104 protein-coding genes and 1 riboswitch (2 of these 105 running past the window's edge) are annotated in these 113,267 nt (G+C 54.9%); of the genes, 69 read left to right on the top strand and 35 right to left on the bottom strand.

What is annotated here, in order from left to right:
- The 8 genes from YERSI8AC_RS17230 to YERSI8AC_RS17195 all read left to right on the top strand — a co-directional run.
- Positions 1-2,060, top strand: the 3' portion of a protein-coding gene (locus YERSI8AC_RS17230) for a TonB-dependent receptor (protein WP_159177198.1). Its footprint begins 79 nt before the window's first position; the window shows 2,060 of its 2,139 coding nt (coding positions 80-2,139); its start codon lies beyond the left edge, outside the window; its stop codon occupies positions 2,058-2,060.
- A 911-nt stretch (positions 2,061-2,971) separates the two neighbouring features.
- On the top strand, positions 2,972-3,736 hold the full coding sequence (locus tag YERSI8AC_RS17225; protein WP_201304238.1) for a cupin domain-containing protein: 765 nt from the start codon (positions 2,972-2,974) through the stop codon (positions 3,734-3,736).
- Positions 3,733-4,890 (top strand): FAD-dependent monooxygenase, encoded by a 1,158-nt coding sequence (locus tag YERSI8AC_RS17220; protein WP_159177196.1) that lies wholly within the window; start codon positions 3,733-3,735, stop codon positions 4,888-4,890. The genes YERSI8AC_RS17225 and YERSI8AC_RS17220 overlap by 4 nt, the downstream gene beginning before the upstream one ends.
- Positions 4,891-4,894: 4 nt before the next feature.
- The gene (locus tag YERSI8AC_RS17215; protein WP_159177194.1) at positions 4,895-6,634 is read left to right on the top strand and encodes an FAD-dependent oxidoreductase; all 1,740 of its coding nucleotides are present in this window, start codon (positions 4,895-4,897) and stop codon (positions 6,632-6,634) included.
- A gap of 66 nt (positions 6,635-6,700) precedes the next feature.
- Positions 6,701-7,324, top strand: a complete 624-nt coding sequence (locus YERSI8AC_RS17210) for a TetR/AcrR family transcriptional regulator (protein ID WP_159177192.1) — start codon at positions 6,701-6,703, stop codon at positions 7,322-7,324.
- 81 nt (positions 7,325-7,405) lie between these two features.
- The gene (locus tag YERSI8AC_RS17205; protein ID WP_159177190.1) at positions 7,406-8,617 is read left to right on the top strand and encodes an MFS transporter; all 1,212 of its coding nucleotides are present in this window, start codon (positions 7,406-7,408) and stop codon (positions 8,615-8,617) included.
- A gap of 16 nt (positions 8,618-8,633) precedes the next feature.
- Complete coding sequence (locus tag YERSI8AC_RS17200) at positions 8,634-9,512, top strand: DMT family transporter (protein ID WP_159177188.1); 879 nt, start codon at positions 8,634-8,636, stop codon at positions 9,510-9,512.
- Between the two features lie 25 nt (positions 9,513-9,537).
- Positions 9,538-10,458, top strand: coding sequence for a 2OG-Fe dioxygenase family protein (locus YERSI8AC_RS17195; RefSeq protein ID WP_201304237.1), 921 nt, complete (start codon positions 9,538-9,540; stop codon positions 10,456-10,458).
- A 507-nt stretch (positions 10,459-10,965) separates the two neighbouring features.
- Here the strand turns inward: YERSI8AC_RS17195 and YERSI8AC_RS17190 are convergent.
- The 7 genes from YERSI8AC_RS17190 to sstT all read right to left on the bottom strand — a co-directional run bounded on the left by YERSI8AC_RS17190 (position 10,966) and on the right by sstT (position 17,027).
- A complete protein-coding gene (locus tag YERSI8AC_RS17190; RefSeq protein WP_159177186.1) occupies positions 10,966-12,003 on the bottom strand; it encodes a FecCD family ABC transporter permease in 1,038 nt (345 codons plus the stop codon).
- On the bottom strand, positions 12,000-13,004 hold the full coding sequence (locus YERSI8AC_RS17185; protein WP_159177185.1) for a FecCD family ABC transporter permease: 1,005 nt from the start codon (positions 13,002-13,004) through the stop codon (positions 12,000-12,002). The genes YERSI8AC_RS17190 and YERSI8AC_RS17185 overlap by 4 nt, the downstream gene beginning before the upstream one ends.
- Positions 12,998-13,942 (bottom strand): ABC transporter substrate-binding protein, encoded by a 945-nt coding sequence (locus YERSI8AC_RS17180; protein ID WP_414727631.1) that lies wholly within the window; start codon positions 13,940-13,942, stop codon positions 12,998-13,000. Before YERSI8AC_RS17180 ends, YERSI8AC_RS17185 begins: the two co-directional genes overlap by 7 nt.
- A 108-nt stretch (positions 13,943-14,050) precedes the next feature.
- The gene (locus YERSI8AC_RS17175; protein ID WP_027958561.1) at positions 14,051-14,386 is read right to left on the bottom strand and encodes an AzlD domain-containing protein; all 336 of its coding nucleotides are present in this window, start codon (positions 14,384-14,386) and stop codon (positions 14,051-14,053) included.
- On the bottom strand, positions 14,383-15,123 hold the full coding sequence (locus tag YERSI8AC_RS17170) for an AzlC family ABC transporter permease (RefSeq protein WP_138801462.1): 741 nt from the start codon (positions 15,121-15,123) through the stop codon (positions 14,383-14,385). Before YERSI8AC_RS17170 ends, YERSI8AC_RS17175 begins: the two co-directional genes overlap by 4 nt.
- Positions 15,120-15,650, bottom strand: coding sequence for a helix-turn-helix domain-containing protein (locus YERSI8AC_RS17165; RefSeq protein ID WP_022522427.1), 531 nt, complete (start codon positions 15,648-15,650; stop codon positions 15,120-15,122). The genes YERSI8AC_RS17170 and YERSI8AC_RS17165 overlap by 4 nt, the downstream gene beginning before the upstream one ends.
- Positions 15,651-15,806: 156 nt before the next feature.
- Positions 15,807-17,027: a serine/threonine transporter SstT gene (gene sstT / locus YERSI8AC_RS17160; protein ID WP_159177183.1), complete on the bottom strand. Its 1,221-nt coding sequence runs from the start codon at positions 17,025-17,027 to the stop codon at positions 15,807-15,809.
- A 594-nt stretch (positions 17,028-17,621) separates the two neighbouring features.
- Here sstT and YERSI8AC_RS17155 point away from each other — a divergent pair.
- From YERSI8AC_RS17155 to YERSI8AC_RS17135, 5 genes are all read left to right on the top strand, one after another.
- The gene (locus tag YERSI8AC_RS17155) at positions 17,622-19,271 is read left to right on the top strand and encodes an SLC13 family permease (protein ID WP_022522429.1); all 1,650 of its coding nucleotides are present in this window, start codon (positions 17,622-17,624) and stop codon (positions 19,269-19,271) included.
- A 151-nt stretch (positions 19,272-19,422) separates the two neighbouring features.
- The gene (locus YERSI8AC_RS17150; RefSeq protein WP_159177182.1) at positions 19,423-20,571 is read left to right on the top strand and encodes an exonuclease SbcCD subunit D; all 1,149 of its coding nucleotides are present in this window, start codon (positions 19,423-19,425) and stop codon (positions 20,569-20,571) included.
- Complete coding sequence (locus YERSI8AC_RS17145; RefSeq protein ID WP_159177180.1) at positions 20,568-23,633, top strand: AAA family ATPase; 3,066 nt, start codon at positions 20,568-20,570, stop codon at positions 23,631-23,633. Before YERSI8AC_RS17150 ends, YERSI8AC_RS17145 begins: the two co-directional genes overlap by 4 nt.
- Before the next feature lie 136 nt (positions 23,634-23,769).
- Positions 23,770-24,516: a tellurite resistance TerB family protein gene (locus YERSI8AC_RS17140; RefSeq protein WP_159177179.1), complete on the top strand. Its 747-nt coding sequence runs from the start codon at positions 23,770-23,772 to the stop codon at positions 24,514-24,516.
- Complete coding sequence (locus tag YERSI8AC_RS17135; RefSeq protein WP_009288337.1) at positions 24,516-25,004, top strand: phosphatidylglycerophosphatase A family protein; 489 nt, start codon at positions 24,516-24,518, stop codon at positions 25,002-25,004. The genes YERSI8AC_RS17140 and YERSI8AC_RS17135 overlap by 1 nt, the downstream gene beginning before the upstream one ends.
- Before the next feature lie 89 nt (positions 25,005-25,093).
- On the opposite strand, the gene YERSI8AC_RS17130 is transcribed toward YERSI8AC_RS17135, so the two are convergent.
- The 6 genes from YERSI8AC_RS17130 to YERSI8AC_RS17105 all read right to left on the bottom strand — a co-directional run bounded on the left by YERSI8AC_RS17130 (position 25,094) and on the right by YERSI8AC_RS17105 (position 31,217).
- Positions 25,094-26,476 carry an NAD-dependent succinate-semialdehyde dehydrogenase gene (locus YERSI8AC_RS17130; RefSeq protein WP_159177177.1) on the bottom strand — a complete coding sequence of 461 codons (1,383 nt, stop codon included), beginning with the start codon at positions 26,474-26,476 and terminating at the stop codon, positions 25,094-25,096.
- Positions 26,477-26,724: 248 nt separating this feature from the next.
- Positions 26,725-27,519 carry an IclR family transcriptional regulator gene (locus YERSI8AC_RS17125; RefSeq protein WP_159177176.1) on the bottom strand — a complete coding sequence of 265 codons (795 nt, stop codon included), beginning with the start codon at positions 27,517-27,519 and terminating at the stop codon, positions 26,725-26,727.
- A 96-nt stretch (positions 27,520-27,615) separates the two neighbouring features.
- The gene (locus YERSI8AC_RS17120; RefSeq protein WP_159177175.1) at positions 27,616-28,908 is read right to left on the bottom strand and encodes an NAD(P)/FAD-dependent oxidoreductase; all 1,293 of its coding nucleotides are present in this window, start codon (positions 28,906-28,908) and stop codon (positions 27,616-27,618) included.
- 12 nt (positions 28,909-28,920) lie between these two features.
- Entirely contained in the window at positions 28,921-29,649 is a 729-nt protein-coding gene (locus YERSI8AC_RS17115) for an amino acid ABC transporter ATP-binding protein (protein WP_159177173.1), read from the bottom strand.
- Complete coding sequence (locus YERSI8AC_RS17110; RefSeq protein ID WP_022522437.1) at positions 29,646-30,311, bottom strand: amino acid ABC transporter permease; 666 nt, start codon at positions 30,309-30,311, stop codon at positions 29,646-29,648. Before YERSI8AC_RS17110 ends, YERSI8AC_RS17115 begins: the two co-directional genes overlap by 4 nt.
- 120 nt (positions 30,312-30,431) lie before the next feature.
- Positions 30,432-31,217: an ABC transporter substrate-binding protein gene (locus YERSI8AC_RS17105; protein WP_201304236.1), complete on the bottom strand. Its 786-nt coding sequence runs from the start codon at positions 31,215-31,217 to the stop codon at positions 30,432-30,434.
- A 422-nt stretch (positions 31,218-31,639) separates the two neighbouring features.
- On the opposite strand from YERSI8AC_RS17105, the gene YERSI8AC_RS17100 reads away from it, so the two are divergent.
- The 3 genes from YERSI8AC_RS17100 to YERSI8AC_RS17090 all read left to right on the top strand — a co-directional run bounded on the left by YERSI8AC_RS17100 (position 31,640) and on the right by YERSI8AC_RS17090 (position 35,977).
- On the top strand, positions 31,640-32,812 hold the full coding sequence (locus YERSI8AC_RS17100) for an iron-containing alcohol dehydrogenase (RefSeq protein WP_022522440.1): 1,173 nt from the start codon (positions 31,640-31,642) through the stop codon (positions 32,810-32,812).
- A gap of 63 nt (positions 32,813-32,875) precedes the next feature.
- Positions 32,876-34,297: a hypothetical protein gene (locus YERSI8AC_RS17095; protein ID WP_022522441.1), complete on the top strand. Its 1,422-nt coding sequence runs from the start codon at positions 32,876-32,878 to the stop codon at positions 34,295-34,297.
- A gap of 93 nt (positions 34,298-34,390) precedes the next feature.
- On the top strand, positions 34,391-35,977 hold the full coding sequence (locus YERSI8AC_RS17090; RefSeq protein ID WP_159177171.1) for a sigma 54-interacting transcriptional regulator: 1,587 nt from the start codon (positions 34,391-34,393) through the stop codon (positions 35,975-35,977).
- A 17-nt stretch (positions 35,978-35,994) separates the two neighbouring features.
- On the opposite strand, the gene msrA is transcribed toward YERSI8AC_RS17090, so the two are convergent.
- Positions 35,995-36,618, bottom strand: a complete 624-nt coding sequence (gene msrA, locus YERSI8AC_RS17085) for a peptide-methionine (S)-S-oxide reductase MsrA (protein WP_022522444.1) — start codon at positions 36,616-36,618, stop codon at positions 35,995-35,997.
- A 95-nt stretch (positions 36,619-36,713) separates the two neighbouring features.
- Positions 36,714-37,622, bottom strand: coding sequence for a LysR family transcriptional regulator (locus YERSI8AC_RS17080; protein WP_159177170.1), 909 nt, complete (start codon positions 37,620-37,622; stop codon positions 36,714-36,716).
- A 150-nt stretch (positions 37,623-37,772) separates the two neighbouring features.
- On the opposite strand from YERSI8AC_RS17080, the gene YERSI8AC_RS17075 reads away from it, so the two are divergent.
- From YERSI8AC_RS17075 to YERSI8AC_RS17030, 10 genes are all read left to right on the top strand, one after another.
- Complete coding sequence (locus YERSI8AC_RS17075; RefSeq protein WP_159177168.1) at positions 37,773-39,284, top strand: CoA-acylating methylmalonate-semialdehyde dehydrogenase; 1,512 nt, start codon at positions 37,773-37,775, stop codon at positions 39,282-39,284.
- Between the two features lie 26 nt (positions 39,285-39,310).
- Positions 39,311-40,996, top strand: coding sequence for a GMC family oxidoreductase (locus tag YERSI8AC_RS17070; protein WP_022522447.1), 1,686 nt, complete (start codon positions 39,311-39,313; stop codon positions 40,994-40,996).
- Positions 40,997-41,200: 204 nt separating this feature from the next.
- Positions 41,201-41,407 (top strand): cold-shock protein, encoded by a 207-nt coding sequence (locus YERSI8AC_RS17065; RefSeq protein ID WP_022522448.1) that lies wholly within the window; start codon positions 41,201-41,203, stop codon positions 41,405-41,407.
- Between the two features lie 220 nt (positions 41,408-41,627).
- The gene (locus YERSI8AC_RS17060; protein ID WP_022522450.1) at positions 41,628-43,397 is read left to right on the top strand and encodes an SLC13 family permease; all 1,770 of its coding nucleotides are present in this window, start codon (positions 41,628-41,630) and stop codon (positions 43,395-43,397) included.
- A 90-nt stretch (positions 43,398-43,487) separates the two neighbouring features.
- On the top strand, positions 43,488-44,153 hold the full coding sequence (locus YERSI8AC_RS17055) for an alpha/beta hydrolase (RefSeq protein ID WP_159177167.1): 666 nt from the start codon (positions 43,488-43,490) through the stop codon (positions 44,151-44,153).
- Positions 44,154-44,193: 40 nt separating this feature from the next.
- A complete protein-coding gene (locus YERSI8AC_RS17050; RefSeq protein ID WP_022522452.1) occupies positions 44,194-44,892 on the top strand; it encodes a hypothetical protein in 699 nt (232 codons plus the stop codon).
- Complete coding sequence (locus YERSI8AC_RS17045; RefSeq protein ID WP_159177165.1) at positions 44,889-46,379, top strand: complex I subunit 5 family protein; 1,491 nt, start codon at positions 44,889-44,891, stop codon at positions 46,377-46,379. Before YERSI8AC_RS17050 ends, YERSI8AC_RS17045 begins: the two co-directional genes overlap by 4 nt.
- Positions 46,376-47,881 (top strand): complex I subunit 5 family protein, encoded by a 1,506-nt coding sequence (locus tag YERSI8AC_RS17040; protein WP_159177164.1) that lies wholly within the window; start codon positions 46,376-46,378, stop codon positions 47,879-47,881. The genes YERSI8AC_RS17045 and YERSI8AC_RS17040 overlap by 4 nt, the downstream gene beginning before the upstream one ends.
- Entirely contained in the window at positions 47,878-49,647 is a 1,770-nt protein-coding gene (locus YERSI8AC_RS17035; RefSeq protein WP_159177162.1) for a complex I subunit 5 family protein, read from the top strand. Before YERSI8AC_RS17040 ends, YERSI8AC_RS17035 begins: the two co-directional genes overlap by 4 nt.
- Positions 49,648-49,686: 39 nt before the next feature.
- Positions 49,687-50,670 carry a YihY/virulence factor BrkB family protein gene (locus tag YERSI8AC_RS17030; RefSeq protein WP_159177161.1) on the top strand — a complete coding sequence of 328 codons (984 nt, stop codon included), beginning with the start codon at positions 49,687-49,689 and terminating at the stop codon, positions 50,668-50,670.
- A gap of 74 nt (positions 50,671-50,744) precedes the next feature.
- Here the strand turns inward: YERSI8AC_RS17030 and YERSI8AC_RS17025 are convergent, their stop codons facing one another.
- A complete protein-coding gene (locus tag YERSI8AC_RS17025) occupies positions 50,745-52,154 on the bottom strand; it encodes a PhoH family protein (RefSeq protein ID WP_022522457.1) in 1,410 nt (469 codons plus the stop codon).
- A gap of 215 nt (positions 52,155-52,369) precedes the next feature.
- Positions 52,370-53,239 carry a LysR family transcriptional regulator gene (locus YERSI8AC_RS17020; protein ID WP_159177159.1) on the bottom strand — a complete coding sequence of 290 codons (870 nt, stop codon included), beginning with the start codon at positions 53,237-53,239 and terminating at the stop codon, positions 52,370-52,372.
- A gap of 115 nt (positions 53,240-53,354) precedes the next feature.
- Between YERSI8AC_RS17020 and YERSI8AC_RS17015 the strand changes: the two genes are divergently transcribed.
- Together YERSI8AC_RS17015 and YERSI8AC_RS17010 are read left to right on the top strand one after the other, a co-directional pair.
- Positions 53,355-54,221, top strand: a complete 867-nt coding sequence (locus YERSI8AC_RS17015) for a cation diffusion facilitator family transporter (protein ID WP_159177157.1) — start codon at positions 53,355-53,357, stop codon at positions 54,219-54,221.
- A 101-nt stretch (positions 54,222-54,322) separates the two neighbouring features.
- Positions 54,323-54,595 carry a hypothetical protein gene (locus YERSI8AC_RS17010; RefSeq protein WP_022522459.1) on the top strand — a complete coding sequence of 91 codons (273 nt, stop codon included), beginning with the start codon at positions 54,323-54,325 and terminating at the stop codon, positions 54,593-54,595.
- A 62-nt stretch (positions 54,596-54,657) separates the two neighbouring features.
- On the opposite strand, the gene YERSI8AC_RS17005 is transcribed toward YERSI8AC_RS17010, so the two are convergent.
- A complete protein-coding gene (locus YERSI8AC_RS17005; protein WP_022522460.1) occupies positions 54,658-54,843 on the bottom strand; it encodes a DUF3008 family protein in 186 nt (61 codons plus the stop codon).
- 219 nt (positions 54,844-55,062) lie between these two features.
- Here YERSI8AC_RS17005 and ybaK point away from each other — a divergent pair, with 219 nt between their 5' ends.
- From ybaK to YERSI8AC_RS16990, 3 genes are all read left to right on the top strand, one after another.
- Positions 55,063-55,530: a Cys-tRNA(Pro) deacylase gene (gene ybaK / locus YERSI8AC_RS17000; RefSeq protein WP_022522462.1), complete on the top strand. Its 468-nt coding sequence runs from the start codon at positions 55,063-55,065 to the stop codon at positions 55,528-55,530.
- 99 nt (positions 55,531-55,629) lie between these two features.
- Positions 55,630-57,063 (top strand): ATP-dependent RNA helicase DbpA, encoded by a 1,434-nt coding sequence (gene dbpA / locus YERSI8AC_RS16995; RefSeq protein ID WP_022522463.1) that lies wholly within the window; start codon positions 55,630-55,632, stop codon positions 57,061-57,063.
- A 33-nt stretch (positions 57,064-57,096) separates the two neighbouring features.
- The gene (locus tag YERSI8AC_RS16990) at positions 57,097-57,972 is read left to right on the top strand and encodes a PA4780 family RIO1-like protein kinase (protein WP_159177155.1); all 876 of its coding nucleotides are present in this window, start codon (positions 57,097-57,099) and stop codon (positions 57,970-57,972) included.
- Positions 57,973-58,051: 79 nt separating this feature from the next.
- Here YERSI8AC_RS16990 and tkt read toward each other — a convergent pair whose 3' ends face one another.
- Both tkt and tal read right to left on the bottom strand, forming a co-directional pair.
- Complete coding sequence (gene tkt / locus YERSI8AC_RS16985) at positions 58,052-60,067, bottom strand: transketolase (RefSeq protein ID WP_159177153.1); 2,016 nt, start codon at positions 60,065-60,067, stop codon at positions 58,052-58,054.
- 39 nt (positions 60,068-60,106) lie between these two features.
- Entirely contained in the window at positions 60,107-61,054 is a 948-nt protein-coding gene (tal, locus tag YERSI8AC_RS16980) for a transaldolase (RefSeq protein WP_009288670.1), read from the bottom strand.
- Between the two features lie 356 nt (positions 61,055-61,410).
- Here tal and YERSI8AC_RS16975 point away from each other — a divergent pair, with 356 nt between their 5' ends.
- The 9 genes from YERSI8AC_RS16975 (at position 61,411) to YERSI8AC_RS16935 (ending at position 71,676) form a co-directional block, all read left to right on the top strand.
- Entirely contained in the window at positions 61,411-61,884 is a 474-nt protein-coding gene (locus tag YERSI8AC_RS16975) for an RpiB/LacA/LacB family sugar-phosphate isomerase (protein ID WP_022522467.1), read from the top strand.
- A gap of 93 nt (positions 61,885-61,977) precedes the next feature.
- Positions 61,978-63,708, top strand: coding sequence for a dihydroxyacetone kinase family protein (locus YERSI8AC_RS16970; RefSeq protein ID WP_159177151.1), 1,731 nt, complete (start codon positions 61,978-61,980; stop codon positions 63,706-63,708).
- 38 nt (positions 63,709-63,746) lie between these two features.
- Complete coding sequence (locus YERSI8AC_RS16965; RefSeq protein WP_022522469.1) at positions 63,747-64,715, top strand: sugar-binding transcriptional regulator; 969 nt, start codon at positions 63,747-63,749, stop codon at positions 64,713-64,715.
- A gap of 434 nt (positions 64,716-65,149) precedes the next feature.
- A complete protein-coding gene (locus tag YERSI8AC_RS16960) occupies positions 65,150-66,256 on the top strand; it encodes an MDR/zinc-dependent alcohol dehydrogenase-like family protein (RefSeq protein ID WP_159177150.1) in 1,107 nt (368 codons plus the stop codon).
- 58 nt (positions 66,257-66,314) lie between these two features.
- The gene (locus YERSI8AC_RS16955; protein ID WP_223828119.1) at positions 66,315-66,959 is read left to right on the top strand and encodes a DUF2291 family protein; all 645 of its coding nucleotides are present in this window, start codon (positions 66,315-66,317) and stop codon (positions 66,957-66,959) included.
- 9 nt (positions 66,960-66,968) lie between these two features.
- Positions 66,969-68,510, top strand: a complete 1,542-nt coding sequence (locus tag YERSI8AC_RS16950) for a sugar ABC transporter ATP-binding protein (protein ID WP_052475594.1) — start codon at positions 66,969-66,971, stop codon at positions 68,508-68,510.
- Between the two features lie 25 nt (positions 68,511-68,535).
- On the top strand, positions 68,536-69,633 hold the full coding sequence (locus YERSI8AC_RS16945) for an ABC transporter permease (protein ID WP_223828120.1): 1,098 nt from the start codon (positions 68,536-68,538) through the stop codon (positions 69,631-69,633).
- A gap of 78 nt (positions 69,634-69,711) precedes the next feature.
- Complete coding sequence (locus tag YERSI8AC_RS16940) at positions 69,712-70,665, top strand: D-ribose ABC transporter substrate-binding protein (RefSeq protein ID WP_009288677.1); 954 nt, start codon at positions 69,712-69,714, stop codon at positions 70,663-70,665.
- A 105-nt stretch (positions 70,666-70,770) separates the two neighbouring features.
- Complete coding sequence (locus YERSI8AC_RS16935) at positions 70,771-71,676, top strand: ribokinase (protein ID WP_035538220.1); 906 nt, start codon at positions 70,771-70,773, stop codon at positions 71,674-71,676.
- A 104-nt stretch (positions 71,677-71,780) separates the two neighbouring features.
- Here the strand turns inward: YERSI8AC_RS16935 and YERSI8AC_RS16930 are convergent, their stop codons facing one another.
- From YERSI8AC_RS16930 to YERSI8AC_RS16915, 4 genes are read right to left on the bottom strand one after another with little or no spacing between them, the layout of a single operon-like run.
- Positions 71,781-72,569 carry an HpcH/HpaI aldolase family protein gene (locus tag YERSI8AC_RS16930; RefSeq protein ID WP_027959990.1) on the bottom strand — a complete coding sequence of 263 codons (789 nt, stop codon included), beginning with the start codon at positions 72,567-72,569 and terminating at the stop codon, positions 71,781-71,783.
- A complete protein-coding gene (locus YERSI8AC_RS16925) occupies positions 72,566-74,092 on the bottom strand; it encodes a tripartite tricarboxylate transporter permease (protein WP_159177146.1) in 1,527 nt (508 codons plus the stop codon). The genes YERSI8AC_RS16930 and YERSI8AC_RS16925 overlap by 4 nt, the downstream gene beginning before the upstream one ends.
- A 4-nt stretch (positions 74,093-74,096) precedes the next feature.
- Positions 74,097-74,567 carry a tripartite tricarboxylate transporter TctB family protein gene (locus tag YERSI8AC_RS16920; RefSeq protein ID WP_236557330.1) on the bottom strand — a complete coding sequence of 157 codons (471 nt, stop codon included), beginning with the start codon at positions 74,565-74,567 and terminating at the stop codon, positions 74,097-74,099.
- 30 nt (positions 74,568-74,597) lie between these two features.
- The gene (locus YERSI8AC_RS16915; protein WP_236557329.1) at positions 74,598-75,596 is read right to left on the bottom strand and encodes a tripartite tricarboxylate transporter substrate binding protein; all 999 of its coding nucleotides are present in this window, start codon (positions 75,594-75,596) and stop codon (positions 74,598-74,600) included.
- A gap of 263 nt (positions 75,597-75,859) precedes the next feature.
- Between YERSI8AC_RS16915 and YERSI8AC_RS16910 the strand changes: the two genes are divergently transcribed.
- Positions 75,860-76,882, top strand: a complete 1,023-nt coding sequence (locus YERSI8AC_RS16910; RefSeq protein WP_027959994.1) for a LacI family DNA-binding transcriptional regulator — start codon at positions 75,860-75,862, stop codon at positions 76,880-76,882.
- A gap of 326 nt (positions 76,883-77,208) precedes the next feature.
- On the opposite strand, the gene YERSI8AC_RS16905 is transcribed toward YERSI8AC_RS16910, so the two are convergent.
- A complete protein-coding gene (locus tag YERSI8AC_RS16905; protein WP_201304235.1) occupies positions 77,209-77,685 on the bottom strand; it encodes a 6,7-dimethyl-8-ribityllumazine synthase in 477 nt (158 codons plus the stop codon).
- Between the two features lie 97 nt (positions 77,686-77,782).
- A riboswitch (FMN riboswitch) is annotated at positions 77,783-77,951 on the bottom strand.
- 229 nt (positions 77,952-78,180) lie between these two features.
- On the opposite strand from YERSI8AC_RS16905, the gene YERSI8AC_RS16900 reads away from it, so the two are divergent.
- The 3 genes from YERSI8AC_RS16900 to YERSI8AC_RS16890 all read left to right on the top strand — a co-directional run bounded on the left by YERSI8AC_RS16900 (position 78,181) and on the right by YERSI8AC_RS16890 (position 82,273).
- The gene (locus YERSI8AC_RS16900) at positions 78,181-79,221 is read left to right on the top strand and encodes an AbrB family transcriptional regulator (protein ID WP_159177141.1); all 1,041 of its coding nucleotides are present in this window, start codon (positions 78,181-78,183) and stop codon (positions 79,219-79,221) included.
- 104 nt (positions 79,222-79,325) lie between these two features.
- A complete protein-coding gene (locus tag YERSI8AC_RS16895) occupies positions 79,326-81,218 on the top strand; it encodes an ABC transporter ATP-binding protein (protein ID WP_009288174.1) in 1,893 nt (630 codons plus the stop codon).
- A 47-nt stretch (positions 81,219-81,265) separates the two neighbouring features.
- A complete protein-coding gene (locus tag YERSI8AC_RS16890) occupies positions 81,266-82,273 on the top strand; it encodes a zinc-dependent alcohol dehydrogenase family protein (protein ID WP_159177140.1) in 1,008 nt (335 codons plus the stop codon).
- Between the two features lie 83 nt (positions 82,274-82,356).
- On the opposite strand, the gene YERSI8AC_RS16885 is transcribed toward YERSI8AC_RS16890, so the two are convergent.
- Positions 82,357-82,623 carry a hypothetical protein gene (locus YERSI8AC_RS16885; protein ID WP_027959997.1) on the bottom strand — a complete coding sequence of 89 codons (267 nt, stop codon included), beginning with the start codon at positions 82,621-82,623 and terminating at the stop codon, positions 82,357-82,359.
- A gap of 172 nt (positions 82,624-82,795) precedes the next feature.
- On the opposite strand from YERSI8AC_RS16885, the gene YERSI8AC_RS16880 reads away from it, so the two are divergent.
- Both YERSI8AC_RS16880 and YERSI8AC_RS16875 read left to right on the top strand, forming a co-directional pair.
- Positions 82,796-83,944, top strand: a complete 1,149-nt coding sequence (locus YERSI8AC_RS16880) for a hypothetical protein (protein ID WP_009288176.1) — start codon at positions 82,796-82,798, stop codon at positions 83,942-83,944.
- Positions 83,945-83,983: 39 nt separating this feature from the next.
- A complete protein-coding gene (locus tag YERSI8AC_RS16875) occupies positions 83,984-84,820 on the top strand; it encodes a mechanosensitive ion channel family protein (protein ID WP_009288177.1) in 837 nt (278 codons plus the stop codon).
- A gap of 6 nt (positions 84,821-84,826) precedes the next feature.
- Here YERSI8AC_RS16875 and YERSI8AC_RS16870 read toward each other — a convergent pair whose 3' ends face one another.
- A complete protein-coding gene (locus tag YERSI8AC_RS16870) occupies positions 84,827-85,561 on the bottom strand; it encodes a YebC/PmpR family DNA-binding transcriptional regulator (protein ID WP_022522486.1) in 735 nt (244 codons plus the stop codon).
- Between the two features lie 235 nt (positions 85,562-85,796).
- Between YERSI8AC_RS16870 and YERSI8AC_RS16865 the strand changes: the two genes are divergently transcribed.
- On the top strand, positions 85,797-86,414 hold the full coding sequence (locus YERSI8AC_RS16865) for a LysE family translocator (protein ID WP_022522487.1): 618 nt from the start codon (positions 85,797-85,799) through the stop codon (positions 86,412-86,414).
- A 58-nt stretch (positions 86,415-86,472) separates the two neighbouring features.
- Positions 86,473-86,964, top strand: coding sequence for a glutathione peroxidase (locus YERSI8AC_RS16860; RefSeq protein ID WP_022522488.1), 492 nt, complete (start codon positions 86,473-86,475; stop codon positions 86,962-86,964).
- A 20-nt stretch (positions 86,965-86,984) separates the two neighbouring features.
- On the opposite strand, the gene YERSI8AC_RS16855 is transcribed toward YERSI8AC_RS16860, so the two are convergent.
- Positions 86,985-87,371 carry a DUF7079 family protein gene (locus YERSI8AC_RS16855; RefSeq protein ID WP_022522489.1) on the bottom strand — a complete coding sequence of 129 codons (387 nt, stop codon included), beginning with the start codon at positions 87,369-87,371 and terminating at the stop codon, positions 86,985-86,987.
- A gap of 301 nt (positions 87,372-87,672) precedes the next feature.
- Between YERSI8AC_RS16855 and fabV the strand changes: the two genes are divergently transcribed.
- The 3 genes from fabV (at position 87,673) to YERSI8AC_RS16840 (ending at position 90,311) form a co-directional block, all read left to right on the top strand.
- Positions 87,673-88,884, top strand: a complete 1,212-nt coding sequence (gene fabV / locus YERSI8AC_RS16850) for an enoyl-ACP reductase FabV (RefSeq protein WP_009288181.1) — start codon at positions 87,673-87,675, stop codon at positions 88,882-88,884.
- 55 nt (positions 88,885-88,939) lie between these two features.
- On the top strand, positions 88,940-89,155 hold the full coding sequence (locus YERSI8AC_RS16845) for a hypothetical protein (RefSeq protein ID WP_022522490.1): 216 nt from the start codon (positions 88,940-88,942) through the stop codon (positions 89,153-89,155).
- A gap of 178 nt (positions 89,156-89,333) precedes the next feature.
- The gene (locus tag YERSI8AC_RS16840) at positions 89,334-90,311 is read left to right on the top strand and encodes a GlxA family transcriptional regulator (protein WP_180091052.1); all 978 of its coding nucleotides are present in this window, start codon (positions 89,334-89,336) and stop codon (positions 90,309-90,311) included.
- Between the two features lie 6 nt (positions 90,312-90,317).
- On the opposite strand, the gene YERSI8AC_RS16835 is transcribed toward YERSI8AC_RS16840, so the two are convergent.
- Positions 90,318-91,112 carry an SDR family NAD(P)-dependent oxidoreductase gene (locus tag YERSI8AC_RS16835; protein WP_027960006.1) on the bottom strand — a complete coding sequence of 265 codons (795 nt, stop codon included), beginning with the start codon at positions 91,110-91,112 and terminating at the stop codon, positions 90,318-90,320.
- 233 nt (positions 91,113-91,345) lie between these two features.
- Here YERSI8AC_RS16835 and YERSI8AC_RS16830 point away from each other — a divergent pair, with 233 nt between their 5' ends.
- From YERSI8AC_RS16830 to YERSI8AC_RS16790, 9 genes are all read left to right on the top strand, one after another.
- Positions 91,346-92,560: an aspartate aminotransferase family protein gene (locus YERSI8AC_RS16830; protein ID WP_159177137.1), complete on the top strand. Its 1,215-nt coding sequence runs from the start codon at positions 91,346-91,348 to the stop codon at positions 92,558-92,560.
- A 50-nt stretch (positions 92,561-92,610) separates the two neighbouring features.
- On the top strand, positions 92,611-93,675 hold the full coding sequence (locus tag YERSI8AC_RS16825) for an arginine N-succinyltransferase (RefSeq protein WP_159177136.1): 1,065 nt from the start codon (positions 92,611-92,613) through the stop codon (positions 93,673-93,675).
- A complete protein-coding gene (gene astA, locus YERSI8AC_RS16820) occupies positions 93,675-94,706 on the top strand; it encodes an arginine N-succinyltransferase (protein WP_159177134.1) in 1,032 nt (343 codons plus the stop codon). Before YERSI8AC_RS16825 ends, astA begins: the two co-directional genes overlap by 1 nt.
- A 22-nt stretch (positions 94,707-94,728) precedes the next feature.
- Complete coding sequence (gene astD, locus YERSI8AC_RS16815; RefSeq protein ID WP_159177132.1) at positions 94,729-96,201, top strand: succinylglutamate-semialdehyde dehydrogenase; 1,473 nt, start codon at positions 94,729-94,731, stop codon at positions 96,199-96,201.
- Positions 96,198-97,565, top strand: a complete 1,368-nt coding sequence (gene astB / locus YERSI8AC_RS16810) for an N-succinylarginine dihydrolase (RefSeq protein WP_159177131.1) — start codon at positions 96,198-96,200, stop codon at positions 97,563-97,565. The genes astD and astB overlap by 4 nt, the downstream gene beginning before the upstream one ends.
- Before the next feature lie 164 nt (positions 97,566-97,729).
- Positions 97,730-98,629: an alpha/beta hydrolase gene (locus YERSI8AC_RS16805; RefSeq protein ID WP_159177130.1), complete on the top strand. Its 900-nt coding sequence runs from the start codon at positions 97,730-97,732 to the stop codon at positions 98,627-98,629.
- Between the two features lie 74 nt (positions 98,630-98,703).
- Positions 98,704-99,168, top strand: a complete 465-nt coding sequence (locus YERSI8AC_RS16800; protein ID WP_159177128.1) for a GNAT family N-acetyltransferase — start codon at positions 98,704-98,706, stop codon at positions 99,166-99,168.
- Positions 99,169-99,231: 63 nt separating this feature from the next.
- Positions 99,232-99,738 carry a DUF523 domain-containing protein gene (locus tag YERSI8AC_RS16795; protein ID WP_159177949.1) on the top strand — a complete coding sequence of 169 codons (507 nt, stop codon included), beginning with the start codon at positions 99,232-99,234 and terminating at the stop codon, positions 99,736-99,738.
- A 23-nt stretch (positions 99,739-99,761) separates the two neighbouring features.
- Positions 99,762-100,187 carry a GNAT family N-acetyltransferase gene (locus YERSI8AC_RS16790; RefSeq protein ID WP_138801080.1) on the top strand — a complete coding sequence of 142 codons (426 nt, stop codon included), beginning with the start codon at positions 99,762-99,764 and terminating at the stop codon, positions 100,185-100,187.
- Positions 100,188-100,223: 36 nt separating this feature from the next.
- Here the strand turns inward: YERSI8AC_RS16790 and YERSI8AC_RS16785 are convergent, their stop codons facing one another.
- Entirely contained in the window at positions 100,224-100,607 is a 384-nt protein-coding gene (locus tag YERSI8AC_RS16785; protein ID WP_233974290.1) for a winged helix-turn-helix transcriptional regulator, read from the bottom strand.
- A 168-nt stretch (positions 100,608-100,775) separates the two neighbouring features.
- Between YERSI8AC_RS16785 and YERSI8AC_RS16780 the strand changes: the two genes are divergently transcribed.
- Complete coding sequence (locus YERSI8AC_RS16780) at positions 100,776-102,002, top strand: YbfB/YjiJ family MFS transporter (protein ID WP_159177125.1); 1,227 nt, start codon at positions 100,776-100,778, stop codon at positions 102,000-102,002.
- A gap of 183 nt (positions 102,003-102,185) precedes the next feature.
- Here the strand turns inward: YERSI8AC_RS16780 and YERSI8AC_RS16775 are convergent, their stop codons facing one another.
- Positions 102,186-102,824 (bottom strand): NAD(P)-dependent oxidoreductase, encoded by a 639-nt coding sequence (locus tag YERSI8AC_RS16775; RefSeq protein ID WP_159177123.1) that lies wholly within the window; start codon positions 102,822-102,824, stop codon positions 102,186-102,188.
- A gap of 21 nt (positions 102,825-102,845) precedes the next feature.
- Positions 102,846-103,772, bottom strand: coding sequence for a DMT family transporter (locus YERSI8AC_RS16770; RefSeq protein WP_159177122.1), 927 nt, complete (start codon positions 103,770-103,772; stop codon positions 102,846-102,848).
- A 97-nt stretch (positions 103,773-103,869) separates the two neighbouring features.
- Between YERSI8AC_RS16770 and YERSI8AC_RS16765 the strand changes: the two genes are divergently transcribed.
- Positions 103,870-104,358, top strand: a complete 489-nt coding sequence (locus YERSI8AC_RS16765) for a MarR family winged helix-turn-helix transcriptional regulator (RefSeq protein WP_022522510.1) — start codon at positions 103,870-103,872, stop codon at positions 104,356-104,358.
- A gap of 19 nt (positions 104,359-104,377) precedes the next feature.
- Here YERSI8AC_RS16765 and YERSI8AC_RS16760 read toward each other — a convergent pair whose 3' ends face one another.
- Positions 104,378-104,536: a helix-turn-helix domain-containing protein gene (locus YERSI8AC_RS16760; RefSeq protein ID WP_159177121.1), complete on the bottom strand. Its 159-nt coding sequence runs from the start codon at positions 104,534-104,536 to the stop codon at positions 104,378-104,380.
- 88 nt (positions 104,537-104,624) lie between these two features.
- Here YERSI8AC_RS16760 and YERSI8AC_RS16755 point away from each other — a divergent pair, with 88 nt between their 5' ends.
- Entirely contained in the window at positions 104,625-105,380 is a 756-nt protein-coding gene (locus YERSI8AC_RS16755) for an NAD(P)H-dependent oxidoreductase (RefSeq protein WP_159177120.1), read from the top strand.
- A 57-nt stretch (positions 105,381-105,437) separates the two neighbouring features.
- On the top strand, positions 105,438-106,115 hold the full coding sequence (gene bluB, locus YERSI8AC_RS16750) for a 5,6-dimethylbenzimidazole synthase (RefSeq protein WP_159177119.1): 678 nt from the start codon (positions 105,438-105,440) through the stop codon (positions 106,113-106,115).
- A gap of 8 nt (positions 106,116-106,123) precedes the next feature.
- Here the strand turns inward: bluB and YERSI8AC_RS16745 are convergent, their stop codons facing one another.
- Both YERSI8AC_RS16745 and YERSI8AC_RS16740 read right to left on the bottom strand, forming a co-directional pair.
- Complete coding sequence (locus YERSI8AC_RS16745; RefSeq protein ID WP_022522512.1) at positions 106,124-107,644, bottom strand: sensor domain-containing diguanylate cyclase; 1,521 nt, start codon at positions 107,642-107,644, stop codon at positions 106,124-106,126.
- 117 nt (positions 107,645-107,761) lie between these two features.
- On the bottom strand, positions 107,762-108,745 hold the full coding sequence (locus tag YERSI8AC_RS16740; protein ID WP_022522513.1) for a helix-turn-helix transcriptional regulator: 984 nt from the start codon (positions 108,743-108,745) through the stop codon (positions 107,762-107,764).
- Between the two features lie 148 nt (positions 108,746-108,893).
- On the opposite strand from YERSI8AC_RS16740, the gene YERSI8AC_RS16735 reads away from it, so the two are divergent.
- The 5 genes from YERSI8AC_RS16735 to YERSI8AC_RS16715 form a co-directional block, all read left to right on the top strand.
- The gene (locus tag YERSI8AC_RS16735) at positions 108,894-109,529 is read left to right on the top strand and encodes a glutathione S-transferase family protein (protein ID WP_159177118.1); all 636 of its coding nucleotides are present in this window, start codon (positions 108,894-108,896) and stop codon (positions 109,527-109,529) included.
- Positions 109,530-109,810: 281 nt separating this feature from the next.
- Positions 109,811-110,713 carry a LysR family transcriptional regulator gene (locus YERSI8AC_RS16730; RefSeq protein ID WP_159177117.1) on the top strand — a complete coding sequence of 301 codons (903 nt, stop codon included), beginning with the start codon at positions 109,811-109,813 and terminating at the stop codon, positions 110,711-110,713.
- Positions 110,714-110,858: 145 nt separating this feature from the next.
- Positions 110,859-112,280 (top strand): amidase, encoded by a 1,422-nt coding sequence (locus YERSI8AC_RS16725; protein ID WP_159177116.1) that lies wholly within the window; start codon positions 110,859-110,861, stop codon positions 112,278-112,280.
- Positions 112,281-112,291: 11 nt separating this feature from the next.
- Positions 112,292-112,519 carry a hypothetical protein gene (locus YERSI8AC_RS16720; RefSeq protein WP_022522518.1) on the top strand — a complete coding sequence of 76 codons (228 nt, stop codon included), beginning with the start codon at positions 112,292-112,294 and terminating at the stop codon, positions 112,517-112,519.
- Positions 112,512-113,267, top strand: partial view of a sodium:solute symporter family protein gene (locus tag YERSI8AC_RS16715; RefSeq protein ID WP_159177115.1) — the 5' portion only. Its footprint extends 738 nt past the window's final position; only the first 756 of its 1,494 coding nucleotides appear in the window; its start codon is at positions 112,512-112,514; the stop codon falls past the right edge of the window. The genes YERSI8AC_RS16720 and YERSI8AC_RS16715 overlap by 8 nt, the downstream gene beginning before the upstream one ends.

The raw sequence follows: 113,267 nt of genomic DNA, 5'->3' as shown, positions 1-113,267 counted from the left end.
AGGTGTCTGAATCTGTAGAGGCTCAAAGCGACGCCGATGACGCCGACTCTACTATGGTGGTAACCGCCACCCGCAGCCACAGCGAAGCAGGTCAAACGCCACAGCGGGTAACGATCATCAGCCGCGAACAGATCGAGCAGCAGCTAGCGATTACCGATGACCCGGGCCAGGTGCTCAGCAATCTGATTCCCTCTTACTCACCCAGTCGCCAAAAGCTCTCCAATGCGGGCGAAACATTCCGCGGCCGCGACGCGCTTTTTCTGATTGATGGTGTGCCGCAGTCCAACCCGTTGCGGGACAGCTCCCGGGATAGCTATACCATTGACCTTTCCATGGTGGAGCGTATTGAAGTCATACACGGGGCCAGCGCCGAGCATGGTTTAGGCGCTACGGGGGGCTTGATCAACCTGGTGACCCGGCGTGCCGAAGGCGGGGGCATTAGCCAACACGCGGGCATTAGCCTGACCATGGATGATGATCTCCAGTCGGATGGGCTAGGCAACAAGCTGGACTACCGCATTAGCGGCCAGCAAGGCGACTGGGATTTCGTTGCCGCAGCGACGCGTCAGGAGCGCGGGGTTTTTTACGATGGCAACGATGAGGTGGTCGGTATTGCCTACCCAGGCGAGCTGCAAAACTCGGAAAGCTACGATCTTTTCGGCAAGCTCGGCTACTGGATCGACGACAACCAGAATGTTGAGTTCTCGCTGAATCACTTCGATTTGGAAGAGGGCAACGACTACGTACCGGTAACAGGAGACCGCTCTGCAGGTGTTCCCACCACGGCACGCAAAGGCCGTCGTGACGGCGAGCCTGGATTTAATGAAGTGACCTCCGCTCGGCTTTCCTACTCCCACGCTGATTGGTTTGGCAACGAGCTGGACGCCCAAGTATATCGTCAGCGCTTCCGTGCACGCTTTGCCACTACGCCATTTTTCCCTTATCTGGATAGTGCAGGGGATACCCAGTATGACCAAACGCGGAATGAATCTGACAAAATGGGCGCCAAATTCACCTTGAACCGTGATGGTATGCTGGATGACCGTTTGGGTGTGACGGTTGGTTTGGACGTATTGAAAGACGAAACAAGCCAGATGCTGGTGCATACCGGGCGCACCTACGTGCCGGAAAGCCGCTATCGTAATTTGGCGCCTTTCCTGCAGGGCCAGTTTAAGCTCGCGGATCCTCTCACGCTGCATGCCGGGGTGCGTCACGAGCATGCCGAGCTTGAGGTGGATACCTTCCAAACGATTGATCGCAGCAATGTCACCCAAGACAACGTCACCGTGGACGGTGGCAAGCCCAGTTTCGATGAAACGCTGTATAACGTCGGCTTAACCTATCAAGCCACCGACTGGGCCCAGCTGTACGCCAACTATTCGGAAGGCTTTGGCATGCCCGATGTGGGCCGGGTGCTACGCGGCATTGGCACGGCGGGCCAGGATGTGGACACCTTGCTGCAGCTTCAGCCGATTGTTACCGATAACCGGGAAATCGGCGCGCGTTTTGACTGGGATGGCTACGGGCTAGAGATTAGCTACTATGAGTCCAATTCGGATTACGGCCAGCGGCTTACCGAGCAGAATGGCACCTGGGTAGGCAGCCGTGAGAAGACCGAAATCCAGGGCGTTGAGATTACCGGCGACATGCAGGTGGCGGACAAGCACGATCTATCGCTCTCCTATGCCCACACCGAAGGTAAGTCGGATCAGGATGGCGACGGTAGCGTAGATACCAAACTCACCGGTATCAATATCGCCCCGGATACGCTCAAGCTGGGCTGGAGCGCTACCTGGAACGAGCGTGTCTCCACGCGTCTACAGGGTAGCTACTACTTCGATCGCAGCGTCGATAACCCTGAGCTGGATTTTGACGGGTACGGCCTAGTGGATGCTTCATTAGCCTATCGCCTGCCCACCGGCAGGGTGTCAGTGGGTATCGAAAACCTCACCGATGAGGATTACCTCACTTACTACTCTCAAGCCGCACGCATCAGCGACGAGTACTACTTCACTGGGCGTGGCCGCACCTTCACGCTGGGGTACCAGCTGGATTTCTAATCAGCCGTTTTCTATGCTCGTTACTGTTTGGCGGCACCCGAGGTGCCGCTTTTTTTCGTGTGCGTCAGGCATGGCGCGCAGCGCCTTGACTGGCGCTGTTCCTGAGAGGTGCCTCAGGATGACTCGGGGGTGAAAGCCTCCCCCGACACGCCCGGCAAGGGGAAGTGCTAGCCGACGACAAGGGTGTCCTAGAGGGGAAGTCCGAAGGCAGCTCGAGATTCAATGCTGGCTCAGGGGGGGCACCTAGTCGAACAGGAAGTGTATGGCGGGGTGAGGTGGCACGAACCACCAAAGCCCAATACTTGCACGTAACGTCATGACGTGAATCCGACAGGCATAAGCGGACAAATTCGTCGGGAGCGAATTTGAGCGTCAGCCCCCGCTCATGGTGGGGCGGTGACCCAGATAGCGTGGAGTGAGCTTACCGTCAGGTTGATGGCCAGCAAAGATACGTCAGGTGCCGATGGCATGACGGTGCACCAGTTGGCCGACCACCTGAAATAGTACTGGTCAACGCTGCGCCAGCGGATACGGGCCGGTGAGTATCAACTCAGCCCGATCCTGATCGTTGAGATCCCCAATCCCAAAGGTGGGGCTGATGGGGCGGACATCCGCAGCTCGACATCTACGGTCACTGATCGGCTGATTCTGCAGGCGCTGTCACAAGTGCTTATGCAACTCTTCGCCCCGGCCTTCTCCGAGTTGAGTTACGGCTATTGCCCTAAGCGTAGCGTTAAGCAAAGCAGGGCGTATCGGTCATGAAGACCCATGTCACCATAGGAGGGCGGCTGTCCGAAGTTGAGACACCAGGTGTAAATTCTTTCTTGAATTTGGAAATGATTTAATCCAAAATAAGGTTCCTGCATACAGATTGGACAGGTGCTTGGCTCAACCTATAAAGAGGTCTATTCATGCAAGACAAGAAGAAAAGCCGCGTGCTTGCCTTGCTTTTCAAGGCGATACTGATGTTCTCCGTCAGTTCCGCACAGGGTGGGGAAGACTACGAGCCCTTCAATTTTCCGGAACTTTCAAAGGATGCGAATGAACCAGAGGTGCTTGGACCTGCCGGTGAAACCTTCGACTTTATTCAGACTGGAAAAACAACGTGTGGCAGTTATCTGTTTGCCAAGCTGATTGTGCCTGCCCACGTCGGGCCACCACCTCATGTTCATCACTGGACGGACGAATGGTTCTATGCGCCCAACGGTGGTTTCGTAATTTACATGGGGCAGAACCGCTACCCTGACCTGCAACGTGCACCTGGAGCAGGCGCACCGAAAGACACGCTGCATATCGTGGAGATGCGATCCAAGGAACTCTTTTATGGCGAGCGCTACATCGTGCATGGTTTCAGCAACATAACCGATGAGCCGCAGGAACTATACTTGGTGTGGACGCCCGATACCCCGGATGTATCCATCCTTCCCTATTTTCTGAACGCTGGCACCATCCGCGATCCGAACAAGCCTGATCAGAAGCCGGACTTCATGTCCAGTATCCGGCTTGTCTCAATGGCCCCGAATTACGGTATCAACCAGAGTGCTAGCTTCTGGCAGTACGTCGAGAAAGTTATCGAGATTGACCAAAATCACGACATGCCGGATAACCGGGAGAAATTACTCGAACTGCTCGCCAGCAATAATGATTGCCGGGCTGATGACGGGACAGAAAAATGAAGCGGATTGCTGTCATCGGTTGTGGCCTAGGAGGGGCAGCTACGACTTTGATGTTACAAAAGACGGGGTTCCAAGTAACCGCCTATGAGCAGGCGTCGACCTTCACGAGGCTGGGAGCTGGCATCCATCTTACCCCCAATGTCATAAAGGCGTTAGCCTGGCCAGATATCGTTTCGCGCCTCGTAGCGATAGCCTGTAAACCGTCAGCTTTCCTCAGCCGAGACGCTTTTACTGGAGAGGTAATTGCTGAGCTCCCCCTTGGGCAGATGGTCGCTGAGCAATTCGGTGCCCCGTACCTGACCGTTCACCGAGGGGACTTCCATGCCCTGATGGTTGATGCCCTGCAACCAGGAACCTTGCAGTTCAACAAATGCCTCCGATCAGTCTCCGAGGACTGTCACGGCGTGCGACTGAGCTTTGAAGATGGCAGCGAGGCTGTCGCAGATATCGTTATTGGAGCTGATGGGCTTTCTTCAGTGGTGCGAGGTATAGTTTGTGAAAATTCCCCGCCTCACTTCTCCGGGCAGGTCGCGTTTCGGGCCCTGGTCGATATTGATCAGCTTGGCAAGCACCGAAGCTACCTGAATGACCTAACGAAATGGTGGAGCGATGACAGGTTCATAATCGCTTACTACATGAGCGCACTCCGAGACCAATATTATTTTGTCGCGGGATATCCGCAGGAAACGTGGCCTGTTGGTGTGCGCTCCCTCCCTGCGCAGCATGAAGAAATGATGGAACGCTTTGCCGACTTTCATCCCGTCGCCCGTCACGTGCTGGCCGCTTCGCAAGAAGTCCGGAAGTGGCCGCTGTATGAACGACCGGCCGAGACGGCATGGAGCAAGGGCCGCGTTGTCCTGCTAGGAGACGCATGCCATCCAATGCGACCTCATATGGCCCAAGGGGCCGCGATGGCAATCGAGGATGGAGCCGTTCTCGTGAGGTGCTTGATGGCCGCAGGTTTGGAAAATTGGTCTGTCGCCTACGAGCTATACCAGCAGGCCCGGAATGAGCGAGTAAAAAAGGTTCAGGGCATCTCCAGCGAAAACAGCTGGATGAGAACCACTCCCGATCCGGCTTGGCTGTTTGCATCGGATGCCTGGAACGATCCTTTGATTGGGAAACGCCTCCTAAGTAATCTCTCAATAGGATGAAATTATGTTGGAAACCGATGTTGTGATTATCGGCAGCGGCCCTGCGGGATCTTCGGCAGCTCTGATGCTCAGTTCCTATGGTATCAAGAATGTCATCATCACGAAGTACAGGTGGTTGGCGGATTCACCGCGCGCTCATTACGTCAGCCAGCGGACAATGGAAATCGTCCGGGATTTGGGCATAGAGAGTGAGGTTATCGCCAAGGCTTCTCCGAAAGAGGTCATGGGAGACGTGGTCTTCTGCACGTCCTTGTCGGGGGATGAGATCGGCCGATTGCCTTATGGTATGAACAACCCTCGACGTGCAACCGAATATTTGGAGGCAAGTCCAAGCGAACAATGCGATTTGCCGCAGCATCTCTTTGAACCAATTTTGCTTTCCAATGCGGCTGCACGGGGTTCCCATGCGCGGTTCGACACCGAATACTTATCACATAATCAGGACTCGGAGGGCGTGACTGTCAAGGTGCTGGATCGTCTGACCGGAGCGTCCTACGAGATTCGTTGCAAGTATCTTATCGGCGCAGATGGAGCTGGCAGCAAAGTCGTTCGCGACCTGAGTTTGCCAATGGCTGGGCAAATGGGAAAAAGCGGAAGCATGAGCATCATCTTTGATGCAGATCTCACCAAATACATAGCCCACAGGCCCGGATACCTATGGTGGGTTGTCCAGCCTGGCGCCAACATTGGTGGGATAGGTCTGGGGTTGCTGAGGATGGTTAGGCCATGGAACGAGTGGCAGATCGTATGGGGCTACGATATTGACCAACCTGCGCCGGAATTGACGGTTGACCAGGCCATTGACGTCTGCCGCCAACTAATCGGCGATCCTGAAATCGATATTCGAATACGCAGCAAGTCACTGTGGACCGTCAATGAAATGTATGCCACGCAGTACGCACAAGGCCGGGTGTTCTGCATGGGCGACGCAGTGCATCGGCACCCGCCGTCCAACGGTCTGGGGTCAAACACATCGATCCAGGACGCCTACAATCTGTGCTGGAAACTTGCCTTTGTATTGCGGGGACAAGCAGATCCAAAACTTCTGGATACCTATAGCGAAGAACGCGCCCCGATAGGAGAGCGGATTGTAAAGCGGGCAAATCAAAGTGTCCGCGATTTTGGCCCCATCTTCGAGGCGCTGGGTCTAGATGGACGATATAGCGCGGAAGAGATGCAGGCCCGTATCGGCTCTCTGATGCATGCCGATCAAGCCGCTGCCGATAGACGCGCCATGCTGCGAAACGCTATTGAATTCAAGTCCTATGAATTCGCTGCGTTGGGTGTTGAGACTAACGTTCGTTACAAGTCGACAGCAATCGCATCAGTAGAACAGACACAACCACTGCCCGATAGAGACGAGGATCTGCATTACTTCCCATCATGTGCTCCGGGCCACAAACTGCCGCATGGCTGGGTGGTCCGCAAGGGTAGCAAGGTATCAACGCTGGATCTGATTGGCGGTGGTCGATTCTCGCTGTTGTGTTGGCTACAAGGCCAGCTATGGGTTGAAGTTGCCAGGAGACTCTCTGAAGACACCAATGTGGTGATCGAAGTTATTCGGATCGGCCCCGGTCAGGAAATCCAAGATGCGTACGGCGATCTGGCCCGCATCTGGAACTGTGGAGAGCAGGCTTGTCTGCTGATCCGACCGGACGGTTATATCGCATGGGAAGCGTTAGATACAACAGCAGCTTACGATACCCTGCGGCAGGGACTGATGAGAATTCTCAGTCGCGCTTGATGCAGGCTGATGCGGCGAAGGACGGGGTTGCTTGATTTGGATGGATTCATATCCTAATGTGAACAGATGACTACATCCAATAAGACGCCACATCACGTTTCCAGGGAGAGGGGCCGCCCGCGGGAGTTCGATATCGATACAGCCTTGGATCGCGCCATCCTGTACTTTCGGGAGCACGGTTACAACGGCGTATCCATCTCAGATCTCTCGCAGGCGCTGAAGTTGTCGGCTGGAAGCATTTACAAGGCCTTTCACAGTAAGCATGGCCTGTTTACTGCGGCCTTGGACAGATATATGGCCCTGCGCGGCCAACAGCTTGTTGAAATGACAGCAAGCGCTGAATCGGGACGCGAGAAACTGCACCGACTGCTGATCTTCTACGCAGAGTCGTCGCATGCGACCGAGGGAATGTTCGGCTGTCTAGTCGTTGTGGGAGCCGTCGAGCTGTCGAGTACGGACGAGGCAGTTGCCGCCAAAGTTTCTTTTGCTATGAGTGCGAACGAACGGCGTCTCAAGGGCATTATCGAGCAGGGGCAGCAAGATGGTTCGATTTCCAAAGACGTCGATCCTGGTACAACGGCGAAACTGATGCTGGCCCTGCTTCAGGGAATGCGTGTCATTGGCAAGGTTGGACAAAACCGAGAGGACATGATGGCAGTTGTGGAGAACGCGATGAAACTGCTCGATTGACTAGCTTCTCAAGAACTGTCCGAAACACCGCCGCATACGTGCGGCTTTAATTTGCACATATAGGAAACGGTTTAATCCAAAATGGCGAGTTCATCTACAACTGGCACAGCGGCCAGCTCACAGAATCCAACCATATCCCGATGGCTGACAGTGCTGCTCGCATTTGCGTGTGGCCTGATTGCGGCCAACATTTACTATGCTCAGCCTCTGGTTGGCCCAATAAGCACCCAGTTGAATCTATCAGAGCAGGCATCTGGTCTGATCGTTACAATGACGCAGCTTGGTTACGGGCTGGGGCTGCTACTGGTCGTTCCGCTTGGTGACCTGTTCGAGAATCGCCGGTTGGCTGTCTCCATTCTGGCGGTCGGTGCCTTTGGCCTCTTGATCTCGGGATTTGCAGGCTCAGTGGAGCCATTTCTAGCGGCGTCTTTTTTGGTTGGCCTGGGTTCTGTCACCGTTCAGATCCTTGTGCCTTATGCCGCTCATCTGGCTCCAGATGCTATACGTGGGCGGGTTGTCGGCAATGTCATGAGCGGTTTGATGCTCGGGATCATGCTCGCGCGGCCAGTCGCCAGCATGATTACATATTTCGCGAGCTGGCGAGCTGTGTTCTACCTCTCGTTCATTGGCATGGTGCTGCTGTCAGCTATTTTACGTTTCACATTGCCGCCGAGACCGGTGGTGGCTCGGCTGAAATATCACCAGATGCTGGCCTCAATGGTGCATTTGGTAAAAACCACTCCGGCGCTACGCCGAAGGGCGCTTTACCACGCCAGCATGTTTGGCGCCTTTAGTCTATTCTGGACAACAACACCACTTCTGCTGGCCGGCCCCCGGTTTGGATTAAGCCAGAAAGGCATCGCTTTGTTTGCCCTAGCCGGTGTTGCTGGAGCAATTGCAGCGCCTATCGCAGGGCGGATCGCCGATCGGGGATGGATCAGGTCGGCGACCGCGGCAGCAATGTTGCTGGCTATAGGCGCTTTCGCTATCACCTACATCGGTGATATCGGATCGCGTCTATCTTTAGCGATGTTTGTAATTGCAGGTATTGCGCTCGACTTTGCGGTATCGGCCAACCTAGTTCTCGGACAGCGAGTGATCTTCGCGCTGGCACCGGAAATCCGTGGACGTCTAAATGGCTTATACATGACAACTTTCTTCTGCGGAGGCGCTATAGGGTCTGCGTTCGGAGGATGGCTGTTTGCTCACTATGGATGGCGCGGTGCCTCTGTTGGCGGAATAGCCTTTGTTCTCGTCTCTGTCTTGTACTTTATGACTGAGCGCGCACGTTGATGCTCTGGGAATGCATATGACACAAAAGAGCGCCGACAACGCCACTCTATTGATTTCCTGCCTCTTTGTGCTGCTTTGGTCCACAGGGTTCATTGTTGGAAGATTGATTGTAGGTTCTGCATCGCCAAACATTTTTCTGGCAATCAGGTTTTTTCTTTCATCTCTGCTTTTCGCGGCTATCGCGATAGCACTTAAAAAGAATTTCCCCCCTGTCATCGAATGGCACAGACATGCCCTGGCGGGGCTGTTCATCAATGGCATTTATCTCGGTGGAAGCTATTGGGCTATATCACAAGGGTTTCCAGCCGCACTTATGGCATTGCTAGGGGCCTTGCATCCTGTATTCACCATGGTGATAGGCCTGACGTTCATGCGAGAGAGTGTCAGGCCTACCCAGGCAACGGGCATGGTTGTCGGGCTGTTCGGTGTTGCGATGGTGCTTTTGCCTACTATCGGCCTGCAAGCAAAGCAGAGCTACACCATCGTCGTTCCGCTCATCGCATTAACCTCTGTGTTATCCATAACGTGGGGAACTATCCTGCAGAAAATGTCTATTGCGAAATCCGAATTGTTGCCGTCTCTGGCCATTCAGAACGCGTCTGCCACTATTACTGCCATTACGTTGGCATTCGTGCTAGGCGAGTCTCAGTTGTCGCTTAATGGGGAACTCTTATTTGCGCTCTCGTGGGCAGTTCTCATTTTGTCGGGGTTAGGAACTTATCTTCTGATCTTTCTGGTTCGCAGCGGAAGTGCGACGAAAGCGACATCTTTGATGTTACTCGCTCCACCTCTGGCTGCTCTGGAGGCTTGGTTGTTGTTTGGCGACAAGCTCATGCCACTTCAAATGCTCGGCTTCGCGTTTGCACTCTTGGGCGTGGGGCTTTGTAGGAAATAATGATTTAAAAATGGAGAGGTTTTATATGCCAAAATTCAATATCCATGATGCTTTGTTTGAAATCAAAGAAAAATATACTAACGAAAAGTTTATATTCATCACCGGTGAGGTGATGGAAAAGATTCTACGAGAGATGGGAGCAACAGATGCGGATTTTGACGGACTGAAGGATGTCAGCAACAACTTAGGCTCCGATCCGACGCTTCCCTTCAGAGAATCAAAAAATGGGCGTTTTGAGTTCAACTTTCTTAACGCCACAATCAACAGGATAGAGTTCCAGCCTTTCGTTCTGTCAGCCCAAGAGGATTTTGTACGCCATGACTCTGGCAAAGTCAGAGAGTTCAGGGGGATAGGAGACGATCTCCAGTTGAACCGAGCATTTCAAGCCCTATTGATTTTCAAGGCGTTTATCGTATGGGGCATAGATGTTAGGCATCGGTTCGGGCTTGACTACGATTCCCAAAGATGTGTGTCCACGGTTTTCAATCTTAGAACCATCACCACGCCGGATTTGGTCGGGGAGCCCGCGCTGGAAGGAGTGCATGCCGATGGAGTTGACCATACTATGACGACTTTGCTTGGGATAGAGAACACGACAGATGATAGCGCCATCACATTCATTCATGACAATAGGGAGACAAACGGTACTCGATGGGATGCGTTTGACCAGGATCTGCGACTCGGACAAGCACAGCATAAACGGTTTCTCGATACCATGCTCATCGTGGATCACGAAAGGAAGCACAGCCTCTCCCCTGTACGTGCTGCCAAGAAAGAGCTCCGCGCCACCCGAGATATGCTGATTTTCTTTACCAGGCATCCAGCTTTACCAGAGCATGTGTCACACTCCTATGACTCCTTCGAACCACACAGAGAGATTCCATTATATATAGAGTTCCCTGAATCATTTAGGGAATCTAATGTTGGATTGGAAGTTTGCGAATAAATGGCACGTAAACTTATCACTGCTTGTGCCCCGCTGATGCGGGGCTTTTTTGGTGGTGCGCCAGGCATGGCGCGCAGCGTCTTGATTGGCGCGGTACCTGAGGGTGGTGCCTCAGGATGACTTGGAGGTGAAAGTCCCCTGCATGCTCGGCAAGGGGATCCCTCGCGAGGGGGAATCTGAAGGAAGCCCGAAGCAAAACACTGGCTCGACGGGGCGCCTAGCCGAACAGGAAGCTGATACGAGGAGCGCTTGCTGCGTCTGATCCGCCGCTACCTGGAAGCGGGCTTGTTCCAGCACGGCTTACCAATGTTGAGAAGGTAGGGGGCGCCCCAAGCCGGGCCCTCACCCGCTATTGGCGAATATCCTGCTGGACGACATGAACAAGGAACTTGAACGCCGAGGTCACCGCCTCTGCCGCTACGCCGGTGACATGCAGGTGTATGCCAAAAGTTGGTGAGCAGGCGACGTGTTCTGGAAAGCCTGAATGAGTAACTTGATCAACAGATCCTAAACGCGAGCTCGCGATCGATGCAGTAAATAGACAAAAAAGGGCGCGCCTATCCCGGCAACAAAGATGCCCGCAGGTAAATCTTTGGGCAAAAACGCTACCCGGCCCAGCAGGTCGGCGTAAAGCACTATCAAGGCGCCGACCAACGCCGATGTAGGCACCAGGCGTGCCATGTTTCGCCCCACCAGCCTAGCGGCCAGGTGGGGCGCAATTAGTCCCACAAAGCTCAAACCACCGGCAAACGCCACAGCGGCACCTGCCAGCGCCACGCTGCAGGCCAGCAATACCAATCTGCTGCGCAGAATCGCCACCCCAAGCCCTTCGGCAACGCTATCACCCAGGGCCATGGCATCCGCATGGCGGTCGAAGAGTAGGCTGATAGGCACCGCGACGACTAACCACGGCAATAGGCCCCACACATCGTCCCATTGCGCCGCGTAAAGGCTGCCGGTTAGCCATACATAGGCGGTCATGGCGGTAGAGTCATCGCTGATCACGATTAACAGGGTGGTGCCAGCGCCCATGGCCGCTGCCAGGCCAATGCCGACCAGCACCATGCGCGAAGGGCTAATGCCGTTTTTCCAGGCCAAGCTAACCACCAGCAGTGCGGAAACCAGCGCCCCCAGCATGGCGGCAACGGGTAGCCAGTGAATGCTAAGGGTCGAACTCAATAGTGATAGGAACACCACCGCTGCCAGCGCCGCACCGCTGGTAATGCCGATCACATCTGGAGAGGCTAGCGGGTTACGCACAATGCTTTGCAGAATCGCCCCTGCTATTGCCAGGGCGGCACCGACCAGTATCGCTAGCGTAATGCGAGGCAGCCGAAGCTCCCAAATAATAAAGGCGATATCGCTACTTTGTGGGGTCGCCAGCGCGTCTAGTACCTGCAGAGGTGGCGTGGGAAAACTGCCTAAACAGAGCGACAGTCCGGCGCTTGCTAGCAATAAAAGGCTTAGCATCAGCAGGCGACGTAGTAAGCGACTACTGTCGTTTGTTGCTGCGCTATTGAGGGCTAACGTAGCGTCTGTTCTCATTGGCCAGCCATTTTGCGTCGTGCCAGATAGATAAAGAAGGGCGTGCCGATCAGCGCGGTCATCACACCGACCGGGATCTCCTGGGGTGGCATTAAAAAGCGCGAGGCGAGATCGGCCAACAGCAGCAAACAGGCACCCAATAGCGCGCAGGCTGGCAGCAGCCAGCGATGGTCGATGCCAAATAACCCCCGCGCCATATGGGGCACAATCAGGCCCACAAACCCGATCATGCCCGCCAGCGCTACGGCGCTGCCCGCCAGCACAATCACAATCAGCCCGAGCAGCAGCTTGATGGTGGTGGCCTGCATGCCCAGCCCGGTGACCATGTCATCGCCCAGTAACAGTGCATTGGCGTGACGTACCAGCAGTGCGCTGAGCAGCAGTGCTCCGCCGAAGAGCGGCAGTAAGGGCGCTACCAAAGAGAGGTCGCGCCTCGACACTGAGCCCGCCAGCCAGTAAAGCACGCTTTCAAAACTTTGCTGATCAATCACCAAGAGCCCCTGGCTGAACGACACAAACATTGCTGTCACTGCTACACCTGCCAGCACGACCCGCAGAGGGGAGAGCTCACCGTGGCGGCCGCGGCTAAGCACCACCACCAGTATGGCCGCAACGAGTGCCCCTAATAGCGCGGCCCATACGTAGTGAGCGGGCGTGTGCAGCGGCAATAGCGAAACTGCCACCACCACAAAAAACATCGCGCCGGCGTTAATGCCTAGAATGCCCGGCGACGCCAGCGGGTTGCGCGTCATGGTCTGCATCAGCGCCCCGGCAATGGCTAAGCTGGCGCCCACTAGAGCGGCAATCACCGCCCGGGGTAAGCGCTCAGTTAAAAGAATGATGTGGACGATGTTGGTAGGATCGTAATGGGCGAGCGAGCCATACAGAGAGGAAAGGGAGATCTCCGTTGTGCCTAACATCACGCTGGCGAAAAAGGCGCCTAGTGCCACCAGCACGCCGAGTAGCAGGCCAATACTTTTTGCGGTAGTACTGTTTAGCATGAAGCAGGCTCCCCACGGCCACTGGCGTGAGGCAGGCAAGCCTGATGCGGCGCCGCTTCGGGTTGCAACAGCCCGTAGTGACTATACAGATCATCCAGCATGGCGTTGGCCGCCAGTATGCCGCCACCCATCATCCAACTCACCGGCTCAACTTCAAATACGCGCCCGCTTTGTACCGCTGACAGCTGTTGCCAGAGTGGGTGGGAGGCCCAGTGCTGGTAATTATCTGCAATAGCGGGGTCATCGGGCTCAAGCAGAATAAAGAGGGCATCGGCATCCAGCACCGGAATGTTTTCAGTACTGGAAAGCTTCATCCCCCAGCTCTGGCTTTGCAGTGTATCGGGTTGCTCAAAACCCAGCTCATCAAGGATCGAACCCGCAAAGCCGCTGGTATAGATACGCACGTGGTCGCTTTTAAAACGCACCACGGCCACTTTTTGCGGCCATTCGCTGCCCAGCCTGGTGGCAATCTGCTGACGAAAGTCTGCGACACGATCATCCCATTGCTCAAGGAGCTCATTTGCCTGCGCTTCGCGGCCAGTAGCATTGGCCACCATGTTCAGCGTGGTCTTGAAGTTAAACACTGTCGGGGCAGATACAGTGGGGGCGATGGCCTCCAGTAGCGGCGCTATGCGCGCATGGCGAAAGTCGCTGGCAATGACCAGGTCTGGATTCAGCCAGGCAATCTTTTCCAGGTTCGGTTGGGTTTCCAGCCCCACATGCTCGACGCTATCAAGCGCATCGCGCAGATAGCGGTACATGGGCTTTTCCAGCCAGGAATCGACTACGCCAATAGGCGTCAGTCCAAGGGCTACGGCGCTGTCGGTAGCCCCCTGGTAAAGCGTCACAATGCGTGGCGGTTCCGGGGGGCTGCTCGGCGTGTCAGCGGCTGCCATAAAGGGCATTAGCGCCGCCTGCGTTAACAGCAACACACTCATAAAAACCTTCTTGCGATGGGTGTGTGCTTTTAACATTAATGTCACTTTACGATTGGCTCGGATTTAAGAGCCGGGATAATGGCATGACGTAAAAGCTAATGCAAAGCATTACCAAATGAAGGCCGCGACCTCTACTATCCCAAACACCGCGACCCCGGCCGCGACCGGCCAGCCAAGTGAGCGTACCCGCGACCAGACCAGCAGCGTGACAGAAAGCCCGATGGCGGTGGCGATCCAGGAAACAGCGCTTGGGTTAACCGGTACAATGGATACCCCCAGCACGGCGGCAATCATCAGTGGGCCAAGAATACCCAGCCACTGGGGCATGTTATTAAGGCCACTTTCGCTGTTGAGTCGGCGCTGCATCCATAAAAAAGGCACTACCCGCATCAGCAACGTGCCAATGGCAGAAACCGCGACCGCTATCCAAAGTGCAGTGCTCATGATTCACGCCTCCTGTTGGTGGCGAATCTTTGCGTATAGAACTGCGTGGAGTAGAAGCACAGCGCGCCGCAGGCGGCGGCTAAGGGAATCGCCACGTTGCTCCAGCCGACCAGGGTCAAACACAGCGCCGCTAAAATGGTGCAGCCCATGGCGACTGCCCAACGCTTGTCGGTAAAGCGCGGCGCCACCATGGTCAAAAACAGCGCGGGCAGCGCGAAGGGCATAATCTCACCCAGCAGCGGCCAGCGGGCGGTGAAGGCCTCACCGGCGGTAGCGCCCACCGCGGTGCCAATTATCCAGGCGCCCCAGGCCAGCAGTGATGCGCCCAAAAACCAGCTAAAACGCTTTACCTCAGGCAGTTGGGGCAGCCGGGTTAGGGCCAGTGCAAACACCTGGTCGGTGAGGCCGTGCATTAACCAGGGCCAGTGGCGGCTGCGCGGCAGTAACGCCGCCAGGTTAGGGCCGTACACCACATGGCGCACGTTAATCAGCAGCGTCATCGCTACCACCAGCCACAGCGGGGCGCCGGTGGCGATCATACCGACAAATAGAAATTGCGAAGCACCGGCGTAAATCAGCGCTGAAATAGCCGTGGCCTCCAGCGTGCTAAAGCCTGCCTGGGTGGCGACTAAGCCAAATGACAGCGCCACGGGAATGTAGCCGCCCAATAGTGGGATGGCTTCTCGCACGCCCTGCAGCGCGCTACGAACAGGAGAGTGGCTGGCAGCTTGGCTCATGATGTTTGGCCTTCCAAACCATAGGTGATGGTCATCATCAACGTGGCCTCCGCTTCGTGGGTACGGTAAAGGTGCGGTTGATCGGCAGCGAAGGTGATGGCCTCTCCCGGTGTCAGTACCGTGGTTGCCCCTTCGGGCCCCGCTTCCAGCCAGCCGCTGATCAGCGTGAGTGATTCACGGGTGCCGGGTGTATGGGCTTCAGCATGACGCAATGTATGTGGTGCGCAGCGCATCCAGTAGGCGTCCACCTGAGGGGAATCCTTGCCTTGATCGATTAAACGCACCTGTACGCCATCTTCACCCAGCGGCACGCTGATTGGCGCTACCAGAGTGCCGAAAGGCACATTGAGCTGCACCGCCAGCCGCCAAATGGTATCCAGGGTCGGATTGCCGTTGCCTTGTTCAAGGCGACACAGGTTGGATTTGGCAATCCCCGCCTCATTGGCTAACTGCGACAGTGACCAGCCCCGCTCCAGGCGAAGTGCTTGAAGGTGCTGGCCCAACGTGTTGAGTGAGAGCTTATCCATAAGGCTGTCCGCTGTTCTTTATATAGAACGTTCTATATAAGGAACGTTCGTCTGTCAATGGCCTCGCTCGGCAACAATAGCCTTATTCGGAAGTGGCACCCTCTAGCGGCGGCGCGCTGGGAGTATGCCTAATGGGGCACTATGCCCCGGGCAGTGCTAGTTGTTCGCTTCCTTGGAGCGGCAGGCCGCTGCAGTAAACAGCACATCGGTAGAGGAGTTGAGCGCAGTTTCGGTGGAGTCCTGTACCACGCTGATCACAAAGCCAATCGCCACCGCCTGCATGGCCACTTCCGTGGGAATACCGAACAGGTTGGCGGCCATGGGAATCAGCATCAGTGAACCGCCCGCCACGCCTGAAACGCCGCAGGCCGCCAGCGCTGAAACCACGCAAAGTAGCAGCGCCGTGGGAAAGTCGACGCTAATGCCTAGCGTATGAGTGGTCGCCAGAGTGATGACAGTAATGGTGATGGCTGCGCCACACATATTGATCGTTGCACCCAACGGAATGGAAATGGAGTAGGTGTCAGGGTCGAGCTTTAGGCGGCGGCAAAGCTCCAGGTTCACGGGGATATTCGCGGCCGAACTGCGGGTGAAAAAGGCAGTAATCGCACTACCGCGTAGGCACGTAAACACCAGGGGATAAGGGTTCTGCCGGGTGGTGAAGTAAACCAGCAGCGGGTTGCTAACCAGCGCGACAAACAGCATACAGCCCACGATCACACCCAGCAGTTGGGCGTAGTTGAGCAGCGACTCAACGCCGGATTCTGCCAGCGTGCCTGCCACCAAACCAAAGATACCTAGCGGCGCTAAACGAATCACCAGTGTCACAATGCGGGTGATCGCTGCGGATAAATCGCTCAATGCTTGGCGGGTGGTATCGCTGGCTTGGCGCAGCATTAAACCCAGGCCGATAGCCCAGGCCAAAATAGCGATAAAGTTAGCCTCCATCAGCGCACTAACCGGGTTGGCAACCGCGTTTAGCAGCAGGTCGCGTAGAACGCTAAAAATATCCCCGGGCGGGTTGCCGTCAACTTGGCCCAAATCTAACGTAAGCTCCGTGGGAAACAGGAAGCTGGCTGCCACTGCAATGAGTGCGGCAATCAGCGTGCCCACCACATAGAGCACCAGCACGGGGCGAATATGGGTGGGTTGACCTTTTTGATGAGCAGAGATCGCAGCGGCTACCAGTACAAACACCAAAATGGGCGCCACCGCCTGCAATGCGGCGATAAAGAGCTGGCCAAGTAGGGCCACGTCGCTTGCAATGTTTGGCGCAAACAGGGCGAGCACTACCCCGGCAACGATACCGATTAAAATCTGTGGGATAAGGCCCAGCCGAATAAGTGGCCGGAAAACGGTGCGGGCGGTGGCGATCATTGCGCAACTCTCAGGTAGTAAAAGTGGGTGACGTGGCGGCATTTAGCCGCTAACGCGCCTGAAAGGGGCGGTATTCTATCAGCTACGGCCTGCCTTCGTTACGCTGATCTTTGTTTAGCCGATGAGATGACTATATTTAAGATCCAGCGATTAGACGCTGAGTTGATTCAATAAAAATGCCCCTGCCGCGTAAGCGGGCAGGGGCATTAATAGATAATGCTTGTTGCCTTAGCCCTTTAGGTCAGGCCGCCACGACCTCAGCAGCAGCGCAGCGGCGAGGGCGTTCTGGCTGGGTAAGCGGCATTGTCCAGCGGTCAAGCACGCGGTTCTCCTCAACAGGTATGGGAAAGTCTAGGTTAATAATACCGACAACCTACCTAGTTCGTACGCTTATGTCATCGTTAGTATTTGCGTATAGTTAAACTAAAGTTGTTAGACTTTGGTTGTAATTAATGGCAAATCACTGGACTAATTGCCTATTGCAGTTAATAAAGGGCGCCAAAGGAGGTTCCGTGTCGCCCATCGCGCGGCATATATCGGAATGTTGATCCTCGATTTGTTCTTTTCACTCTGACCGTAAGTGGCGCAAATTGTATGCATAAAACTGCCCTGATGACGGTATGGGATCAGCTATGGCACTCCCACTACCAAGCCAAAAACCTATTGATGTGCGCGCTACCTACGGGCGGGGCCGCCAACGCCGCGGCTTCGAATACCAAGCGTAACCCTTCCCCTCAACCTAAGCCGCCTGCCTACACCACGCCGCAGAAGATTGGCCTGTTGCTTGGCCCGCTGCTGTTCGCTTGTGTGGTGATGTTCTTTCACCCTGAAGACTTAAGCTTTGAAGGGCGCATGGTGCTCGCTACCACTCTGTGGGTGGCCGTATGGTGGATCACCGAAGCTATTCCTATTCCCGCGACCTCGTTGCTACCCATTGTGCTTTTACCGATTACCGGCGCGTTGGATGGTAATACCGTTACGGCCGCCTACGGTAACCCAATAATTTTCCTGTTTCTGGGCGGTTTTATGATCGCGCTGGCAATGGAGCGATGGGATCTTCACAAGCGTATCGCGCTGTCGATTATTGCCGTGTTGGGCACCAGTATTAATAGCATCGTGTTTGGTTTTATGGCCGCGACGGGCTTTTTGTCAATGTGGGTCTCCAACACCGCGTCGGTCATGATGATGCTGCCGATCGGTACCGCTATCGTGTATCAGGTGAGCCAAGAGCTGGCGAAAAGTGACGGCGACCACAGTGCCGAAATCGATAAGTTCAGCAAAGCGCTGATTTTTGGTATCGGTTATGGCGGTACCATTGGGGGGCTGGGCACGCTCATTGGAACCCCACCGAATATCATACTCGCCGCAATTGTAAATCAGCTGTTTGGCATCGAGATCTCCTTTGCCGGTTGGCTCATGTTTGCATTTCCCATTGTGTGTGTACTGCTTTTTATCACTTGGCTGCTACTTACGCGGGTGTTTTTCCGCATTGACTTTAGTCACCTACCAGGTGGCCGAGAGCTGATTAACAAAGAAAAAGCGGCGCTGGGTAACACCAGCTTCGAAGAGAAAGCGGTGCTAGTGGTGTTTTTGTTCGCTGCCTTTATGTGGATCACCCGCTCGTTCTTGTGGCAGGGGCAGATCATCAATATCCCCGGCATCAATGACACCATGATCGCGATTGTCGCTGCGCTGCTGCTGTTTTTGATTCCCTCAAAAAACAAAGGTGGCTGCCTGCTGGGTTGGGACGTGGCGAAAGACGTACCCTGGGGCATTCTGCTGTTGTTCGGGGGCGGTTTGGCGATTGCCGCAGGCTTCGGCTCTTCCGGCCTGGCGGAGTGGATCGGTGGGCAAATGAGCGTGCTGGAAGGCGCCAACTTCTTGCTGGTCATCCTGCTGGCGACCGGCATGGTGCTGTTCTTGACCGAAATCACCTCGAATACCGCCACGGCCACCATGATTCTGCCGGTGTTGGCGTCGCTGGCGCTGGCGCTGGATATCCACCCCTTCGTGCTGATGGTGCCCGCCGCCATGGCTGCCAACTGTGCCTTTATGCTACCTGTTGGTACGCCGCCCAACGCCATCATCTTCGCCACTGGCAAACTGAAAATTATCGAGATGGTGCGCACCGGCTTCTGGATCAACATCATCGCCATGCTGCTGATTGTGGCGGCGGTTTACTTCCTACTGCCGGTCATGTGGGGAGTTGATCTCACCAGCTATCCAGACGCCTTCCGTCGCTAGCGCTGGTTGAGCCTAGAGCCTTTAGAGAAACGATTAGCCCCGCCATTGAGCGGGGCTTTTTGTCGGTCGTTTATGTAGGAGAGGAGTTTTGTGGGTAGATTGAGTATCGGGTTGTTATCATGCCGCTACACTATTTTTTGCTGAGCCTGTTATGCGTCTACTTCACACCGCCGATTGGCACCTGGGGCGGCTGTTCCACAACCTGTCGTTGCTAGATGATCAGCGCTATGTGCTCGACCAGCTTATCGAGATTGTCGACCGGGAAAACGTCGATGCGGTGCTGATTGCGGGCGATATCTACGACCGTTCGGTGCCGCCTGCGGCGGCGGTAACGCTGCTGGATGAGGTGCTCCACGCGCTCTGCGAGGAGCGCAAGCTGCCGGTGATCATGATTTCAGGTAACCACGATGGTGCTGAGCGGCTTCGTTTCGGCGCGCGCCACCTGCGTCAGGCCGGTCTGCATATTCTTTCCGACTTAGCTGATTTTGACACACCTGTAACGCTGACGATTAAGGGCGCTGAGATGGATGTGTTCGGCATTCCCTACGCCGACCCCGAACATGTTCGCAGCCAGTTTAACGTGGAGGTGCGCGATTTTGACGGCGCCCACCGCTATTTGGTTGAGCGCATCGAAGAGCAGCGTCACCCGACACGCCCGTGCATATTGATGAGCCACTGCTTTGTGGATGGCGGCAGCGCCTCGGACTCTGAACGCCCGCTGACCCTGGGCGGTGCCGAAAGCGTCGCCTGGGAGCCTATGCAAGGCTTTGACTATGTGGCGCTTGGCCACCTTCACGGCCCCCAGTACCGCGGCGGCGAGCATATTCGTTACAGCGGCTCGCTGCTCAAATATAGCTTTTCCGAAGCCAGCCAGCGTAAAGGCGTGACGCTGGTGGATCTTGATGCGAGCGGCGTCACCAAGATCGAGCAGATACCCCTTATACCCAGTCGTGAAGTTCGCGTATTAGAGGGCGAAATCGATGCGTTGATTGCCCAGGGGCGAACAGACGCCAATGCCGACGACTACCTGCTGGTGCGGTTAACCGATCGCCACGCCATTCTCGACCCCATGGGCAAGTTGCGTGAGGTGTATCCTAACGTGCTGCATCTCGAGAAGCCCGGCATGCTGGATGCCCGGGGTAACCAGCAGCTTGACCGTGAGCGGCTGAAGTTCAGCGCACTGGATATGTTCAGTGACTTTTTCGCCCAAACCAGCGGTGAGCCCATGACCGACCAACAAACTGAGGCGATAAGCGAACTGATAGGCACGCTTAGCCGTGACGAAGAGGCTCAGGGATGACACCGTTAATCCTCACCATGCAAGCGTTTGGGCCCTTTGCGGGCAGTGAGACCATCGACTTCACCGCGCTGGGAAGAAGCCCACTGTTCCTGATTAATGGCCCTACCGGCGCCGGTAAAAGCTCGATTCTTGATGCCATCTGTTTTGCGCTTTACGGCCAAACCACGGGCAATGAACGCGATCCGGCGCAGATGCGTTGCGACCAGGCTGACGCTTCGCTGCTAACGGAAGTGACGCTGGATTTTCGTCTGCGCGGTGTGGATTACCGGGTTCGCCGCGTGCCCCAGCAGGAGCGTCCCAAGGCGCGAGGCGAAGGCACGACTACCCATAATGCTGAAGCCCAGCTGTGGCGATTAAAGGCAGATGGCGATGTAGAGACTTGCCTGGTAGCGCGCAAAGTTAACGATGCCACCGCGGAGCTGCAAACCCTGATCGGCCTGGATGCCAACCAGTTTCGTCAGGTGATGGTGCTACCCCAGGGCAAGTTTCGTGAACTGCTGCTGGCAGGCTCCAAAGAGCGCGAAGTAATTTTTTCCCAGCTGTTTCAAACCCAGATTTTTCAGCGAATCGAAGAGCGTCTGCGCACCCAGGCCAACCAAATCGAGCGGGCAGTGAGTGATCATCGCCAGCATATCAGCGGCATCCTCGCTGGGGGGGAGCTTGAGAGCGAAGCCGCGTTAGCGCAAGAGCTTGAAGCGCTGACACCTCAGGTAGACCAAGCGCGGCAACGTTTTGAAACCGCGCAGCAGCAGCGCCGTAGCGCCGAAAAGCAGCGCGATGAGGCGCTGGCGCTGCAGCGTCAATTTGAGGCCCGCGATCGGCTGGCGGCGGATAAAGCCCGTCATCTTGAGCAGCACACACAGATAGAAAGCACTAAGGAGCGCTTAGCGCAAAGCATCCACGCCCAGGCGCTGCGCCCACAGAGAGCTGCCTTAGACCAAGCGCTGCAGGCGTTGATCACCGCCCAGGCCGATCAGCGACAGGCGCAAGCCGAATTAGCCACTCAACGTACTAACGCCGAACAGGCGCAGCAGGCGTCAGAAGTGGCACGCCAGCGTCAGGCAGAGCTCCCCGCGCTCCGTGAACGGCATCGCCAATTGGGCGAATTTATTCATAAAAGCCAGCAGTTAAGCGAGTTGCAGGCGCGTTTTAAAACGGCGCAGGCCACCTGGCAACAAGCCGATAGTGCGCTCAAGCGTGATGAGGCGCAGCTAGATAACATTCGCCAGCAGGGCGAAGCGATTAGCGTTAACCTGGAACGCTTACAGACAGAGTTTCAGCAACTGGCCAGCGCCCCCGCTGAGCTCAGCCGACATAACGACCTGCTGACCCAGCGCCAAGAGCTGGATGAACTCTCCCGGCAAGCGCATGAGTTAACCAGCCAACAGCAGCAGGCGACGGAGGCACTCAACCGCCAGCAAAGCGAAGCAGAACGAGCGCAACGCCACGCCACTGAGCAGGAGATGCGTTGGCACCAGGGGCAGGCCGCGCTGTTAGCGCTCACCCTTGAACAGGATGTCCCTTGCCCGGTGTGCGGCAGCCTGGAGCATCCAGCCCCAGCGGTTAACAGTGCCGACGTGGTCAGCCAAGCGCAGGTTGAAGAAGCCAGGGCGGCGCAAGAGCAGGCTCGTCAAGCACAACAGAGCGCCGAGCGTTACCATCATCAGCTCACTCAGCAGATTAGCTACAATACAGAGCAGGCCCAGCGGCTTACCCAACAGCTGGGCGAGTGGGCTAGCCAACCGCTGCTTGAACTGCAAAATGCTTGCGAAGGCTTGCGCCGCCAAGTGCAGCGCCGGGAAAGCGTTGAACGTGAGATTAGCCAGCAAACCGTTGCTCGCGAAGCGCTGCGCCGCGAGTGGGGCGCGCTGGATAAGCAGCTTAAAACCCAACGGCCCGCGGTGGAGAAGGCAAAAGAGGACGCGTTGCGCCTAGAGAGTCAGCGCGATCAACTGAGCCAATCGCTGCCGGAAGATGCCCGCGACCCTGAGGCAATGCGCCGAACCCTCACTGAGCTTGAACACCAGATCGCACAGCTCGAAAAAGCCTGGGAGAGCGCCCAGCAGATGCTCTCGACCAGCCAAACCCAACTGGCGCGGGCGGAAGAGCAGCTATGCGGTGCGAACGAGCGAATCGAACGTAGCGAGCAGACGCTTCAGCAGGTGCAAGCTGAGTGGCAAGCCGCCCTGCAGGCCAGCCCCTTTGAAGATGAAGCAGCGTTTCAGGCTGCGCAGTTGGATGATACCCAGCGGCAAGAGTTGACTCGCCAAGTAGAGGCGTACCAACGCCGCCTGGCTGAGCTTGAAGGCGCGCTGGAGAACTACCAAACTCAGCTTGCGGAAAAAACGCCGCCGAATATGGCCGCGTTGACCAGCCTAACCGAGGCGGCCCAGGTCGAAGAGAACACCCAGCTAGAGGCGTGGCGGGGGCTGGATGGGAGGCTGACCACGCTGCGCGGTATTCGTCAAAAGCTTGCGACTGCCCACAGGGCGCAGGCAGAGCTCGAAGCCCAGTATCAGCTGTGGGGCACGCTCAGCGAGGTCGCTAATGGTCGTACGGGGCACCGTATTAGCCTGCAGCGCTTTGTGCTGGGTGTGCTGCTGGATGACGTATTGATTCAAGCTTCGGAGCGTTTGGTGCGCATGAGCCGCGGGCGTTATCAGTTGGTGCGTCGGGAAGATCCCTCCAAAGGTAACAGAGCGTCGGGTCTGGAGCTTGATGTGGCCGACACCTACACCGGCAAGAACCGTTCGGTAGCGACACTCTCCGGCGGGGAGTCTTTTATGGCCGCGCTCTCGCTGGCGCTAGGGCTCTCGGATGTAGTGCAGGCTTACGCTGGCGGTATTCAACTGGATACGCTATTCATTGATGAGGGGTTTGGCAGCCTGGATCAGGATGCGCTGGATCAAGCGATTGCCATGCTCAGCGAACTGCAAATGGGCGGGCGCATGATTGGAGTGATCTCCCATGTCAGCGAACTCAAAGAGCAAATGCCAGTTCGTATAGACGTGCGTGCCAGCCGGCAGGGGAGCTCAGTGGAAGTAAAGGGCGCACTTCTTTAACGCTTAACGCCGCATGGCCGATTGCAGGCAGTTTTCCTCCAAGGCCTGGTTCATGCTGCGTTCATATAGAATGTTTTATAAAGTGACTCAATCGTCAAACGAGCTCTGAAGATACTATCTACTTAGGAGTACAAGGATGAACGCAAGCAAAATTTTACAGCAGCTGATGCAGCAAGCCGGCGGAAGCCAGAAGGGCGGCAGTAGCAGTGGTGTCGATGTTAAAGGCATGCTGAGCGGGCTTTCTAAGCAGCTAGGCGGTGGCAGTAGCGGCGGTCAAGGTGGCGGCTCCTCCAGTAGCTTTGATATGAAAAGCCTGCTTGGTGGCGGTGCCATGGGTTTACTGGTGGGTTCCAAACGTGGCCGTAGCATGGGAGGCAAAGCACTAAAATACGGCGCCATTGCTGGGGTGGGCGTGCTGGCATGGAAAGCGTGGCAGAGTTCTCAGGCGGCGAAAAATGGCAATGCGCAGCAAAATACGACCCAGAATGCGACAGAGGGCGAGCGGGTAGAAGCGCTTAGTGGCGAGTACCAAGAGCGTCGCAGCCTGGAACTGCTGCAGGCGATGATTATGGCCGCCCGGGCCGATGGCCATATTGATGAGCAGGAGCAGGCGCTGATTACCGAGCAGATTGACGCCCTAGGCGCCGACCAGGAGATGCATAACTGGGTGGAGCAGCAGCTAAAAGCACCGCTGGATGCCCAGGCACTGGCCCGCGAAGCGGACTCCCCTCAAGCGGCCCGGGAAATGTACCTGATCAGCGTGGCCGTGACCGATGATCAAAACCCCATGGAGCGTGCCTGGCTTGATCAGTTGGGCAATGCACTTAACTTACCCAAAGAGATGACTGACGAACTTGAGCGTCAAGCGCAGCAGGCGGGTTAATGCTGGATACGGTTAATTTTTGGCTAGCTACCGGCTTTGGCCTGGGGCTAGCGCCGATGGCGCCGGGTACCTTCGGCTCGCTGCTGGGCATCCCCCTGGCGTGGTGGCTGTTAAGCCGCCCGCTAGGTCAACAAGGCGCTATCATGGCAGCTCTGCTGCTACTTGCGATACCGGTTTGCCACATCGCCGCCTGGCACTATGACGGTTTGGATCATGGCAGCATCGTCGCTGATGAGTACTTTGCGTTCCCGCTGGCGGTCATCGGGTTGCAAGCTGCGCGTCACCCGCTGGTTATGGCGTTGGCATTCGTTGTCTACCGCTTTTTCGATGCGCTGAAGCCGCCGCCGATTCATCTGGCAGAGTATGTTCATGGCGGTTTTGGCATTGTTTTGGATGATGTTATCGCGGCGTTGGTGACCTGGGTGGTGATTGCTATTGGGCTGAAGCTTTGGCAGCGTCGAACCTCTGGGCAACAGTTAAACTCGTAATAGAACACGCAACGAAAAAAGCGCCGCTAGCTTAATAAAAAGCTAGCGGCGCTCTATCTTATCGCTCATGATTTTGAGCGCTTACATGCTTACTCTTGAACGACAATCACCGACTTGACATTGACGAACTCGTGCATGCCGAAGCCGCCGTGCTCGCGACCGTAACCGGAGTTTTTAACGCCGCCGAAAGGCATTTCCGGTGTCGCAACACCAAAGCCATTGATAAACACCATGCCGGTATCAAAGTACTTGCTGGCAAGCTCGGTAGCGCGTTTCACATCTTTAGAGATGATGCCGCCGCCCAGGCCGTAACGGCTATCGTTGGCAATGCGCATGGCATCTTCGTCGTCTTTGGCACGAATCAGCGCAGCGACAGGGCCAAATAGCTCATCGTCGTAAGCGGGCTGGCCGGGGGTGACGTTGTCCAGCACGGTGACTGGGTAAAACGCGCCCTTACCGGATGGCTTTTCGCCACCGCAAAGAATCTTCGCACCTTTGCGCACGCTCTCTTTCACTTGGTCGTGGAGACCATCGCGCAGATCCACGCGAGCCATGGGGCCCAGATCGCTGTCTTCTTGGGTCGGGTCACCCGCTTTAAGCGACTGCATGCGTTCTACATAGCGCTTTTTAAACGTCTCGTAGTTCTTTTCAGTGACCACAAAACGCTTGGCTGCAACGCAGGTTTGACCGCCGTTGTAGACACGCCCCTGAACGCAGGTATTGATGGCGACATCCATATCGGCGTCATCGAGCACCAGGTAGGCGTCGTTAGAGCCCAGCTCAAGCACGGTCTTTTTAAGATGCTCAGCCGCTTTACCGGCGACTTTGCGGCCTGCGCCATCGCTACCCGTTAGCGTTACGCCACGTACCGCAGAATGAGCAACCACCTCATCAGAAACATCGTGAGAGATCACCAGCGTACGGAAGACGTTTTCCGGAAGACCCGCTTCGCGGTAGATTTTTTCCAACAGCAAGCCGCTACCGGTCACGTTTTCAGCGTGTTTTAGCAGCACGCCGTTACCCGCCATGATATTGGCGATGGAGTAACGTACAACCTGATACGCGGGGAAGTTCCAGGGCTGAATGCCGTAGATTACACCCATCGGTGAGTAGGTCACGAAACCGCGTTCACCATTGCCAGGCTGACGCTCTTCGTCGGCTAGCTTTTTGGGGCCATGTTCAGCGGTGTAATCACAGATGCCGGTGCAAAGATCGACTTCCTGGCGGGCCTGAGAAGGCAGTTTACCCATCTCATTGACCATCAGGTCGGCAAGCTCTTCTTTATGCTTTTGCAGCGCTTGGCCAATGGCTTTAACCGTTTTAGCGCGGCTTTCCAGCGATTCTAGGCGCCAATCGAGAAACGCCTCGTAGCAGGCGTCCACTATCTGCTTGGCTTCCGCGCTGCTCATTAGCGTATAGGATTCGAGGGTTTCACCATTGGTGGGATTGATCGTCTTGATACTGTTGCTCATAAGATCTCCTATCTATAGATCAACGTGGGGTCAAAGCGCCTAGCTCCAGGGCGCCTAATCGACCGGTCTATTACTGGTGCACGGTCACTGTAGTACAAAAAGAGCGACCATGCATAACATCGGCGTTATCTATCCGGCAGTGGTAAGAGTGATCAGTTCCAAGTATTGCTAATGGAATTTGAGCGCAGCAATCTGTATCAGTTAGATGTTTAATGCTTATTGAAAAAAAATTATTAAACGCGATAGCGTTAACTACGCATGCGGGCGGCCTTGGTTATCGCGCGAGCACACTCCATTAACGAGGGGGTCAACTGTTCCAATGCTCGATCAAGGTTCCAGCGGCTGCTGGGGGTTGTGATGTGCACAGCGGCTACCGGTAAGCCGGCGGCGTTTCGTATTGGTGCAGCGATGTTGATATCCCCCAGAAAGTATTCAGCATCGTTCCAAGCGACTCCGCGTGAACGGCATTCACGGATCAGTTCGGTTAGGGCGCTTATATCGGTAATCGTATTTGGAGTATGGGCCTTTAACTCGCAGGCGGTTAAGTACTCCTGAACGCGGGTGTCGTCCAGTGCTGATAAAAACGCTCTGCCAGAGGCGGAGCAGTACATCGGTACGCTGCTGCCTACCGGCATATGAATGGGGATGTAGTGGCGGCTGGTAAAACGGGCCATGTAGATCATATCGAGCCCGCAGGGCTCGGTAAGCGACACGGTTTCCAGGCAGCTGTTGCTCAGTTCCGAGAGGTAGGGGTTGGCGCAATCGACCAGTAAGTCGGCTTCCAAATAGTTGGCGGAGAGCGTCATCAGGCGGATGCCGAGCCGGTATTTGCGGCTGGCGGGCGCTTTGACCAGATAGCCGAGCTGTTCGAGCGTATGGGTGATGCGTTGCACCGAGCCCATGCTTAACCCTGAAAACTTGGCGATTTCCGAGAGGCTGAGCTCGCTGTGCTGAGCATCAAACAGCTCAAGCAGGTCAAACGCTTTCGCAAGCGATTGATTGAACTGCGGCGAGCGTGGTTCGTTGGCATTGGCGTGCTTCATGCTTTTATAGAATTCCTTACGTGTTCCCCTTGGGTATGAGGCCGCAAGGGGAGCGTATCAACATCTTCTGTGTTGGTGTGGAAGCGTCTGGGCGGTTTAGCGCTCCAGCCAGTCTCTGGCCCGATAGTAATTGACCACCGTTTCAACATACAGCCTTTGTAGGCCGTGCAGGGGAATCGGCTTGATGGGAGTTAGAGGAAAAGGTAGGGCTTCCTCCAGGGAATATTCACCTAGGTGCTCTCCCAGTAATTTACCCAGATGGCTGCCCATGGCCACGCCACGGCCGTTATAGCCCAGCGCCACGGTGAGCCCTGGCTGGGGTTCGTGTAGGTGGGGAAGCGAGTCCTTAGTGATGGCGATGCGGCCTGCCCAGCGAAAGGCGATCTCTACGTCCTTTAGCTGGGGGTAGAGTTTGATGATGGCGTTTTCTAGGTGCCGAAAGTCGTTGGGCTTACGTGGGTCTTTGAAGGAGCCTCGACCGCCCATCAGCAGGCGGCCGTCCCGATCGCGGCGAAAATAGAGCAGCAGCTTGCGGGCATCTGACGCCACTTCGCCACCGGGCAGAATATGATTGCCTTCCTCTGCCGTAAGGGGGCGGGTGGCGATCTGATAGCTATTGGCGGCGATTAGGCTGCTGGCGAGTTTAGGTTGCAGATTGTCACTGTAGCCGTTGGTGCAGAGCAGAACCCGCTCTGCCTGAATTTCCGCACCGCCTTCCGACATGACGCGCCAACGACCTTCGGCACGGGTAAGAGAGCTTACGCGAGTGTGTTCATGCAGCGTTGCTCCACTATCGTGCGCTGCCTGTGCCAGCCCGCGGGCGTAGGCGAGCGGATTCAACCCGCCAGCCCTGGGGTCTACCCAGCCGCCAAGATACTCTGAAGTGCCGAGACGCTCGGCGCACTGCTGCTGATCTAGCCAGGCGATGTTTACGCCGCGCGTTTGCCATTGGCGAGCACGGTATTCAATCGCTTTCAGGCTGGCATGGGTAACCGCGGGTTGAATCCAGCCGCGCTGCTGGGCGTCGCAATCAATGTTGTGCTGCTTTATAAGGTCAAACACCACATCGGCATTGCGGGCAGAGAGCTCTATCATGCGTTGGCCGCGCTCTTCGCCATAGCGTGTGATGAGTTCATCTGGGTCGTATTTGAGGCCGGGAATGACTTGGCCGCCGTTACGGCCTGACGCGCCCCAGCCGATGCTCTCGGCTTCCAGTAAGGCGGTGCTTATGCCGCGTTTGGCGAGTGCCAGGGCGGCGGAAAGGCCGGTAAATCCGCCGCCGATAATCACCACATCGCTGCGCTGGGCGCCCTGCAGCGCTGGGTAGTCTCTGCCCGCGGGGGCTGTGTCAGCCCACAGGGAAGGGGGCATATGAGATGGGTTTGCCATCCTTGGTCTCCGCTAATGGTTTAGCACGCGGCGCAGAAAATCCTGGGTGCGCTCGTGGGAAGGCTGGGTAAGCAGCGTGTGGGCGTCGCCGGATTCGACAATCTGCCCGCCATACAAAAAGCAAACGCGGTCGGCGACTTCCTTGGCAAAGCCCATTTCATGGGTGACGACCACCATGGTCATGCCTTCGTTGGCCAGGTCACGCATGACGGTTAACACATCGCCCACCAGTTCGGGGTCGAGGGCGGAGGTGGGTTCATCGAACAGAATGGCTTCCGGTTGCATGGCCAGGGCGCGGGCAATGGCGACACGCTGCTGTTGGCCGCCGGATAGCTGCTGTGGATAGGCATTGACTTTATCGCCCAGCCCGACTTTCTCCAATAAGGCGACGGCATTGGCGTGGGCGATATCGCGGGGTTCGTTTTTGACGAAGATCGGCCCTTCCATCACGTTTTCGACCACCGTGCGGTGAGGGAATAGGTTGAAGCGCTGGAAGACCATGCCGACTTGAGTACGCAGGTCGTTAATATCTTTGCTGACCACATCGACCTGGCGGTCATTGATCGTAATGCTGCCCTGATCATAGGACTCCAGGCCGTTGATACAGCGAAGGACGGTCGACTTGCCAGAGCCTGAGGGGCCTATCAGACACACCACTTCACCCTTGGCGACCGTTAGGCTGACCCCTTTGAGCACTTCTACGTCGCCAAAGGATTTATGAATAGCGTTGATATTGATCATGATTTGCCTCCTTTCGCTGACTTGCCGAAATAGCGCTCTAGGCGGTTAACGCCAAAAATCAGCGGTAGACTAAGGCAGAGATAGAGCAGGGCAACGAGGGTATAGACTGTGGTGTTCTGAAAGGTGGAGGCGGCGATTAGCTGCCCGGCCCTGGTCATTTCGGCCACGGTGATGGTGGAGGCGAGTGATGAGTCTTTCAGAATCATGACGGCCGTATTGCCGTAGGGAGGTAGCGCAATACGAATCGCCTGGGGCAGTACGACACGACGCATAATGAGTTTGCTTTTCATGCCGATGGATCTGGCGGCTTCGATCTGGCCCGCTTCAATCGCTTCTATACCGGCGCGGAAATTTTCCGCTTGGTAGGCGCTATAGGCGACGCCGAGGCCGATAATACTTGCCTGAAAGGCGCTAAGTTGTATGCCGAGTTCGGGGAGTACGAAGTAGATATAAAACAGTTGAACAATAATCGGTAGGCCGCGCACCACATTGATGAAGGTGCCTGCCGTGAGCGACAGCGCACGCACGGGCGAGAGCTTCATCAGGGCTAAGAGCAGGCCGAGCAGGGTGCTTAGCAGTAGGGCGCCAATGGTGATCTGCACCGTAATCAGAGCACCTTTTAATAGAATAGGTAGAAAGGCGGTGATGTCCGAAAACTCCATGGGAAGCCTTTATTTTGCATGCACTTCTTCAACTACCCCCGAAGGGGCAGTGAAGCGGTGCTGGGGTGATCATTAGCAGGCTGATTCGTTAATGCTGCCGGTGGGTTACCTGGCGGTGGCTTATAAGCCCCACTCTTCGAAGATGGCATCGAGGGTGCCATTCTCTTTCAGGCCAGCAAGTGAAGTGTTTACTTGTTCCAGCAGCTCGGTGTTTTCCTGGTCAACCGCAAAGCCAATATGGCCAACCATTTGTTGCTCGTAGTTGTCGGCTAGCTGAAGTTCAGGAAAGCGGTCTTGGCTGAGGTGATAACCCATGATGGGTGCGTCACCGACACCCGCCACAATGCGACCTAACGAGATGTCGCGCATCATGTCCGCCAGGGAATCGTAATTTCGGATTTCGGGAAAAATGCCCATGCTGTTGAGTTGTTCGACATAGGTGGTGCCTACCTGGGCGCCAATCACTTCGCCTGAGAGGTCTTCCAGTGTGTTGATCTCGCCATCGTAGTCCTGACGGGTAACGACGCCTTCACCGTAGGGATAGACATCATCGCTGAACGCGACCTGTTTTGCGCGCTCTTCGGTCTTCAGCATCGCGGCGGAAATGATGTCGATATGCCCAGCGGTCAGCGAGGGTATCAATGCGTTGAACTGGGACTCCTGAATAGTGACCTCATAGCCCATATCTTCGCCCAGTGCATTGACCAGATCCACCATCGCGCCGGTGATTTCATTGGTTTGCACGTCCAGGAACGTAAACGGAATCCCGCTTGGTGTTCCGCCTGCTTTTAGCACTTCCTGTGCGTTTGCCGTGGCACCAAGCGATAAGGCTGCGCCCAGTACTGCTGGTAATAGCATCGCTTTTTTAAAGTGAAGAAGAGGTTGGCTGTCAGATTTAGGTTTCATTGGGTCACCATCGAGAGTGTTGGGAATTGTTATTTACGCCTTGTTAATAACTTTTCGGTAACGTCACTTCAGAGCCTAGGTGACTTTTTATTTATCGGCAAGAGTTATTATTTATCGCATTGCGATAAAATAAGGATGATGCATGTTTTAAGCACGTACCTTCTAGGCTCTTGGCCAACGCACTAATGTGTTGATGAATAAAATCATCAAAATGTATGTTTCCGATGATTTTTTGGTTCGCTTATGTATGCCACTTATTTATGCAAAGTTGTATGTTAAGTATTTTTACTTAAAAATCAGTTGCTTGATTGTTTTTTTAGGTTGGCACGGCGTTTGCTATGTAACAAGTAGCCAGCATGCATACCTCTATGGAGCGATGGCGCTGGTACAACAACCAATAAAACGCTAATAGGAAACGCCAAATGCAGTTAAGTAGCCTTAATCGAGTAAGTAGCTTTAAAAGTGCCGGGAAGTTGATTACCGGCCATGGGGCTGCACAGCAGTTGCAGTCATACGTCCAAACGCTGGGAATGAAGTGCCCCTTGCTTGTTACCGACAGCGGTGTGGTGGCTTCAGGCACGCTGGAGATAATCACCGAGCAGCTAATGGCGCTAAATGTGACCTATGAGGTGTTTGATCAAGTAACGCCCGAGCCGGAAGTGGAAATTGTTGAAATCTGCACCCGTGCTTTTATTGCTGGCCAGTACGATAGCGTCATCGCTATTGGCGGTGGCAGTGCTATGGATATCGCTAAGTGTGTGGCGGTTTATGCGCGTTATGAGGGGCCACTTGAGGGGTTGTTTGGCGAGAATAAAGTCGCCCGGCGTGAGGTTCCTTTAATTGCTATGCCGACTACTGCGGGTACGGGCTCTGAAGTCACTAATATTGCGATTTTGTCGGATAAAGCCCAGCAAATGAAGAAAGGCATAGTAAGCGATTGCTTACTACCTGATGTAGCCATTGTCGCTCCTGAGCTGACGCTAAGCTGCCCGCGCTCTGTGACGGCGGCTAGCGGTGTGGACGCACTGGTGCATGCGGTGGAAGCCTACCTTTCAAACTTTGCCACGCCCATTACCGATGCGTTGGCGGTGAAAGCAATGAACCTGATTGTGCACGCGCTGCCCAAGGCGTTTGCCAATCCTAACCATCTGCAGGCCCGCGAGGATATGGCCACCGGCAGCCTGTTGGCGGGGCTGGCGTTTGGTAATGCGGGTGTAGGCGCGGTGCATGCTTTGGCGTATCCATTAGGTGGGCGTTACCACTTAGCCCATGGTGTCACCAATGCGCTCTTGCTTCCCTTCGTCATGGAGTGGAACAAGTTGGCTTGCGTTGAGCGCTTTCGGGGTATTGCGGTGGCGTTCGACGAGCCAGTAACGGGCCTTTCCGATGATGCGGTGGCGGATCTGGTTATCAAGCGCTTACACAAACTGTGCGCTGATGTGGAGATCCCTTCTGGTCTGCGTTCGTTTGATATTCCTGAGTCTGCCATTCCGGCATTAGCTGCTGAGGCGATCAACGTTGAGCGCTTGTTGCGCAATAACCCACGGGTATTAACTCAGGCGGATATTGAGGCGATTTATCACGCCGCTTATTAACGTTTAATAACAACAAAGCATCTATCTAAAAATACTAACAATTTTAAAACAGGAGTCCATGCCATGAATGCCTGGAAGCATCGCGTTGACGGTGAAGAGAGCCCGTATACCCCGCTAGGGCCATTTAAACTACGCCTGCCTTTTTATCACTACCGTTTTGAACTGCCCGACTACTTGCAAGGGCTATTAATGTGTGCGGTGGATCTTGCTGCGATCCCACTAATGATGCAGCTGTTAGGAATGCCGTTTGAAGCGGCGTTGGCTATTGTGATTTTAAATGGCTTGCTCTATTTGATGCATCACTTGCTGGGTGACCCGGTTATTCCTGGTTGGATTACCCCTGCGATCCCTTTGTTGATGGCTTATGTGGCGACCTTTCCAGAGGGGGTAGACAGAGTTCATGCGCTGATTGCCTTCCAGATGATGCTGGGGGCGCTAGCTCTGGGGCTGGGGGTAACCGGCATGGCCAGTAAAGTGGTGCGGCTCATACCATCTGCTATTAAAGCGGGGGTCATTATGGGCGCTGGGTTGGCGGCTATTGTCGTGGTGTTTGATGAGGGCGGTCGCTTTGAGCAGTACCCGTTCACCATTGCGATTGCTGTGGGTGTTGCGTTTTACCTGATTTTCTCTCGCCATTTTAACAAGCTGAAATCAAAGGGTGGCTTGTGGGGCGCCATAGGCAAGCTGGGTATTTTCCCAATCATCGTACTGGCAATTGTGGTGGCTCCGCTGTTTGGTGAAGCTCCGTGGCCGAATGTGGAGTGGGGTTTTAGCCAGCCTGATTTTGCGTTGATGTTTAGCGAATACACGGTGTTTGGCGTTGGCTTACCGCCGCTGGCGATGTTTTTGACCGCACTACCCACCGTTATCGCCGCTTACATTGTGCTGTTTGGCGATGTGCTACAAAGCAAGGCGTTGCTGGAAGAGGCCGATGAGAAGCGTCAGGACGAAAAAATCGACTATAACCCTAATCGCGCACACATGATTTTTGGTGGGCGTAACTTCGGGATGAGTATCTTTGGCCCCGATGTGGTGATGTGTGGCCCGCTGTGGGCTGCGATGCATGTGGTAACGGTGGAGCGTTACAAGCAGGGTAAAGCGGCGATGAACTCTATCTTTGGTGGCTCTGGCTCGTTTCGCTGGGGAACAAATACGGGATTATTATTGTTGCCGATCGTGAGTCTGGTGCAGCCGATTCTAGGGATTGCACTGGCGCTGACGCTGTTGATTCAGGGCTACGTGAGTGTGCGTATTGGCATTATGGAGGCGCGCAGCCAGCGGGACTTGGGTATCGCGGGCATTATTGCCGCCATGCTAGTTATTAAAGGTGCTACTTGGGCTTTTGCGGTAGGTATCTTGCTTTGCGCGTTAATTTACGGCAAACGCTTCTTCTCAGGCGAGGTGGATAAAACCTTCGTGAAAGATTGGGATGAGACATTGCTACCAGAGACTGATCCTGAACCGGAGGTGCCTTTGCGCAAATAACAGACTCTGCCTTTATAGTGACTTAAAAGCTATTGGATTTAGAACCAGTGTCCACCGTGAAAGCGGTGGGCGCGGTCTATCAGGGGAGCTGTTATGCAACGTATCGAAGAGTGCCTTGCGTTGGAAGCCGCGCTGCCGTTATTTGATTTGCACGGCACTGATGCGGTTGAGGTGTTTGATACCCACGGTCAGGTGATTGGGGTATTAACTCGCACAGATATTGAAAAGGCACAGCGCGACGCGGCGCTAGGCCAGTTGGTAGGCGAGTGTATGCGCTACCGCGTAACAGGCATTAAACCTCAGATGGAGGCTGAAAGGGTTGATGCGTCTGGCTTTGACCAAGAGCCATTACGTTCTTTTCTGGATGCCTTGCATGACGGTGTTTATATCACCGATGCCAATGGTATTACGGTGACGATCAATAAAGCCTACGAACGTATCACCGGCATTTCGCGAGCTGAGGTAGTGGGCTTTCATATGGCTGACTTGGTGAAGGCGGGGTTTATTTCTAAGTCAGCCTCGTTGGAAGTTATCCGGGAACGTCGCCCGATTACGCTGGTGCAGACTATTCATGGCAGTCGCAAGATCGTTGTGACCGGGACGCCTATGTTCAGTGCCGATGGCTCCATTGCCTACGTGGTTACCAGTGTGCGTGACATTACCGAGCTGTTGCTGGCGAAACATGCTCAGGAGCAGCTGGAGCAGATCCAGCGCATTCGTGAGGCGTATAAAGTACCTGAGATAAAGTCACTGAGTGCGCCAGGGGTGATCACCAGCCAACAAACGGAACCCTGTTTTGCGCTTGCTAAGCGAGTGGCAAAATCAACCGCGAAGATCCTGATTCAAGGGGAAACGGGTACGGGTAAAACGCTGTTGGCGCGCTATATCCACCAGCAAAGTGACCGTATGGAGGGGCCGTTTTTGGAGCTTAACTGTGCGGCATTTCCGGAAGGGTTGCTGGAAGCAGAACTGTTTGGTTATGCACCCGGGGCGTTTACCGGGGCTACGCCAAGAGGTAAGCAGGGGCTACTGGATGTGGCCCATGGTGGCACGCTGTTTCTGGATGAAATCGGTGATCTTCCTCTCGCGTTGCAGGTGAAGCTACTCAAAGTGGTGGAAGAGAATCGCTATTTGCCAGTAGGCGGGACAGCTTTTCGTCATACCAACGTGCGCCTGATTACCGCGACCCATCAGGATTTAAATGACCACGTTAAGAAAGGGAGCTTTCGTGAGGATCTATTTTATCGCATAAGTGTGGTGCCGCTATGGTTACCGCCTTTGCGGCAACGTCGCGATGAGGTAATCCCCTTACTGAACTATTATCTAGACCACTTCAATCAGTTACACGATGTTAATAGGCGCTGGAATCCCGAGGCGTTGGAACTACTTTCGAACTACTCATGGCCTGGCAATATCCGCGAGCTGATCAATTTGACCGAGCGCTTAGCCGTCACGGCGGTAGGGGACGAGATCACTACCACTACGCTGCCGCATGAGATATTTCCCGCTCTGCCCCTTAGTTTAGAGCCCGTGAGTGGTGATCTGCGACAGCAGGTTAAGCGGTTTGAGCAGCAACTCATTCAACAAGCGCTTGCCAAGCATGGCACGACTCGCGCAGCGGCCGCTGTGCTGGGAATCGATCAGTCGACGTTGGTGAAAAAGCAGCGGCGCTGGCGTTAGTTCATATTGTGCATCTGCTACTCAAATGTAGGCCCACCGGCTTCTTCGCCCCACACTTCTTCCAAGCGGCCGTCGCGACCACAGCTGTAGCGGTAGAACTTATAACGCACAGGGTTCTTTTGATAATAGTTCTGGTGGTACTCCTCAGCAGGCCAGAACTTGGTGGCTGGTACTATCTGGGTGGCGATCTCCCGGTCGAAGCGTGCTTCCATTTCGGCTTTGGACGCTTCGGCCAGTTCACGCTGGGCTTCGTCATGATAGAAGATCGCCGAGCGGTATTGATCGCCTACATCACAGAACTGACGGTCGACCGCAAAGGGGTCGACGTTGCGCCAGAAGATTTCTAATAGCTGCTCGTAACTGATCTGTTCGGAGTCGTATTCGATTTGCACGACTTCAGCATGGCCAGTACCGCCCTGGGAGATTTCTTCGTAGGTGGGGTTCTCTAGCTCGCCGCCGATATAGCCGGAAATGGTGGAAGTGACGCCGGGTTGGTTATCGTACGGCGGTTCCATACACCAGAAGCAGCCACCGGCAAAAGTCGCTTCTGCACTGCTCTGAGCTTGAAGCGAAGGGCTGGCTAGGCCAGCGGCCGCCAATACGCCAAGCGTAAATGGACGAAGAGGGGACAGACGGATCATTGCAAGCACTCCGGTGGAGGGGGCGAGTTACTGCTTAATTAGTGAGCTGATTAGTCGCTTGGTGTTCCTTTTCCTTACAGTCCCTTTATCACTACCTAGCCTAGACGATGGGGCCATACCTCATCCAGCGTACTGAGCGCAGCGTTGACAGTCGATTCGTTGGTGCTTTCATGACGCCAGATAAAGCTTAACGCGCAGGGCAGGCGAATATTCTCCGCCACTGCCAGGCCGCTCTCCTGGCGTTCGGTCATCGCCAGGGCGTCCCGGGCCAGGCTTAAGCCAACGCCTGCGCGCACCAGGTCAAGCATGCAGGCCTCCTGATCCACCTGGGCCACCCGATTGGGAACTGCGCCGCTCGGTGCCAACGCCTGTTTTAACAGCCGGTGGTGGGCGGAATCCTGTGGCGTAACAATCCAGGGCAGCGTGGCTAAGTGCTCCCAACGAGTATCAATGAGTCGATTTTCCCAGCCTGCTGGGGCAATCACGTGATAATCAAAATGGGTTAGCTCACGCCAAGCAAGCGTCTCATTGCCTTTTCCAGGGCCTTGAGCGGGTGGCGCCAGGTAAAATCCAACGTCTAAGTCGCCTTGTTCAATGCGATTAAGCACGCTGCCGCTCATCCCATGGTGAAGTTCGGTTTCTAACTGCGGTGCACGGGCCATCAAGCGGCTCAAAAAGGCGCCTAGACGGAGAAATTCGGGGTCGACAATGGTGCCAATTGAGAGCTTGCCGCGCAGCGTGCTGTGTAATGTCCCGGCGGTTTGCTCAAACGACAGGGCGCTGGCCAGCGCCTTTTCAGCGGCAGGCAGCAGTGCATGGCCGTCGGGCGTCAGAGCAAGGCCTTGAGGACGGCGGCTAAACAGCGTGAGGCCTAAATTCGACTGCAGTTGCTTCAACTTTAGGCTAATGGCCGGCTGAGTCAGGTGCAGCTGTTCTGCGGCGCGTGACACGCTGCCTGTTCGTGCAACGGCCACGAAGGCGCGCAGGGTGGCGTACTCTTGCATGATTAGCCTCAAATGCTCGTCGTGATATTAGTAAATCTTATAACTGGCTTTTAAATAACTCAATTGATCCGTTCACTAGGCCCAGTAGGCTAGGCTGAAAGTAAGCTTTTTGCACACGCTTTAAACATGCGTTCTTAACTAGGTACTCCCATGACAACAACAGCGATTCAGCACTTTATTAATGGTCAGGTCACCGCGGGTGAGTCTGCTCAATCCCAGGACGTCTTTAACCCTGCCACTGGCCGAGTTACCGGTCGTGTGTCGCTCGCTTCCCCGGCGGACGTCAATACGGCGGTAGAGGCCGCACAAGCCGCTTTTCCTGCCTGGGCCGATACCCCTCCGATCCGCCGCGCCCGGGTGATGTTCAAGTTTTTAGAGCTGTTAAACGCTCATAAAGATGAGCTAGCCGAAGCAATTACCAAAGAGCACGGCAAGGTGTTCACCGACGCCCAGGGTGAAGTGGCCCGTGGTATCGATATTGTTGAATTTGCCTGTGGTATCCCGCAGTTGTTAAAGGGTGACTACACCGAGCAGGTGAGTACCGGGATCGATAACTGGACGATGCGCCAGCCGCTGGGCGTCGTTGCAGGTATAACGCCATTTAATTTCCCTGCCATGGTGCCGATGTGGATGTTCCCGCTGGCAATTGCGGCGGGTAATACATTTATTTTGAAACCAAGCCCGCTCGATCCCAGTGCTTCGCTGCTGATGGCTGACTTGCTTAAGCAAGCTGGCCTGCCCGACGGCGTGTTTAACGTTGTGCAGGGTGATAAAGACTCTGTGGAAGCGCTGATCGACCATCCGCATGTTAAGGCGCTGTCGTTTGTGGGCTCAACGCCAATTGCCAACCTGATCTACGAGCGCGGCGCGCGCAACGGCAAGCGCATTCAAGCCTTGGGCGGGGCCAAAAACCATATGGTAGTGATGCCGGATGCACATTTGGATAAAGCCGTCGACGCACTGATTGGCGCCGCCTATGGCTCCGCCGGCGAGCGCTGCATGGCGATTAGCGTGGCGGTGTTGGTAGGTGATGTGGCGGATAAAGTCGTGCCAGCATTGGCTGAGCAGGCTAAAGCGCTGAAAGTAAAAGATGGTATGCAGCTGGATGCGGAAATGGGCCCCATTGTGACTCGTCAAGCCCACCAGCGGATTACTGGGTATATCGAAAAAGGCGTGGCTGAAGGTGCTGAACTGGTGGTTGATGGACGCAACTTTAATGCTTCATCGGCAGGCGAGGACTGCGCCGACGGGTTCTGGATGGGCGGCACGCTTTTTGACAATGTCACTCCCGAGATGACGATCTATAAAGAAGAAATTTTTGGCCCGGTGCTGGTTTGCGTGCGGGTGCCGGATATCGCCACTGCAATCCAGTTGATTAACGACCATGAGTTTGGCAACGGCGTTAGCTGCTTTACCGAAAGCGGTACGGTGGCGCGGGAGTTTGGCCGCCGTATTCAGGTCGGCATGGTGGGTATCAATGTGCCCATTCCGGTACCTATGGCATGGCACGGCTTTGGTGGCTGGAAGCGCTCGCTGTTTGGTGACACCCACGCCTATGGGGAAGAAGGCGTGCGTTTCTACACCAAGCAGAAATCGATTATGCAGCGTTGGTCGGATTCGATTGATGCCGGGGCTGAATTTGTAATGCCCACGGCGAAGTAGCGACTAAACGTTACCGGAGCCAACCAATGTCAGAATCTACCCATAACAATATCGACCATATCAGTTACTTCGACTATATCGTGATCGGCGCAGGCACCGCGGGGTGCCTGATGGCTAATCGTTTGAGTGCCAATCCCAATAATAAGGTACTGCTGATAGAGGCGGGCGGTCGCGATAACTACCACTGGATTCATATTCCGGTGGGCTACCTCTACTGCATTAATAATCCACGTACCGACTGGCTGTTTCGCACCGAGCCCGATAAAGGCCTCAACGGCCGTTCGCTGATCTACCCGCGGGGGAAAACCCTGGGCGGCTGCTCTAGCATCAACGGCATGATCTATATGCGCGGCCAAGCGCGTGACTACGACCACTGGGCGGAAGTCACCGGCGACGATGCCTGGCGCTGGGAGAACTGCCTACCCGACTTTATCAAACATGAAGACCACTACCGTCTGGACGAGGGCGGAGATGCAGACGCCCAGCACCGGGATTTTCACGGCCACGGTGGGGAGTGGAGGATCGAAAAGCAGCGCCTCAAGTGGCAGGTGCTGGATGATTTCGCCGAAGCTGCCGTGCAGGCGGGCATCCCGCGTACCGACGATTTTAACCGTGGCTCTAACGAAGGCGTGGCCTACTTTGAGGTCAATCAGCGCTCGGGCTGGCGCTGGAATACCGCCAAAGCGTTTTTGCGCCCCGCGCTTAAGCGCAAAAACCTCACACTATGGCACTCCACTCAAGTCAATCGGCTGCTGTTCGAAAAAAGTGCCAACATGCTGCGATGCACAGGGGTGGAGGTGGAGCGTGAGGGCAGCCCGCTTCGCGTCATGGCGAACAGGGAAGTAGTGCTCTGCGCAGGCGCGATTGGTACGCCGCATCTGCTGCAGCTTTCCGGTGTGGGGCCCGCAGAGTCGTTGCGTAAGCATGGCGTTGAGGTAGTGCATGAGCTGCCGGGCGTTGGCGAGAACTTGCAGGATCACCTGCAGATTCGTTCGATATATCGGATTACTAATGGCAAAACCCTCAATGCCATAGCCAGCACGCTGTGGGGTAAAGCGGGAATTGGCCTTGAGTACCTGTTTAAGCGCTCTGGGCCGATGAGCATGGCACCTTCGCAGCTGGGGGCTTTTACCCGCAGCACAAAGGATCAGCCGCACCCCAATATTGAGTACCACGTGCAGCCGTTAAGCCTGGAAGCCTTTGGTCAGCCGCTGCATCCCTACCCAGCGATTACCGCCAGCGTATGCAATTTGAACCCTACCAGCCGGGGCACCGTGCGACTTAAAAGCAGCGACCCGCGCCAGGCACCGGCGATTTCTCCCAATTACTTGAGCACCCCTGAAGATCGCAAAGTGGCGGCGGATTCTCTGCGGGTGACGAGGCGTATCGCCGAGCAGCCTGCGTTTGCCAAATACGCGCCGGAAGAGGTGAAACCCGGCGTCGAGTATCAAAGCGACGATGAGTTAGCCCGGCTGGCTGGTGATATCGGCACGACTATTTTCCACCCGGTGGGCACCGCACGTATGGGCCAGGAAGATGATGCGATGGCAGTGGTCGATGCACGGCTGAGAGTGCGCGGTATTAGCGGGCTAAGAGTGGCTGACGCCAGCGTTATGCCGACCATCACCAGTGGCAACACCAATTCTCCGACGCTGATGATTGCCGAGAAGGCCGCCGGTTGGATACTGGCTAAGAGGCGTGAGGTTTACTAGCGACAAAATCTACTAAGCAGCGTTTTATGGGGGTGTTGACGCAGGAGGGTGGTTGAGCGCAGAATAGTTACAGTTGGTTAGCAAGTCGAACGTTGTCAGCAGTATAGAAGCGCCTCTAGCGTTAAATCTGGTGAAAGTCTCTTGTTATACCCACTGCAACTCGGGTATTTCCCGGTTTAATTAGCAACATCGAGGATTTCGATCATGGCAACTGGTACCGTTAAGTGGTTCAACGACACTAAAGGTTTCGGCTTCATTTCTCCTGACGACAATGGCGACGATCTGTTCGCGCATTTCTCAGAAATTCAGGCAGAAGGCTTCAAATCCCTGCAAGACGGCCAGAAGGTTTCCTTCGACGTCACACAGGGTAAAAAAGGCCTTCAGGCTTCTAACATCAAAGTAGAAGGTTAATTCCTTTACTAAGGTGTTAACAATCACCGCCTAGCGTTGATTGACCAGAAAACCCCGCCGAGCGCGGGGTTTTTTGTATCTGTATAATTAGGGTAATCCTTATGCTTTCCTCACACCTCATATTCCATTTTGATCTTTAAATGTTTCTAAAAATAACTTTTTAGAATATGCGATTGGCTTCACAATACCGCCATGCTTATTTGTTAAGGATGTCGTGGTTATGTCGCTGGATGCTTGGATAGCGGTCGGGGTGGTGCTCACCATCTTCCCGTTGATGGCCTTTTCACGCCTGGGGCCGGACATTATCTTGTTGGGCGCGGTTATTGTGCTAATGACGCTGGGGGTGATTGATCCCCAGCAGGCGCTAGGGGGCTTCTCCAATAGCGGCCTGTTTACCGTGGCGTTTATGTATGTGCTGGTGGCCAGCATTCGTGAAACCGGCGGCATCGACCTGATCATTCGCTATGTGCTCAAACGGCCCAAGAGCGAGCGGGGCGCGCTGGTTCGCCTGTTGCTGCCGGTGGCTTCGCTTAGCGGCTTTGTCAATAATACCCCCGTCGTTGCTACCTATATTCCCGCGGTCCTGAGCTGGAGCCGTCGGCTACGCTTGTCTCCCCAGCGGTTGCTGATGCCGCTCAGCTTCGCATCTATCCTCGGCGGCACCATCACGCTCTTTGGTACCAGCACGAACTTGGTGGTGCACGGGCTATTGCTGGAGCGTTACCCAAAACTCGGTATGGGCCTGTTGGATTTGGCCTGGGTCGGTGTTCCCGTCGCCGTCGTAGGGCTTGGCTATCTTATTTTGCTCGGGCCGCGGTTGTTGCCTGCCAGGGAAGGGCTGGCCAATGCGTTTGCCAACCCACGCGAATTCACTATCGAAATGGAAGTCGACCCGTCAGGCGTGTTGGTGGATCGCACTGTCGAAGAGGCGGGACTACGCCACCTGCAGGAGTTGTTTCTGGTTGAGATTGAGCGCGCAGGCAACGTGGTTAGTGTTGTTGGGCCTGGCGAGCAGCTAAAAGGTGGCGATCGGCTGGTGTTTGCAGGTACCTCTGATGCGGCGGTGGAGTTGCAGCAAATTCGCGGCTTAATCCCTTCCCGTGATGGTACTTCCAGTTTGGAGAAAGAGTTTAAAGAGCGTCGATTGGTCGAAGCGGTGGTCTCAAATCAGTGCCAGTTTATTGGCCAGCGTATTCGCGATGGTCACTTTAGAACCCTTTATGGGGCAGCAGTGCTGGCGATCTGCCGTGGCGGTGAACGGGTTAAGGGTAATCTTGGCCAAGTGCGGCTGCAGCCTGCCGATGTGCTGCTGCTGGAGGCGCGGCCGCCTTTTATTGAGCGGCACCGCCAGTCGCGGGATTTTTTGCTGATTAGTGAGTTGAATGGCGCGGCGCGGCCGATCCATGAGAAAGCGCCGCTAGCGTGGGGAGTGCTGTTAGGCGCCGTGCTGCTCGCCGCCTTCGGGGTGCTGAGTATGCTCAACGCTGCCATGTTGGGGGCGGCATTGGCGCTACTCACGGGCTGCTGTTCGGTGGGCGCCGCCAAGCGTGGCTTGGATACCCAGGTGTTGCTCACCATTGCCGCGTCGTTTGGGGTGGGGGCCGCGCTGCAAAGCTCTGGTGCTGCCGAGGTAATGGCCGGCGGAGTGCTCACCTTAGTGGCCGGGAACCCTTTGCTACTGTTAGTAGGCACTTACTGCGTGGTGGCGCTACTCACCGAGCTGGTGACCAACAATGCAGCGGCAGTGATTATTTTTCCGGTGGTGATGAGCGCAGCCGAAAGCTTGGGCGCGAGCCCGATGCCCTATGTGGTGGCGGTAATGTTTGCCGCCTCAGCGAGCTTTCTAACCCCCATCGGCTACCAAACCAACCTGATGGTATATGGCCCGGGTGGTTACCGGGTGAGTGATTTTCTACGGTTGGGCGGTGGATTAAATATACTGACGGGTGCCATAGCGCTCGTTTTGATTCCCCTCGTGTGGCCCTTTTAAGCGTGGCGTGACCTTTTTAAGCATGCCATGGCTCGCTGTTAACGCGGGTTTGCGCTAGGGTGGCCCTTTTTGAATAAGGAATACGATGTCATGACTGCTCCTGGCGAACTGATTATTGAGCCGAAAGATGGTCAACCCGCCGATGCCTGTGTGTTTATTATTCACGGCTTAGGCGCGGATGGGCACGATTTTGAACCCTTGGTGCCCGCGTTAGCGCTGCCTAAAGATTCCCACGTACGCTTTATCATGCCCCATGCGCCACGGCTGCCGGTGACGATTAATGGCGGTATGGTGATGCCCGCTTGGTACGATATTTTGGCCATGGATTTGGGGCGTCGGGTCGATGAGATCCAGCTCAAGAAATCTGCTGAGCGAATCCAAGTGCTGATTCAAGAGCAGATCGACCAGGGCATCGATAGCCAACGTATTATTGTGGCGGGCTTTTCGCAGGGTGGTGCTGTTGCCTACCACGCCGCGCTGACTTTCCCAGCGCCGCTAGGGGGCTTATTGGCCATGTCGACCTACTTCGCGACCGCGGACAATATCGACCTGGCGGAAGCCAATCGTCAAATCCCTATAGAAGTGCAGCACGGTAACTTTGACCCCATTGTGCCTGAAAGCCTGGGTCGTAGCGGAGCCGACCGCTTGAAAGAGATGGGTTACGCGGTCAACTACCGTCAATACCCCATGGCCCATGCGCTCTGCCCCCAGCAGGTGAATGATATCGGCAAGTGGCTGAGTTCTCGCCTACACTAAGCGCCTATTCGTGACCGATGCAAGGATGTAGCGAAAACGAATGACAGCCTCCTTAGATGCAATAGAATCTTTTGACGCAATAGAAGTGCTGCTGGCGCTGTTCCTCACGGCATCAGCGCTAGTATGCCTGTTTGACCGCCACCTGGTGCGCGCCTGCTACTTTTTTGTGGCTTTTACGGCCGCAATGACTGCGGCCTGGTGGCAGCTCGGTGCCCCCTGGCTGGCGGCTGTCGAGCTGGTGCTAGGGGTAGGGTTAACCGGGCCCTGCTTTTTTTATGCCCTGGGCCATGTCTTACCCGGCGCTTCCTCACCTTTAGAGCGCGATAAATTCAGCGAGCCTTGGTCGCGGGTGGCGATGCGGGTGTTGTTGGCACTGGCTTGGTTTGTCATGGTCGGCGCCGCGATTCGCTATGTCGTCGCCGATATGGCGTATGCACCGTCAGAGCATCCGCTGCTTGTTGCTGGAGTAGTGATTGCCGCTACCGCCTTAGGGGCGTTTGCGCTACACCGTCATCTGCTGCGTCGGCTGCTGGCGTTTAATCTGCTCGGCTCGGCGGTATTTATACTACTGGCTGGCGTGGCAGGCACCTCGGCGACTGCTCAGGCGTTAATTAGTGTAGGGCTGCTAGTCGCCTGGCTGGGGTCAATGCTGGGTGCGCTGTTGATTCGGCAGCTTTTGCATATCGAAGGGGTCGAGGCTTTGGGGCGTGACGGTCGAACTGAAGAGGGCGCCACATGATTTGGCGCTTTGGCCTTTTCGATAGCACCTTTGAACCCCTTCTCCCTACCCACTGGGCGCTGTTAGTTGCGCTTGGCTTACCCCTGCTGCTGGGCATGCTGGCGGCACTATTCCCCCCTAAGCGGGCATGGCCCGTGGTGCTGGCGAGTGTTCCGGTGTTGGCTTCTGGGCTAATGCTGCTATCTGCTTACGATCAAGCGGGACTACTGCGCTGGCATTGGGACATAGCAGGCGTTCAGCTGTCGCTGCGCTTAAACGGGCTGAGCGTGCTGTTGCTATTAATGACTCAGGTGATTGGCGTTGCGACAGCGCTCTATACGCCAGGGTATCTGCGCTTAAGCGAAACCGGGCCGTTGGCACGCTGGCTGTGGCCGCTGATGGGCGTAGTGCTGAGTGCGCTTTCGTTAATTTGGTTGGCCACTGACCTGTTGACCCTCTATGCCGGGCTGGAGCTGATGGGCCTTGCGGCGGTCGGCATGCTGATGCTGTCGGGCAAGGTGGCTGCGCTAGTGGCGGGAATGCGCTATTTGCTCTTGGCCCTGATGGGCTCGTTAACCTACCTACTCGGCGTGGCGCTGATTTTGGGCCATTGGGGGCGGTTGGATTTGCAGGGCTTGGCTGAGGTCGTCGAGCCTGGGCCAGTGGCGTGGTTTGCCGCCGCATTGATAGGCGCCGGGCTGGCCTTGAAAGCCGCTCTGTTTCCACTGCATGCCTGGCTGACTCCTGTCCACGAGAATGCTTGGACACCGGTGAGCGCGCTGCATGCGGCGCTGGTGATCAAAGCGTCGCTGTTTATATTGCTGCAGCTGTGGAGCATTCTGCTCCCCGATACGTTCTACGCCCCGCGTGTTATCGCTTGGTTAGGCCTGCTGGCGATTGTATGGGGCGGGTTACTGGCGTGGCGTACCGATTCACTTAAAACCCTGGTCGCTTCTTCTACCGTAGGTCAGCTGGGTTACCTGATGGTGGCTTTTCCGCTACTACTGGGGCCGGATATTGCCCCGCTAACCCGCGCTTTGGCTTGGGAAGGGTTCTGGCTGCAGCTAATGGGCCATGCCTTTGCTAAAGCCGCCATGTTTATGGCCGCAGGCAACCTGATACTGGCCACCGGGGAGAGTACGCTCAAAGGCCTGGCCGGTACCAGCCGCCGCTTGCCGCTTTCGCTATTAGTGTTTGGTATTGCCTCCATTACTTTGATGGGGCTGCCGCCCAGCTCGGGGTTTACCGCCAAGTGGATGCTGCTACAGGCGATGGTGATATCCCAGCAGTGGTGGGCGGTGGCCGCGCTTTTAACCGGTACGCTACTCACTGCTGCCTATATATTTCGCATGTTTCGCTACTGCTTTGATGAGACGGCCCCACGGCATCGTTATCAACCCTTGGCGCCGGGCATGGATCTGATCGCACTAACGCTTGCTCTGATTGCGTTCGCTCTAGGGCTATTGGCGCATTTTCCGCTGGAATTGATGCATGGAGGTAGCCCATGAACGCCGCCTGGTTACCGCTAACGGCTCTGGCCACTTCGCTATTGGTGGTGGTGATTATCTTTGCGCTGCCGGAAGACGCCCGGCGGCTGCGCACGACGATTAACCTAGCGGCGGCAGTGGTTAAGATTATTCTGGTTACTCTTATGGTCAGGCGGGTCGCCGCGGGGCATGAGGATATTTTTAGCTTTCAAGTGATCGGTGGCGTTGATTTTGTACTGCGCAGCGATGCACTGGGGGTGATGTTTGCTGGACTATCGTCACTGTTGTGGCTATGCACCACCATCTACGCCATTGGCTACTTGGAAGGTTCAGCTAACCGGAAGCGCTTTTTTGGCTTTTTTAGCCTCTGCGTTGCGAGCACGATCGGCATTGCGCTGGCTGATAACCTGTTTACCTTCCTGATTTTCTACGAAATGTTGACGCTCTCCACCTACCCCTTGGTGGTTCACAACGGTACCCAGCAAGCACTCGATGCAGGGCGTGTCTATTTGCGCTACACCTTAAGCGCTGGAGTGGTACTGCTGCTTGGCACCGTGTTGCTATATAGCCTGACCGGGGATCAGTCATTCTCCTCAGAAGAGGGGTTGGGCGACTATTTAAACGATCATCGCGGTCTGCTAACGCTAATATTTGCCCTGCTAGTGGGTGGGTTGGCGGTAAAAACGGCCATGGTACCTCTGCATGGGTGGCTACCCAGGGCGATGGTCGCCCCCGCGCCGGTGAGTGCGCTGCTACACGCGGTAGCGGTGGTGAAGGCGGGGGCTTTCGGGATTCTGCGGGTAGTTTACGACCTGTTTGGCATTGAGCTGAGCGTGGAGCTTGGTGTTATTACCACGCTGGCGGTAGCTGCCTCATTTACGATTATTTATGGTTCATTAAGGGCCATTGCCCAAGAGGAGCTCAAGCCCCGCCTAGCGTTCTCCACCGTCAGTCAGGTCTCCTATGTCATTCTCGGTATAGGCCTGTTTGGCCCTTTCGGCACCGTCGGTGCTTTAGCGCACTTGCTGCATCAGGGCTTAATGAAGGTCACGCTATTCTTCTGTGCGGGCAACTATGCCGAAGAGCTGGGGATCCATCGTATTGATGAAATGGATGGCGCCGGTAAACGTATGCCGTTGACCAGCATCGCGTTTACTATCGGCGCGTTTGGCATGATTGGCCTTCCGCCCGTTGCGGGGTTTATTACCAAGTGGTACCTCGGCGTTGGCGCGATTCAGGCCGAGATGTACTGGGTCGTCGCCGTGCTAGTGGCGAGCAGTACCCTCAATGCCATGTACTTTTTGCCCATTGTGCACCGCTTATGGTTCCGTTCAGGGCCTGCCCATGGCAAAGGCAGTTGGCCCAAAGAGCAGCGTCTAGGCCGTTTTGAAACTCATAGTTGGCTGCTGTTACCGATGGTGTTTACCGCCTTGGTGAGTTTGGGGGCCGGGCTGTTTGCCGGGCTCCCCTTTAGCCCCTTGGATTGGGCGGCTCGGGTAGCCAACGGGGAGTATCTGCCATGATGACCATGCTGCTTGCCCTGGCGCTACTTTGGCCGCTGGTCGTCATCGGCTGGACGCTATGGAGCGCCTACCGCGCTCCGGCTGCTTATCAGAGCTATTTTTCAGCACTATGGCTAAGCGCCGCTTGGCCAGCGCTGCTGCTAGCCTATGGCGGTGAAGCGCAGTGGACGATGGATGCCTGGATGCTAGGCGGCGAATGGGCGCTTAACTCGCTAAGCCGCCCCTGGCTTGCGTTTACCGCGCTGCTCTGGGGGTTGGCAGCCATCCACGCGAGGGGCTATTTTGCGACGGAACAGGCGAAGGCCCTGGAGGGGGATCAGGATACTCAGCGACGCCTGTTGCGCTTAGCGCTGCTTTGGCCGCTGACACTGCTGGGCAACGTACTACTGATTATTGCCCAGGATATCGCCAGTTTTTATCTAGGCTTTGCGCTGATGACCTTCGCCGCCTACGCACTGGTAGTGCATAGCGGTACCGCAGAGGCGCGGCTGGGGGCCAAGGCCTATTTGATGTTAGCCGTGGTGGGTGAAGGGCTTATTATAGGCGGCTTTCTATGGGCAGCCGGTGAAGCTGACACATTAACGTTGCAAGGCCTGCGTGAAGGCATTTTAGTCGCAGAGCAAGGCGCATGGATGGCCGCCTTGTTGTGCTTGGGCTTTGGCGTGAAAGCAGGGGCTATTGGCTTACACGTATGGCTACCGTTAGCTCACCCGGTGGCACCGGCCCCTGCCAGCGCGGTGCTTAGCGGAGCGATGATTAAAGCAGGGCTGCTGGGCTGGATTAGTGTGCTGCCGTTAGGTGATGAGCAGATTTCAGCTTCCTTAGCCCAGTTTGGCAACATCATGTTAATGGCAGGGCTGGCGGCAGCGTTTGGCGCCGCGCTGTATGGCGTTTTTCAGCGTCATCCTAAAGCTGTTTTAGCCTACTCCAGTATCAGCCAGATGGGCATGATGACTGCTTTGGTGGCCATGGGATTAGTCGCGCCAGAGGTGTGGCCGTTGCTGTGGCCAGGCTTGGTGCTGTTTGCTGCCCACCACGCGCTGGCCAAAGGCTCACTGTTTATGGGCACCAGTATCAGTGAGCATCTACCCCGGTGGCCGCTGCCGTTGGTCTGGGGTTTGCTGGCACTGCCGGGTATCTCGCTGGCGGGTGCCATTGGGGCGGGCATGATCAGCAAGTGGGGGGTGAAGAGTCCACTCTACGAAATGCACCATGAATCGTTAATCAAACTGCTCAGCTGGGCGGCTGTTGGCACGGCGGCTCTGGTAAGCGTTGCTTTATGGCGTCAGTGGCAGCAGCGCCATAAAGGAGGCAGTAACCGAGAGCAGTGGGGCGCCTGGTTAGTTGCCATAGCGGCAGCGCTGTTCACGCCACTTTGGCTTCCCCTCCCTGCGGGCAGTATTGAGATGCCGCCGCTGAAAGAGTGGTTGGGGATTATGTGGCCATTCCCGGTGGGGGTACTTTTCGCCGGGGTGGGCTGGCTATTAACGCGCCCGCTTAAGGGTAAATCCCTCCCCGCGGGAGATCTATGGTGGCTCTATGCGGGGATTGTCGGCGCTGCATTGGTGCCGATACGTCGACTTGGGCACTGCTGCGCCGAGCTTAAAGCGACAAGCGTGGCAAGCGCACAAAAAACAGAAGAGGTGTTGATGGGCCATTTAACTCGCCTGTTGTCGACGGAGTCCTGGTTGCGTCACCATGTCAGTGGGTTGATGATGTTGCTTGCCGTACTACTTGTGGCACTAATGATGTGGGAAGGTCAGTAATGAGATGGTTGTGTGGACTGTGCTTGTCAGGAGCTTGCTATGGGTAAGCTCCCGCGCGGTCGCCGTGCGCAGGTACCCGGTGATATTCCCCAGCGGGGTTGGCAAGATATTACCTGGCGGGTAGTGCGCGCCGCTCGTCGTAACCGCATTACCATGTTGGCCGCCGGTGTGGCGTTCTACGCCTTGCTGGCACTGTTTCCCACTATCGCGGCGGTCATTTCTCTCTGGGGATTACTGTTTGACCCTTATGAAGCCGGTCAGCAGTTGTATGAAATCAGCCGCTTTATGCCGCCGGATGCTGCCAAGCTGATTGATCAGCAGGCTCAAAAGGTCGTGGAGAGTGCGGAATCGGGTAATTTCCTGGGTGCTTTAGCCGGGCTGCTGATTGCGATGTTTATCGCTTCCAAAGGGGTGGCGGTGCTGGTTATTGGCCTTAACGTGGTGTACGGCGAAACTGAAAAACGCAGCCTGTTACACCGTAGTACGGTATTGGTCGCGCTGACTTTTGGTTTGATTTTTATGACGCTGATCTCGCTAGCGTTTATTGCCATCGTACCGGTGCTGGTCAACTCCTTGGCGATTAATCCTCCGTTGGATCAAATCCTGCAATGGCTACGCTGGCCAGCGCTGTTGGTGGTAATGAGTATGCTAATTGCGCTGCTCTACCGTTACGCCCCTTATCGGCGCTCAGCTCAGTGGAGTTGGTTAAGCTATGGGACGCTGCTGGCGACGGTGATGTGGTTGTTGGGCTCCGGCGGACTTTCGCTCTATGTACGCTACTTTTCTATGTTTAGTGAGCTGTACGGTTCGTTGGGGGCGGTGGTGGCGCTCATGATCTGGTTCTGGCTTTCCGCCTTTGTGGTGCTGTTGGGTGCGGAGATCAACTGTGAGATGGAGCGCCAAACCTTCACCGACACCACCATTGGCGAGGCGCGTCCGTTAGGGGAGCGCGAGGCGTTTGCCGCGGACACCATTGGCGCCCCCCGGCCATGGAAGGACATTGAGGAGAGTAACGATACCTGAGGGTGTAGAAAAGCACCTCCCACCAGCGGTGGGAGGCAGTTGGTTTTAACAAAAGCAGATTTAAAGAAGAAAGCTTAAAGCAGTTCTTCCGCCGCCAGGGCCAAGCGCGAGCGTTCAACACTTTTCAGCGTAATATGCCCGGCATGGGGCCAATCACGGAAGCGCTCCACCACTGCGGCCATGCCGCAGGTGTTGGCGGTAAGGTAGGGGGTGTCAATCTGCCCGACATTGCCCAGGCAGACGATTTTGGTATTGCGCCCCGCCCGTGTTACTAGCGATTTAAGCTGTTTGGGGGTGAAGTTTTGCGCCTCATCAATGATTAAAAAGGTGTCGTTTAGGGTACGACCGCGCATAAAGCTCGGCGAGCGGATTTGTACCCGTGAACCAATCAACTGCCGCGTGGCGCCGTTATCCCAACTGGTTTCTCCCTCCTCGTTGCGCAGCAGGTTATCCATATTGTCGTGGAAGGCACCCATCCACGGTGACATCTTCTCCTCCTCGGTGCCGGGTAGAAAACCAATGTCTTCCCCCATGGGGATTGGCGCTCGGGTAAACACAATACGCTCAAACAGCTTGGCATCCAGGGTTTGCTGAAAGGCGGCGGCCAGGGTCATAAAAGTTTTACCCGTACCGGCATTACCCGCAATGGTAACCAGATCAATATCGGGATCCATGAGTAGATTTAATGTGAAGTTTTGCCGGCTGTCGTGGGCGTGAACGCCCCAAACGCCCGCGTGGTGGCGATAGTTCGTCAGCAATTGCAGGCGCGCCGAAGAGGGCCCCAGTTCACGAACGATTGCTTCGAACTCCGCCCCGTTTTCGCTATCCGAGACCAGCATGCCCACGTGCCAGTGGCGGGGCATAGTGCCGGTGAGTTGGTAGAAAGTGTGGTGATCGAGTCGTTCCACTGTGACATCAACATTCAACGCTTCCCACAGTGAAGCGCCATGCTGGCCAGCGGAGGCGTAGACCTGGGCGCCCTCAATCATGGCGTCGCTGTCGGAGAAGGCGCGATCGTTGAGGTAATCCTCAACGGGCACTTTCAGCGCGGCGGCTTTAACGCGGAGGTTGATATCTTTGGTAATCAGGATGACCGAGGCGTCGGGGCGTTCTTCGCGAAGGCGGCAGGTCTCTGCCAGTATGCGGTTATCGGGGCTATCGTCGAGGGCGTCAAAGAGCTTTAAATCGTTGTAGCATAAAAAGTGCAGGCGTCCTGTGTCGCCGCTGATACGGGGAATCGGGATACCGCGTTGGATCTCATCAAAGGTGACTTGGCTGGTAAGGTCGGAGAGCGTACGGCTGATTTGGCGAGCCGTGCGGGCAATTTCACGTACACCATTTTTGTGCTTATCAAGTTCCTCCAGGACGGTCATGGGGATAACAACGTCGTGCTCATCGAAGTGGTAGAGCGCGGTGGGGTCATGAATGAGGACATTGGTGTCCAACACATACAGCCGAGTGGCTTTCTTATCGAGTCGTACCATCGTTGGAATCACTCCTTGGTTGACGGCAACATCGACACTGGCAGGTGCGTATTACGCCCAGATGACACTTGCCAGTGTTCCTCACGTGGCGTGTCCTGGCGGCTCCTTATTTAGCTCTTTGTAATAGCGTGGAAGGCTTTGGTGTTTTTTTCCATAAAAAGATTTCAACGATATGTCAGCAAGTCCTGAGTGTTAGCCTGGTATTCGCCCAGGGCTCAGTTCTGGGAAGCTAAGAAGTGCGCCACTTTGTTTAACAAGGCGGTGGCCACCACGCCGCGGTTATCGCTCTCCACATAGCGGTAATAGTGGCTGTCTAGCACTAGATCGTGATTTAGCGTGCAGAGCGTGCCTGCCTCTAGGGCGCCTTTAACCAGCGGGTAAGGCAGCAGCGCCCAGCCGGTCGCGTTGATGACGGCATCGCGGATCACCTCAAACATGGTTAAACCCAGATAATTACCTGAAAACAGCGCCTCGCTGATCAGCTTGTCATCCTGTACGTAGGTCAAACACACTTGGGTGTACTGGGCCAAGTCGTCGCGGTTAACGCTAGGGAGGCGACTTAAAGGGTGATGGGGCGCTGCCACTAAACGCATGCTGACGGGAGCAAGGTTGGCCGCGTTGGTATCAATGCCTTCAGCGGTATACAGACCGAAGGCAATATCCACCGTTTGGCGCTGCACAAACTGGGTGTGTTCCTGGGGTGGCACTAGGTACACTGAAATCGCGGTTAGCGGAAACTGCTGTTTTAAATCATGCATTACCTGACGCCAAAACACCTCGGGCAGGGCGTCATCACGGGCGATGCCGAGTTGGCTTTCAACGCCCTGCAAATGCTGGTGGCAGTGTTTTTTGATTCGGCTTGCGCTGGTCAGCAGGCGGTAGCAGTCAGGAAGCACGCTATCGCCCACGGCGGTGAGCGTTAGGCTATTGCCCGAACGCTCAAATAGCGTCACGCCCAGGCTATCCTCAAGCGCATTGACGGCGGCACTCAGTGTGCTCCGTTTAAGGCCGGTATGTCTTGCTGCTGCGGCAAAGGAGCCATGCTCGGTGACATCAATAAAGGCCTGTACCTGTTCTGCACGCATAGTCGCCTCGTTTAGCGCTTTGAGCGCCAGTTAACTTGGCGCTGAGCGATTCGTGATTGTCATAACTCTTCTCTATTATGGCGCATAATTCGCTTAAAGTGATGGAGTTATCCGCGTGACCCCCTTTGTTGCCGAGCGCCGTGCGCTAAGATTTTCAGCCATTTCAGCCAGCCTATTTGCGTTTGCCGGGCTTACGCTAGGGCTGTCCAGCGGTTCTATAACGATTCTTTTTGACAGCGGCTACTCGCTGCTGAGCCTTGTGCTGGCATCGTTGTCTCTGTTTGCACTTCAGCAGGCGCGTAAACCTGCGGATGAACACTACCCCTTTGGGCGGCTGACGGTAGAGCCGCTTGCAGTGCTGCTCAAAGGCGTAGTGATCGCGATAGTGTGTATCGTGTCATTGGTCTCCGCGCTATGGAGCCTGCTCGATGGTGGGCGGTTGGTCACGCTGGATTTGGCGCTGATGTTTGGTGTGGTCAACGTCACGGGTTGTTTATTAACTTGGTGGTGGCTGGCGCGCTACGCCGGTGTAGCGCGCTCTTCGCTGTTGACCGCCGAGCTACGACAGTGGCAGATGGATACCTGGCTAAGTGCCGCTGTCATGTTGGGGTTTGGGCTTACCTGGGTGTTAACCCAGTCGCCATGGGCCAGCTACGCGCGCTTTGCCGACCCGGTGATGGTGCTGATCATTGCAGGCTACTTCTTGCCCATGCCGGTTCGCATGGTGAAGGGAGCACTGCGTGAGCTGATGTTTGGCGGTTCATGCAGCAGCGTGCGACGCGATGTGGTGGAGGATATAGCTGACTTTGATGTCTCTGCCGACGATGTGCGCCTGGCCCAGGTGGGCAGCTTTTTAATGGTCGATATCCAGCTCGACAAGCAGCAGTTCGACGACGCTCAAGAGATAGTGGAGAGTGTAGAGAAGCGCTGTAAACGGCTAAACCTGCGCCCTATTACCAGTCTTACCTTAGTCGCTGGCTGAGAAGGGTGAAAAAAGATTGACGTTCTGTTACAGGCAGTGCTATTTAGCGCTACCGACAATAGGTGTCGGCTTAATAGTGCTACGTTGAGGGTTGTAAAAACATGCCACTGCGCCGCTGTTTACCCGTACTGCTACTGACCGCACTGGTCGCTGGCTGTGCAAGCTCTACCATTGCGCCAAGTTATACTACCGACAATCCTGACGTTATGCGGATTGGCGGTGAGCGCCCGGCTAACCGCGATGCGAGCGTTGAAAGCGCCGGATCGTTCTGCCTGGAAACCGCCGAACGTTGGAATGAGCATGGCCGTACGCCGGATGGCCAAACGTTATGGGCAAAAGACACCCTGCGTAAAGTGGTGCCTTGCAAGCAGTAGTCGTTAGTAAAACCAAAACCGCCAGCTTCGCTAAGCTGGCGGTTTTATATCAAAGAGGATAGTTAATCCTGTTTCTTTTCCGGTTTGCCTTTGCGCTGTGTACTCGCGAAATCTTCTAGCTCCTCCTCGCTCATGGAGTCATACATCTCTTTAGACGAACCATAAAGTTCACTGGGCTTGGTTTCTCCGCGCTTAGCGGATAGTGCCGCGCCCGCCGCTTTCTGTTGCGCCTTGGAGGTTGCTGGCATTGTTGAACTCCTTTCATTTAGCTTCCGTTTACCTACTGCACTATTGAGCATTGCATCTTTAAGCATAGTAGCTGGCGCTCAGCTTTCCATTTATAGCGTGCTAACATTCATGCTCAGCCACCGGTTGACTTCCATTTGCCTGTCGCGCTATTAACCTATCGGGCGAAGTGTGCCATTCAGTAAAGTCATCGTATCAACGCTATTAATGAAGAGAACGCCATGACACCGGCTATCAATAGTGCAAAACACGCAGGCATTGCCTTTCAAATCCATGAGTACGATCACGACGCCACCGCGCACTCCTATGGATTGGAGGCGGCGGAAAAACTGGGCGTCGCGGTGGAGCAGGTTTTTAAAACCTTAGTGGTCAAGCTGGATGGCAAACAGCTGGCGGTAGGCATTGTGCCGGTGAATGGCCAACTAGGGTTAAAGCAGATCGCTAAAGCCGCCGGCGCAAAGAAAGCGACCATGGCGGAACCGTCGGAAGTAGAGCGCACAACCGGTTATGTGCTGGGCGGTGTTAGCCCGCTGGGTCAGAAAAAGCGCTTGGCCACTTTTATTGATCACTCTGCCGAAAGCTTTGCCAGTATCTATGTAAGCGCCGGGCGTCGTGGACTTGAAATCGAGCTGGCCCCGGGGGATTTAGCCACGCTGAGTCAGGCTACCTTTGTGCCCCTGGCAACCTGATGTCACTGTGATGGCGGCGCAGCCCCGAGCACTTTCTGGTATGGTGCGGTAATATTTGCGCGTGTCGTTTGTCTTTTAGGCTGCGTGCGCTGTTTTCCGATGGCCATCTACCTGTGGCCCAAGCAAGGTAATATCGTGTCTGACTCCTCTTTCTCCTCGTTAGCGTTGCCAAAAGCTCTGCTGAGCAACCTTGCGTCCCTTGGCTATCACGAAATGTCGCCGGTGCAGGCGGAAAGCCTGCCGCCGATGCTGGCCGGGCGCGATGTGCTGGCGCAGGCGAAAACTGGCTCAGGCAAAACGGCGGCGTTTGGTTTGGCACTGCTGGCTAAATTGAAAGTAGACAGCTTTGCGGTGCAAGGCCTGGTGCTGTGCCCCACCCGGGAGCTCGCTGACCAGGTGGCTGAAGAGCTGCGCCGTTTAGCCCGCGGCATGGCCAATGTAAAAATACTGACTCTCTGCGGCGGTGCACCCTTTGGCCCGCAGCTCGGCTCTTTAGAGCACGGCGCGCACATTGTCGTAGGCACACCAGGGCGTATTGACGAGCACTTGCGCAAAGGCTCGCTCACTCTGGAATCCCTCGCGATGCTGGTGTTAGATGAAGCGGATCGCATGCTGGATATGGGCTTCCAGGCAACCATTGATGACATCATTGCCGAGACCCCAACTGACCGTCAAACGCTGCTGTTCAGCGCGACCTTCCCTGACGAGCAGACATCGGGCGGTCTAACCGAGATGACCCGTGGCGTCATGCGTGAACCGGTGATGGTGAAAATCGCCGAGGTGCACGACGCCACGACGATTCAACAGCACTTTTACAGTGTCGCCAATGAAGAGGCGCGATTTGACGCCCTGCGCCAACTGCTGCTGGTCTATCGGCCCGCGACCAGCGTGGTATTCTGCAACACTAAACGCGAAACCCAGGCAGTGGCTGAGCAACTGACCGATGCTGGTTTTAGCGCCGTGGCGCTCAATGGCGATTTAGAGCAGAAGGATCGTGATCGCATTCTGATTCTGTTCTCTAACCAGAGCGCGTCTATTCTGGTGGCCACGGACGTTGCCGCCCGCGGCCTTGATATTGCCCAGCTGGACGCCGTGTTTAACTACCAAATTGCCCGCGAGCTTGATGTTCACGTGCACCGGGTAGGTCGCACCGGTCGTGCCGGGGCCAGTGGCATTGCCTGTACGCTGGTAACCCCTAAAGAGAGTTACCGGCTGGAGCGACTGGAAGGGTTGCTGGAGCAGGCGATTAAAACTGAGCCCTTGCCTAAACCGAAGCACTCGGTGCCGTTCGAGCCGCTAATGGCGACATTGCAGTTAGCCGGTGGCAAAAAAGACAAGCTGCGCCCCGGCGATATTCTTGGCGCACTGACCAGTGAAGGCGGCTTGCGCGGCGATCAAGTGGGTAAAATTAAAGTGCTCGCCCGCAGCGCCTATGTGGCCGTTGAGCGCGATGTGATTCAGCAGGCTCAGGCCAAACTCGAGCGTGATAAATTAAAAGGGCGGGCTTTCCGTGTTCGCCGTATCCGTTATTGAACGCGTACCAAAGAGGAGCCGACGCAGCTAACCATGAAAATCCCTAAGCGATTACAACCCCTGGTCGATGATGGAATGATCGACGAGGTGTTGGTGCAGTTAATGAGTGGCAAGGAAGCGCAGGTCTACGTGGTGCGCTGCGGTGAAGAAGTGCGCTGTGCCAAGGTATTTAAGGAGGCCAAACAGCGTAGCTTTAAACAGGCCGTTCAATATCAAGAGGGGCGTAAAGAGCGCAATAGTCGCCGTTCACGGGCGATGGCCAAAAAAACCCGTTACGGCCAGAAAGAGCAGGAGCAGGCGTGGCTGAATGCCGAAGTCGACGCGCTCTACCGTCTTGCCTCGGCGGGTGTGCGGGTACCTGAGCCTCATGGCTTTGTGGACGGCGTACTGTTGATGGAGATGATCAGCGATGCCGAAGGTAACGTCGCGCCTCGCTTGGACGAAGTCACGCTTACCCCAGAGCAGGCCGAGACCTACTACGCCAAGGTTATTCAAGACGTGGTTAAGATGCTGTGCGCGGGCCTGATTCACGGCGATTTGTCGGAATTTAACGTGCTGGTCGATGCCTCTGGCCCGGTGATTATCGATCTGCCCCAGGCCGTTGACGCTGCCGGTAATAACAGCGCGGCCGCGATGCTGTATCGCGATGTGGATAACATGCGCAACTACTTCGGCCAGTTCGCTCCCGCGCTTTTGAGCACCGAATATGGCAGAGAGATGTGGGCGCTGTATGAAACCGGTGAACTACATCCGGATAGCAAGCTCACCGGCCACTTCGATGCCGACACCCATATCGCTAACGTCGATGAGTTGATGGAAGTTATTGACGATGCCAAAGAGGAAGAGGCGGAACGCCAAGCGCGTATGCGCGATGATGACGACGACGGCGAGATTCCGCAGCCTTATTGAACAGCCTCAATAAATCAGGCTCCTCTCGTTTGATAGCAAAGTGAGGAGCCTGGTTCGAGCTTTTGCCTGCTTTTAAGATTTAACCCAGCAGTTCATTTGCTTGCTTGACCACATTGTCGACGGTAAAACCGAAGTGTTTGAACAGATCACCTGCCGGGGCGGATTCGCCGTAAGTGGTCATGCCGATCACACGGCCGTCCAGACCTACGTACTTGTACCAGTAGTCGGCGTGAGCCGCTTCGATAGCGATACGCTTGGTCACCGCTTTGGGCAGTACGCTTTCACGGTACTCGGCATCCTGACCGTTGAAGCGATAGGCCGATGGCATGGAGACCACACGCACCGCTTTGCCCTGCTGCTCGAGTTCAGCGGCGGCATCCATCGCCAGGCCGACTTCTGAACCGGTGGCAATCAGAATCAGCTCGGGTGTTTCTGGCGTGCCTTCGCTGTCTTTCAACACCGGGTCTTTAAGAACATAAGCCCCGTTTTGAATCGCTGCCAACTGCGCTTTAGTGCGCTGCTGGTGGGGCAGGTTCTGGCGTGACAGCACCAGCGCCGTGGGGCCAGAGTGACGCTTGATGGCCGCATCCCAGGCGGCGGCGGTTTCCACCGCATCACAGGGGCGCCAGGTGTTTAGATTCGGCGTGGTGCGCAGGCTGGTGAGCTGCTCAATGGGCTGGTGAGTCGGGCCATCCTCACCCAGGCCGATGGAGTCATGGGTAAACACGTAAATCACCTGCTGGCCCATCAGCGACGCCATGCGGATCGAGTTACGCATGTACTCCATAAAGATCAGGAAGGTCGCACCGTAAGGCACCAGGCCGCCGTGGAGAGCGATGCCGTTCATGACCGCCCCCATGCCGAACTCACGCACACCGTAGTGCAGGTAGTTGCCGCTGGCGTCTTCCGGGGTGATCGCTTTGGCGCCTTTCCAGAAGGTCAGGTTAGACGGCGCCAGGTCGGCACTGCCACCCAGCAGTTCCGGCATTTGTGGGCCAATCACATTGAGTGCTTCGAACGAGGCTTTGCGTGACGCAATGGTCTCGCCATGCTCTTGGGCCTGCTCGATCAAGGCTTCGGTGGGCAGTTCCGCGGGTAACTGGCGCTTCATCCGGCGGGTGAACTCCCGCGCTTCCGTGGGGAAGGCTTCCGCATAGCGGGCAAACCGCGCGTCCCACGCCTGCTGAGCCGCTTTGCCCGCTTCACGGGCATCCCAGGCGGAGTAGATCGGCTCGGGAATATGGAAGGGCGCATGGGGCCAGTCGAGCTGAGTGCGTGCCAGGGCCACTTCGTCGTCGCCTAAGGGGGCGCCGTGGGCGTCTTCCTTGCCCTGCTTGTTGGGGGCACCAAAGCCAATGATGGTCTTGCAGATAATCAGGCTCGGCTTATCGTCGTGGCTCTTGGCCAGCTCAATAGCGGCTTTCACCTCTTCAGGCTTATGACCATCCACATTGGGCACCACGTGCCAGCCGTAAGCTTCAAAACGCTTGGCGGTATCGTCGGTAAACCAGCCTTCCACTTCGCCATCGATAGAGATGCCGTTGTCGTCATAAAGGGCGATCAATTTACCCAACTGCTGGGTACCGGCCAGCGAGGCCGCTTCGTGGGAGATACCTTCCATTAAGCAGCCGTCACCTACAAAGCACCATGTGTGGTGATCGACGATGGTGTGGCCGGGGCGGTTAAATTGCGCCGCCAGGGTTTTTTCCGCGATGGCAAAACCCACGGCGTTAGCAAAGCCCTGACCCAGCGGGCCAGTGGTGGTCTCAATGCCCGGCGCGTAGCCGAATTCCGGGTGTCCGGCAGTAGGCGAGTGCAACTGGCGGAAATTCTGCAGCTGTTCCAGGCTCAGCTCGTAGCCGCTGAGGTGGAGCAGCGAGTAAAGCAGCATGGAGCCGTGGCCATTGGAGAGCACAAAGCGGTCGCGATCGGCCCACTTGGGGTCTTCGGGATTGTGCTTGAGGTAGTCATTCCATAGCACCTCGGCGATATCAGCCATACCCATGGGGGCGCCCGGGTGGCCGGATTTGGCCTTCTGAACGGCATCCATGGACAGGGCGCGAATGGCATTGGCCAGCTCAAAACGGTTATTCATAGCAGTGATACCTTAGTTGTTATATTGAGTAGCGTGTCGTTAGGCGCGAGCAGTCAAGCGTTGAGCAATCAGCGACTCTAATGTTTGTTGGTCGCTGGCGAAGCGTCGGATCCCGTCAGCCAGCATCTCGTTGGCCATTGCATCTTGGTTATGCTGCCAACGAAAGCCAGCTTCTGATAGCGGTGTGAATGCTTTACGAGTGACGGTTTTCTGCTGGATTTTTGAGGCCACCTCTCCTTCCATGCTATCCAGCTGTTCTAGCAGTGCGGGAGAGATGGTCAGGCGATGGCAGCCCGCCAACGCTAATACTTGATCGGTGGTACGAAAACTTGCCCCCATGACGACAGTGTCATAATGACCAGCGGCAGCCCTCTCGCAAATCCCCTTTACAAATAGCACGCCAGGGTCTTCTTCTGGTGTGAACTGTTCACCTGTTGTCTTTTGATACCAATCGCTAACGCGGCCAACGAAGGGCGATATCAGGTACACCCCAGCATCAAAGCAGGCCTGTGCCTGAGCATCGCTGAACAAGAGTGTTAAGTTGCAGTTGATGCCTTCACGCTCTAATTGCTGAGCCGCACGGATCCCTTCCCAGGTAGACGCGAGCTTGATCAGCACACGGCTGCGGTTAATGCCCATTTTTTCATAGCGCTCAATCAGTTCGTAGGCCTTGTGAATACTGGCTTGGGTATTAAAAGAGAGGTGTGCGGACACTTCTGTCGATATTCGTCCAGGTACCACATTGGCAATTTGCCCGCCAATCGCAACCGAAAGTTGGTCAACTATTCGGCTCAGGTCGCTCTCATCACTACATGATTCAGCAAGCACCTTGTCGATCAACTCTTGATAACGAGGCAGTTCGAAGGCCTTGAGAATCAATGAGGGGTTAGTGGTAGCGTCCTGCGGTTGATAGCGCTTTATGGCATCCAAGTCGCCCGTGTCGGCCACGACCAGTGAGTGTTCGCGTAATCCATCCAGAAGCGACATTGCCTACTCTCCTTAAAAATGAACATTCTGTGTTCAAATGATTGTCCATTTAGACCGATTTAGTCAAATCAGCGTGCCACTGAAATCGATTTTAAGGTCATTGAACAAAAGTATAGTGCTTGGTAGATAATGCTTTATATCCATATAACTCTTTTATTATCAATATATTATTGATTGTTTCTTGGTTTTTATCCTGAATCCTCCAAAAAAATACAACTAGATCTTATGATCGGTGTGTTTACAAATGCTCGGTTAGTGATAGATTGAATAGCGTCAGTAGACGGCTGGCAACTGCGTGGTGGTTTTCATCGTTGTTAGTCGTCCGCGTTTCTATTTCCTAGAAAGGGAGAGCATGAATGTCTAGTGCGACGTCTTCTCTCAGAGTCGCCATTGGCGGTGATGAGGCCGCTTACGACTTGAAAGAGATTCTCATTGGTTATATCCGAGAGTTAGGCTACGAGGTTGAAGATTTTGGCACTTTTAATGCCCAGCCGGTGCTGTACCCCGATGTTGCCTTTGAGGTGGCTACGGCGATTAAGGAGGGGCGCTTCGATCGTGCAGTACTGGTATGCGGCACGGGAATCGGAGTGGCTATTTCTGCCAATAAGGTGCCCGGTATCCGCGCTGCGCAGGCGCACGATACTTACTCAGCAGCAAAGGCGCGCACCAGTAATAATGCACAGATTGTCACGCTGGGATCCAGAGTGATTGGGCCAGAGTTGGCTAAATCAATAGTGGCAACCTTTTTGGGCAGCAACTTTTCGGGTGGAAATTCCGAATTAAAAATAGCAAAGATTGACGAATATGAGTCTCGATTGAATACTCCGTAACCGTGGTATCGCTCATATTCGTCGACGCTGATTAATAACAACAGCATGCAAGCTGTGATCACGCAGTTTGGCCTCACTCCAGAGGATATAATAATGACACGCCTATTTAATGATCCAAATGATTTCCCTGAAGAAGCTCGTTTAGGTTTAGTAGCTGCTCATCGCGATAAGCTGATGGCTGTGCCGGGAGGTGTCGTACGCAGTACGCGCAGCCAGCCAGATAGTGTTGCGGTCGTGGTTGGTGGTGGTAGCGGCCATTACCCCACCTTTGCGGGATTGGTAGGGCAAGGGTTGGCCCATGGGGCGGTCATGGGAAATCTGTTTTGCTCGCCTTCTGCACAGCAAGTTTATTCCGTCGCCAAAGCCGCCAACAACGGCGGTGGTGTGCTGCTCTCTTTTGGGAATTATGCGGGGGACGTGCTGCATTTTGGTGAGGCGCGCGAGCGTTTGATTGCGGACGGTATTCCCTGTGAAATCGTGCTGGTCACTGATGATGTCGCCAGTGCACCCTTGGCGGAGATTGATAAGCGCCGGGGCATCGCAGGTGATCTAACCGTTTTCAAGGCCGCCGCCGCTGCAGCAGAAAAGGGATTATCACTGGAAGAAGTAGTTCAAGTGGCGAAAGAGGCAAATCGCTGCACGCGCTCTTTTGGAGTGGCGTTTGAGGGATGCACGTTACCGGGTGCAGCCGATTCGCTCTTTCATGTGCCCGAAGGCAGGATGGCCATAGGGCTGGGGATTCACGGCGAGCCGGGTATTAGTGAGACGGATATTCCTTCCGCAGATGGCTTGGCAGAAATCCTCGTTGCCCGATTATTGGAAGAAGTTCCTGACGGTATCAGACTCCAAGGAGCTCGGGTGGCACCGATACTCAATGGCCTGGGTACTATTAAGTATGAAGAGCTGTTCGTTATTTATCGCAAGGTTGACGAGTTGCTGCAGGAAGCTGGATTAAGCATTGTGGAGCCTGATGTGGGCGAGCTGGTGACCAGTCTTGATATGGCCGGGGTTTCGCTGACGTTGTTCTGGCTTGATAAAGACATGGAGCCGCTGTGGACCGCCGCTGCGGATGCGCCGGGCTATCGAAAAGGCAGCGTGACGCCAGCGCAGGCGCTGGATCCTGCCGAGGTAGAGGTGGTGACGCAAGATGAGATTCCCGAGGCTAGCGATGCCTCGCGAAAATTAGCGTGCGGCGTCGTTGAATCGCTCGAAGTGCTCGCAAATACGGTCAATGAAAACTGCGAGATGCTGGGCCAGATTGATGCTGTGGCTGGGGATGGTGATCACGGTATTGGTATGCAGCGGGGCAGCAGGGCTGCGCTTGAAGCGGCCAAAGAGGCTCTTGATGGCGGCGCGGGCGCGGAGACAGTGCTGCAGTGGGCTGGGCAGCGCTGGTCAGACGAAGCGGGCGGTACCTCTGGTGCTATCTGGCGGGTTATCTTAAAAGCGATGGGGGAGTCGCTTGGTAATGAGAAGCCGTTATCAGGACAGCGTCTTGCTGCTGGCGTGGTCAATGCTCGCCAGCAAGTCATGGCATTTGGTAAGGCTGAATTGGGCGATAAAACGCTTGTCGACGTGCTGGTGCCTTTTGCCGATGCCCTGTCGTGGGAGGCTGAGAAAGGCCAGGGAGCTTTGGCTTGCTGGGAATCCGCTGCACGCATAGCGAGTGAGGCTGCTGAGGCTACCAGGCAATTAATTCCCCGTGTTGGCCGCGCACGCCCATTGGCTGAAAAAAGCGTGGGTACGCCTGATGCCGGCTCTGTTTCATTGGCGCTGATTATTCAGGCGCTGATTCCTGTGTTGAAAAAGTGTCAAGCAAGCTGACATGATACATGCCCTTCAATAACCCCTGGATGCCGAGGATGAATGGTCAAGACGCTGCAGATATAGACTTAATGACAGAGATTTCAACGCTCTACTATGTGCAGGGGGAGACGCAGGAAGCGATCGCAAATAGGCTCGGGCATTCGCGTGTGCGAATAGGGCGGCTGCTCAAGCGTGCCCAGGCAGAAGGAATTGTCGATGTCCGAGTGCGCCTGCATCCCGCCGTTAGTGTTGAGATTGAGCAGGAGCTCAAACGGCGCTTTGGCCTGAAGCGAGCGTTGATTGCTCTGGATAATGCCGACCCGGATGTGCAGCGCTCGTCAGTCGCTAGCCTAGTGGCAGACCATCTGTCGCGTAGTTTGACCGATGGCCAGATCGTAGCCGTTGGCATGGGTCGTAACGTGGCCGCCGTGGCGGATAACGTTTTCCTGGCGGAGTCGTTGAAGGTTTCATTTGTGTGCGCAATTGGTGGCTCGCTGCGCGCAGGCGAGCATATGAATCCCGATCATATTTGTCGACGTTTGGCGAGTAGGTTTGGAGGTGATAGTGAGACGCTTTATGCCCCTGCGCTGGTACAGAGCGGTGAACTTAGGGATGCATTGTATGAAAACTCTACCGTGCGCCAGACGCTAGACCGGGCTCGCCGTGCGGATACCGCTTTGATTGGAGTGGGTGACGTAAGTGAAGACAGTAATATGGTGCGTATGGGGTGGTTTTCGGCCCAGGAAATTGCAGAAGCACGGCTCTCTGGAACCGTGGGCGATATGATGGGCTATGACTTTATCGATATCCATGGGAAGCCTTCCGCAACGCAGATGCAGGGGCGTGTGGTGGGACTTAATATACAGGATCTCACGCGTATTCCAGACGTTATTGCTATCGCCAGTGAAAATACTAAAGCGGTTGGGATACTGGGGGCGCTGCGTACCGGGGTTATCGATACCTTGGCGACTAGTGTCACTAACGCGCACACCATTCTGCGTCTCGATGAAGCGACTACCGGGTAAGTGCGCGCTTGATTTGTATTCAAAATCTAGGATTTCTCGGCACCTTACGCTTAGGTCGGCCCAACTTCCTCTGTTGCATTTATTGGCTTTTCTTGGGCATGTGGGCACTCTTTGGCATGCTTGGTTTCCCCCTTGTCCCTCGCTCCGATGTCAGTGATATTTGGCGGGTGCTTGTACATTTGTACGATGCTGGAACATATAGCATGGCTTTAAGTGATGCTTTCGCATGGCCGTAATAATAAATAGTTTCCATTTTTAAAATTTAAATATAAAAAACAGCCAATTATGCTATTGGTCTAAAGTATAAGATTAGAAAATTCCATTATGGATTGACTCAGCTATGCTTAAAGCAGTTAATTCATATGTACACAACAAGATCTTTTGTAAAGCGTGCGCCGCTAGCCAAGCAATACAAGATATATTAGGAGTGAGTAATGCATAACGCCGATAACAACAATCACACCGAACTGCCTCTGACCATGCAAGCCGTCGTAGCCTACGCGCCTGGTGATTATCGTCTTGAAGAGGTGGGCGTGCCGAAGGTGGGAGAGGGTGAAGTCCTGATAAAGGTTGAAGCGTGCGGAATCTGCGCAGGCGATCTCAAAGCCTATGAAGGCGCCCCCAGCTTTTGGGGAGACGAAACCCAGCCCGCTTATATCAAAGCACCGATGATTCCAGGCCATGAGTTTATTGGTCATGTGATGGCTTTAGGAGAGGGTGTTAAAAACCTTGAGGTCGGTGATCGCGTTATTTCCGAGCAAATCGTGCCTTGCTGGGAGTGCCGTTTCTGTAACCGTGGGCAGTACTGGATGTGCGAAAAGCACGATGTGTATGGATTTCAGCACAACGTAAATGGCGGTATGGCTGAATATATGGTCTTTCCTAAAGAAGCCATTAATCACAAGTTGCCAGATGAGATTCCAATGGAGAAAGCGGTTCTTATTGAACCCTATGCTTGTTCGTTACATGCCGTTAAGCGTGCGCAGATTGAACTGGGAGATGTGGTTGTCCTCTCCGGGGCAGGCACCTTAGGGCTAGGAATGATCGGTGCGATCAAAAAGTCCGGGCCTTCCAAGCTGGTCGTACTGGATCTCAATAACAAGCGCTTAGAACTTGCTAAACAGTTTGGTGCTGACATTGTCCTGAATCCCGCTGAAGTCGATGTTATTGACTACGTTAAAGGCATAACGGAAGGCTATGGTTGCGATATCTATATTGAGGCGAGCGGTGCGGTACAGTCGGTAGAGCAAGGTCTTTATATGATCCGTAAATTGGGTCGCTTTGTCGAATTTAGTGTATTCAAAGAGCCAGTGACTGTTGACTGGAGCATTATTAGCGATCGTAAAGAGCTGGATGTACTGGGTGCGCATCTAGGCCCTTATTGTTACCCACCTGTCATTGAAGGCATTGGTAATGGTGATTTCCCAACGGACCATGTGGTGACCCATAAGCTGCCGTTAGCCGAATTTCATCAAGGGCTAGATCTAATGCGCAATGACCCTAACGCGTTAAAGGTTGTGCTTATACCTGGCGGGAAGTAGGTAGTGGAAGTTTCTTATTTATAACTTATTTATAACTACAATGATAACCGGAGTGATTATGTCGGCGACATTAAATTCGGTGCCCGGTGATAAGCGTATCAGGGCCTATGTGGCAGCTGCTTTTGCTTTAGCGCTGGTTGCACTCATGGCGCTTGATACTAAAGTCATTAGTCTTACTGAACTTGAGAGCGCGGTGGGGTTTTCACCACAGCAATTTGCTCAGGAAACATTTCCAGAGATCCAAGCGTATGTCGAGAATAACGCTGTAAATGCATCGGTATTGGCGCCAGAGGTTCTCCAGGATGCCGGAGCGGCAGGTGAGAAATACGGCGTCGCTGCCGGCATTGGCCATATTGTGCCGGTCTCTTTATCTGGAGTTGCTGTAGAAAGCCGGGGGGGCGTTTACACCCTAGAGGTTGCCGATGTGCCTTCAGATATCGTCATTCGTGTGCAAACAGGCCCAGCCATTAATGGCACTACGCTGAGAGATACAACCGGCAATATTCAATTTGGCGACTTTACCAATCAGATTGAGTACCAAGATGTCGGCGCAGCGCTCAATGATGAAATGAAGCGTCAAGTGCTTGCGGATATTTCCGGACAAGAGTTAACCGGAAAAACGTTAGAGGTAGTTGGCTCTTTTACCATGATAAATCCCAAAAACTGGCTAATTACGCCGGTGAGTATAGCGATCATTGAGTGAGGGGCGGCTATGAGTATCGATACATCAACAGTGGAAGTGGCTCCGGTGATTCTTTCTGCACGCAATATCGAAAAGCGTTTCGGTGCCGTGCAAGCCCTCAAAGAAGTGAACTTCGATATATATCGAGGACAGGTGACAACGCTCTTTGGCGAAAATGGAGCGGGTAAATCTACGCTGATGAAAATTTTGTCTGGTGTCATTGCTCAGACGGCTGGGGAGATTGTATTGGAAGGAGAGAGCGTCAGCTTTTCTTCACCGTCGGATGCTGAAGCGCTGGGGATTACCATTATTCATCAGGAGTTGAGCTTGGCCCCTAACCTGAATGTGCGTGACAACATTTTTATGGGGCGTGAGCTGACTAAAGGAAGAGGCAGCGTCGACTATAAAGAAGAGGCACGTCAGGCTGAATTGTTAATGGAGGAGCTGGATGAACCGATCCACCCTCTTACCCTGGTCGAAGATCTACGGGTGGGGCAGCAACAAATCGTTGAAATCGCGAGAGCGCTGTCCAAGAACTCTCGCATTTTGATTATGGATGAACCGACTTCCGCATTGAGTGCCACGGAAGTCGAGACGTTATTCAAAGTCGTCCAGGATCTCAAAAACAAGGGTGTGTCGATTGTTTATATTTCTCACCATTTGGAGGAGGCGCTGCAGATTACCGATCATGCCGTTGTTCTCCGTGATGGGGTCATGACTGCTTATGCCCCACGTAGTGATATCGACCTGCAGTGGATCGTCAGGCATATGGTAGGAGAGAGTTTCGACCTTGGCTCACCGCCCACAGGGTATGAGCAGGGCTCCACCGCGCTCTCTATTCAGAACCTTTACATAAGCGACGATAAAGTGGCAGGTCGCTATGTTGTTGAGGATCTTTCTCTTGATGTGCGCGCAGGCGAGATTGTCTGCATTTATGGGCTAATGGGCGCTGGAAGAACTGAGTTATTGGAGTGTGTGGCAGGGCGAACCCGGCAGTCCAAGGGAGATATCTTGCTCAACTCAACTGACGTATCCCATTACAACATTGCACAGCGAATCGAGAGAGGGTTGGTGTTAGTGCCTGAGGATCGCCAGCGTGATGGGTTAGTACCCACCCTGTCAGTCGGTAGAAATCTGTCGCTAGCCAGTATTCATGCGTTTACTCGCAAGGGGCTTACTTCTTCCAGCTTGGAGGCAGAAATGATTAATTCAGCTATCGATAAGGTGCACATTAAAACAGACGGCGGGGAGGCTTCCATTGGTTCATTGTCTGGCGGTAACCAGCAAAAAGTGGTGATCGGTAAGATGTTGGCTACCCATCCAGACGTCATCATACTTGATGAGCCAAGCCGTGGTATCGACGTGGGTGCCAAGGCCGAAGTGTTCAAGTTATTGAGCCAAGGGGCTCGGCGGGGGTTGGCGGTTGTCTTTACAACATCTGAAGTGAGCGAGTGCTTGAGTATTCCACACAGAGTGCTGGTGATGAGCAAAGGACGGATCTCCGCTGAATTCAAACCGGGTGTAACGAAAGATGAAATTATGGCTGCTTCGGGCGAATCAGTTGCTGCATGATTATTCAATCGGATAGGTAATGACTATGTCTCATCACAACAATAACGCGTTACAAGTTGAAAAAGACAGTATCGATATCGTCAAGATTTTGCTGGAAGGTAGGGCTTTTTTTGCATTAATCGTGATCATTATTGTCTTTTCCATACTCTCGCCTGTTTATTTTTCAACGGGTAATTTTTTAACCATGTCTTCGCATGTGGCTGTTTTTGGCTTGCTAGGCATTGGCATGCTGTTTGTCATTCTGACTGGCGGTATCGATTTATCGGTTGGCTCTACGTTGGCACTTTGCGGAGTGTTCGCGGGTATGTTGTTAGAAGGGGTGGAGATTGAAGCGTTTAATTTGGCTTTCTTTCCTTCAGTGTGGGTCGTCGTGGTCCTTACCTGCTTACTGGGCGGCCTCGTGGGGGCTATCAATGGCGTATTAGTTGCCTACTTCAAAGTGCCTGCTTTCGTGGCCACACTGGGCATGTTGTATGTCGCGCGTGGAGCCGCACTGCTGCTAACCGATGGGTTAACGTTCAATAGTTTAAGTGGTGACCCTACATTAGGTAATACTGGGTTTGAATGGCTTGGGTTTAATAAACTATTCGGTATACCTGTAGGTGTTTTGATTCTCTTTTGTGCTGCGGTTATTTGCATGTTGGCGCTCAGTCGTACGCCGTTTGGCCGGTGGATTTACTCTACCGGTGGCAATGCGCGTGCTGCAGAGCTATCAGGGGTGCCCGTCAATCGCGTTAAGCTCTCCGTCTACATTATTTCCGGCGTGTGCGCAGCCCTGGCTGGGATTGTGCTTGCCTCACAGTTGACCTCTGCTGGGCCTACGGCAGGTACTACCTATGAGCTGACAGCGATTGCTGCTGTTGTTATCGGTGGCGCCTCACTGATGGGGGGACGTGGCACGGTTCGAAATACTTTATTGGGCGCATTTGTAATTGGCTTTCTCGCCGACGGTCTGGTCATCATCGGTGTGTCTGCTTATTGGCAAATGGTCTTCACGGGTAGCGTGATTGTCTTTGCTGTCATGTTAAATAATGTCCAATACAGTGCTAAACACAAGTCCTCTCAACAAGCCGAGAAAACGACAGAAAGTAAGCGTGAAGGTTCTAGAGCAAGTGCTACTTAACGTAGCATTGCTTAGAAGTGTGGCCTGCTCAGGTCTACCGATTCAAAGACCAACAATCATAACTATGAGGTAATAATCATGCTTCCAAAAAGTAAAAAAGTGCTTTTTACAGCTCTCGCCAGTGTCTCGATGCTCTTTAGTAGCTCTATAGTTGCTCAGGACAAGGGACTGATCTCAATTATTGTCAATGATATGTCAAATCCCTATTGGCAAACGGAAGGAACAATTGCTGAGCGTACAGCAGAAGAATTGGGCTATGATGCAAATGTAAGTTCCCATGTGGGTGACACCAACACTGAAAGCAATCAGGTCGATACGGCAATTACCAATGGGGCTAAAGCAATCATTCTCGACCCTGCTAATGCGGACGGTTCCATTGGCGCTGTGCGAAGAGCAATCGAGGCGGGAATTCCGGTATTTATTATTAACGCTGAGATTAACCAGCAGGGATTGGCCAAAGCGCAACTGGTTTCCAATAATGCGCAAGGAGCCGCGTTAGGAGCGCAACAGTGGGCAATGCAACTAGATGGCGAGGGATCCTATATAGAGTTAAAGGGACCCCCTTCTGATAATAATGCTGCGACAAGATCCAATGGCTATGAGACGGTGCTTAGCCAATACCCCGATCTTAGCCTTGCTGCGTCTGACATCGCTAACTGGGATCGGACGGAAGGGCGCAATAAAATGCAGAGCATGCTCCGTTCTCATCCTGATATTCGAGGCGTCATTAGTGGTAACGACGAAATGGCCTTAGGTGCCATTGTGGCTCTAAAACAGGAGGGGCGGCTAGACGATGTAATAGTAGGTGGTTTTGACGGTTCACCAGATGCTGTTGATGCGGTTCGCTCGGGTGAACTGGCCTATACCGTTCTACAGCCGGTGGCCGTATTTGCAGAACATGCAGTAAAAATTGCTGATCATTATATTAATACCGGAGAAACAGGGTTGGATAGTGAAAAACAGCTTTATGACTGTTTCCTTATTACTCAAGATAATGTAGATAGCTATACCTCCCCCTTTGTGTTGGAATAATAGGTTTTAGAAGAGTAAGCGTTAGAAGAGTAGGTGTTAGAGGAACTTGCCTAGAGGCCAGTCAGCTTTAAAGCTGGCTGGCTTTTTGAATAAGAGGGGGTGTCAATGATCTTTAATTTTGGTTCCATCAATATCGATTATACTTACCGTGTACCCTATTTTGTCCGCCCTGGCGAAACCTTGGAAAGCGGTGATTATAATATTGGGTTAGGTGGAAAAGGCGTCAATCAGTCACTGGCAATAGCGCGTGCCAAAGGAAGGGTGAGTCACTGGGGGCGAGTTTCATCGATAGATGCCTGGGTGACCAGTGAGCTTGAGTCTGCGGGTGTTGGTGTGAAAGATGTCGAATTGACCTCAGAGCCAAGTGGGCATGCCATTATTCAAATTGACGCACTGGGTGAAAACGCTATTCTTTTGTTCTCTGGCGCCAATCATGGTTTTACGCAGGAGAAAATGACGGCTCTTATTGCGCAAACCGCTCCTGGCGACACAATACTTATTCAGAACGAATGTAACGGGCTTGATCAGCTTATTCCATTAGCAGTGAGCCACGGCTGCAAGGTGATATTTAACCCAGCACCAATGACCTCGAAGGTATCATCACTCCCTCTAGACCAATGTGAACTGCTTTTTTTTAACCGTACAGAGGCCGCCGCTTTATTAGAGATGCCGGTAGAGTCGAGCGCCGCAGATTTGCTAAGGCGTTGTAAAGAATCGCTTGGCGATGTCGAGGTGGTTCTTACCCTAGGTAGCGAGGGGGCTTGGTATCAGCGCAGCAGTGAGACTCTTTTTCAATCGGCTTTAAAGGTAAAGGCCATCGATACAACGGCCGCAGGCGATACCTTTGTGGGTTACTTCCTTGCCGCTAGGCAAGCTGGCCTAAAGCCTTCACAGTGTTTGCAAAGGGCAACAGCGGCGGCTGCCCTGGCGGTTCAAAAACGCGGCGCTGCCAGTAGTATTCCAATGGCGGAAGAGGTTGATAGATTGATGTGTCAACAAGAAGCGCTATAGAGTGCGGCAGCGATTTGTTTTCAGCATTATCTTAATCACTTTATCTTAGCGTCTTCAGAAGGCCGGCGGCAGTGACGCCCCGGCCACTAAGGACCATATCCGAATCAGGATCCTCCGAAATCAGCGGATTGTTCACGCCATAGTGCCGCCTCGTGGCGTAGGGTGCTGGCGAGCAGTGCGATGTCGTTGGGGCCGGCCACGAAGCGGTAGCCACTATTGGTCAGAGTGGTGACATCGCGACCGGGCCCGGTGATGGTGCCCATCCAGCGCCCGCTATTGGCGATGCGGCGCTCAAGATCCTCAATCAGACTGCGTACCTCGGGTGCCTCGAGACGTTCGAGCAAGCCCATTGAGCCCGCCAGGTCGTTGGGGCCGATGAACAGCATGTCTATGCCATCGACCTCGGCGATCGCCTCGACGTTATCTGCCCCTTCAGTATGCTCGATCTGGGTGATCAACAGCAGGTCATCGTTGGCTTGACTGGCGTAATCACTGAAAGCGCCGTAGCCTGAGGCGCGTACGATAGGAGCCGCATAGCCACGCTGTCCATGAGGAGGGTAGCGGCAGGCATCGACGATAGCTTGAGCCTGTGCGGCGCTATTGACCATCGGCACCATGATCGAGCGTACCCCCATATCCAGGATCTTCTTCAGGTAGGTGGGGTCGTTGGCGGGAATGCGTAAAACCGCTTCACCACCTGCTGCTTCGATGGCGCGAACTAGATGCGCGGTATGCTCGAGGCTGGAGACACCGTGCTCGTTGTCGATCAGAATGGTTTTCCAACCGGCCCAAACGGCAATTTCGGCTAGTTCGGGGCTGGCGCTTTCCAACCACAGGGCGCTAATGGCTCGACCCTGCTTAAGGGCAAGTTTGGTACGGTTGCGATGGCTCATGGATAGGTTTCCGTTTCCGCAGAGGGGCTAGGATGGCGACGACGCTGAACACTCTCATAGATACCGCGAGTCAGCAGCAACGCCCAGAGCAGCAGGGTGAGTGTGCCTAGCGCCGCCGCCCAGGGGCGATCGAAGAAGGCCAGCAAGTCGCCTTGGGCCTTCATCATCGATGTCATGAAGTTTTCCTCGACGATTGTGCCGAGAACGATACCCAGTATGGCGGGCGCTAGAGGAAAGCCATTGGCCTCCATGGCGTAACCCAGGACACCCAGCGCCAATACTGTCCAGATGGCAATGACCGAGTTGGTAATGGCGTAAGCTCCCACCAACGAGAACAGTAGTACACAGGGCATGAGGACCCGACGCGGGATACGTACCACCTGACTGGAAGCCATGATCACCAACAGGCCAGCAGGGATCATCGCGAGATTGCTTAGTGCGAAGGCGCCGTAAAGGGTATGTACCAGTTCTGGTGACTCGGTAAATATCTGCGGCCCAGGTGACATCCCGTTGAGTAGCAGGATGCCGATGGCAATAGCCGTGACGCTATCGCCGGGGATACCGAACACCAATGCTGGCGTCCAGGCGCCACCGATAGCGGCATTGTTGGCGGAGCCACCATCGGTTACGCCCTCAATGTACCCCGTACCGTAGCGTTCGGGATGGCGCGAGAAGCGCCGTGAAATCGCATAACAGATCCAAGCGGCGATATCTGCCCCGGCGCCGGGCAGCGCGCCGATCAGGGTGCCAAGTACGCTGGAGCGGGCGATGTTGCGCTTGAAGCGGCGCAGTACGAGCGCTGCCTCACGCAGCGCTTTGGAAAATGACTCTTGTACTGCATTGGCAGGTTGGTCGCGATGTCCTATCTGTGCACTGCGCAGAATCTCGCTGAGCGCAAACAGGCCGATGATGGCGGGAATAAAGCTAATGCCATCGAACAGTTCGTAATTGCCGAAGGTGAAGCGTGGATGGCCGACGGCGACATCGATGCCGATAGTGGCGATAAATAGGCCGAGGAAGAGGCTGGAAAAGCTCTTGGCGACGCTACCGTTACTAGTTAGTACCGCGCAACTCAGTCCTAGGCAGGCCAGCCAGAAGGTTTCGAAGCTGGAAAACTGCACTGCGACACGGGCCAACTGAGGGGCAATGAGCGCTAGAAGGGCGACACCCACCAGGCCTCCAATGCAGGCGGCGAACAATGACACCATCAGCGTCGAGCGGGAGCGTCCTGCGCGTGACAGGCGGTAAGCGTCCTCGACGTAGGCCGCGGAGGCGGGCGTGCCGGGGATACGCATCAAGGTGCCGGGTACGTCGCCAGCGAAAATCGCTGTGGTAGTTGTGGCGACAATGGCGCTGATGGCGATCAACGGATCCATGAAGTAGGTAAAGGGCACCAGAAGGGCCACCGCCATGGTAGCGGTTAGGCCCGGCATGGCGCCGATGAAAGTGCCATAGAGCGTACAGGCGGCGATGACCGCTAGAGACGCTGGACTGAATAGGGCAGTAAGGGTCGAGGCGCTCATAGCGTCACCATGCCATTGGTGTCAGCAGGCCCCAGGGGAGCGGGACGCGCAGCAGTGAATAGAACAGCAGATGCACGCTGATCACCAGGGGTAGCGCTAGCAGCACTGCGCCCCCAGCACGCATCCCGAAGATCAGGGCTGTGGCGGAGACTGCCATTAAGGAAGCAATATGAAAGCCCAGGGGGGCGAGCAATAGGCCATAGCCGAGTATCACGATCAGCAGGGCCAGGGGGCGTGCCGCCATCCGCCAGCCTGTTTGCCGAGGCGGCATCGTCGAAGTGCTCGGCGCCTTCCGCCGCCCCCGCGACCCAAAGCCGATTAGCGCTCCGCAAACTATCAGGCCAATCGCCGCGATAGAGGGAAACAGGCCGGGGCCGTACTCCAGCCCGGCCAGGGACGGGAAGGTTGAGGCGCGCCAGAGCACCAGTGCGCCGAAGAGAACCAGTAGGCTCCCCGACAATCGATCATTGCACATGAACACCTCCTGCTTATCAATCGGCCTCGCTTATTTGGCGAGGCCGATCGCTTCGACCACTTCGCCCAATTGACGATCAGCCTCAGCGAGGAGTTGAGCGGTCTCGTGACGATTTTCGAACACTACCTGAGTGCCACTGCTGCGCTTGAACTCGGCCCAGGCTTCACTGTTGATAGCTGTCTCGATTGCTTGCTCGTAGGTGCAGGCGATCTCGTCCGGTAGACCGTCAGGGCCGCTGACCGTCACAAAGGCACTTAGTGTCCATCCACTCTCCAGTGTGTCAGCTGTCAAAGGGACTTCAGGCATCTGTTCCATCGGAGTATCGCTCATGTAGCCCAGCGCCTTTAGTTCCCCCTGTTCGATCAGGTTGCGGGCCTCAGCGAGTGAAGGTGTCGCAACATCAATGCCCCCTGCCATCAGTTCCTTGAGTGCAGGCCCAGCACCTTGGCTGGGGATCCAGCGAATGGCGTCGGGAGCCAGTCCTTCGGCCTTGAGCATACCGGCTAGGGCGAGATGCCAGATGCCGCCCTGGGCAGTTCCCGAAGCGGTCAATTCTCCGGGGTTCTGGCGTGCCTCGTCGAGTAGATCCTCAAGCGTTTCGTAGGGTGAATTATTTTGTACCACTACCCCAGGCGAGCTGCGGTTAATCAATGCGATGGGCGTGATGTCCTGGTAGGTCAGCGGTGTTAGGCCGAGCCAGTGCATGGTGTCGATCTCGACAGTGGCGGCACCAATGGTATAGCCGTCAGGTTTGCCTCGCGCGAGTGAGGTGTGGCCTACAACGCCGTTTCCACCGGTACGGTTGACGACGTTGAAGGGCACGCCCATTTCTTCTTCGAGCAGGCTGGCCAACCGACGTGCATTGGCGTCGGTGCCGCCACCGGTACCCCAGGGAACGATGAAGGTAACGGCTCGTTCGGGCTGCCAGTGACAGGTTTCAGGGTTATCGGCTGAGGCGGAAGTAGCTGCCAACGAGGTCCATAGGGCCAGTGAGATAGTCATTATTGTTGTCGAATTTGTGCTCATCATGCTGCGTGCTCCTGGCAGTGGCGAGGGATATTGACGGCGTTTTTTGATAGTTGTTGGGATGCCTTCATTGTCATTTTTTACCTAGTTCAATCGATTGAATAAATACAACTTTGGTCGTTATAGAATTGGAATTCCGTGTTTACGAGGCTTGCGATATCACTAAAAAAGCCGCTATGAGAGTATGTTGCTCATAATTCCAAAAGGAGGCTGGCGCACTAGATCGCGTTCCGTCGCCTATAAATCATGGGAGTTGAGTTTTTTATATGGCAAGTCGTCCGACACTTAAAACTATCGCCGATCAGGTAGGCGTCACCGTTTCCGCAGTATCATTAGCCCTGCGTAATGATCTGCGAATTTCCCAAGCGACGCGGGAGCGTATACAACAGGCTGCGAAGGAGCTGGGTTACGTCTATAACCGGCATGCGGCGGGGTTGCGGAGAGGCGATAGCGGCACTGTAGCGGTATGCCTTAATGATCTGAGCAACCCCTTTTTCACCGAATTCCTTGGGCATATGGAAGCGCGCTTCCGCGAGGCGGATCGCATGATGCTGTTCTGCCATGCCCATGAAACACCATCGATTCAGGCGCGCTTCATTCGTCAGATGGCCGAGCATGGTGCCGCGGGGCTGATTTTAGTGCCTGTCGCCGGTACCACCCGAGAAGATCTTGATGGGCCGCAGGTAAGGCATCTACAGGATTTTCCGCTGGTGCTGATTTCCCGGGATGTCGCTGATACAAGTTTCGATCGAGTCATCAACGACGATGTGCTAGGCATCCGTCTTTTATTCGAACACTTATATGAAGCAGGGCATAGGCGCTTTGCTTGGTTGGGTGGTGGCGGTGATACGTCCACTGCCCGTGATCGAGAATGCTCCTTCCGGCAGCAGATGGATGCTGCCGGTTTGCCTGTCACCAGTGATTCGGTTCACCACGGGCCAACGACACTGGAATTCGGTGACGCCATGCTAAAGCGGCTGCTTGCGATGCCGGAACCACCGACCGCAATTATGTGTTTTTCGGACATTATCGCCTTTGGTGTGCTGGCGGCGTGCTACCGGCATGGGGTGCGCCCAGGTGTGGATATTTCTGTCACCGGTTTCGATGATATGGCTGCGGCCGCCTACTCGGCACCAGCATTGACCAGTGTGCGGGTGCGCACTGACCTAATTGGCCAGTGTGCCAGTGAGTTGCTGCTTTCTCGTATGGCGGGGGAGCAATTTCCGCCGGTTCGGAAGGTAATACCGCCCGAGCTGGTGGTGCGGGCGAGTACCGGGCCGGCAGCATGAGCTTTGCACTCACCTGACCTCCGCTACGGCGAAGATAGCGGTGATGGTAACCGAACGTCCTTAAATGGACGCCTATCGATCCGATCCTGCGCTACCCAACCCAACCCAAGAGACAAACCCAACCTAAACCTACACCCATGATGCCCACGTTATCAGCGTTAGGGCGTCACTTTGGGTCAGCCTCATGAGTTGAAAAGGCTTGAGTTACTTTGCAGCAAAGAGCCTAAACGGCTAGTTAAGCGTCAACCGTCTATGAATTGACTCAGGTAGCGAGCTAACATTCAGATTGCCCGCTACCTAAGCATCTCCACAATTTTGGCAGTGGTTTATCTTAGTCCTTGAATCCTTCGATGGTTTTCCAAAGTCATTACCAACGCTGCAGCCGCTTCCTTGCCTTTGGCACGGAAATGGTCATAGAAAAAATCATGATGTGTGCTGTGTTCATGGAAATGATGCGGCGTCAGCACGACAGAAAGTATGGGAATTTCTGTTTCCAGTTGCACCTGCATCATGCCTTCAACCACTGCTTGAGCCACGAAGTCGTGGCGATAGATGCCTCCATCAATAACAAAGCCCGCACCCACAATGGCGCTGTAACGACCTGTTTTGGCTAGCAACTTAGCTTGAAGAGGCACTTCATACGCCCCCGCGACTTGGAATATTTCTATTTGATCAGCGGAAAAGCCATGCTCGCTGGCAAGTTGAGCAATAAATGCTTCTCTGGCTTGGGCAACAATATCGTGATGCCAAGACGCTTCGATAAAGGCAACGCGAGGGAATGAAGAAAGTTGGGTCTGATTCATGGTCATCCTATGGGGATTGTTTACCAGAACCAGGGCATGAGGCATCCAATAGCACAGCACCCGCATGCGTTGTAACGCTACGGGTAATATCACTAGGAAACCTTCTCTTTTATCCGGACTATTACCGTCGGCTTCGGAATCTCACCGAATCTGCTGTCCTCAACCGTTAGGTTACACCTCTGGTTGAGCGCTCGTGGGCTTATCCGCATCAATAAAGATATGGCATCACCACCGGTGGGGACTTACACCCCGCCCTGAGAAAGTTCGCCATTACTGGCGGAAGACATTATACGCTGGCTGGCCGGCAGATACAGATAGCATGACCAAAAAATTAAGATGATGGATGACGTCTTGAAGGTGAGCTTAGCAACCAAAACCATATATCTTCGCCATCATTGAAGCCCAAGCCGCTGGTTCAATGCTAAACTATTGGATGTAATTAGCAGGTTAATTATTGCGTCAGTAGGGACAGATTTTAAGATTTAGGGAGTCGATGTGAAGGGCGTCGTGTTGAATGCAGGGAGCGCAAAAGCGCTGACAATATCACTAACCGTTGGCGCCGTTGGCGGTACGCTGTTTCAACTGTCCGGTCTGCCCCTTGCATGGATGCTTGGCCCTCTTATTGCCAACCTCGTGGTCTCTTCACAAGGTGTGAAGGTCGAAGTGCCTGAGCCACTGCGTAACGTATTTCTAGCCGTCATGGGGTTGGTGTTGGGTAGCCAGGTGACGCCGCAGTTGGCTCATCGCGTACTGGATTGGCCGGTTTCTGCTGCTCTCTTGCTGCTGGGAGTAGCCGCCTCCACCGCCGTAGCCGCTGCCTGGTACCGGCGCTGTGGTTTCGACCCCGTCAGTGCCTGGTTTGGTGCCTCGCCCGGCGCGATGACGGCGATGATTCTGTTGGGCGAAAAGTGCGGTGGCGACCCCCAGCGTATTGCAGTCGCGCAGTCGCTGCGCATCATTTTAGTGATTCTTTTTTTGCCGCCGCTATTTTGGGCCTATGAGGGCGGAGGCGAGGGCATCGGCCCTGTTCATAGCAGTTTTGAACACGGCTGGATGCTACTGATGATCCCGCTGCTGTTGCCGCTAGGACGCTGGCTGCGAATTCCCAGCCCTGCACTGCTGGCACCACTGCTAGCCGCTGCTCTATTATCCGGTGTTGATATTGCCAGTTTCGCTCTCCCGGAATGGGGGATGAACCTGATGCTGTGGGTGCTGGGCAGTGCCATTGGTTCGCGCTTTCAGGGCATGACGCGAAAGCTTTTTGGCCGCTATTTATGGCAGTCTGGTGTGGCGACGCTGTTAGCGTTGCTGGTACTGGCACTCTTTGCTGAGCTGATTCACCAACTGTTAGGGGTAGGGCGCGATGTGGCGCTGTTGGCGCTGGCGCCGGGGGGCATTGGCGAAATGGCTATTTTGGCCGTCGCGCTCAATATCGACCCGGTGTTTGTTGCCTTTCACCACCTGCTGCGCATGGTCACGCTGATGATCATTGCGCCTTTTTGGGCGCGTTGGCTGCTGCGCCACGCCACTTCTTAAATCTTAAACAATCAAACTGTTACATAAATAAGTTAACGTCTGTCACATCAATTTCAGACACACCAATTCCAGACACACCAATGCCAGTCACGTAAGGAAGCCTCATGCTATCGCGTGTTTTACAGCCGCTATTTCGTTACTTCGAAACGCGGGTAAACCCTTATCCGGAAGGCGAGGTTAAAACGCCGCCTAAGGGCTTAATGCCGTTTATTGTGCACTTTTCCCGTCCGATGCTGCCGCTGTTGCTGCTAATGACGCTGTTCACGGCGCTGGTCTCGGCGGCTGAAGTGGTTTTCTTTAGCTACATGGGGCAACTGGTCGATTGGCTGGGCAACGTTGAACGTGCAGGCTTTTGGGCTGAAAACGGCCTGTGGCTTGCTGGTCTGGGGCTATTGCTGCTGATCGGTTTGCCGCTATTGGTGCTGATGCAGTCATTGGTCACCCATCAGAGTATTTTCGGTAACTACCCGATGATCGGCCGCTGGCTATCCCACCGCCATATGCTTAGCCAGAGCCTGGCATTTTATCAGGACGAATTTGCCGGGCGGGTGTCGCAAAAGGTGATGCAAACGGCGTTGGCGATCCGCGAGACCGTCACCAAGGTGATGGATTTATTGGTCTACGCCATCGTCTATTTCACTGGCGCGGCCTACCTGCTGGGCCGGGCGGATCTTTTGCTGCTGATCCCACTGGGACTGTGGCTGGTGGGCTACCTGTCGATCATGCGCTACTTCGTACCGCGCCTGCGCGATGTCTCCATGGCACAGGCGGACGCCCGTGCCCAAATGACCGGCCGCGTGGTGGACAGCTACAGCAATATCCAGACCATCAAGCTGTTTGCCGACACCGAGCGCGAGCAGCGCTACGCCAAAGATGCTATGGAAGGCTTTATGGTCACCGTTCACCGCCAGATGCGCTTGGTGACGATCATGAGCGTGGGTTTGACGCTGCTCAACACGGCGCTGTTGGTGGGCACTGCGGCCATGGCGATCAGCGCCTGGTACACGGAGGCGATTTCCCTGGGCGTTTTGGCGATTGCCATCGCGCTGGTCATGCGTATCCGTTTTATGTCTGACTGGATATTGTGGGAAGTCGCCGGGTTGTTTGAAAATATCGGCACGGTTCAAGATGGCATGAACACCATCGCTCAGAAGCCCACGATCAACGATGCGCCCAATGCTAAAGCGCTTCAGGTTCCCCATGGCGAAATTGTGTTTGATGCGCTGCGCTTTCAATACGCCCAGGCGAAAGGGGAGAGTAAAAACGTCTTTGATGGACTCAGCCTGACCATCAAGCCCGGCGAGAAAATCGGCCTGATCGGCCGTTCCGGGGCGGGTAAATCCACCCTGGCCAATCTGCTGCTGCGTTTTTATGACTTGCAAGGTGGGCAGATATTGATCGATGGGCAAAACATTGCCGAGGTGACTCAAACCTCTTTGCGCCACCAGATTGGCATGGTCACCCAAGACACCTCGCTGCTGCACCGCTCGCTGCGTGACAACATCCGTTACGGCAGTCCCCACGCCAGTGACGAAGACGTTTGGAACGCGGTGTGCCGCGCCCATGCGGATACCTTTATCAATGATCTGGTCGACCCGAAAGGGCGTCGCGGCCTGGATGCCCATGTGGGCGAGCGCGGTGTGAAGCTTTCCGGCGGGCAGCGCCAGCGGATCGCTATCGCCCGGGTGCTGCTCAAAAATGCCCCTATTCTGGTTCTGGACGAGGCCACCTCGGCGCTGGACTCGGAAGTGGAGGCTGCCATTCAAGAGCAGCTGGATACGCTGATGGAAGGCAAAACGGTGATTGCCATCGCGCATCGGCTGTCGACCATTGCAATGCTTGATCGGTTAATTGTGGTGGATGAAGGGCGCATGGTGGAAAGTGGCACGCATCAGGAGCTGCTTGCACGCAACGGCATTTATGCCAGCCTTTGGCAGCGCCAGTCAGGTGGCTTCCTGGGCCTTGATATCGACGGCAACGGCCCCAACCAACAGTAGATACATACATCAATGTACATATTCGAACTGTACATAATGAGGTAACGATGAAAGCGATCAAGCTGAATCAGCCCGGCGGTTTGGACAAGTTGGACGTTGTCGACATGGAAGCGCCTGGGGAGCCGGGCCCTGGTGAAATCCGAGTACGTCTACACGCCAGTTCTCTGAATTTCCACGACTACGCCGTGGTCGCTGGGATGATTCCCACCGACGATGGGCGTATTCCCATGTCTGACGGCGCGGGCGTTGTCGAAGCCGTGGGCGATGGTGTCAGTGAGTTCGCGGTGGGCGACCACGTGGTATCGACCTTCTTTCCCCACTGGTTGGAAGGCCCGGCGCGTGTCGGTGATTTTCGCACCACGCCAGGTGACGGCGTGGATGGCTACGCTCGTGAGCAGGTTGTACGCCCGGCTGAGTGGTTTACCCATCAGCCCAAGGGCTATAGCCATGCGGAATCCGCTACCTTAACCACCGCTGGCTTAACCGCTTGGCGAGCACTGGTCGTCGATGGTGGCATTAAAGCGGGCGACAGCGTGCTGGTGCTGGGCACCGGCGGGGTATCTATTTTTGCCCTGCAGTTTGCCCGATTAATGGGCGCGCGGGTAATCGCTACTTCTTCATCTAACGAAAAGCTGGCGCGGCTGCGTGAGATGGGCGCCGAGCACACCATCAACTATAAAGAGACGCCTGATTGGGGTAAGCGGGTGAAAGAGCTGACCAACGGCGAAGGCGTTGATCATATCGTCGAAGTGGGCGGGCCAGGTACGCTGCCGCAATCCTTTGATGCGATCAAAATCGGTGGGCATATCGCCTTGATTGGTATCCTCACTGGGCGTGAGGGTGAAATACCGACAGCTAAATTAATGGCCAAGCAGGCGAGTTTGAAAGGCTTGATTGTGGGCAGTCGTCGCAACCAGATCGAGATGATTCGTGCGCTGGAAACATTCGATATGCACCCGATCATTGACCGCGAATTCCCGCTTGCCGAGATCGCCGACGCTTTCCGCCACCAGGAATCTGGCCAGCACTTCGGCAAGATCTGCCTGACGTTTTAAAACAGTTGGCTTACTTTCGAGGAAGTGAGTCATAGACAAACAGTTTGCACGCCTTGCGCACTTGCCGGGCGTGCAAGTGCAGACTAATCTGGCAAGCGGCTGTAGACCACGCCTTTTACTTCAAGCTCCAATATCTCATCGTAGGGCACCATCACGCCTTCAACGTCACCCGGTGTGCGATGGCTGTTCTTAATCTCGGTTTCAGGTATCACCTTTACGCCCATTAGCCCAACGTGCTGGATTCTGGCGCTAAAGCGATTGCCCTCATGCTCAATCAGTAGCCGCTCACCGGCAATACACTTCTCGAGCTTGGCGTGGAGTTCTGTTTCGCTAACGTGGACAACACTCATTGCTTTCTCCTTTAGCTTTTGCCATTGCTCTCGCAATAAAATAATAATCCGTTATGTGCGCTAACGACTGTCTATCAAGACTTTATTTTAGACCATAAGTTCGTCTATGAGGTTAGAAGCTGCGCGCACCGTGCTAAAGTGAACGCTTATTGCTAACCATAGGGACAAGGTCATGGGGGAGCATTCATCATCAGCCGACACGCCGCTGTGGGCGGTCGTCGAGCTCGATCAGTTTCGTACCCCTGAGCAGACCCAGGCAAGCCAATGGCGACGTTCGTTGCGTTCGGCTTCGACGTGGCTGGTAGGCAAAAACAGCGCTGAGCAGCAGGTAAAAGAAGAGCATGAACTGCGTGCGTTGCCCGAGGTTAAGCTAGCGCATTTAGTGCCGCCCATCGATTGGGCGCCCGCCGCAAGGGCTTTGGCGCAGCAGCTAAAAGGCCAGCAAGCGCCGGTTACGTTTTTTATTACCCCGCCGCACAGCGGCCATGTTTCTGTGGTGAGTCAGTGGGCGGAACAGCACCACTTTGCCTGTTTGCCGCCACCCACGCTCAGCGAGCTTGCCGAAGGCGACACTCAGTGGGTAGAGCGTTGTGCCAATCAACGCGAGTGGGCTGTTCCCGCATTAGAACGCTACTTTTTACGCCACACTCAGGGTATTCAGGGCGTACGTGAATTTCTTGAGCGCGCCTTAAGTGGCCGCTTGGGGCAGGGTGTGATTGGCTGTGACAGCTGGGCGTATGCCTACCTACAAGAAGTGGTCGGTATCGAGGGCGCGCCGGTATTTACCCTTCAAGCCATGGAGGGCGAACAGCTGTCGCAGTACTTTGCGAAGATTGCGACCCATGAGGGACAGTCTCCGTTGGTCTACAGCACGCGAACCGGTAAGCCAGTATTGACTGAATCAGCAACCCAGCATGGCGACAAAGCCCCTAACAAAGAGCTACAGCGCTTAGCTGCTCACTGTCGTGGTCATATAGGTCTTGCTTGGCACTACTGGCGCGAGCGGCTGCGTGAGCCAACAGCAGACGATGAAGAGGCGCTGTGGCTGGTCGATGCCCTCGCCGAGGCAGAACTCTCCACAGATACCGGGGATATCGCCACGCTGGTGCTGCATGCGTTATTGGTTCATGGCGGTCTGGATGACCACTCCCTCGGGCAGGTGTTGCCGTTTTCACACCACGAGGCACTCAATGCCCGGTTAGCTTTGCAGCGCAAAGGGATTGTTTCAAGCAGCGAAGGGCGTTGGCAGATCACACCGTTAAGCTACGCAAGCGTTCGCCAGCTATTGGAATCGCGCAATTATCTGGTTGATCCCCTTTAAGTCGCCGCGCTAACAGCGACAGGCCTGCGGAGGGCACCCATGGACGAACAACAAAAGTACGCACGATTGTTTAACGATATTGATAGCCAAGCGATGATTACCCTTGGGGTGGTGCTGCTATCGACCATTGTGCTGATTATTGTCAGCCAGCGGGGGCTTAACTGGCTGGCCACTCGGTTACACGGGCAAGTGCGTTTCCGCATTTTTGCCTTGGTGCCTCTAACGCGCCTACTGATTTTGATTACTGCACTGGCCATCATCGTACCGATTATTATCGAGCCATCGCTACGTAATATGGTCACGTTGCTGGGAGCACTTGGCTTAGCCATTGGTTTTGCCATGAAGGATTACGTAAGCAGCTTGATTGCGGGTGTTGTTTCGGCGATTGAACTGCCTTATCGCCCAGGGGACTGGGTTAATATTGAAGGCACTTACGGCGAGGTTAAGCACGTCGGTTTGCGCACGGTAGATATTCAGACGCCCGACGATGATTTAGTCGCCGTGCCGCACTTAAAGTTGTGGGATCACGCCGTTTACAACGCTAATAATGGCGGTACCAGCCTGCAGTGCGTGGCGAGTTTTTACCTTCACCCCGAGCACGAAGCAGGCTGGGTACGTAAAGCGCTGCGCGATGTGGCGTTAACCAGCGCCTATCTGAAGTTCGATAAGCCAATTATTGTGGTGGCCGAAGAGAAACCCTGGGGCACCCACTACCGCATACGCGCTTACCCGGTGGATCCGCGCCAGCAGTTTTTGTTTATTACCGATCTAACTGTGCGCGGTAAAACAGTGCTGAGTGCCGCAGGCGTGCAGTCAGCGATGTTGCCACCGGATGCTGCCCTGGATGCACGCAACGCGGCAGAATCTTCTTACTAACAGGCCTTAGGCGTCTGTAGACTCGGGCAGCTCACCGCTGTGATAGACGTTTTGCACATCGTCCAGTTCGTTGAGCATGCCTAGGAATTTTTCGAACATCGCTACATCATCGCCTTCCACCGGGGTGGTGGTTTGCGGCAGGAACTGAATCTCGTCTGCCTCAAAGTCAATCTCACCGAAGGCATCTAATAATGCCTGTTTGGCTTTGGCGTAGTCGGTATGTGGGGCAAAAACGGTGATCCTCTCACCCTCTTGCTCAATATCGGTGACATCCACATCGGCTTCCATCAGCGCTTCAAGCACGGCTTCTTCATCGCTTCCGGCGAAGGAGAAGATAGCGCAGTGGTCAAACATATGGCTGACGCTACCGGGAGTGCCGATTTTGCTCTTGGTTTTGGTGAAGCAGCCGCGCACATCGCCAAAGGTGCGGTTGGGGTTGTCGGTAAGGCAGTCGACAATCACCATCACATTGCCAGGGCCGAAGCCTTCGTAGCGTGCGGGCGAGAAATCCTCGCCACCGGCACCGCTGGCTTTGTCGAGCGCTTTATCAATAACGTGAGAGGGCACCTGATCTTTTTTGGCCCGCTCCATTAAGCCGCGCAGCGCCAGATTGCCATTAGGGTCGGTGCCGCCCGCTTTAGCGCAAACGTAAATCTCGCGTCCATATTTGCTGTAGACCTTGGTCTTTGCATCGGCCGTTTTGGCCATGGATTCCTTACGGTTCTGAAAAGCCCTACCCATGTTGCCGTCCTATGTTTTCTAGACCTATGTTCTCTATATGCCCCGCGCAATGAGCGGCGGGGCGGATGTTTTCAAAAGAGCGAATAAATCGCATAGAGCAAAAGATTAAATTTTACCCAACAGCGTACCATGCTAACAGCGTTATTTAAGACGCTTACCGAAGTGTTGCTTGGCTTGGCGTATACTGGCCATCATTGCTCATATTTTGATTTTGACCCCTCAAGGAGGAAAAGACATGCCGTTAACACTCTGGCTATCGCTCGCCGCGATTTGTGCCATGGGCGCTATGTCGCCGGGGCCGAGCTTGGCACTGGTGCTGCGCCATACGTTAGGCGGCGGGCGTTTTACTGGAGTGACCGCGGCAGTTTTCCATGCCTTTGGTGTAGGCTTTTATGCGCTCCTTACCGTTTGGGGGCTAGGCGCGATAATCGCCGGTTTTCCGCTGCTGTTCCAGCTGATTACCTGGTTCGGCGCGGCTTATTTGGCGTGGCTAGGGGTTAAAGCGCTGCGTGCCGGGAAAGCCGGTGCCTTAGAGCCTAATGCGATTGTCACTAGCCGAGGGCAGGCGGCCAAAGAGGGCGTGCTGGTGGCATTAGGCAACCCGAAGCTGATTCTGTTTTTTGTTGCGTTACTGAGCCAGTTTGTGACCCCGGAAATGAGTGGGGTAGCTAAAGCTATCATTGTGTTAACGGCGATGATTATTGATGGCGGTTGGTACGTGTTGGTGGCGGTGGTGCTTTCCCACTCGCAGATTTTGCCCTGGCTACAGCGGCGTGCCCATTGGATTAACCGCATCACGGGCGTACTGTTAATCGCGCTGGCGCTACGAGTGGTCGCCGGACCGCTGGTGTAAAAAGCATAGCCGTGGCATGGTGATACCCATGCCGTTTGGGGTTTTGTGGGGCTGATTGATGCAAATATACGACCAAGACTGCTATACCCACCAAGGGCTGCCGTTCAATTTACGTGCGCTACGCGGCCAAGTGCTGCTGGTGGTTAACGTTGCCAGCCAGTGTGGCTTTACCCCGCAGCTAAGCGAACTCGAAACCCTTTTTCAGCGCTACCGGGATCGTGGCTTCACTGTGCTCGGTTTCCCGTGTAATCAGTTTGGCCGCCAGTCGCCGGAAAGTGCTCAAGCGTTTTGCCAGTTTGGCGAGCAGCAGTTTGGAGTCAGTTTTCCGCTACTGGAAAAGGTCAATGTCAATGGGAGTGATGCCCATCCACTGTTTGTGCTGCTCAAGCGCGAGGCGCCTGGAATCCTAGGCACACAGCTGATCAAATGGAATTTTACCAAGTTCCTGGTGGGCCGTGATGGCAAGGTGATTGCCCGCTTTGGACCGCGCTATCACGGGCGTCCATTGCGTCTGGCGTTGGAAGAAGCCTTGGATCAAACATACCCATAGCCCCACAGGGCACTATCCCTCTATACCTGCTCGCCCCGCGCGACTGCTACACGATTCATGAGTGCGTTCCAGCGGTGACGCACCATCATGGTCGTTAAGCCTGAAAACAGCGCCCAGCTTTTGCGTCGCCAGCCCTTCAAGCGCATATTGTGATTGACCAACTGCTTCATCAGCTTATAGTCGTCAAATTGTCGCCATTCGCTGGCGATTGAAAGCTGATGGCGAGACATCACCGGTGCCATTTCCAGGCGAAACATCCATTCGAGCTCGTTAAGCGTCATATCATAGCGCTCTATGACCTCGATCATACGCGCGTAATCGCGTTCACTGGGTTCACGGTCCAGCCACAGCGGGGCTAGCGCTAGCCATAGATCGCCGCGTTCATCTACTAGCTGCTGTGCATTCATGATCGCCTCGTGGGAAGTCGTTGCTGATATAAGTACTTTGGCAGCTATCGTGACGCGAATGCGCCCCGAGCTCAAGGGCGGGCAGGAGCTCAAGGATGGAGAGTCGCTCATGGGAGGACGATAGCTCAGGAGCGGACAGAGCGCACGGAGACAGCTAGAATAGCCTCTATGAGTCATGACACTGCTATGCCAAAAGCTATGCCACAAACTATGCCAAAAGCTATGGCAAAACGGTGTCGCTAGTTATGATGTTGCCAGTTACGATATTAAAAGCTAAATCAATCCGATAAAGAGGTTCTCTGTGATTATTAAACCCAAAGTACGCGGCTTTATTTGTACCACTACTCATCCCATCGGCTGCGAGCAGAACGTTCGCGAACAGATTGAAGCGACCCGTGCTCGCGGTTTGGATAAGCAGGCTGGCCCAAAAAAAGTACTCGTCATTGGGGCTTCAAGTGGCTATGGGTTGGCAGCACGTATTACCGCAGCGTTTGGCTACGGCGCCGACACCTTGGGCGTTTTCTTTGAAAAGCCTGCCACCGATAAGAAACCCGGCACCGCAGGCTGGTATAACAGTGCCGCCTTCGATAAGTTTGCCAAGCAGGAAGGGCTGTATAGCAAGTCGATTAACGGCGATGCGTTTTCCCATGAAGCGCGGGAAAAAGCCATTGAACTGATCAAGCAGGACATGGGCGAGATCGATCTGGTGGTGTACTCGCTGGCATCACCCGTTCGCAAGCTGCCGGATAGCGGCGAGCTTAAGCGTTCGAGCCTCAAACCAATTGGCGAAACTTACCGCGCCACTGCTATCGATACCAATAAAGACGCGATTATCGAAGCAGAAGTAGAGCCAGCCACCCAGCAGGAAATCGACGACACCATTACGGTAATGGGTGGCGAAGATTGGGAACTGTGGATGGAAGCACTTGACCAAGCAGGTGTGCTGGCAAAAGGTGCGCGTAGCGTGGCGTTTAGCTATATCGGCACTGAAATCACCTGGCCGATCTACTGGCACGGTGCGCTGGGTAAAGCCAAGGAAGACCTTGACCGCGCTGCCGCGGCTATCGACGCCAAGCTGAAAGAGACCGGTGGCGGTGCCAATGTGGCGGTACTCAAGTCGGTGGTCACCCAAGCGAGCGCGGCCATTCCGGTAATGCCGCTGTATATCGCCATGGTCTACCGCATCATGAAAGAGCAGGGTCTGCACGAAGGCACAATCGATCAATTGAACCGTCTATTCGGTGAGCAGCTCTACTCAGCCCAAGGCAAGCGCGGTGAAATGGTAACTGATGAGGTAGGGCGCCTGCGTTTGGATGACTGGGAGTTGCGCGATGACGTTCAGCAAGCGTGCCAGGATCTGTGGCCGGAAGTGACGACCGAAAACTTATTCGAGATTACCGACTATGCTGGTTATAAGCACGAATTCTTGAAGCTGTTTGGCTTTGAGCGTGACGATGTCGATTACGATGCCGACGTCAATCCAGAGGTTACGTTTGATGTCGTGAATCTGTAAGCCATTCACAGAGGCGGTAGCGCCGCCCAATTCGACCGGAACGCTGGAGGTGTTTATGGACACTAGGGAAAGCAAAACCCCGGAAGAAGAGAAGCAGCATATTATCAATGAGCGAATACCTGAGGATTATGAAACCTCAAAACCGCATCTACAGCCTGAAGCCAAGAAGCGGCCAGGCGGGCTGTATAAGTTACTCCCGATAGTGGTGATCATTGTCGGCGTGATTGTGGTTAGTATCGTCGTGTTAGGCATTATTAACCGCGGTAATTAGTACTTAACCATTCTCTCTTTTTTGCCGGGCCTTGCGCCCGGCAATTTGCATTCATGCGTCACGTTTTTGTTGCAGTGGTCATAACGCTGCCATCCTCTACGCAATTGGGTAAGATGATCGTTTATCTATGTCGATGGCGGTCTTTCATGCATCTTTTCATGCAACTCAATCAGTTATCATGCAGCCCAACCCGTTAGCCTCACAGGCAGCGCTACCGCGTCGGCGGGTGGCCTTTCTGCTGCTACCAGGTTTTTCGTTATTGACCCACGCCAGCGCACTGGAACCGCTACAAATGGCTAACCAGCTGAGTGGGCAGATGCTTTACCACACCGTCACATTAAGTCTCAATGACGAGCCCGTGCGCAGCGGTGCTCAGCTTTCGCTCATTGCTCAGCACGCACTAAGTACCGCATTAGGCCCGCTTGACCTGCTGTTGATATGCGCACCAACACCGCTGCCCTATACGCTTCCTGCAAAGTTGAATGAGTGGCTCCGTGGGCACCAGGGGCGCGGTGTGGCACTGGGTGGGTTGGCAGGGGGCACTGAAGTGTTGGCACGCTGTGGGTTGCTTGAAGGCTATCGTGCGACGCTGCCCTGGCAGCGTTTTGAGGCCTTTTCTCAAGCCTATCCGCAAGTGACGCTTTCTCAACAGCTGTTTGAAATTGATCGCGACAGGCTGACCTGCGCGGGGGGAACCGCGGCCATGGATTTGATGCTCACGCTGATTGGCCAGCATCACGGTGCGCGCTTGGCGGAGCAGGTGTCTGAGCAGTTTGTCTGCGACCGCATCCGCTTGGCAGATGAGCGCCAGCATGTGCCGCTGCGTAGCCGCCTGGGGCATGCGCCGCAAAGTCTGGTGGAGGCTGTCACGCTTATGGAAGCCAATATTGAGGAGCCGCTCTCGACCCTGGAACTGGCCGAACATCTGGGTATCTCTCGGCGTCAGTTGGAGCGGCTATTTAAGAAGTATCTGCAGGCGGTCCCTAGTCGCTACTACCTGGATTTACGCTTACAAGAGGCGCGCAAACAGCTTCGCGATAGTGACCGGCCGGTAGGCGATATTGCGTTTGCCACGGGATTTTCCTCAGGCGCGCACTTTTCTACCGCCTACCGTCACCATTTCGGCATGACGCCGAGAGAAGAGCGCCTGGGTTAGAAAGATTCAGGTTAATGTATCCACAATGCCACCTTCCACACGCAGTGCCGCCCCGCTGGTTGCACTGGCTTGGGGAGAAGCGGCGTAGACGCTCATACTCGCGACTTCTTCGGGTGTTGCTAAGCGCTGGATAATTGAAGAGGGGCGGTTCTCTTTAACAAAGCGTTCTTCCATCTCTTGCTGAGAGATGCCCTCTTTTTCCGCCATTTCCCCCATCATCTTGATCACGCCTTCTGAACGGGTCGGCCCAGGTAGAATGGCATTCACGGTGACCTGGGTGCCGCTGAGCACTTTGGCCAGCCCGCGAGAGACGGAGAGCAGCGCCGATTTGGTCATGCCGTAATGCACCATTTCACTAGGGATGTTGATCCCCGACTCGCTGGAGATAAACTGTATGCGGCCCCAGTCGCGCTCGCGCATGCCCTGGGCGTAGTGACGGGAAAGCCTCACCGCGCTCATGATATTAATATCGAAAAATTGCTGCCACGTAGCGTCATCTACATCGAAAAAGTCCTGCGGGGCGAAAATGCCTACGTTATTGATCAGGATATCCGCGCTGGGCTGCTGTTTAATAAGCGTTTGGCAACCTTCAGCGGTGCCGAGATCAGCCGCCACGCCTTCTACCTTGGCATTGGGAGTGTCTTTTTTAAGTGCGCTGATGGCACCATCAACACGTGCTTGGGTACGCCCTGTTATAACCACGTCAGCGCCTGCCTTGGCGAGCCCTTGAGCAATTGCAAAACCGATGCCCGCTGTAGAACCCGTGATAATGGCGTGTTTGCCGCTTAGATCAATCTGCATATGCTGGTCTCCTCTCATCCTGAGTGTCGGTGCTCATCACTATGCAACGCAGCTCAGCGAATAACCGCATAGCTTGCTAATAAGTATGGGGCTCTTTTAGAGTTCTTCAAGGCGGTTCAGTGATACGCCGAGACGCCGCTATTCATAATTTGCCGTCCCATTGCTGAAAGCGCTTGGACTCTTTACCACCTTATACTGTTGTTACTACTTTCCTCCACTGGAGCTAGCGACCCATGAGCCATACCCCAAGCCGTCAAGATTACGACCACTACATGACGCCCAACTACTCACCACAGCAGGTCATTCCCGTGCGTGGTGAAGGTAGCCGCTTGTGGGATCAACAGGGCCGTGAATATATCGACTTTGCCGGGGGCATCGCGGTTAACTCCCTTGGTCATTGCCATCCAGTACTGGTCAATGCGCTCAAAGAGCAGGGCGAGAAGCTGTGGCACCTCTCCAACGTATATACCAACGAGCCAGCGCTGAACCTGGCCAAGACGCTGGTCGAGCGCACCTTCGCCGATAAGGTGTTCTTATGCTCCTCCGGCGGTGAAGCTAACGAAGCTGCGCTTAAGCTGGCGCGCCGCTGGGCGGTGGATAATCACGGTGAGCACAAAGATAAAATCATCTCGTTCTACCAATCTTTTCATGGCCGCACCTTCTTTACCGTCAGCGTGGGTGGCCAGCCCAAATACTCCCAGGGCTTTGGGCCGGTGCCGGGCGGAATTCTGCACGCTAATTACAATGACCTGGATAGCGTTCGCGAGCTGGTGGGCGACGACACCTGCGCGATTATGGTGGAACCCATGCAGGGCGAGGGCGGTATCGTGCCCGGCACGCAGGAATTCCTCCAAGGGCTGCGCGATCTCTGCGACGAGCACAATGCGCTGCTGATTTTTGATGAGGTGCAAACCGGCGTTGGTCGTAGCGGCGAACTCTACGCTTATAAGAACTACGGCATTACGCCGGATATTCTTACCAGTGCCAAATCCTTGGGCGGCGGTTTCCCCATTGGCGCCATGCTGGCTATCGACTCGGTGGCTAAATCGCTGGTTGTTGGCACTCATGGTTCTACTTACGGCGGCAATGCGCTGGCATCTGCCGTTGCCTTGGCGGCGGTGGAGCTTATCGATACACCAGAGGTGCTCGAAGGCGTTAAGCATCGCCACGATCTGTTCCGCGAGCATTTAGAAACTATCAACCGCAAGCATGGCGTGTTTAAAGAGATTCGCGGTATGGGCTTATTAATAGGTGCCCAGATGTCGGATGCCTATGAAGGGCGTGCCAAAGACATACTACCGCTGGCGATTGAAGAGGGCTTGATGGCGCTGATCGCCGGGCCGAACGTACTGCGCATGGCGCCTTCTCTGGTCATTCCTGAAGCGGATATCGCCGAGGGCATGGCCCGCTTAGAGCGCGCGATTGAGCGATTAGTTGCGGCAGCATGAGTGAACAACAGGCTGCGTCAATCGTGTTAACTGAAGGGGAGGCATCGAGGATGCTGGTAGTTCGACCCGTTAAAGCGTCTGATCTCACGGCGCTTGAGCAATTAGCCGAGCATGCAGTACCTAAGCTTACTAACTTGCCTGCTAACCGTGAGCGACTTCAGGAGCGCATTGCGCGCTCTCAAGACGCCTTTAATGGTGACGTCGAGTTTCCAGAAAACGAGCACTATACGTTTGTTCTCGCCGATGACACACGCGAGGAAGTGCTCGGTACCGCCACCATACGTGCCCAGGCGGGTGCCAATGAGGCCTACTACACCTACCGCCAGGAAACGCTGATTCACGCCTCCCAGCAGTTGAACGTACGTCGTGAAGTGCAGACGCTAGCGCTCTCCCATGAAGTTTCTGACGCCACCCTGCTGTGCGCCTTTTCGCTTAACCCGCGTTATAAAGGCACCAGCGCGGAGAGCCTGCTGCGCCGGGCGCGGTTGATGTTTATCGCCCAGTACCCCGAGCGCTTTTCGCGCATTCTGGCGGTGGCGTTTCCCGGCTACTTGGATGCTCGCAATGAGTCGCCGTTCTGGGAGAGCGTAGGGCGGCACTTTTTCGCCCGCAGCTTCCAGGATATGAATCATATTGCCGGGGTACGCTCGAAAAGTTTTATCGCCGAAGTAATGCCCCAGTTCCCGCTCTATTTGCCGCTGCTAACGCCCCAGGCGCGGGCGGCGATAGGTCGTGAGCACCCTGCTCACGAAGAGGCGTTGGAGGAGATGCTGGCGGAGGGCTTCGCGCGTTCGCGCCATGTGGATATTTTCGACGCCGGGCCGATTGTCAAAGCCGAGCGCGAGCGGTTGGAAACCTTCCGCAGTGCTGCCTGGCACCCGGTGCGCATTCGCCCTGAACACGCTTTGCCAGATGCTGAACCCGCGCTGGTTGCCAATCAAAAGCTGGGCGAGTTTCGCTGCATCGTCGCCCGCTACGCGCTGTCACCCACGGGCCAGTTGATGCTCTCAGCGGAGCATGCTGAGCGGCTGGGTGTCACGGAAGGGCGAGCGGTGCTTGCTGCGCCGCTGACGCTACCCACCGTGGTAGACGCGCTCGATGAAGGAGAAATGTAATGCGCATTCGACCCATTGCCCGTGATGATCTGGATGGGCTTCAGGCGCTTGCGCAGCAGGCGGGCGTTGGCTTTACCTCGCTGCCGGATAATCGCGAGTTTCTAGCCGGTAAGATTGAAGCGGCTGCCAGTGCCTTTGAAGAGCGCACTCCGGTGGATGATCGGCTTTATTTCTTTGTGCTAGAGGATGAAGTAAGCGGCGAGTTGGCGGGCTGCTGCGCCATTGAGGGGCAGGTGGGGCGCGAGGTGCCGTTCTACAATTACCGGCTGGGCACTTTGGCCCACTCCTCGGTTCAGTTGGATCTGCACCGCACCATCGATACGCTGTTTTTAAGCTCCGACCACACCGGTGACGCCGAGGTGTGCTCGCTGTTTCTGCGCCCCGAGTATCGCGGTGAAGCCAATCGCCACCTGCGCAACGGCGCGCTGCTCTCCAAGGCGCGCTGGCTGTTTATCGCCCAGTTTCGCGACCGTTTCCCCGATAAAGTGCTGGCGGAGATGCGCGGCGTGTTCGACGAGAACAACACCAGCCCTTTCTGGGAGAGCTTAGGGAAGCACTTCTTTCCCATGGATTTCAGCGAAGCTGACCGCTTAACCGGCCTGGGGCAGAAGAGCTTTATTGGCGAGCTGATGCCCAAGTTCCCCATTTACACCACCTTTATGGCCGAAGAGGCGCGGGCCTGTATTGGTCAGGTGCATCGCCATACCCGCCCGGCGCTGGAGATGCTTAAGAAAGAGGGGCTGCGCTGGGAAGGCTATATCGATATTTTCGACGGTGGCCCGACGGTGGAGGCGTACATTGATGATGTGCGCGCCATTCGCAACTCACGTCTTTGCCAGGTGGAAGTTTCTGCCGGGGCAAGCGAAGAGAGCGTCAGCCGCTGGCTGGCCGCCACTACCCAGATGCTGCACTTTACCGCCAGTTGGGTAGGCCGTGCGCCTGCTGATGACAACACCATCGTGCTTAGCGAACAAGAAGCGAAGCGCTTAGGCGTTGCCACCGGCGATACCCTACGGCTACTCGAGACCTAGGCGACGTTTACAGGAGAGTTTTATGCACGCCCAACAGCAGCAACTGATCAATGGCGCCTGGGTCGCAGGCGACGCCGAGCCGTTGAGCAAGCACGATCCCGTTTCTGGCAAGTCGCTATGGCAAGCAGCGACGGCTAGCTCAGAACAGGTCACGGCCGCTGTGAAAGCCGCCCGCGGTGCCTTCCCCGGCTGGGCGCGCACACCCTTTGCCGAGCGCCAGGCGCTTGTCGAGCGATTTGCCGAGGTGCTAAAAACACGTGGTGAAGACCTGGCTGTGGCGATTGCCTCTGAAACCGGTAAGCCGCTCTGGGAGGCGCGCACCGAAGCGGGAGCCATGGTGGGCAAGGTGGCGCTGTCGGTTAAGGCGTATAACGAGCGCACCGGTGAACGGGAAAAAGCGGTGGGTAGTGCAAGCGCTGTGCTGCGCCATCGTCCTCATGGTGTGATGGCGGTGTTTGGCCCTTACAATTTCCCTGGCCACCTGCCCAACGGCCATATGGTGCCTGCGCTATTGGCGGGTAACTGTGTGGTCTTCAAGCCCAGCGACCAAACCCCGCTTACTGCGGATTTGACCCTACAGTGCTGGCTAGAGGCCGGGCTTCCGGCAGGCGTCATTAACCTGGTGCAGGGCGGTGTGCCGGTAGGCCAGGCACTGGCAGGTAACCCAGATATTGATGGCCTGCTGTTTACCGGTAGCGCCAAAGTGGGCGGTATGCTGCACCAGCAGTTTGCCGGACAACTGGATAAAATTCTGGCGCTGGAACTAGGCGGCAATAACCCCCTGGTAGTGAAGGATGTCGACGACGAGCGTGCCGCGGTATTGACCATTCTGCAGTCGGCGTACCTCTCCGGCGGCCAGCGCTGCACCTGCGCGCGGCGCTTAATGGTGCCGGAGGGTGCAGTAGGCGATCGATTGATCGATGCGCTTTCTGAGGCGATCGCCAAGTTACACGTGGCGGGCCAGTTCGAAGAAAATCCTGCGCCGTTCTATGGCGGTTTGGTCAGCCTAGCGGCGGCGGACGGCCTGCTCAAGGCCCAAGAGGAGCTGGAGGCCATGGGCGGTACGGTGATCAATCGTATGAAGCGCCAGAAAGAGAACACCAGCCTGTTAAGTCCCGCGCTAATTGATGTGACCGGTCTTGACGTGCCGGACGAGGAGCACTTCGGCCCGCTGCTGAAAATCCACCGCTATCGTGATTGGGATGAAGCGCTACAGCTTGCCAATAACACCCGCTACGGGCTCTCCGCCGGTTTAATTGGCGGCGATCGAGCCGATTGGGATGACTTCTTGCTGCGTATTCGTGCCGGAATCGTCAACTGGAACCGCCAAACCACCGGTGCATCCGGCGATGCACCTTTTGGTGGTGTGGGTGACAGCGGCAACCACCGTCCCAGCGCGTTTTACGCGGCGGACTACTGCGCCTACCCAGTCGCCTCCATGGAAGCTGACAGCCTGGAGATGCCCGAGACCCTGCCGCCGGGAGTGAGCCTGTGAGTGCCGCCGACATCAGCAGCGTTAGGGAAGTCAATTTTGACGGCCTAGTCGGCCCAACCCATAACTACTCTGGGTTGGCCGTGGGCAATGTCGCGTCCATGAGTCACGGCGGCTTAGTCTCCAATCCCAAGGAGGGCGCGCTGCAGGGGCTGCTTAAGATGAAGTCGCTGATGGACGCGGGCTATGCCCAGGGCGTTCTGCCACCCCAACAGCGCCCCGATATTGGCGCACTGCGCGATTTAGGTTTTAGCGGTAGTAATGGTGAGGTGCTGGCTCGTGCTTCTAAAGAAGCGCCGCAACTGCTTCGGGCGGTGTGCTCGGCTTCGAGTATGTGGACGGCTAACGCGGGCACTATTACCCCCAGCATTGATGCACCCGATAGTCGGGTACACTTCACACCAGCGAACCTACAGTCCAGCTTTCACCGCTATTTAGAACCGCAAACCACCGGTCGCGTGCTGCAGGCAATTTTCCGCGACGAACAGCACTTCGCCCACCATCCGGTGCTGCCTGCAACGCCTGCCTTTTCTGACGAAGGGGCGGCTAATCACACCCGTTTATGTGGTGAGTACGGCGAGCCGGGCGTTCACCTATTTGTCTATGGCCGTCAGGCGTTTGGTGACGTGCGTAGCGGTGAGCGCGAACCCAAGCGCTACCCCGCCCGGCAAACGCTGGAAGCCAGCCAGGCGGTAGCTCGCCAGCATGGGCTAACGGAAGCGCAAACGGTATTTTCCCAGCAGCACCCGGATGCCATCGACGCGGGTGTTTTCCATAACGACGTCATTGCGGTGGGTAACGGCCCTGTGCTGCTCTACCACGAAATGGCCTTTCTGGATGAAGAAGGCACGCTCGATGAGCTGCGCGCCAAAATGGCCAGCCCGCTGATTCCCGTGCGCGTGCCCTTGGAAGCGGTAAGCATGGAGGATGCGGTAGCCTCGTATCTATTTAATTCGCAGTTGCTCTCCAACCCGGATGGCACCATGACGCTGGTAGTGCCCGGCGAATGCCAGGAGCGCGAGGCGGTATGGCGCACCATTCAGGATTATCTGCTGGCGGGCAATAATCCGATCAGTGAAGTGGTCGTTAAAGACGTCAAACAAAGCATGCGCAACGGCGGCGGCCCCGCTTGCCTGCGCCTGCGCGTGGTGCTAACGGAGGCCGAACGTGCAGCGCTCTCTGGCCGCGTGCTGCTCACCAATGCACTGTACACTGATCTGACCGCGTGGGTGGAGCGCCACTATCGCGATCGCCTCGCTCCGGACGATTTGGCCGATCCACAGCTGGCGGAAGAGTCACTTGCAGCACTGGATGAACTCACTCAACTGCTGAAAATCGGCCCGGTTTATCCCTTCCAACTGGGGTAGGGTGTGATGTAGTGAGGGAAAATAATAAACGCCAGGGCAGTGCCTTGGCGTTTTGGTTTAAAGTTTGCAGCGAAAGCTTAGCCGTCGCTTTGCCCGGTGTATGCGATTAGGAGGGAGCAGTGCGACAATATATGCTGGCCTTGGTGATAGGAGTATTTTTAATAATGTCGACAGGCACTAATGCGAGCGGCTTGGATTTCGAAGCGTTAGTGTCTGAGCAAGGCGCAGCAGGCCCACTGCCAGCACTTCAGCCGTTTGAAGCAAGGGATGGCACCACACTTTCATATCGGCATTATCCAAGTGAATCCGACACGGCGCTGGTGCTCGTGCACGGCTCAGGGACCGACAGTCGATATCTGGCAACCTTTGCTCGCGGATTGGCAGCTTCAGGCGCCGCCGCTGTTTACACCCCGGATATTCGAGGGCATGGGCCATCTCCCGTTCGGCGCGGCGATATCGACTATATCAAGCAGCTTGAGGATGATCTTGCCGATCTTATTGCCCACATCGAAGTGGTCAATCCTCAATTAACGCGTATCGTCGTCGGTGGGCATTCGTCAGGTGGCGGGTTAGTAATACGTTTTGCTGGTGGCACGCATGGGCACCGTGCCAACGCCTATCTGCTGCTAGCGCCTTACCTGGGATACGACGCACCTACTGTTCGGAAAAACTCGGGCGGGTGGGCAGACCCCAAAGTGACCAGGATCATTGCTATATCCATTTTGAATGAACTCGGTATTACCCACTTCAATAAGCTACCGGTGCTGCACTTTAATTTGCCGCCCGAATACCGCCAGGGCTCAGAAACGCTAGCGTATTCGTACCGGCTTATGAAGGGCTTTGCTCCCGCCAATTGGCAGAACGATCTCAGTTCTATGGCGGCTCCAGTCCTTCTTATTACTGGATCTGATGACGAAGCATTTTTTGCGGAGCGCTTCGAGCCCACTTTGCGGCCCATCGTTCCACACGCTGATATCGTCACGGTGCCTAATGCATCACATCTGAGCCTTGTTGTGAACAAAGAGGGCATCAAGACAGCTTACCATTGGCTTCAAGCGTTATAAGAGCGAAAATCTCATGTGTATGGGATGGTGGAAACACTTATGGTTCTCACACTTAGCACTAGGATTACGTCAATATGTCCTTAATCGACATCCGTGCTGCACTCGAAACTGATGTTCCGGACATTCAATCTTGCGCACGACTGGCCTATTCAAAGTACATCAGTCGCATTGGTCGTGAACCCGCGCCCATGCATGCAGACTTCGCAAGCCTAATCGACTACGGCTACATAGATGTTGCCATCCTTGATTCACATTTTGTGGGCTATGTTGTGTTCTACCCCGAAGGCGATCATTTTCACCTCGAAAACGTTGCCATACTGCCCGAGTATGGCGGCCTCGGCATTGGGAAGCGATTGATCGATCACGTGGAACGTTCTGCCGAGGAAAAGGGGTATGAAGCCGTGGAACTTTATACGAATGAAGCCATGACAGAAAATCTCGCCATGTACCCCAAACTGGGATACGTCAGGGTCGAGTGTCGGCATGAAGCGGGGTTTAATCGAGTGTATTTCCGAAAGCAGCTAAAGTTAAATGGCTGACAAGAAGAGCTTTCCTAGTTGGGTCGATTCAGTGAACGCGTCACTCTTGAGTTCATCACCGTATTGGAGATTGGTGATTTGAGAAAAGTATTAATGAGCGCCTGTCTCTTGGGTAAAAAGGTTCGCTATGATGGTGGCGCCCTTTCCGTGGATGCTCAGATCGTTGAGCAGTGGCGTTCTGAAGGCCGAATCGTTTCTGTTTGCCCCGAAGTTGAGGCGGGGATGAGTATTCCCAGGCCGCCCGCGGAGATTTTCCAAGGCAGTGGTAAGGGCGTTTTAAACGGTGAGGTCGATGTTATCGAAAACGATGGAGGCAAGGTGACCAATGAATTTTTAGCAGGTGCCTCTATCGCTTTGAACCTGTGCCGTAAATTCGATATCGATATCGCAGTGCTTGCTGAGTTCAGTCCTTCATGCGGAAGCACCGCTATTTATGACGGCAGTTTCTCTGGTAAAAAAGTACCGGGTATGGGAGTAACAGCCGCACTGCTTCGGGAACATGGTGTGCACGTGTTTAGTCAGTATGAAATAGCCCAAGCTAACACTGCACTTCTTGCTACAAGTTCGTGAAAGTAGCACTAGGATATCGAGATATGACGCCTATTATTCGGTCTACTAACGACAAGGCGTTCGCGGAAAAATTAATTCGCCAAAATATGTCTGCTTACTACGAACAGTTGGATATGCGCTGGAATACAGCCCTGTTTGATAAACAATGGGATGAGTTAGACAGTTACGAATTAGTTATTAACGCTAGCCCAGTAGGGTTGTTATGCATAAATCACGATGAAGCCGCTTACTATATTCGAGAGCTACAAATTGATCAGAAGTGGCAGCGCCAAGGCTTAGGTACAGCGGCAATCCGCCACACGAAGGAAATCGCCCAACAGTCGGGCATCCGCTTACTTCGGCTGCGTGTGTTTTGTATCAACCCAGCAATAGCGCTATACGAGCGTATGGGGTTTCGCGTGCGTAAAACCGAGGGCGGGATTCACTATATGGAGAAAAGGATTGATTAGCTGCTCAAACTGAATCGTGTTGTACTCCCTGATGCCTTACTCCTTTACTGTCGCAATGATGTCTGTCATATCGTTCACTTCTAAACCATCCTCCCGTATTAGTTTCGTTTCAACACGCAGTCCATCCCTCGTTTGTAGCTGAAGGCGAAGCGGTGTATTGCCAGGTTCTAAGTGCTCTCCGCCCCACTCGCGAAGGGCGATAACCACGGGTAAGAGTGCGTGGCCTTTCGCTGTTAGCGCATAGCCTTTGCGGGCTCGTTGTCCTGAATCACGGTATTGATAGCGCTCTAAAATACCTTCTTGAACCAATCTGGCAAGCCGGTTGGACAAAACTGAGCGAGTAATACCCAGGTCTTCTCTGATTTGGTCGAAGCGCTCAGCACCACATATCACTTCTCGCAGAATCAGCAGCGACCACATATCTCCCACAGCCCGGATCGCCTTGGCAAGCGAGCATTCTGAGACGGGAACACGTGTGTGGGAAGTGTGTGTTTCGGTGTGGTTTTTCATATCCCAATGATAGCAAAGTTTGAAAACAGAACTAAGCGCGACTAATCTGAGTCTTTATTAAAGACTCAGGTGGCCGATATGACACAATCTGACTTTCTCCACGAGCGCGATCCTACAGCGCTCACAACTGACCTTCGTACACTCACTGCGCTGGCCTTGGTACCGGCAATCGGCCTAGGTATTGCAAGATTTTCCTACGCATTACTTCTGCCCTCTATGAGCTCAAGTCTTGGGTGGAGCTATGCCGATGCAGGCTGGATGACCTCGGTAAACGCGGCAGGGTATCTTATTGCCGCGCTGATTTCGGCCCGTTTTATTGGAGTTGTTGGGGCCAACCGAGTCATGCGTACGGGGATCTTCGCATGCGTGATCGCTTTGATCATGATGGGGGTATTTCGCCACACTGCATTACTCAACATCTCCTGGTTTTTGGCTGGACTAGGCGGCGCTAGTGCGTTTATTGCTGGTGGGGTTATCGCCGCCCAGGTATCCCAACGCCATCCGGCACGAGCGTCGTTTTTACTCGGCATCTTCTATGCGGGGCCAGGTTTAGGCATTGTGCTTTCGGGGGTTGGCGTTCCCTGGGTTCTGAGCCAGTGGGGCGCAACGGCATGGCCTACTGCTTGGTTAGCATTGGCGGCCATATCAGTGGTGCTCGCACTCGGCGTCGTATGGGGTGTTCGCGTCATGCCACAAAGCCGAGTTCAGGCACATGCATTGGCACCATTAGCTTCTATGCAGTGGATGCTGGTTGGCTATGGCTTTTTCGGGGCAGGCTATATTACTTACATGACGTTCATGATCGCCTGGATACAGTCCCACGGTGAGAGTGCCGCGTTTCAATCGCTATTCTGGGTCGTGCTGGGCTTGGCTGTGACTGTCTTCCCTTGGCTTTGGGCTGGTGTGCTGCAAAATAAGCGCCACGGCCATGCATTTGCGATTCTTAATGGATTGACCCTGATTGGCGCTGCATTGCCGCTTATATCAAGTGCTTGGCCTGTTTTACTGGCGTCGTCTGCGGTTTTCGGTTGTGCCTTTTTTGGTGTCGTGGCGTCTACGACGGCCTTCGTGCGGAGAAATTGCCATGCTTCGTCATTGGCGTCGGGTATTGGTGCGATGACGGTCGCGTTTAGTATTGGTCAGACATTGGGGCCAACGCTAAGTGGTTGGTTGAACGATCTAGCCGGGGGGCTGACGGTAGGATTATTAACGTCAGCTGTCTTTTTAATCGCCGCAGCGCTAATAGGTTTATTGCAAAAAGATTTCGGAGCAGCAGGTCATAGAGAAAGCGCGGATACTGATTAGGGCTTGTTGATGTTTCCGCGCACCACGATGAAACGTCAACAAGCCCTAAATGAGTTATGTATTCCACCTAGCTGCAGAAGGCGAGTTTCGAGTGTCAGTGGCTTACTATGTGTCAAAAGTTTCTGGATCGGGCGGCGCTTTGATAGAAGAATTCTTTGGCGGGGTGGTTGCCGAATTTTCGGTTTAATACCCTACGGTAAAGGCTTTCTGAATATGTTGAGGGGTCTCTGCTTCATCAAGCATCGCTACCGCGAAATCCTCCATTGAAATGCGAGATTCTCCGTTATTGTCCATGACGAGGGTATCGGTGCCAAGACGATAGCGCCCCGTACGATCTCCAGGCGTCAGCATGGCGGCAGGGGAGAAGTAAGTCCACGCTGTGCTGGTTTCACCCAAGCAGAGTTCATACTGAGCTTGGCATGCCTTGGCAATTTCTAGCGCAGAGGCAGGAAGGAAATCGGGGGCTGTTAATACCGTATCACCGGCGCGCCCGGGGATTAGCAATCGTGCGGCTCCGCCTACCAAGAGCACTCGCTGAATCGGGAGGGCACTCGCCATTAGAGAGCGGGTTAGCGCTACCAGCGTCGCTTCTTTTCCATCGGGTGGGCGAACGGCGCTGATCAGCACGTCTTGTCCTTGAATAACATGAGCTAGCTGGTGTGAGTCCGCTATATCCGCGACACAGCGGCTGGCTTCAGCGGGCAGTTTGTTAAGCTGACTCTCTGTTCTCACCACGCCGGTTACGTTATGACCACGTGCTAAAGCTTCACTCATAATGCGTTTGCCAACGTCGCCAGCGGCACCAAATATTGCAATCTTCATGATATATCTCTCTTGGGTTCATTAGTTAAGTTGTTTGGCTTTGCCAATATTGAGCAGGGTAATTCCGGCTCCAATTAATAGGGTGCCAAGCAGTAAGCCTTCGGGAGCGGTTTCTCCTTGCAACAATATGGCGACCGGAACGCCCACCACGGCGCCGACGGAACCCAATAGGCTCAGAAACACCGGGCCGCCGCTTTTCTGTAGCAGGAAGAGCAGTAAGAACTGGCCTGCGAAGACCATCGCCTGGAGTGCAATCAGCAAGAACGGCAGGGAGCGTTGTGTAGGAACGCTCAGTGAGAAGCCAGGCAGAAACCCCACGCTGAGGAGAATGATGGCCGCGGCGATAAGCATCCCCGGCGCCAACGCATCGCTGGATACGCCTTCTGGCCAGCGCAAGGTTCTATAAAGATTGCCGATGGCCAGCAGCACGGGGCCAATTAAAGCGAGGAGAATCCAGAGGTAATTGGCTTCTGGCGCAGAAAGCTTATGAAAGGCCAGGGTGACGGCCCCCGCGAGGGCTGATATAACCCCCGCCGCACGCAACACCTGAAACCGCTCCATTTTTAACGCTAATGCGCCGATGTAGGTGAGTAGCGGTGGCAGAGTGATGATTAATGCCACGAACCCCGCACCCACATGGGGGATAGCTGAGAAAAAAAGCAGGTTGGCTCCCGCTACGCCCAGCAGACCTGAAATAGCGTAATACTCAACGGTGCGAACGTTAACCGGCGGCAGATTGCCGCGGAAGGCCGCGAGAACCAATAGAATAAGCGCCGCTCCTGAAATTGACCAAAACAGAAAAGCGAGCGCCGGTAGCTGAATGTCACCGGCAAGTTTTGCCAAATTAGTCGATAGACCCAGCAAGGCGCCGCCGGATAACAGATACACCAGTGGGGCAAGCCAAGCTCTTTTGCGTGAGTGTGTGCGGGTAGTGCTTAATGATGTCATTCGCGTAGTTCTCATTGGTACCGTTTCGAAAATGTCTTGATATCAAGATATGTGTGATTAATCTTGACGTCAAGATAATTAAGCGCAAAATACGCTCATGGATCATGTAGACAACATTCTCAAACAGTGGCGGCAGGAGCGGCCTGACCTCGATGTAGCTCCGATGGCTACCATCGGGCGGGTTAAACGGCTTAACCACGCTTTAATACGCGTAATGGAGAAGACCTGGGCGAAATACGGTCTGACTGACGCGAGCTTTGACGTTCTGGCAACTCTTCGCCGTGAGGGAGCGCCCTACGCGCTATCACCTGGGGATTTGATGGCATCCACCATGGTGACTTCAGGCACCATGACTCACCGCATCAATCAACTGGAAAAGGCGGGTTTGATCAAGCGGGTCAAAAACCCCGACGATGGTCGTGGTTTTCTCATCTCTCTTTCCCAGCGTGGATTCGAGTTAATCGATGAAGCCGTTGCTGCTCATGTGGAAACCCAGGCGCAGCTGGTAAGCGGCTTGACTGAAGATCAACGAGCGCAACTCGATGAGCTGCTTAAACAGTTCTTGGCGGGATTGGAGCAGGAGTGATGTGTGTCGCAGTGGCAACTTAGCCACTATTGAGAAGAGTCACGCCTAGACTTTGTTCCATCTCGCTTAAACACCTGAAGACGTTGTCATGGCTGATACGCAGCGCTTGGCTGGCGCTGGATAGCGACCCCACCCCTGCAATCGCTAGCTCGTCCCACCTTATTTGCTGTTCATTCATGCAAACTGAGTTGTCATTTTTCGCGAATGTTTGAGCGTATTTGAACAGGCTAGTCTGTCGTTGAACCAATCAATAGGGGAAGCGAAGAATGAATGTGTTGATCGTCTTGGCTCATCCTGAACGCAAGTCGTTTAATGGCGGCCTAGTGGATGAGGCGGTAGAACAGCTGGTGGGCGAGGGGCATACAGTGGAAGTGGATGATCTCTATACTGAGCAGTTTGATCCGGTGGAGCGCCCTGAGCAATATCCGCATAGCGCCGTGGCGTCGGACTACTTCTATCCCCTCAATGAGCAGCGGGCTCACTACGAGAAAAACACATTACCGCAGGATGTCCAGCGGGAGTTGGCGCGGTTGGAGTGGGCTGACTTGGTGATCTTCCAGTTTCCCTTATGGTGGCACGCCCAGCCTGCCATTTTGAAAGGCTGGTTTGATCGGGTGTTGGTGTATGGCGGGCGCTATACAAGCCGCATGCGTTACGACAGAGGCTACTATCGCGGTAGGAAGGCGATGCTATCAGTCACCACGGGCTCACCGGAGAAAGCATTTCAGCCTTTTGGCCGAGCTGGCAATATGGTGCACTGGCTGTGGCCCATACACGCATCGTTGTACTACGTTGGCTTTGACGTGCTGGCGCCTCAGGTGAGCTACGGCATTCAGGGCGGCGGTATTCGTTACCAAGAGGAAGCTGACATCATTGGTCACCTAGAGGTCTGCAAAGCGGCTTGGGTAGATCGTCTGAGAAACTTGGACAGCGAACTGCCCATCCCCTTTACCGGATGGGATGACTGGGACGAAGATGGCGTTTTACGCCAAACAAACCCGCTGAGATGGCGGCTAGGCTGAGCTCGTGTAGACTCTTACTGTCTATAAAACAGATCAGCAAAAGGCCCAATCAGCGCCATGACCACCTCGAACCACCGTTTTTCCGATGCTGAGCGCCGTGGGCTCTACCGCGCCATACACGAGCGGCGCGATGTGCGCTCGCAATTTCTGCCCGACAGAATACCTCCTGATGTACTGGCCCGCCTTTTGGAGGCCGCGCATCATGCGCCTTCAGTGGGATTTATGCAGCCCTGGGATTTCATCGTGATTGAAAGTCGCAGCGTCAGAGAAGCAGTGCTGGCGATGTTCGAGCAGGAGAATCAGAAGGCCGCCGAACGCTTTGAAGGCGAGCGTCAAGCGCATTATCGCAGCCTTAAGCTGCAAGGTATTATGGAGAGCCCGCTTAATCTCTGTATTACCTGTGACCGAAGCCGGGGCGGCCCTCACGTGCTGGGGCGCAATAGTATGGTGGATACCGATCTTTTCAGCACTTGTCTCGCTGTACAGAATCTCTGGTTGGCTGCGCGGGTAGAAGGTATTGGCGTTGGTTGGGTGAGCATTCTCGACCAAGAGCAGCTGAGCAAGGCGCTGAATCTGCCTGACCACGTTTACCCCTTGGCGTATCTCTGCCTTGGCTATGTTAGCGAGTTTTTAGACCAACCAGAGCTTGAAGCTAAAGGCTGGCGCTCTCGCTTGCCATTAAGTGAACTAGTACATGGCGATCAGTGGGGGCAGCCGCTTGACAGTGGTTTGTGAGGAAGTTTTTATAAGGGGGGCCAGCTCGCTGTGCCCAAGTCATCTACTCTTTGCTTGCGGCGCTGGTTCTTGTCTTCGTACATGCGCTGGTCTGCCAGAGCAAATACCTGTATGGCAGGCACTTCGCTGGAGCTGGCGAATCCCAAGCTCAAATGAAGCGTCAGTTCTTCACGTTCACCGCTAGCGGTGTCGATAATGCAACGCTGTTCAGGCAAATTGTCTCTGATCAAGTTGGCCATACGCTTGGCTGCCGTCAAGTCGGCAGAAGGAAATAGAATGACGAATTCATCGCCACCGCAGCGTGCAAGTATGTCGCTGTCCCTGCAGTGAAGTTGCAGGTACTTGGCAACGCTGGAAATCAGTTGATCGCCTGCAACATGACCATAATGGTCGTTCACTTCCTTAAGCTTGTCGACGTCCATCATCAATACAGCAAAATCCAGGCTCGGCGTCTGCGCCTTGCCTTGAATGCTCATTTGCAGCGCGGCTTCCAAGAAACCGCGGTTATAAAGGCCGGTGAGTCCGTCACGCTCAGCTGTTTTCTTCAATTCCAAATGTAGCAATTTATTTTCGGTAGCGGCCGCTAGTTGGTCGGCAAAGAGGGAAAGTATTTGCTCCAAGCCGTCTTCTTGGCTGGGAGCTTTCATGATCAGCCAGCCTTCGTACAAGCTTAGACGGCCTTCCATGGACATGACATATAGGTTCTCGCCTTCGTCTGTTTGTGGCCGTGTGTCCGGCTGTACTCTTTGCCTACGAACGCTGGCCAATAGATGCTTTAGACGCTGTTCATCCTTTGGGCTTAGTCCCGCAACAGCCGCGTAGCGTGTCACTTCACAACGTTGTCGTTCTTGTACAAAAACAGCAAAACCGTAGTCGGGGAAATGGGAGTGTAGGTGGTTTAATGAGTCATCTAGCAGGGTATGGATATTGGTCGCACGATTTGCCACCGTCCCGAGATCAAGCAGCGCGTGAAAGACTCGGTTCTGAAACTGAATCTCGCCAATGCTGCGGCCGATCTGACGATTCTGACTGTACGTTATGCGGCCTATGGTTAGAAAATAGATGACTGCCCCCGTCCATTGGTAGATGTCTAAATTGTTGCTCACATAGGGGCGAAACTTGAATCCCGTTAAGGCGCTTCCAATCAAGGCTGCGGTTGTGAAAAGTACGGCTGAAATAAGCATCTTCCGTACTCCGCCGACCACTAAATTGTTCATCAAACAGGCAAGCCCAATGGTGATGGTGGCTAAAACGTAAAAATCCAGCACGCTGCACCAAAAACCAAATAGCAGGCTGTCATAGAGGAGATTTCTGAACTCGGCACGCTTGGAGTTCTGGGCGCTTACAGCAAGCGCATAGGCAACACCGGGCCATAGCAGCAGCAAAATCCCGGGCAGAATAAGTGTCCAGCCGCTACCTTCTACCACGGCAATCCATACGGTGAGTCCGAAGGTATGGCAAAAGGCAAAAATTCGCGGGGCAATTGTCGCCAATGCAAGACGGTGTGCGCGCCTTGATGAATGTTGCATTTGTGAGTCTGTATTCAAAGTTATTTGATTAACAGACTAGCACTTAAGAGGCTAAGAAGCCTTATCCTTAAAATCAGGCGAATAGCGCCTTCGTTATCTCCCAGGTTTTAGACTGTTTCAGGGCGTATCTGTTGAATATGGTGAAGCGCTCTCACAACTTGCTAGTAAATGGTTGGCGTGTTCGCGAAGCGCCTCTTTGAGGCCGTCTGGTTTGAGGATGGTAAATTGAAATGGGAGCTGTGCCAGCCAATAGGCAAACCACTCGAAACTATCCGTGCGTGTATGGAGCAGTAGTCCACCTTCAACCTGTTCGAACTGACCTGTACAGAAAAATTGGTTCTCAAAGCCAGCGGACGCGGCATGATCAATGTGTAGCACCAGTGATACTTCATGAGTGGGGCCCCAGGACATGAGGCTTTCGCTCAAAAAATCGGCTGCATCAAAGCGGGTGGGGCGTATGAAGGTACCTGAGAGTAGGTGCACGCCGCTGATGCGATCTAACCGAAATGAGCGCATGGCTCCCCGCAGATGGCAAAAACCGACGGCATACCACCTACCTTGTTGGAAAACTAGCCCGTAAGGGTCGATCTGACGCTTAACTGGATCATGCTGCGGGGAGTGGTAGGTAAGCCCCACGGTTCGCATGGTCTCTGTGGCTTTAGTCAGCGTCTCAAGGGCGCGGTCATCACGGCTGGGTTCGCGCCGGGGTAAGATCACCTGAGTGGTCTCACTGATACCGCGAACACGGCTTTTTAAATTAGCTGGCATCACTCGCTCGAGCTTCGCTTGTACGCTGGCAATGGCGGGCGCTGCGTTTGTTAGTCCCAGCTGGCTAGCGGCCAATAAGCCTAACGAAACGGCGAATGTCTCTTCGTCGGTAAACATCATGGGTGGCAGCTTGAAGCCAGCCACCAATCGGTAGCCACCGTAGCGCCCTTGCTCGGTCACTATCGGCACGCCTATATCTTCCAGCGCCGTAATGTATCGCCGTATAGTGCGCCGATCCACGCCCAGGCGTTCGGCCAATTCAGCGCCGCCCATTTGGCCATTAGCTTGCAGCAACTCAAGCACCGCAAGTACGCGTGTTGTGGGGCCTGCCATTACTGCCTCCCTACTGAAGCCATCGTTAAAGTCTTGCAGAAAAATGCATTGTTGCTTTTATTTAGGACGGATTCTCACCTATTAACAAACTAATCTGACCTGGCAGTACCTTATGTCACCTGAAGATTGAATGAAAAAGGAGCCTAATATGTCAGAACTAACGTTTTACACCCACCCTATGTCCCGCGGGCGAATTGTGCGCTGGATGTTGGAAGAAGTAGGCATAGACTATTCGGTAAAGGCGATGGAGTTCGATTCAGAGATGAAATCTGAGGACTACTTGGCCATAAACCCCATGGGCAAGGTGCCTGTCATCAAACATGGCAACACTGTTGTGACGGAAGTGGCGGCTATCTGCGCGTACCTGGCGGATCAGGTTCCGGATAAAAAGCTTTCACCACCCCCGCAATCTCCCGAACGTGGAGTTTATTATCGCTGGCTTTTTTTTATGGCGGGTCCGTTTGAAATGGCTACTAGTGCAAAGGCCTACAATTGGAAAATCAACAGCAGCAACGTACAGGCCGTTGGTTGTGGCCAAGTGGAAGACAGTATCAATACGCTTGAAAAAGTACTCAGTGAAAACGCTTATATTTGCGGCGATCAGTTTACTGCCGCAGATATATTGGTTAGCAGTTATCTCTGGTGGGAAACAATGCAGGAGAATATCCCACCAAAAGAGGTGTTTAAGCATTACATAGAGCGTATGGAAAGCAGGCCAGCAGCCAAGCGGGCCAATGAGTTGGACGATGAACTGGCTAAGAAAATGAAGCCTTTGTCCGTCTGATGGCTTAATTGCATTGCCGCTTTTGTATTAAGTTGGCAATTGCTTTCAAGGTAGATGAACCCTATCTGGTTGCAGTTTTTGCTACAGATAATAGCAGTAAAGCCTCTGGCCAACGGCGTGTGCGGAAGGCATCGGCGCTGGCCAGCCTACCCATATATCGCTACTGTATTCGCCTATGCTAAATAATAAGATAGGGCGCCATTCATGCAAAGCGATATCACCCTCCAGCGGCTAAGAGCTGACGCCCCTAATCGCGGCAGTTGGGGCTTTAAGGGGCTCTTATGATCAGTGGCCGCGCATTATTCTATTTCGATACTGTGGCCCGGTGTCGTTCGCTGCGCCAAGCCGCCGCGCAACTGCATATTGCCCCCACGGCGATTAGCCGCCAGATCGATTTACTGGAGCACCAGCTTGGCGCACCACTCATCGAGCGCGGCCCTAACGGCATTAGCCTGACGGCGGCGGGGGAGTTGTTGGCTGCCCAGGCGCAGCGTACCCTCCGTGACCTAGAGCGGGTGCAGGAACATATTGCCGATTTGAAGGGCTTGCGAACTGGGCGGGTCAGTTTGCAGGTGGCGGAAGGCGTTGTGGCTGGCTTGCTAGCGCCTACGTTAGCCAAGATGGGGCAGCGCTATCCCCATTTGAGTTTTGATATCGGGATCGTCAGCGCTAGCCAAATGGTGGAGGCGCTGCGCCGAGGCGATGCCGATATTGGCCTGTCCTTCTTTATGCCCCGGCATGATGACATTGTGCCCTTTGCTAGTGCCGAGTTGCATCACCATGCAGTGATGGCTCCAGGCCATCCGTTGACCGCAGCTTCTGAGGTGAGTCTTCACACCTTGGCAGAGCACCGGTTGATCTTACCTGATGAATCCTATGGTGCTCGCCAAGCGCTGGAGCGTGCAGCACACCGGGCAGGCGTTACCCTAATACCTACCTTTAAGACCGCCTCGCTGGAAACTCAAAAAGCACTTGCCCTTAACGGCGCAGGCGTTCTGGTATTGCCACCGATGGCGGTAGCTCGGGAGTGCCAATTAGGTCAACTCATTAGCATCCCCTTGGCTCCTTCAGAGCTTGAGGCCGCGCGAATTGATCTCTGCGTTTATCGCCATCGCCAGCGCAGCTTTGCCACTGAAGCTTGCCTTTCGCTGCTGGCAAGTGCCCTACAGACACTGCCAGTCTAATCATCCTGAAAGATTTTAAAAGCGAAGAGTGCACACAAAAAGTGGACACGCTGAGGTCAAGATTGAAATAGCAGAAGACACGGTGTGGGTTCATGCTGAGCTTGTTAATAACGTCAGCCTGATAACAACAGCAAAAGGTAATGTGATGCCTGCACTACACCAACTCACCGCCACTCAATTAATTGATGGCTACCGAGCTTATAGGTTCTCGCCAACTGAAGTAGCCAGCGCCCTGGTTGAGCATATCGACGCCTGGGAGCCGCAAATCAATGCGCTGTATGCCTATCAGCCTGATGCGTTCATTAAAGCAGCCGAAGCCTCCACCCAGCGCTGGGCTAAGGGGCAACCTAGCGGCGCGCTAGATGGCGTGCCAATAACCCTTAAAGAGTTGATTGCCACCAAAGGGATGCCAGTGCCGGGGGGAACCGGGCTTGGCGAGCAGCCTGTTGCCACCGAAGACGCTCCCCCCGCTGCTCGATTAGCGGAAGATAACGCTCTGCTGCTGGCGAAAACTACCTGCCCCGACTTTGGCATGCTCTCATCCGGGCTCTCGTCGTTTCATGGTTTGACCCGCAATCCATGGGATTTAGCTTGTAATACCGGCGGTTCAAGCGCGGGCGCGGGCGCTGCCGCCGCTGCTGGGCTTGGGCCACTGCATGTGGGCACCGATATTGGTGGCTCGATACGCCTTCCTGCGGCGTGGTGTGGTGTCGTCGGCTTTAAGCCCACTTTGGGCCGGGTACCGATAGACCCTTATTATGTAGGCCGCTGTGCCGGGCCAATGACCCGAAGCGTAGCGGATGCCGCGCTGATGATGACGGCGCTTGCCCGCACAGATCGACGCGATGCGATGCGTCTGCCGCCGGAAACGATTGACTGGATGGATCTGGAGCTCGACGTTAAAGGTTTGCGAGTGGGTGTGATGATGGAGGCGGGCTGCGGGTTACCTTTGGATGATGAGATTCGCCACCACGTGGAACAGGCTGCAAAGCAGTTGGAAGCCGCTGGGGCAACGCTGGTGCCGATGGCGCCAGTGCTGACCCGCGAAATGTTAGAGGGACTGGATCACTTCTGGCAGGCCCGTCAGTGGGGCGAGCTGTTAAAGCTCTCGGCTAACGAGCGTGAGCAAGTGTTGCCTGCCATTTTAGCCTGGGCCGATGGTGGTGCACACTTAAGTGGCGTAGAAGCAGTGTACGGTTTTCAGCAAACCATGGCGATGCGACGCGCCACCGAAGCCGTATTTGATGAGGTCGATGCGGTGATTTCACCCACCACACCCAATATCGCCTTCCCAGCTGAGTGGCCATCGCCTACCAATGATCCGCGTCGGCCCTTTGAGCACATTGCTTACACCGTGCCGTGGAATATGGGCGAGCAGCCTGCGATCTCGCTTAATGCTGGGTTTAGCCGTTCCGCTAGTTCCGTCAATATGCCGATAGGTGTGCAGTTGGTTGGCCCGCGCTTTGGAGATCACTTTGTGCTGAAACTGGCAAGGCTGCTAGAAACGCGTTTGGCGTTGCCCACGCGCTGGCCGATGCTGCCAGTGATTAACTCTGCGGTTAAATAAGAGGAACACTCATGGAACGTTTATTAGTACTGCCTACCTCCCGGGCGGGCTGGGGGCTGTTAATTGCGTTTGTGGTGCTGGTGCTGGCAGGAACGTGGCCGGTGATTGGTTGGGTAAACAGAGCCACCTTAGTGATGGGCTTGCCTCTGTTAGTAGTGTGGAGCTACCTGGTGATTTTTGCCTGCGTAGTGGTGATGCTGATCGGCAATTGTATTGTGGAGCGAGACGACCATGAATAGCCCTTGGCCACTATTGATTACCTTGACCTATGTCGCTATTGCCATGGTGATTGGCCTACGCGCCAGAGCAGGGCGTTCCATGAATAGCTTGGAGGAGTGGGGCGTAGCGGGCCGCAGCATGGGGCCGGTGACGCTCTACCTGCTGATTGCCGCCGGTAGTGTGAGTGCTTACACCTTTATGGGAGCGCCCGGGTGGGCTTATTCCAAAGGGGTGGCGGTGTTTTATGTGGCGATTTACCTTTCGTATCTAGCGCTGGTTGCTTGGTATTTCGGCCCTAAAGTGTGGCAGTTCGGCGAGCAGTTTGGTCACGTGACCCAGGCAAGTGCCATATCCGACCGCTACCAGAGCCCCGCGCTAGGCGCACTGGCGGCGCTTGTTATGGCGATCGGCTCTATTGCTTATGCGGTGCTGCAGACCATAGGTTCGGCTTATATTCTGTTTGTGATGAGCGGCGGTTTGATTCCGATTTGGTTGGGGGTCGTGCTGGTACTGGCCTGCATTGCCGTTTACCTCTATGCCAGTGGTCAGCGGGCGATTGGTCGCACCAATGCCTTTCAAGGCGTGTTGATGCTGATTGTTGCCTGGGCGGTCGGTCTCTGGGCTGTGCACAGCGCTACCGGCGGGCTGAGCTTTGCCGGGGTATTCGAACGCATTCAAACGGAGCATAGCGAGTTTCTCACTCTGCCAGGCGCAGGCGGCGATATGAGCTTTAGCTTCTGGACAACCTCGATCATCGTTTCGATGTTT

This window comes from Halomonas sp. 113, from assembly GCF_904067645.1.
GTDB lineage: Bacteria > Pseudomonadota > Gammaproteobacteria > Pseudomonadales > Halomonadaceae > Vreelandella > Vreelandella titanicae.
This window is presented reverse-complemented; position numbering and strand designations above follow the sequence as displayed.

Bases quoted from the DNA above. Each gene is read 5' to 3' on its own strand.
- YERSI8AC_RS17225 (WP_201304238.1), top strand. From the start codon at position 2,972: ATGCAAGACAAGAAGAAAAGCCGCGTGCTTGCCTTGCTTTTCAAGGCG.
- YERSI8AC_RS17220 (WP_159177196.1), top strand. From the start codon at position 3,733: ATGAAGCGGATTGCTGTCATCGGTTGTGGCCTAGGAGGGGCAGCTACG.
- YERSI8AC_RS17215 (WP_159177194.1), top strand. From the start codon at position 4,895: ATGTTGGAAACCGATGTTGTGATTATCGGCAGCGGCCCTGCGGGATCT.
- YERSI8AC_RS17210 (WP_159177192.1), top strand. From the start codon at position 6,701: ATGACTACATCCAATAAGACGCCACATCACGTTTCCAGGGAGAGGGGC.
- YERSI8AC_RS17205 (WP_159177190.1), top strand. From the start codon at position 7,406: ATGGCGAGTTCATCTACAACTGGCACAGCGGCCAGCTCACAGAATCCA.
- YERSI8AC_RS17200 (WP_159177188.1), top strand. From the start codon at position 8,634: ATGACACAAAAGAGCGCCGACAACGCCACTCTATTGATTTCCTGCCTC.
- YERSI8AC_RS17195 (WP_201304237.1), top strand. From the start codon at position 9,538: ATGCCAAAATTCAATATCCATGATGCTTTGTTTGAAATCAAAGAAAAA.
- YERSI8AC_RS17190 (WP_159177186.1), bottom strand. From the start codon at position 12,003: ATGAGAACAGACGCTACGTTAGCCCTCAATAGCGCAGCAACAAACGAC.
- YERSI8AC_RS17185 (WP_159177185.1), bottom strand. From the start codon at position 13,004: ATGCTAAACAGTACTACCGCAAAAAGTATTGGCCTGCTACTCGGCGTG.
- YERSI8AC_RS17180 (WP_414727631.1), bottom strand. From the start codon at position 13,942: ATGAGTGTGTTGCTGTTAACGCAGGCGGCGCTAATGCCCTTTATGGCA.
- YERSI8AC_RS17175 (WP_027958561.1), bottom strand. From the start codon at position 14,386: ATGAGCACTGCACTTTGGATAGCGGTCGCGGTTTCTGCCATTGGCACG.
- YERSI8AC_RS17170 (WP_138801462.1), bottom strand. From the start codon at position 15,123: ATGAGCCAAGCTGCCAGCCACTCTCCTGTTCGTAGCGCGCTGCAGGGC.
- YERSI8AC_RS17165 (WP_022522427.1), bottom strand. From the start codon at position 15,650: ATGGATAAGCTCTCACTCAACACGTTGGGCCAGCACCTTCAAGCACTT.
- sstT (WP_159177183.1), bottom strand. From the start codon at position 17,027: ATGATCGCCACCGCCCGCACCGTTTTCCGGCCACTTATTCGGCTGGGC.
- YERSI8AC_RS17155 (WP_022522429.1), top strand. From the start codon at position 17,622: ATGCATAAAACTGCCCTGATGACGGTATGGGATCAGCTATGGCACTCC.
- YERSI8AC_RS17150 (WP_159177182.1), top strand. From the start codon at position 19,423: ATGCGTCTACTTCACACCGCCGATTGGCACCTGGGGCGGCTGTTCCAC.
- YERSI8AC_RS17145 (WP_159177180.1), top strand. From the start codon at position 20,568: ATGACACCGTTAATCCTCACCATGCAAGCGTTTGGGCCCTTTGCGGGC.
- YERSI8AC_RS17140 (WP_159177179.1), top strand. From the start codon at position 23,770: ATGAACGCAAGCAAAATTTTACAGCAGCTGATGCAGCAAGCCGGCGGA.
- YERSI8AC_RS17135 (WP_009288337.1), top strand. From the start codon at position 24,516: ATGCTGGATACGGTTAATTTTTGGCTAGCTACCGGCTTTGGCCTGGGG.
- YERSI8AC_RS17130 (WP_159177177.1), bottom strand. From the start codon at position 26,476: ATGAGCAACAGTATCAAGACGATCAATCCCACCAATGGTGAAACCCTC.
- YERSI8AC_RS17125 (WP_159177176.1), bottom strand. From the start codon at position 27,519: ATGAAGCACGCCAATGCCAACGAACCACGCTCGCCGCAGTTCAATCAA.
- YERSI8AC_RS17120 (WP_159177175.1), bottom strand. From the start codon at position 28,908: ATGGCAAACCCATCTCATATGCCCCCTTCCCTGTGGGCTGACACAGCC.
- YERSI8AC_RS17115 (WP_159177173.1), bottom strand. From the start codon at position 29,649: ATGATCAATATCAACGCTATTCATAAATCCTTTGGCGACGTAGAAGTG.
- YERSI8AC_RS17110 (WP_022522437.1), bottom strand. From the start codon at position 30,311: ATGGAGTTTTCGGACATCACCGCCTTTCTACCTATTCTATTAAAAGGT.
- YERSI8AC_RS17105 (WP_201304236.1), bottom strand. From the start codon at position 31,217: ATGAAACCTAAATCTGACAGCCAACCTCTTCTTCACTTTAAAAAAGCG.
- YERSI8AC_RS17100 (WP_022522440.1), top strand. From the start codon at position 31,640: ATGCAGTTAAGTAGCCTTAATCGAGTAAGTAGCTTTAAAAGTGCCGGG.
- YERSI8AC_RS17095 (WP_022522441.1), top strand. From the start codon at position 32,876: ATGAATGCCTGGAAGCATCGCGTTGACGGTGAAGAGAGCCCGTATACC.
- YERSI8AC_RS17090 (WP_159177171.1), top strand. From the start codon at position 34,391: ATGCAACGTATCGAAGAGTGCCTTGCGTTGGAAGCCGCGCTGCCGTTA.
- msrA (WP_022522444.1), bottom strand. From the start codon at position 36,618: ATGATCCGTCTGTCCCCTCTTCGTCCATTTACGCTTGGCGTATTGGCG.
- YERSI8AC_RS17080 (WP_159177170.1), bottom strand. From the start codon at position 37,622: ATGCAAGAGTACGCCACCCTGCGCGCCTTCGTGGCCGTTGCACGAACA.
- YERSI8AC_RS17075 (WP_159177168.1), top strand. From the start codon at position 37,773: ATGACAACAACAGCGATTCAGCACTTTATTAATGGTCAGGTCACCGCG.
- YERSI8AC_RS17070 (WP_022522447.1), top strand. From the start codon at position 39,311: ATGTCAGAATCTACCCATAACAATATCGACCATATCAGTTACTTCGAC.
- YERSI8AC_RS17065 (WP_022522448.1), top strand. From the start codon at position 41,201: ATGGCAACTGGTACCGTTAAGTGGTTCAACGACACTAAAGGTTTCGGC.
- YERSI8AC_RS17060 (WP_022522450.1), top strand. From the start codon at position 41,628: ATGTCGCTGGATGCTTGGATAGCGGTCGGGGTGGTGCTCACCATCTTC.
- YERSI8AC_RS17055 (WP_159177167.1), top strand. From the start codon at position 43,488: ATGACTGCTCCTGGCGAACTGATTATTGAGCCGAAAGATGGTCAACCC.
- YERSI8AC_RS17050 (WP_022522452.1), top strand. From the start codon at position 44,194: ATGACAGCCTCCTTAGATGCAATAGAATCTTTTGACGCAATAGAAGTG.
- YERSI8AC_RS17045 (WP_159177165.1), top strand. From the start codon at position 44,889: ATGATTTGGCGCTTTGGCCTTTTCGATAGCACCTTTGAACCCCTTCTC.
- YERSI8AC_RS17040 (WP_159177164.1), top strand. From the start codon at position 46,376: ATGAACGCCGCCTGGTTACCGCTAACGGCTCTGGCCACTTCGCTATTG.
- YERSI8AC_RS17035 (WP_159177162.1), top strand. From the start codon at position 47,878: ATGATGACCATGCTGCTTGCCCTGGCGCTACTTTGGCCGCTGGTCGTC.
- YERSI8AC_RS17030 (WP_159177161.1), top strand. From the start codon at position 49,687: ATGGGTAAGCTCCCGCGCGGTCGCCGTGCGCAGGTACCCGGTGATATT.
- YERSI8AC_RS17025 (WP_022522457.1), bottom strand. From the start codon at position 52,154: ATGGTACGACTCGATAAGAAAGCCACTCGGCTGTATGTGTTGGACACC.
- YERSI8AC_RS17020 (WP_159177159.1), bottom strand. From the start codon at position 53,239: ATGCGTGCAGAACAGGTACAGGCCTTTATTGATGTCACCGAGCATGGC.
- YERSI8AC_RS17010 (WP_022522459.1), top strand. From the start codon at position 54,323: ATGCCACTGCGCCGCTGTTTACCCGTACTGCTACTGACCGCACTGGTC.
- YERSI8AC_RS17005 (WP_022522460.1), bottom strand. From the start codon at position 54,843: ATGCCAGCAACCTCCAAGGCGCAACAGAAAGCGGCGGGCGCGGCACTA.
- ybaK (WP_022522462.1), top strand. From the start codon at position 55,063: ATGACACCGGCTATCAATAGTGCAAAACACGCAGGCATTGCCTTTCAA.
- dbpA (WP_022522463.1), top strand. From the start codon at position 55,630: ATGGCCATCTACCTGTGGCCCAAGCAAGGTAATATCGTGTCTGACTCC.
- YERSI8AC_RS16990 (WP_159177155.1), top strand. From the start codon at position 57,097: ATGAAAATCCCTAAGCGATTACAACCCCTGGTCGATGATGGAATGATC.
- tkt (WP_159177153.1), bottom strand. From the start codon at position 60,067: ATGAATAACCGTTTTGAGCTGGCCAATGCCATTCGCGCCCTGTCCATG.
- tal (WP_009288670.1), bottom strand. From the start codon at position 61,054: ATGTCGCTTCTGGATGGATTACGCGAACACTCACTGGTCGTGGCCGAC.
- YERSI8AC_RS16975 (WP_022522467.1), top strand. From the start codon at position 61,411: ATGTCTAGTGCGACGTCTTCTCTCAGAGTCGCCATTGGCGGTGATGAG.
- YERSI8AC_RS16970 (WP_159177151.1), top strand. From the start codon at position 61,978: ATGACACGCCTATTTAATGATCCAAATGATTTCCCTGAAGAAGCTCGT.
- YERSI8AC_RS16965 (WP_022522469.1), top strand. From the start codon at position 63,747: ATGAATGGTCAAGACGCTGCAGATATAGACTTAATGACAGAGATTTCA.
- YERSI8AC_RS16960 (WP_159177150.1), top strand. From the start codon at position 65,150: ATGCATAACGCCGATAACAACAATCACACCGAACTGCCTCTGACCATG.
- YERSI8AC_RS16955 (WP_223828119.1), top strand. From the start codon at position 66,315: ATGTCGGCGACATTAAATTCGGTGCCCGGTGATAAGCGTATCAGGGCC.
- YERSI8AC_RS16950 (WP_052475594.1), top strand. From the start codon at position 66,969: ATGAGTATCGATACATCAACAGTGGAAGTGGCTCCGGTGATTCTTTCT.
- YERSI8AC_RS16945 (WP_223828120.1), top strand. From the start codon at position 68,536: ATGTCTCATCACAACAATAACGCGTTACAAGTTGAAAAAGACAGTATC.
- YERSI8AC_RS16940 (WP_009288677.1), top strand. From the start codon at position 69,712: ATGCTTCCAAAAAGTAAAAAAGTGCTTTTTACAGCTCTCGCCAGTGTC.
- YERSI8AC_RS16935 (WP_035538220.1), top strand. From the start codon at position 70,771: ATGATCTTTAATTTTGGTTCCATCAATATCGATTATACTTACCGTGTA.
- YERSI8AC_RS16930 (WP_027959990.1), bottom strand. From the start codon at position 72,569: ATGAGCCATCGCAACCGTACCAAACTTGCCCTTAAGCAGGGTCGAGCC.
- YERSI8AC_RS16925 (WP_159177146.1), bottom strand. From the start codon at position 74,092: ATGAGCGCCTCGACCCTTACTGCCCTATTCAGTCCAGCGTCTCTAGCG.
- YERSI8AC_RS16920 (WP_236557330.1), bottom strand. From the start codon at position 74,567: ATGTGCAATGATCGATTGTCGGGGAGCCTACTGGTTCTCTTCGGCGCA.
- YERSI8AC_RS16915 (WP_236557329.1), bottom strand. From the start codon at position 75,596: ATGATGAGCACAAATTCGACAACAATAATGACTATCTCACTGGCCCTA.
- YERSI8AC_RS16910 (WP_027959994.1), top strand. From the start codon at position 75,860: ATGGCAAGTCGTCCGACACTTAAAACTATCGCCGATCAGGTAGGCGTC.
- YERSI8AC_RS16905 (WP_201304235.1), bottom strand. From the start codon at position 77,685: ATGAATCAGACCCAACTTTCTTCATTCCCTCGCGTTGCCTTTATCGAA.
- YERSI8AC_RS16895 (WP_009288174.1), top strand. From the start codon at position 79,326: ATGCTATCGCGTGTTTTACAGCCGCTATTTCGTTACTTCGAAACGCGG.
- YERSI8AC_RS16890 (WP_159177140.1), top strand. From the start codon at position 81,266: ATGAAAGCGATCAAGCTGAATCAGCCCGGCGGTTTGGACAAGTTGGAC.
- YERSI8AC_RS16885 (WP_027959997.1), bottom strand. From the start codon at position 82,623: ATGAGTGTTGTCCACGTTAGCGAAACAGAACTCCACGCCAAGCTCGAG.
- YERSI8AC_RS16880 (WP_009288176.1), top strand. From the start codon at position 82,796: ATGGGGGAGCATTCATCATCAGCCGACACGCCGCTGTGGGCGGTCGTC.
- YERSI8AC_RS16875 (WP_009288177.1), top strand. From the start codon at position 83,984: ATGGACGAACAACAAAAGTACGCACGATTGTTTAACGATATTGATAGC.
- YERSI8AC_RS16870 (WP_022522486.1), bottom strand. From the start codon at position 85,561: ATGGGTAGGGCTTTTCAGAACCGTAAGGAATCCATGGCCAAAACGGCC.
- YERSI8AC_RS16865 (WP_022522487.1), top strand. From the start codon at position 85,797: ATGCCGTTAACACTCTGGCTATCGCTCGCCGCGATTTGTGCCATGGGC.
- YERSI8AC_RS16860 (WP_022522488.1), top strand. From the start codon at position 86,473: ATGCAAATATACGACCAAGACTGCTATACCCACCAAGGGCTGCCGTTC.
- YERSI8AC_RS16855 (WP_022522489.1), bottom strand. From the start codon at position 87,371: ATGAATGCACAGCAGCTAGTAGATGAACGCGGCGATCTATGGCTAGCG.
- YERSI8AC_RS16845 (WP_022522490.1), top strand. From the start codon at position 88,940: ATGGACACTAGGGAAAGCAAAACCCCGGAAGAAGAGAAGCAGCATATT.
- YERSI8AC_RS16840 (WP_180091052.1), top strand. From the start codon at position 89,334: ATGCAGCCCAACCCGTTAGCCTCACAGGCAGCGCTACCGCGTCGGCGG.
- YERSI8AC_RS16835 (WP_027960006.1), bottom strand. From the start codon at position 91,112: ATGCAGATTGATCTAAGCGGCAAACACGCCATTATCACGGGTTCTACA.
- YERSI8AC_RS16830 (WP_159177137.1), top strand. From the start codon at position 91,346: ATGAGCCATACCCCAAGCCGTCAAGATTACGACCACTACATGACGCCC.
- YERSI8AC_RS16825 (WP_159177136.1), top strand. From the start codon at position 92,611: ATGCTGGTAGTTCGACCCGTTAAAGCGTCTGATCTCACGGCGCTTGAG.
- astA (WP_159177134.1), top strand. From the start codon at position 93,675: ATGCGCATTCGACCCATTGCCCGTGATGATCTGGATGGGCTTCAGGCG.
- astD (WP_159177132.1), top strand. From the start codon at position 94,729: ATGCACGCCCAACAGCAGCAACTGATCAATGGCGCCTGGGTCGCAGGC.
- YERSI8AC_RS16805 (WP_159177130.1), top strand. From the start codon at position 97,730: ATGTCGACAGGCACTAATGCGAGCGGCTTGGATTTCGAAGCGTTAGTG.
- YERSI8AC_RS16800 (WP_159177128.1), top strand. From the start codon at position 98,704: ATGTCCTTAATCGACATCCGTGCTGCACTCGAAACTGATGTTCCGGAC.
- YERSI8AC_RS16790 (WP_138801080.1), top strand. From the start codon at position 99,762: ATGACGCCTATTATTCGGTCTACTAACGACAAGGCGTTCGCGGAAAAA.
- YERSI8AC_RS16785 (WP_233974290.1), bottom strand. From the start codon at position 100,607: ATGTGGTCGCTGCTGATTCTGCGAGAAGTGATATGTGGTGCTGAGCGC.
- YERSI8AC_RS16780 (WP_159177125.1), top strand. From the start codon at position 100,776: ATGACACAATCTGACTTTCTCCACGAGCGCGATCCTACAGCGCTCACA.
- YERSI8AC_RS16775 (WP_159177123.1), bottom strand. From the start codon at position 102,824: ATGAAGATTGCAATATTTGGTGCCGCTGGCGACGTTGGCAAACGCATT.
- YERSI8AC_RS16770 (WP_159177122.1), bottom strand. From the start codon at position 103,772: ATGACATCATTAAGCACTACCCGCACACACTCACGCAAAAGAGCTTGG.
- YERSI8AC_RS16765 (WP_022522510.1), top strand. From the start codon at position 103,870: ATGGATCATGTAGACAACATTCTCAAACAGTGGCGGCAGGAGCGGCCT.
- YERSI8AC_RS16760 (WP_159177121.1), bottom strand. From the start codon at position 104,536: ATGAATGAACAGCAAATAAGGTGGGACGAGCTAGCGATTGCAGGGGTG.
- YERSI8AC_RS16755 (WP_159177120.1), top strand. From the start codon at position 104,625: ATGAATGTGTTGATCGTCTTGGCTCATCCTGAACGCAAGTCGTTTAAT.
- bluB (WP_159177119.1), top strand. From the start codon at position 105,438: ATGACCACCTCGAACCACCGTTTTTCCGATGCTGAGCGCCGTGGGCTC.
- YERSI8AC_RS16745 (WP_022522512.1), bottom strand. From the start codon at position 107,644: ATGCAACATTCATCAAGGCGCGCACACCGTCTTGCATTGGCGACAATT.
- YERSI8AC_RS16740 (WP_022522513.1), bottom strand. From the start codon at position 108,745: ATGGCAGGCCCCACAACACGCGTACTTGCGGTGCTTGAGTTGCTGCAA.
- YERSI8AC_RS16735 (WP_159177118.1), top strand. From the start codon at position 108,894: ATGTCAGAACTAACGTTTTACACCCACCCTATGTCCCGCGGGCGAATT.
- YERSI8AC_RS16730 (WP_159177117.1), top strand. From the start codon at position 109,811: ATGATCAGTGGCCGCGCATTATTCTATTTCGATACTGTGGCCCGGTGT.
- YERSI8AC_RS16725 (WP_159177116.1), top strand. From the start codon at position 110,859: ATGCCTGCACTACACCAACTCACCGCCACTCAATTAATTGATGGCTAC.
- YERSI8AC_RS16720 (WP_022522518.1), top strand. From the start codon at position 112,292: ATGGAACGTTTATTAGTACTGCCTACCTCCCGGGCGGGCTGGGGGCTG.